Source organism: Rhizobium acaciae (genome assembly GCF_025941625.1).
In the GTDB taxonomy this organism is placed as follows: Bacteria; Pseudomonadota; Alphaproteobacteria; order Rhizobiales; family Rhizobiaceae; genus Rhizobium; species Rhizobium acaciae.
This window is the reverse complement of the sequence record NZ_JAPCZO010000010.1, coordinates 114,850-225,013: the sequence shown is the minus strand read 5'-3', so window position 1 is coordinate 225,013 and position 110,164 is coordinate 114,850. Positions and strand designations below refer to the sequence as shown.

At 61.2% G+C, this 110,164-nt stretch carries 113 protein-coding genes, 1 tRNA gene and 2 pseudogenes (2 of these 116 running past the window's edge); 68 read left to right on the top strand and 48 right to left on the bottom strand.

Features of this window, described 5'->3' with window-relative positions:
* A protein-coding gene (locus OLZ32_RS17880; protein WP_003541729.1) for an EAL domain-containing protein crosses the window boundary here: on the bottom strand, window positions 1–988 show its 5' portion. 1,364 nt of this gene lie to the left of the window's left edge; only the first 988 of its 2,352 coding nucleotides appear in the window; it begins with the start codon at window positions 986–988; the stop codon falls past the left edge of the window.
* Window positions 989–1,172: 184 nt separating this feature from the next.
* On the bottom strand, window positions 1,173–1,781 hold the full coding sequence (locus OLZ32_RS17875) for a 50S ribosomal protein L25/general stress protein Ctc (protein ID WP_003541728.1): 609 nt from the start codon (window positions 1,779–1,781) through the stop codon (window positions 1,173–1,175).
* Window positions 1,782–2,184: 403 nt separating this feature from the next.
* Between OLZ32_RS17875 and OLZ32_RS17870 the strand changes: the two genes are divergently transcribed.
* Window positions 2,185–3,729, top strand: coding sequence for a hypothetical protein (locus OLZ32_RS17870; protein ID WP_264399292.1), 1,545 nt, complete (start codon window positions 2,185–2,187; stop codon window positions 3,727–3,729).
* Window positions 3,730–3,951: 222 nt separating this feature from the next.
* Here OLZ32_RS17870 and OLZ32_RS17865 read toward each other — a convergent pair whose 3' ends face one another.
* The 6 genes from OLZ32_RS17865 to lgt all read right to left on the bottom strand — a co-directional run bounded on the left by OLZ32_RS17865 (window position 3,952) and on the right by lgt (window position 9,930).
* The gene (locus OLZ32_RS17865; RefSeq protein ID WP_003541724.1) at window positions 3,952–4,884 is read right to left on the bottom strand and encodes a ribose-phosphate pyrophosphokinase; all 933 of its coding nucleotides are present in this window, start codon (window positions 4,882–4,884) and stop codon (window positions 3,952–3,954) included.
* Between the two features lie 105 nt (window positions 4,885–4,989).
* Window positions 4,990–5,808 (bottom strand): hypothetical protein, encoded by an 819-nt coding sequence (locus OLZ32_RS17860; RefSeq protein ID WP_264399291.1) that lies wholly within the window; start codon window positions 5,806–5,808, stop codon window positions 4,990–4,992.
* 91 nt (window positions 5,809–5,899) lie between these two features.
* On the bottom strand, window positions 5,900–7,051 hold the full coding sequence (locus OLZ32_RS17855) for a M24 family metallopeptidase (RefSeq protein ID WP_011652944.1): 1,152 nt from the start codon (window positions 7,049–7,051) through the stop codon (window positions 5,900–5,902).
* Window positions 7,052–7,056: 5 nt separating this feature from the next.
* Entirely contained in the window at window positions 7,057–7,851 is a 795-nt protein-coding gene (gene pgeF / locus OLZ32_RS17850) for a peptidoglycan editing factor PgeF (protein ID WP_164036481.1), read from the bottom strand.
* Between the two features lie 111 nt (window positions 7,852–7,962).
* Entirely contained in the window at window positions 7,963–9,063 is a 1,101-nt protein-coding gene (locus OLZ32_RS17845; RefSeq protein WP_264399289.1) for a class I SAM-dependent methyltransferase, read from the bottom strand.
* 18 nt (window positions 9,064–9,081) lie between these two features.
* Complete coding sequence (gene lgt, locus OLZ32_RS17840; protein ID WP_264399288.1) at window positions 9,082–9,930, bottom strand: prolipoprotein diacylglyceryl transferase; 849 nt, start codon at window positions 9,928–9,930, stop codon at window positions 9,082–9,084.
* Window positions 9,931–10,131: 201 nt separating this feature from the next.
* On the opposite strand from lgt, the gene OLZ32_RS17835 reads away from it, so the two are divergent.
* The 4 genes from OLZ32_RS17835 to OLZ32_RS17820 all read left to right on the top strand — a co-directional run bounded on the left by OLZ32_RS17835 (window position 10,132) and on the right by OLZ32_RS17820 (window position 12,463).
* Window positions 10,132–10,392: an accessory factor UbiK family protein gene (locus OLZ32_RS17835; RefSeq protein WP_003541711.1), complete on the top strand. Its 261-nt coding sequence runs from the start codon at window positions 10,132–10,134 to the stop codon at window positions 10,390–10,392.
* A gap of 389 nt (window positions 10,393–10,781) precedes the next feature.
* Window positions 10,782–11,282, top strand: a complete 501-nt coding sequence (locus OLZ32_RS17830; RefSeq protein WP_003541709.1) for a type III secretion system chaperone family protein — start codon at window positions 10,782–10,784, stop codon at window positions 11,280–11,282.
* A gap of 1 nt (window position 11,283) precedes the next feature.
* Window positions 11,284–12,111, top strand: a complete 828-nt coding sequence (proC, locus tag OLZ32_RS17825; RefSeq protein ID WP_264399287.1) for a pyrroline-5-carboxylate reductase — start codon at window positions 11,284–11,286, stop codon at window positions 12,109–12,111.
* A 10-nt stretch (window positions 12,112–12,121) separates the two neighbouring features.
* Entirely contained in the window at window positions 12,122–12,463 is a 342-nt protein-coding gene (locus OLZ32_RS17820) for a tRNA-binding protein (protein ID WP_264399286.1), read from the top strand.
* A gap of 117 nt (window positions 12,464–12,580) precedes the next feature.
* On the opposite strand, the gene OLZ32_RS17815 is transcribed toward OLZ32_RS17820, so the two are convergent.
* A complete protein-coding gene (locus tag OLZ32_RS17815) occupies window positions 12,581–13,276 on the bottom strand; it encodes an MBL fold metallo-hydrolase (RefSeq protein WP_264399285.1) in 696 nt (231 codons plus the stop codon).
* A 286-nt stretch (window positions 13,277–13,562) separates the two neighbouring features.
* Between OLZ32_RS17815 and OLZ32_RS17810 the strand changes: the two genes are divergently transcribed.
* Together OLZ32_RS17810 and OLZ32_RS17805 are read left to right on the top strand one after the other, a co-directional pair.
* Complete coding sequence (locus OLZ32_RS17810; RefSeq protein ID WP_264399284.1) at window positions 13,563–14,180, top strand: DUF1236 domain-containing protein; 618 nt, start codon at window positions 13,563–13,565, stop codon at window positions 14,178–14,180.
* A 183-nt stretch (window positions 14,181–14,363) separates the two neighbouring features.
* Window positions 14,364–14,633 (top strand): hypothetical protein, encoded by a 270-nt coding sequence (locus OLZ32_RS17805; RefSeq protein WP_003541697.1) that lies wholly within the window; start codon window positions 14,364–14,366, stop codon window positions 14,631–14,633.
* Window positions 14,634–14,775: 142 nt separating this feature from the next.
* On the opposite strand, the pseudogene OLZ32_RS17800 reads toward OLZ32_RS17805, so the two are convergent.
* Window positions 14,776–15,243: pseudogene (locus OLZ32_RS17800) on the bottom strand (aminotransferase class IV); the annotation flags it as partial.
* A gap of 253 nt (window positions 15,244–15,496) precedes the next feature.
* Here OLZ32_RS17800 and OLZ32_RS17795 point away from each other — a divergent pair.
* The 3 genes from OLZ32_RS17795 to OLZ32_RS17785 are packed head-to-tail and all read left to right on the top strand — an operon-like array spanning window position 15,497 to window position 18,091.
* Window positions 15,497–15,988 (top strand): MarR family winged helix-turn-helix transcriptional regulator, encoded by a 492-nt coding sequence (locus OLZ32_RS17795; protein WP_017989072.1) that lies wholly within the window; start codon window positions 15,497–15,499, stop codon window positions 15,986–15,988.
* Window positions 15,989–16,690: a response regulator gene (locus OLZ32_RS17790; RefSeq protein ID WP_011652933.1), complete on the top strand. Its 702-nt coding sequence runs from the start codon at window positions 15,989–15,991 to the stop codon at window positions 16,688–16,690. It abuts the gene before it with no gap.
* Between the two features lie 24 nt (window positions 16,691–16,714).
* Window positions 16,715–18,091, top strand: coding sequence for an ATP-binding protein (locus tag OLZ32_RS17785; RefSeq protein ID WP_025395442.1), 1,377 nt, complete (start codon window positions 16,715–16,717; stop codon window positions 18,089–18,091).
* Here the strand turns inward: OLZ32_RS17785 and OLZ32_RS17780 are convergent.
* Window positions 18,088–18,546, bottom strand: coding sequence for a winged helix-turn-helix transcriptional regulator (locus OLZ32_RS17780; protein WP_264399282.1), 459 nt, complete (start codon window positions 18,544–18,546; stop codon window positions 18,088–18,090). The two genes, OLZ32_RS17785 and OLZ32_RS17780, sit on opposite strands and share 4 nt — an antisense overlap.
* A 34-nt stretch (window positions 18,547–18,580) precedes the next feature.
* Here OLZ32_RS17780 and OLZ32_RS17775 point away from each other — a divergent pair, with 34 nt between their 5' ends.
* The gene (locus tag OLZ32_RS17775) at window positions 18,581–19,447 is read left to right on the top strand and encodes an oxidoreductase (RefSeq protein ID WP_264399281.1); all 867 of its coding nucleotides are present in this window, start codon (window positions 18,581–18,583) and stop codon (window positions 19,445–19,447) included.
* Window positions 19,448–19,507: 60 nt separating this feature from the next.
* Here the strand turns inward: OLZ32_RS17775 and OLZ32_RS17770 are convergent, their stop codons facing one another.
* The 3 genes from OLZ32_RS17770 to OLZ32_RS17760 all read right to left on the bottom strand — a co-directional run bounded on the left by OLZ32_RS17770 (window position 19,508) and on the right by OLZ32_RS17760 (window position 21,698).
* On the bottom strand, window positions 19,508–19,963 hold the full coding sequence (locus OLZ32_RS17770; RefSeq protein ID WP_011652929.1) for a BA14K family protein: 456 nt from the start codon (window positions 19,961–19,963) through the stop codon (window positions 19,508–19,510).
* 141 nt (window positions 19,964–20,104) lie between these two features.
* Entirely contained in the window at window positions 20,105–20,320 is a 216-nt protein-coding gene (locus OLZ32_RS17765; RefSeq protein WP_003561293.1) for a cold-shock protein, read from the bottom strand.
* Between the two features lie 487 nt (window positions 20,321–20,807).
* The gene (locus tag OLZ32_RS17760) at window positions 20,808–21,698 is read right to left on the bottom strand and encodes a DMT family transporter (protein WP_113545285.1); all 891 of its coding nucleotides are present in this window, start codon (window positions 21,696–21,698) and stop codon (window positions 20,808–20,810) included.
* A gap of 98 nt (window positions 21,699–21,796) precedes the next feature.
* Here OLZ32_RS17760 and OLZ32_RS17755 point away from each other — a divergent pair, with 98 nt between their 5' ends.
* Complete coding sequence (locus tag OLZ32_RS17755) at window positions 21,797–22,267, top strand: DUF3052 domain-containing protein (RefSeq protein WP_264399280.1); 471 nt, start codon at window positions 21,797–21,799, stop codon at window positions 22,265–22,267.
* Window positions 22,268–22,271: 4 nt separating this feature from the next.
* Here the strand turns inward: OLZ32_RS17755 and OLZ32_RS17750 are convergent, their stop codons facing one another.
* Genes OLZ32_RS17750 through OLZ32_RS17740 form a run of 3 tightly spaced genes read right to left on the bottom strand, consistent with a single transcriptional unit; the run spans window position 22,272 to window position 26,624 of the window.
* Complete coding sequence (locus tag OLZ32_RS17750; RefSeq protein WP_264399279.1) at window positions 22,272–23,414, bottom strand: PQQ-dependent sugar dehydrogenase; 1,143 nt, start codon at window positions 23,412–23,414, stop codon at window positions 22,272–22,274.
* A gap of 59 nt (window positions 23,415–23,473) precedes the next feature.
* Window positions 23,474–24,247: a class GN sortase gene (locus tag OLZ32_RS17745; protein ID WP_017989068.1), complete on the bottom strand. Its 774-nt coding sequence runs from the start codon at window positions 24,245–24,247 to the stop codon at window positions 23,474–23,476.
* The gene (locus tag OLZ32_RS17740; RefSeq protein ID WP_264399278.1) at window positions 24,237–26,624 is read right to left on the bottom strand and encodes a marine proteobacterial sortase target protein; all 2,388 of its coding nucleotides are present in this window, start codon (window positions 26,622–26,624) and stop codon (window positions 24,237–24,239) included. The genes OLZ32_RS17745 and OLZ32_RS17740 overlap by 11 nt, the downstream gene beginning before the upstream one ends.
* A 384-nt stretch (window positions 26,625–27,008) precedes the next feature.
* Between OLZ32_RS17740 and OLZ32_RS17735 the strand changes: the two genes are divergently transcribed.
* The 5 genes and pseudogenes from OLZ32_RS17735 (at window position 27,009) to OLZ32_RS17715 (ending at window position 30,947) form a co-directional block, all read left to right on the top strand.
* Complete coding sequence (locus OLZ32_RS17735; RefSeq protein WP_018495440.1) at window positions 27,009–28,211, top strand: pyridoxal phosphate-dependent aminotransferase; 1,203 nt, start codon at window positions 27,009–27,011, stop codon at window positions 28,209–28,211.
* A gap of 96 nt (window positions 28,212–28,307) precedes the next feature.
* Window positions 28,308–28,568: a type II toxin-antitoxin system Phd/YefM family antitoxin gene (locus tag OLZ32_RS17730; protein ID WP_264399277.1), complete on the top strand. Its 261-nt coding sequence runs from the start codon at window positions 28,308–28,310 to the stop codon at window positions 28,566–28,568.
* 2 nt (window positions 28,569–28,570) lie between these two features.
* A pseudogene (locus OLZ32_RS17725) lies at window positions 28,571–28,944 on the top strand (type II toxin-antitoxin system VapC family toxin).
* Window positions 28,945–29,044: 100 nt separating this feature from the next.
* On the top strand, window positions 29,045–30,031 hold the full coding sequence (locus OLZ32_RS17720) for a glycosyltransferase family 8 protein (protein WP_003541680.1): 987 nt from the start codon (window positions 29,045–29,047) through the stop codon (window positions 30,029–30,031).
* A gap of 46 nt (window positions 30,032–30,077) precedes the next feature.
* The gene (locus tag OLZ32_RS17715; RefSeq protein WP_003541679.1) at window positions 30,078–30,947 is read left to right on the top strand and encodes a hypothetical protein; all 870 of its coding nucleotides are present in this window, start codon (window positions 30,078–30,080) and stop codon (window positions 30,945–30,947) included.
* A gap of 108 nt (window positions 30,948–31,055) precedes the next feature.
* Here the strand turns inward: OLZ32_RS17715 and OLZ32_RS17710 are convergent, their stop codons facing one another.
* Window positions 31,056–32,153, bottom strand: a complete 1,098-nt coding sequence (locus tag OLZ32_RS17710) for a calcium:proton antiporter (protein ID WP_264399307.1) — start codon at window positions 32,151–32,153, stop codon at window positions 31,056–31,058.
* 231 nt (window positions 32,154–32,384) lie between these two features.
* Here OLZ32_RS17710 and OLZ32_RS17705 point away from each other — a divergent pair, with 231 nt between their 5' ends.
* Window positions 32,385–32,672 carry a DUF2188 domain-containing protein gene (locus tag OLZ32_RS17705; protein WP_003541669.1) on the top strand — a complete coding sequence of 96 codons (288 nt, stop codon included), beginning with the start codon at window positions 32,385–32,387 and terminating at the stop codon, window positions 32,670–32,672.
* On the opposite strand, the gene OLZ32_RS17700 is transcribed toward OLZ32_RS17705, so the two are convergent.
* Both OLZ32_RS17700 and OLZ32_RS17695 read right to left on the bottom strand, forming a co-directional pair.
* Complete coding sequence (locus tag OLZ32_RS17700) at window positions 32,669–33,184, bottom strand: GrpB family protein (RefSeq protein WP_264399276.1); 516 nt, start codon at window positions 33,182–33,184, stop codon at window positions 32,669–32,671. The genes OLZ32_RS17705 and OLZ32_RS17700 overlap by 4 nt on opposite strands.
* Window positions 33,162–34,088 (bottom strand): LysR family transcriptional regulator, encoded by a 927-nt coding sequence (locus OLZ32_RS17695; RefSeq protein ID WP_264399275.1) that lies wholly within the window; start codon window positions 34,086–34,088, stop codon window positions 33,162–33,164. Before OLZ32_RS17695 ends, OLZ32_RS17700 begins: the two co-directional genes overlap by 23 nt.
* Window positions 34,089–34,182: 94 nt before the next feature.
* Here OLZ32_RS17695 and OLZ32_RS17690 point away from each other — a divergent pair, with 94 nt between their 5' ends.
* Complete coding sequence (locus OLZ32_RS17690; protein WP_264399274.1) at window positions 34,183–35,205, top strand: NAD-dependent epimerase/dehydratase family protein; 1,023 nt, start codon at window positions 34,183–34,185, stop codon at window positions 35,203–35,205.
* Here OLZ32_RS17690 and OLZ32_RS17685 read toward each other — a convergent pair.
* From OLZ32_RS17685 to trxB, 6 genes are all read right to left on the bottom strand, one after another.
* Window positions 35,202–36,002, bottom strand: coding sequence for an aminoglycoside phosphotransferase family protein (locus OLZ32_RS17685; RefSeq protein ID WP_264399273.1), 801 nt, complete (start codon window positions 36,000–36,002; stop codon window positions 35,202–35,204). The genes OLZ32_RS17690 and OLZ32_RS17685 overlap by 4 nt on opposite strands.
* A 76-nt stretch (window positions 36,003–36,078) precedes the next feature.
* A complete protein-coding gene (locus OLZ32_RS17680; RefSeq protein ID WP_264399272.1) occupies window positions 36,079–37,203 on the bottom strand; it encodes an alkene reductase in 1,125 nt (374 codons plus the stop codon).
* Window positions 37,204–37,228: 25 nt separating this feature from the next.
* Complete coding sequence (locus OLZ32_RS17675) at window positions 37,229–38,395, bottom strand: MFS transporter (protein ID WP_264421911.1); 1,167 nt, start codon at window positions 38,393–38,395, stop codon at window positions 37,229–37,231.
* A 1-nt stretch (window position 38,396) separates the two neighbouring features.
* Window positions 38,397–38,690, bottom strand: coding sequence for an ArsR/SmtB family transcription factor (locus OLZ32_RS17670; RefSeq protein WP_003541653.1), 294 nt, complete (start codon window positions 38,688–38,690; stop codon window positions 38,397–38,399).
* Window positions 38,691–39,243: 553 nt separating this feature from the next.
* The gene (locus OLZ32_RS17665) at window positions 39,244–40,140 is read right to left on the bottom strand and encodes a LysR family transcriptional regulator VtlR (protein WP_264399270.1); all 897 of its coding nucleotides are present in this window, start codon (window positions 40,138–40,140) and stop codon (window positions 39,244–39,246) included.
* Window positions 40,141–40,162: 22 nt separating this feature from the next.
* Window positions 40,163–41,137, bottom strand: a complete 975-nt coding sequence (trxB, locus tag OLZ32_RS17660) for a thioredoxin-disulfide reductase (RefSeq protein WP_264399269.1) — start codon at window positions 41,135–41,137, stop codon at window positions 40,163–40,165.
* A gap of 230 nt (window positions 41,138–41,367) precedes the next feature.
* Between trxB and OLZ32_RS17655 the strand changes: the two genes are divergently transcribed.
* Complete coding sequence (locus OLZ32_RS17655) at window positions 41,368–41,835, top strand: Lrp/AsnC family transcriptional regulator (protein ID WP_003541645.1); 468 nt, start codon at window positions 41,368–41,370, stop codon at window positions 41,833–41,835.
* 31 nt (window positions 41,836–41,866) lie between these two features.
* On the opposite strand, the gene OLZ32_RS17650 is transcribed toward OLZ32_RS17655, so the two are convergent.
* Both OLZ32_RS17650 and OLZ32_RS17645 read right to left on the bottom strand, forming a co-directional pair.
* A complete protein-coding gene (locus OLZ32_RS17650) occupies window positions 41,867–43,213 on the bottom strand; it encodes a sigma-54-dependent transcriptional regulator (RefSeq protein WP_264399268.1) in 1,347 nt (448 codons plus the stop codon).
* Window positions 43,214–43,217: 4 nt separating this feature from the next.
* A complete protein-coding gene (locus OLZ32_RS17645; RefSeq protein ID WP_264399267.1) occupies window positions 43,218–45,086 on the bottom strand; it encodes an ATP-binding protein in 1,869 nt (622 codons plus the stop codon).
* 224 nt (window positions 45,087–45,310) lie between these two features.
* Between OLZ32_RS17645 and OLZ32_RS17640 the strand changes: the two genes are divergently transcribed.
* Window positions 45,311–46,645, top strand: a complete 1,335-nt coding sequence (locus OLZ32_RS17640; protein WP_264399266.1) for a dicarboxylate/amino acid:cation symporter — start codon at window positions 45,311–45,313, stop codon at window positions 46,643–46,645.
* 72 nt (window positions 46,646–46,717) lie between these two features.
* Here OLZ32_RS17640 and OLZ32_RS17635 read toward each other — a convergent pair whose 3' ends face one another.
* A complete protein-coding gene (locus OLZ32_RS17635; protein WP_168290298.1) occupies window positions 46,718–47,776 on the bottom strand; it encodes a glycosyltransferase family 4 protein in 1,059 nt (352 codons plus the stop codon).
* A gap of 27 nt (window positions 47,777–47,803) precedes the next feature.
* Window positions 47,804–48,280 (bottom strand): transcription elongation factor GreA, encoded by a 477-nt coding sequence (gene greA, locus OLZ32_RS17630; protein WP_003541639.1) that lies wholly within the window; start codon window positions 48,278–48,280, stop codon window positions 47,804–47,806.
* 253 nt (window positions 48,281–48,533) lie between these two features.
* Between greA and OLZ32_RS17625 the strand changes: the two genes are divergently transcribed.
* Window positions 48,534–49,766: a putative DNA modification/repair radical SAM protein gene (locus OLZ32_RS17625; protein WP_264399265.1), complete on the top strand. Its 1,233-nt coding sequence runs from the start codon at window positions 48,534–48,536 to the stop codon at window positions 49,764–49,766.
* On the top strand, window positions 49,766–51,220 hold the full coding sequence (locus OLZ32_RS17620; protein WP_264399264.1) for a UdgX family uracil-DNA binding protein: 1,455 nt from the start codon (window positions 49,766–49,768) through the stop codon (window positions 51,218–51,220). The genes OLZ32_RS17625 and OLZ32_RS17620 overlap by 1 nt, the downstream gene beginning before the upstream one ends.
* A 55-nt stretch (window positions 51,221–51,275) precedes the next feature.
* On the opposite strand, the gene carB is transcribed toward OLZ32_RS17620, so the two are convergent.
* Window positions 51,276–54,764 (bottom strand): carbamoyl-phosphate synthase large subunit, encoded by a 3,489-nt coding sequence (gene carB, locus OLZ32_RS17615; protein WP_164580309.1) that lies wholly within the window; start codon window positions 54,762–54,764, stop codon window positions 51,276–51,278.
* 269 nt (window positions 54,765–55,033) lie between these two features.
* Window positions 55,034–55,810 (bottom strand): LytTR family DNA-binding domain-containing protein, encoded by a 777-nt coding sequence (locus OLZ32_RS17610; protein WP_264399263.1) that lies wholly within the window; start codon window positions 55,808–55,810, stop codon window positions 55,034–55,036.
* A gap of 47 nt (window positions 55,811–55,857) precedes the next feature.
* Here OLZ32_RS17610 and OLZ32_RS17605 point away from each other — a divergent pair, with 47 nt between their 5' ends.
* Both OLZ32_RS17605 and ypfJ read left to right on the top strand, forming a co-directional pair.
* Window positions 55,858–56,388 (top strand): DUF2306 domain-containing protein, encoded by a 531-nt coding sequence (locus tag OLZ32_RS17605; protein ID WP_264399262.1) that lies wholly within the window; start codon window positions 55,858–55,860, stop codon window positions 56,386–56,388.
* Window positions 56,389–56,464: 76 nt separating this feature from the next.
* Window positions 56,465–57,385: a KPN_02809 family neutral zinc metallopeptidase gene (ypfJ, locus tag OLZ32_RS17600; RefSeq protein WP_264399261.1), complete on the top strand. Its 921-nt coding sequence runs from the start codon at window positions 56,465–56,467 to the stop codon at window positions 57,383–57,385.
* A 56-nt stretch (window positions 57,386–57,441) separates the two neighbouring features.
* Here the strand turns inward: ypfJ and OLZ32_RS17595 are convergent, their stop codons facing one another.
* Entirely contained in the window at window positions 57,442–58,437 is a 996-nt protein-coding gene (locus tag OLZ32_RS17595) for an aldo/keto reductase (RefSeq protein WP_264421909.1), read from the bottom strand.
* Window positions 58,438–58,810: 373 nt separating this feature from the next.
* Between OLZ32_RS17595 and OLZ32_RS17590 the strand changes: the two genes are divergently transcribed.
* Entirely contained in the window at window positions 58,811–60,055 is a 1,245-nt protein-coding gene (locus OLZ32_RS17590) for a TCR/Tet family MFS transporter (RefSeq protein ID WP_003541624.1), read from the top strand.
* A 142-nt stretch (window positions 60,056–60,197) separates the two neighbouring features.
* Window positions 60,198–61,601: an MATE family efflux transporter gene (locus tag OLZ32_RS17585; RefSeq protein WP_264421906.1), complete on the top strand. Its 1,404-nt coding sequence runs from the start codon at window positions 60,198–60,200 to the stop codon at window positions 61,599–61,601.
* Window positions 61,602–61,618: 17 nt separating this feature from the next.
* On the opposite strand, the gene OLZ32_RS17580 is transcribed toward OLZ32_RS17585, so the two are convergent.
* Window positions 61,619–61,939, bottom strand: coding sequence for an antibiotic biosynthesis monooxygenase family protein (locus OLZ32_RS17580; protein ID WP_264421904.1), 321 nt, complete (start codon window positions 61,937–61,939; stop codon window positions 61,619–61,621).
* Window positions 61,940–62,219: 280 nt separating this feature from the next.
* A complete protein-coding gene (gene carA / locus OLZ32_RS17575) occupies window positions 62,220–63,425 on the bottom strand; it encodes a glutamine-hydrolyzing carbamoyl-phosphate synthase small subunit (protein ID WP_011652894.1) in 1,206 nt (401 codons plus the stop codon).
* 269 nt (window positions 63,426–63,694) lie between these two features.
* Here carA and OLZ32_RS17570 point away from each other — a divergent pair, with 269 nt between their 5' ends.
* Window positions 63,695–64,150, top strand: coding sequence for a GatB/YqeY domain-containing protein (locus OLZ32_RS17570; RefSeq protein WP_264421902.1), 456 nt, complete (start codon window positions 63,695–63,697; stop codon window positions 64,148–64,150).
* 3 nt (window positions 64,151–64,153) lie between these two features.
* Here the strand turns inward: OLZ32_RS17570 and OLZ32_RS17565 are convergent, their stop codons facing one another.
* On the bottom strand, window positions 64,154–65,044 hold the full coding sequence (locus OLZ32_RS17565; RefSeq protein WP_264421900.1) for a hypothetical protein: 891 nt from the start codon (window positions 65,042–65,044) through the stop codon (window positions 64,154–64,156).
* 670 nt (window positions 65,045–65,714) lie between these two features.
* Between OLZ32_RS17565 and dnaG the strand changes: the two genes are divergently transcribed.
* The 17 genes from dnaG (at window position 65,715) to OLZ32_RS17480 (ending at window position 83,182) form a co-directional block, all read left to right on the top strand.
* Window positions 65,715–67,724 (top strand): DNA primase, encoded by a 2,010-nt coding sequence (gene dnaG / locus OLZ32_RS17560; RefSeq protein ID WP_003541618.1) that lies wholly within the window; start codon window positions 65,715–65,717, stop codon window positions 67,722–67,724.
* Complete coding sequence (recQ, locus tag OLZ32_RS17555) at window positions 67,724–69,592, top strand: DNA helicase RecQ (RefSeq protein WP_264421898.1); 1,869 nt, start codon at window positions 67,724–67,726, stop codon at window positions 69,590–69,592. The genes dnaG and recQ overlap by 1 nt, the downstream gene beginning before the upstream one ends.
* Before the next feature lie 175 nt (window positions 69,593–69,767).
* Window positions 69,768–70,496, top strand: a complete 729-nt coding sequence (locus OLZ32_RS17550) for a class I SAM-dependent methyltransferase (protein ID WP_264421895.1) — start codon at window positions 69,768–69,770, stop codon at window positions 70,494–70,496.
* Between the two features lie 165 nt (window positions 70,497–70,661).
* On the top strand, window positions 70,662–71,849 hold the full coding sequence (locus OLZ32_RS17545; protein ID WP_264421893.1) for a glycine C-acetyltransferase: 1,188 nt from the start codon (window positions 70,662–70,664) through the stop codon (window positions 71,847–71,849).
* 223 nt (window positions 71,850–72,072) lie between these two features.
* Window positions 72,073–73,110: an L-threonine 3-dehydrogenase gene (gene tdh / locus OLZ32_RS17540; protein ID WP_003541611.1), complete on the top strand. Its 1,038-nt coding sequence runs from the start codon at window positions 72,073–72,075 to the stop codon at window positions 73,108–73,110.
* Between the two features lie 5 nt (window positions 73,111–73,115).
* A complete protein-coding gene (locus tag OLZ32_RS17535; protein WP_264400030.1) occupies window positions 73,116–73,370 on the top strand; it encodes a hypothetical protein in 255 nt (84 codons plus the stop codon).
* A gap of 221 nt (window positions 73,371–73,591) precedes the next feature.
* Window positions 73,592–75,649: an RNA polymerase sigma factor RpoD gene (gene rpoD / locus OLZ32_RS17530; protein ID WP_003541606.1), complete on the top strand. Its 2,058-nt coding sequence runs from the start codon at window positions 73,592–73,594 to the stop codon at window positions 75,647–75,649.
* Window positions 75,650–75,970: 321 nt separating this feature from the next.
* On the top strand, window positions 75,971–76,264 hold the full coding sequence (locus OLZ32_RS17525) for a GYD domain-containing protein (protein WP_003541605.1): 294 nt from the start codon (window positions 75,971–75,973) through the stop codon (window positions 76,262–76,264).
* A gap of 529 nt (window positions 76,265–76,793) precedes the next feature.
* Complete coding sequence (locus OLZ32_RS17520; protein WP_264421891.1) at window positions 76,794–77,519, top strand: DUF930 domain-containing protein; 726 nt, start codon at window positions 76,794–76,796, stop codon at window positions 77,517–77,519.
* Between the two features lie 35 nt (window positions 77,520–77,554).
* Window positions 77,555–78,649: a DUF930 domain-containing protein gene (locus OLZ32_RS17515; protein WP_264421889.1), complete on the top strand. Its 1,095-nt coding sequence runs from the start codon at window positions 77,555–77,557 to the stop codon at window positions 78,647–78,649.
* A gap of 106 nt (window positions 78,650–78,755) precedes the next feature.
* A complete protein-coding gene (locus tag OLZ32_RS17510; protein ID WP_264421887.1) occupies window positions 78,756–78,917 on the top strand; it encodes a hypothetical protein in 162 nt (53 codons plus the stop codon).
* A gap of 105 nt (window positions 78,918–79,022) precedes the next feature.
* The gene (locus OLZ32_RS17505; RefSeq protein WP_264421884.1) at window positions 79,023–79,820 is read left to right on the top strand and encodes an APH(3') family aminoglycoside O-phosphotransferase; all 798 of its coding nucleotides are present in this window, start codon (window positions 79,023–79,025) and stop codon (window positions 79,818–79,820) included.
* 79 nt (window positions 79,821–79,899) lie between these two features.
* The gene (locus OLZ32_RS17500; protein WP_264421882.1) at window positions 79,900–80,706 is read left to right on the top strand and encodes a helix-turn-helix transcriptional regulator; all 807 of its coding nucleotides are present in this window, start codon (window positions 79,900–79,902) and stop codon (window positions 80,704–80,706) included.
* 72 nt (window positions 80,707–80,778) lie between these two features.
* Window positions 80,779–81,675 carry a DMT family transporter gene (locus tag OLZ32_RS17495; protein WP_264421880.1) on the top strand — a complete coding sequence of 299 codons (897 nt, stop codon included), beginning with the start codon at window positions 80,779–80,781 and terminating at the stop codon, window positions 81,673–81,675.
* A 3-nt stretch (window positions 81,676–81,678) separates the two neighbouring features.
* Entirely contained in the window at window positions 81,679–82,371 is a 693-nt protein-coding gene (locus OLZ32_RS17490) for a B3/B4 domain-containing protein (protein ID WP_264421879.1), read from the top strand.
* Window positions 82,372–82,468: 97 nt separating this feature from the next.
* The gene (locus tag OLZ32_RS17485; protein ID WP_264421878.1) at window positions 82,469–82,867 is read left to right on the top strand and encodes a DUF427 domain-containing protein; all 399 of its coding nucleotides are present in this window, start codon (window positions 82,469–82,471) and stop codon (window positions 82,865–82,867) included.
* Between the two features lie 81 nt (window positions 82,868–82,948).
* Window positions 82,949–83,182 carry a DUF6894 family protein gene (locus OLZ32_RS17480; protein ID WP_003541588.1) on the top strand — a complete coding sequence of 78 codons (234 nt, stop codon included), beginning with the start codon at window positions 82,949–82,951 and terminating at the stop codon, window positions 83,180–83,182.
* Window positions 83,183–83,350: 168 nt separating this feature from the next.
* Here OLZ32_RS17480 and OLZ32_RS17475 read toward each other — a convergent pair whose 3' ends face one another.
* Window positions 83,351–83,596 carry a DUF6894 family protein gene (locus OLZ32_RS17475; RefSeq protein ID WP_264421877.1) on the bottom strand — a complete coding sequence of 82 codons (246 nt, stop codon included), beginning with the start codon at window positions 83,594–83,596 and terminating at the stop codon, window positions 83,351–83,353.
* Between the two features lie 403 nt (window positions 83,597–83,999).
* On the opposite strand from OLZ32_RS17475, the gene OLZ32_RS17470 reads away from it, so the two are divergent.
* The 7 genes from OLZ32_RS17470 to OLZ32_RS17440 all read left to right on the top strand — a co-directional run bounded on the left by OLZ32_RS17470 (window position 84,000) and on the right by OLZ32_RS17440 (window position 88,798).
* The gene (locus OLZ32_RS17470; RefSeq protein ID WP_264421876.1) at window positions 84,000–84,719 is read left to right on the top strand and encodes a Crp/Fnr family transcriptional regulator; all 720 of its coding nucleotides are present in this window, start codon (window positions 84,000–84,002) and stop codon (window positions 84,717–84,719) included.
* A gap of 255 nt (window positions 84,720–84,974) precedes the next feature.
* Window positions 84,975–86,195 (top strand): MFS transporter, encoded by a 1,221-nt coding sequence (locus tag OLZ32_RS17465; protein WP_264399075.1) that lies wholly within the window; start codon window positions 84,975–84,977, stop codon window positions 86,193–86,195.
* 3 nt (window positions 86,196–86,198) lie between these two features.
* Window positions 86,199–86,870: a DUF922 domain-containing Zn-dependent protease gene (locus tag OLZ32_RS17460; protein ID WP_264421874.1), complete on the top strand. Its 672-nt coding sequence runs from the start codon at window positions 86,199–86,201 to the stop codon at window positions 86,868–86,870.
* Between the two features lie 117 nt (window positions 86,871–86,987).
* Window positions 86,988–87,341 carry a DUF1428 domain-containing protein gene (locus tag OLZ32_RS17455; RefSeq protein WP_003541576.1) on the top strand — a complete coding sequence of 118 codons (354 nt, stop codon included), beginning with the start codon at window positions 86,988–86,990 and terminating at the stop codon, window positions 87,339–87,341.
* Window positions 87,342–87,421: 80 nt separating this feature from the next.
* A complete protein-coding gene (locus OLZ32_RS17450; RefSeq protein ID WP_017989028.1) occupies window positions 87,422–87,844 on the top strand; it encodes a secondary thiamine-phosphate synthase enzyme YjbQ in 423 nt (140 codons plus the stop codon).
* A gap of 122 nt (window positions 87,845–87,966) precedes the next feature.
* On the top strand, window positions 87,967–88,272 hold the full coding sequence (locus OLZ32_RS17445; protein ID WP_003541573.1) for a hypothetical protein: 306 nt from the start codon (window positions 87,967–87,969) through the stop codon (window positions 88,270–88,272).
* 178 nt (window positions 88,273–88,450) lie between these two features.
* Window positions 88,451–88,798, top strand: coding sequence for a hypothetical protein (locus OLZ32_RS17440; protein ID WP_003541572.1), 348 nt, complete (start codon window positions 88,451–88,453; stop codon window positions 88,796–88,798).
* Between the two features lie 592 nt (window positions 88,799–89,390).
* Here the strand turns inward: OLZ32_RS17440 and OLZ32_RS17435 are convergent.
* Complete coding sequence (locus tag OLZ32_RS17435; RefSeq protein WP_264421872.1) at window positions 89,391–90,131, bottom strand: SIMPL domain-containing protein; 741 nt, start codon at window positions 90,129–90,131, stop codon at window positions 89,391–89,393.
* Between the two features lie 196 nt (window positions 90,132–90,327).
* On the opposite strand from OLZ32_RS17435, the gene OLZ32_RS17430 reads away from it, so the two are divergent.
* Complete coding sequence (locus tag OLZ32_RS17430) at window positions 90,328–90,774, top strand: GNAT family N-acetyltransferase (RefSeq protein WP_264399076.1); 447 nt, start codon at window positions 90,328–90,330, stop codon at window positions 90,772–90,774.
* 100 nt (window positions 90,775–90,874) lie between these two features.
* Here OLZ32_RS17430 and OLZ32_RS17425 read toward each other — a convergent pair whose 3' ends face one another.
* Window positions 90,875–91,021, bottom strand: coding sequence for a hypothetical protein (locus OLZ32_RS17425; RefSeq protein ID WP_003561157.1), 147 nt, complete (start codon window positions 91,019–91,021; stop codon window positions 90,875–90,877).
* 254 nt (window positions 91,022–91,275) lie between these two features.
* Between OLZ32_RS17425 and OLZ32_RS17420 the strand changes: the two genes are divergently transcribed.
* Window positions 91,276–91,467, top strand: a complete 192-nt coding sequence (locus tag OLZ32_RS17420) for a hypothetical protein (protein WP_264399077.1) — start codon at window positions 91,276–91,278, stop codon at window positions 91,465–91,467.
* A gap of 103 nt (window positions 91,468–91,570) precedes the next feature.
* Here the strand turns inward: OLZ32_RS17420 and OLZ32_RS17415 are convergent, their stop codons facing one another.
* Window positions 91,571–91,765 carry a hypothetical protein gene (locus tag OLZ32_RS17415; protein ID WP_264399078.1) on the bottom strand — a complete coding sequence of 65 codons (195 nt, stop codon included), beginning with the start codon at window positions 91,763–91,765 and terminating at the stop codon, window positions 91,571–91,573.
* A gap of 868 nt (window positions 91,766–92,633) precedes the next feature.
* Here OLZ32_RS17415 and mauJ point away from each other — a divergent pair.
* Window positions 92,634–93,986 carry a methylamine utilization protein MauJ gene (mauJ, locus tag OLZ32_RS17410; RefSeq protein ID WP_264421870.1) on the top strand — a complete coding sequence of 451 codons (1,353 nt, stop codon included), beginning with the start codon at window positions 92,634–92,636 and terminating at the stop codon, window positions 93,984–93,986.
* Window positions 93,987–94,137: 151 nt separating this feature from the next.
* Here mauJ and OLZ32_RS17405 read toward each other — a convergent pair.
* Window positions 94,138–94,213, bottom strand: a tRNA-Ile gene (locus tag OLZ32_RS17405).
* Between the two features lie 198 nt (window positions 94,214–94,411).
* Here OLZ32_RS17405 and OLZ32_RS17400 point away from each other — a divergent pair.
* Window positions 94,412–94,780 carry a response regulator gene (locus OLZ32_RS17400; RefSeq protein WP_025395379.1) on the top strand — a complete coding sequence of 123 codons (369 nt, stop codon included), beginning with the start codon at window positions 94,412–94,414 and terminating at the stop codon, window positions 94,778–94,780.
* Window positions 94,781–94,880: 100 nt separating this feature from the next.
* Here the strand turns inward: OLZ32_RS17400 and OLZ32_RS17395 are convergent, their stop codons facing one another.
* From OLZ32_RS17395 to OLZ32_RS17385, 3 genes are all read right to left on the bottom strand, one after another.
* A complete protein-coding gene (locus OLZ32_RS17395; protein WP_003541563.1) occupies window positions 94,881–95,084 on the bottom strand; it encodes a hypothetical protein in 204 nt (67 codons plus the stop codon).
* On the bottom strand, window positions 95,081–95,746 hold the full coding sequence (locus OLZ32_RS17390) for an acyl-homoserine-lactone synthase (protein ID WP_003541559.1): 666 nt from the start codon (window positions 95,744–95,746) through the stop codon (window positions 95,081–95,083). Before OLZ32_RS17390 ends, OLZ32_RS17395 begins: the two co-directional genes overlap by 4 nt.
* Window positions 95,747–95,904: 158 nt before the next feature.
* Window positions 95,905–96,630 carry a LuxR family transcriptional regulator gene (locus OLZ32_RS17385; protein WP_017989001.1) on the bottom strand — a complete coding sequence of 242 codons (726 nt, stop codon included), beginning with the start codon at window positions 96,628–96,630 and terminating at the stop codon, window positions 95,905–95,907.
* 123 nt (window positions 96,631–96,753) lie between these two features.
* Here OLZ32_RS17385 and OLZ32_RS17380 point away from each other — a divergent pair, with 123 nt between their 5' ends.
* Both OLZ32_RS17380 and OLZ32_RS17375 read left to right on the top strand, forming a co-directional pair.
* Window positions 96,754–96,948, top strand: a complete 195-nt coding sequence (locus OLZ32_RS17380; protein WP_003541553.1) for a hypothetical protein — start codon at window positions 96,754–96,756, stop codon at window positions 96,946–96,948.
* A gap of 336 nt (window positions 96,949–97,284) precedes the next feature.
* Window positions 97,285–99,210, top strand: coding sequence for a DUF5054 domain-containing protein (locus tag OLZ32_RS17375; RefSeq protein ID WP_264399080.1), 1,926 nt, complete (start codon window positions 97,285–97,287; stop codon window positions 99,208–99,210).
* 121 nt (window positions 99,211–99,331) lie between these two features.
* On the opposite strand, the gene OLZ32_RS17370 is transcribed toward OLZ32_RS17375, so the two are convergent.
* Together OLZ32_RS17370 and OLZ32_RS17365 are read right to left on the bottom strand one after the other, a co-directional pair.
* Window positions 99,332–99,571: a DUF2934 domain-containing protein gene (locus OLZ32_RS17370; RefSeq protein WP_003541547.1), complete on the bottom strand. Its 240-nt coding sequence runs from the start codon at window positions 99,569–99,571 to the stop codon at window positions 99,332–99,334.
* 25 nt (window positions 99,572–99,596) lie between these two features.
* Window positions 99,597–99,803: a hypothetical protein gene (locus tag OLZ32_RS17365; RefSeq protein WP_003541544.1), complete on the bottom strand. Its 207-nt coding sequence runs from the start codon at window positions 99,801–99,803 to the stop codon at window positions 99,597–99,599.
* Window positions 99,804–100,165: 362 nt separating this feature from the next.
* Between OLZ32_RS17365 and OLZ32_RS17360 the strand changes: the two genes are divergently transcribed.
* Together OLZ32_RS17360 and OLZ32_RS17355 are read left to right on the top strand one after the other, a co-directional pair.
* Window positions 100,166–100,549, top strand: a complete 384-nt coding sequence (locus tag OLZ32_RS17360; protein WP_017988998.1) for a BRA0787 family protein — start codon at window positions 100,166–100,168, stop codon at window positions 100,547–100,549.
* Between the two features lie 213 nt (window positions 100,550–100,762).
* Window positions 100,763–101,176: a DUF4174 domain-containing protein gene (locus tag OLZ32_RS17355; RefSeq protein ID WP_027664192.1), complete on the top strand. Its 414-nt coding sequence runs from the start codon at window positions 100,763–100,765 to the stop codon at window positions 101,174–101,176.
* Between the two features lie 64 nt (window positions 101,177–101,240).
* On the opposite strand, the gene OLZ32_RS17350 is transcribed toward OLZ32_RS17355, so the two are convergent.
* Window positions 101,241–101,951 carry a GntR family transcriptional regulator gene (locus OLZ32_RS17350; RefSeq protein ID WP_017988996.1) on the bottom strand — a complete coding sequence of 237 codons (711 nt, stop codon included), beginning with the start codon at window positions 101,949–101,951 and terminating at the stop codon, window positions 101,241–101,243.
* A gap of 266 nt (window positions 101,952–102,217) precedes the next feature.
* Between OLZ32_RS17350 and OLZ32_RS17345 the strand changes: the two genes are divergently transcribed.
* The 8 genes from OLZ32_RS17345 (at window position 102,218) to OLZ32_RS17310 (ending at window position 108,981) form a co-directional block, all read left to right on the top strand.
* Window positions 102,218–103,306 (top strand): ABC transporter ATP-binding protein, encoded by a 1,089-nt coding sequence (locus tag OLZ32_RS17345; RefSeq protein WP_264399081.1) that lies wholly within the window; start codon window positions 102,218–102,220, stop codon window positions 103,304–103,306.
* Window positions 103,307–103,360: 54 nt separating this feature from the next.
* The gene (locus tag OLZ32_RS17340; RefSeq protein WP_003541534.1) at window positions 103,361–104,659 is read left to right on the top strand and encodes an ABC transporter substrate-binding protein; all 1,299 of its coding nucleotides are present in this window, start codon (window positions 103,361–103,363) and stop codon (window positions 104,657–104,659) included.
* 155 nt (window positions 104,660–104,814) lie between these two features.
* Window positions 104,815–105,729 (top strand): ABC transporter permease, encoded by a 915-nt coding sequence (locus tag OLZ32_RS17335; RefSeq protein ID WP_017988993.1) that lies wholly within the window; start codon window positions 104,815–104,817, stop codon window positions 105,727–105,729.
* A gap of 1 nt (window position 105,730) precedes the next feature.
* Entirely contained in the window at window positions 105,731–106,552 is an 822-nt protein-coding gene (locus OLZ32_RS17330; protein WP_264399082.1) for an ABC transporter permease, read from the top strand.
* Window position 106,553: 1 nt separating this feature from the next.
* Window positions 106,554–107,297, top strand: a complete 744-nt coding sequence (locus OLZ32_RS17325; RefSeq protein WP_264399083.1) for an aspartate/glutamate racemase family protein — start codon at window positions 106,554–106,556, stop codon at window positions 107,295–107,297.
* A 4-nt stretch (window positions 107,298–107,301) separates the two neighbouring features.
* Window positions 107,302–107,913 (top strand): flavin reductase family protein, encoded by a 612-nt coding sequence (locus OLZ32_RS17320; RefSeq protein ID WP_264399084.1) that lies wholly within the window; start codon window positions 107,302–107,304, stop codon window positions 107,911–107,913.
* 191 nt (window positions 107,914–108,104) lie between these two features.
* A complete protein-coding gene (locus OLZ32_RS17315) occupies window positions 108,105–108,593 on the top strand; it encodes a heme-degrading domain-containing protein (protein WP_264399085.1) in 489 nt (162 codons plus the stop codon).
* A 1-nt stretch (window position 108,594) separates the two neighbouring features.
* Window positions 108,595–108,981 (top strand): hypothetical protein, encoded by a 387-nt coding sequence (locus tag OLZ32_RS17310; RefSeq protein WP_264399086.1) that lies wholly within the window; start codon window positions 108,595–108,597, stop codon window positions 108,979–108,981.
* Between the two features lie 72 nt (window positions 108,982–109,053).
* Here the strand turns inward: OLZ32_RS17310 and OLZ32_RS17305 are convergent, their stop codons facing one another.
* On the bottom strand, window positions 109,054–110,164 hold the 3' portion of the coding sequence (locus tag OLZ32_RS17305; RefSeq protein WP_264399087.1) for an AGE family epimerase/isomerase. It continues 149 nt past the right edge of the window; 1,111 of the gene's 1,260 nt are visible here — the last part of the coding sequence; its start codon lies beyond the right edge, outside the window; its stop codon occupies window positions 109,054–109,056.

Here is a 110,164-nt window from a genome sequence, read left to right as displayed (position 1 = left end):
CCGACAGCGAGAGGCGGTCCTGAGCGCCAGCTCCCGCCTCCGATTCCATGATGAGGACGTCCATGGTGCGGCCATCCAGGCAAACGAACTTGACGGTGACGGTCATGCCGCTTTCGGCTTGGCGGCGCTTGACGAATTTGTCGCGGGTCGCAGGGGTGACGAGATTGGCGAAGTTGCGGCCGATGACGGCGGCGCGGTTATAACCTGTGGCAAGCAGCCAATAATCGCTGACGGCGGTGATGCGGTCTTCCTCGTCGAGCGAGAAAAGCATGGCGGGTGTCAGATTGTAGATGTCGGTGGCGCGGCGGTGGGCGAGCTTCAGCTCCTTTTCCTCGCTTTCGAGCTTGGTCTGCATCTCGTTGAAGCTATGGGCAAGCCGTCCCATCTCGTCGTTCGACTGCCAGTCGACATGATGGCGGGAGCCCAGCTGGCGGGTGGCCTCGATTGCCGCCGTCAGCCGCATCAGCGGCTGGATGACGAAGAAGCGATTGCCGATCAGCGCCGTGCCGAAAACGGTCAGCACCGCGAAGATGAAGATCGAGATGAAGACGACCTCTTCCTGCTTCAGGCCGGAAAACAGGCCGAGCGCAGGATAATAGACGCTGATGCTGCCGAGGTTCTTCGGGCCGTCGACGGTGTTGTAGATGATGGCGCGTGACACCTGCACGAGCTTGCCGTCGAAGGAGCGCGGAATGGTGGACTGGCTGACGTCGAGCTGGCCTGACTGGTCACGCACTTCGACCCTGACGATGGCACCCTGGGAAACGACCGTCGCGCTGATCTGGGTGACGCTGTCCTCATCGAGGTCCCACAGGGGTTTGGCCAGCGCCTGGGCATTGGCGACAAGAAGAACGGAGATATGGTCGCGTATTTCCTTGTCGGCCCGCTCGGAGGAAAGAAAAAGGAAGAGAACAAACAGCGGAGCGACAAAAACAAGCAGCGCTCCACAAACTATCGCAAAAAATCTGTTCTCAACGGAATTGCTCATGGTTCCGTCTACTCCCCAGGCCGGCCATATTTGCTGTCGTGCGTTGAGGCGGGCTTCTTCGCAACTGACGGAGCATGCTTTCACGAATTTGTTAAATGTTGCTGAAACGGGGCGTTTCCGGGCAATGAAAAGCCCGCTTTCCAGGGGAAAGCGGGCCATATGCTTTACAAATTGGTCGAAGCGATCAGGCTTCGGCTTCGCCTTCCGCGGCGCTCTCGTCGATGCCGGCAGCCGGAGCGATAATCGTCGCGATCGTGAAGTCGCGGTCGATGACCGGGGTGACGCCCTTCGGCAGGGTGACTTCCGCGATATGGATGCTGTCGCCGATCTTCTTGCCGCTGAGGTCAATGTTGAAGAATTCAGGGATCGCATCGGCCGGGCAATGAACTTCGACTTCATGGCGAACGATGTTCAGAACGCCACCGACCTTGAGGCCCGGGGACTTCTCTTCGTTGATGAAGTGAACGGGGATTTCGACGGTCACCTGGGTGTTGCCGGAGACGCGCAGGAAATCGACATGCATCGTGAAGTCACGGACCGGATCGAGCTGGTAGTCCTTCGGCAGAACCTTGTGCTTCTTGCCGTCGACGTCGATCGTCGCCACGGTGGTCATGAAACCACCGGCGTGAATGCGCTTCGTCACCTCATTGGTGTTGAGAGCGATGGCAATGGGGGCCTGCTTGTCACCATAGATGACAGCGGGAATCAAACCGTTGCGGCGAAGTTCACGGGCGGACCCCTTACCAACCCGTTCGCGCGCCTCGGCCTTGAGCTCGTAAGTTTCCTGGCTCATGGCTATTCCTTTCGAGGTTATTTGGAGAGTTCGGCGGCGGGCTAATGCCTTGCTCCGACGAACCGGAGGCGGTATGACCCGACCTCATCCGCGTTGCCTCCAAGGGTGTCTACACGGACCGGTGGCCTATATTATAAGTCGATCGGAAACGCAAGTTGCGGATTGGGGCTGTTTTCCGGTGATATCCACGCTTCGACAAGCTGAAACCGCAGTCGAGCATCGCGTCGATCGTCAACGGTGATCTGAGTGCTGCATACGAGGAGGCAATGTTCTCGTCCGTCCGAAATACGCGGCCGTATGAACGGCAAAATTGCCATTCTCTGCCACGGCTGAGGTTGACATCGGCGCGCTACGCATCTTTGGATGGCCGCATTCAAAAAGGCGGCTGAGGAGAAATCGGACTATGCGTCTCAAACTTGTCACGGCAACGAGCTTGCTGGCACTTTGCCTTGTCACCACGGCTCAGGGTGTCGAGATCAATCAGGATGGCGCCAATGCGGTCAAGGACACGCTGACGAAGCTGCTTCCCGAGGATCTGGCGAAGAGCGGCCTGATCACGGTCAATCCGGCGGGCGCGCGATACGAGATCATCTACGATCTGGCGAAGCTGCTTGCCAAGGCCGATCCGGCGACATTCGCGATCAACGGGCTGACGCCGTTCTCGATGTTCGCCACGCCGCTCGACAGCGGGCTCTGGAACATCGAGGGTGACAACAACCTCAACGTTTCCGGCCATTTCAATGGCCCCGACCAGAAGCCGACGGATTTTTCCTACTCCATCGCTTCGCTTGTCTACACCGGCGTCTTCGATCCGGCGATCAGCTATCTGCGCTCCGGCACCTTCACCGGCAAGGACATCAAGGTCACCAGCAAGTCCGACACGGAGGAAGTCCATGCCAGCATCGCCGCGATCGACCAGAAGCTGAGTTCGACGGACAGCACAGGCGGCAACGGGCGTATCGATTTTGCGGGCAGCGGCTCGATGTCGACTTTCGTCGAGCAGGTTTCCGGCCTGCAAATGCCGCCCGTTGAAATCCGTGCCGATTCGATCGATTTCGATGCCAAGGTGAACGGCCTGCCGGCCAAGCAAATCCGCGAAATCGTCCTTTTCGTTCTCGACCATCTCGAGGAGAAGGAACTAAGCCCGGAGAATAGCGACAAGATAAAGGGAATGCTCAAGCAAGCCTTCCCGATTCTTGCCTCGTTCAGCGAGACGATCGGGGTCAATAATCTGACCATCAGCAGCCAGATGGGCAATGGCGGCGTCAAGGCATTCGGTTACAATGTAGCTGTCGACGGGCCGAGCGACGCCATGCGTTTCGGCTTCGGCATCAATGCGCAGGATATCAGCCTCGACAGCCCGCTGATGCCGGCAAGCTATTCGCCTTTCGTGCCGGCCAGCTTCGAGCTGCAACTCGCCATGCCGAATCTGGATTTCGCCACTTTTGGCGACGCCCTCATGGCGATGGATTTCAATGACAAGGCTCCGGAGACGAGCGGCGAGGAGATGAGCAAGAAGCTCTTCCCTGATGGCCGGCTCACCGTCGAGTTTCCGAAGGTCAGCGCCAAGTCCGATGTTTACGACATCGACATGACCGGCAAGATCGAGGGGCGGGTCGACACCGAAAAGGACTATTCGATGGAGGCGACGATCCTTGCCCGCGATCTCGACAAGACGATTGCCGCGGTTCAGGAGCTTGCCAAGACGGATCCCGATCTCAACCAGGTTTCCTTCGGCATCATGATGGTGAAGGGTTTCGCCAAGACCGATGCAGATGGCCGCTCGCGCTGGGACATCAGCGTCAGCCGCGACGGCGCAATCGCCGTCAACGGGCAGGTGGTCAAGGGGCCGGATGGTCCGGATCAGGATCAAGGGCTGGAGTCAGACCAGGAGCAGGAACCGGACCAGGGCCAGGACGCGGTACCTGCGCCGCCGCAGCAGCCTTGAGCGTTATCAATTGGGATCAGAAATGAAAGGAAGCCGGCCTTGTGCCGGCTTTTTTGCGCTCAACGATCGCAACGGCGGTTCATTCCGGGCCTTTCGTTGTTACCGAACGCGGCTCGGCGACAATCAACGGCCAGCAATTCATGCGGCTCGGAGAGCATGCCCGGTAATAGCTTGGTCCATCTGATGCAGAAATTGAAAGAGCCGGTCGAATGCCGGCTCTCTTTAATCGAACAGGCTGGAGACGGACTCTTCCTGAGCCGTTCGGCTGATGGCTTCGCCGATCAGAGGGGCCGTGGTCACAATGCGGATATTGTGCGCGGAGAGAACCGCCGTGGTCGGCTGGATCGAATCCGTGATGACGAGTTCGCGGAGCTTCGAGGAAGTGACGCGGGTGACTGCGCCGCCCGAGAGAACGCCGTGGGTGATATAGGCGGTGACGCTGGATGCGCCCTTGGCCAGCATCGCGTCGGCCGCGTTGCAGAGCGTGCCGCCGGAATCGACGATGTCGTCGATCAGCAGGCAGTCCTTGCCGCCGATGTCGCCGATGATGTTCATGACTTCGGATTCACCCGGCCGCTCGCGACGCTTGTCGACGATGGCCAGAAGACAGTCCAGCCGCTTGGCAAGCGCGCGGGCACGCACCACACCACCGACGTCGGGCGAGACGACCACGACGTTGCTGAGGTCATAATGGCTCTTGATGTCGCGCGTCAGCACGGGCATGGCGAAGAGATTGTCGGTCGGAATATCGAAGAAGCCTTGGATCTGCCCGGCATGGAGATCGAGCGTCATGACACGGTCGGCGCCCGCTTCGGTAATCAGGTTTGCGACCAGCTTGGCGGAGATCGGTGTGCGACCGGAGGCACGGCGGTCCTGGCGGGCATAACCGAAATAGGGAAGGACGGCGGTGATGCGGCGGGCTGACGAACGACGCATCGCGTCGATCATGATCAGCAGTTCCATCAGGTGGTCGTTTGCGGGAAAAGCGGTGGGCTGTACAAGGAAAACGTCCTCGCCGCGCACATTTTCCTGGATTTCCACGAAGATTTCCTGATCGGCAAACCTTCGAACACTGGCTTTCCCCAAGGGAACATTGAGATAGTTGCAGATCGCTTCGGCGAGTTGCCGGTTCGAATTGCCCGCGAAAACCTTCATTTTGGTCCGCCTGTTACGCGCTGATAGCCGCGCTTTTTAGTCAGCTTCCCCGTGAATGCAAGGGCAAAGGCGCCACAGGCTTCCATATTTGCAAAAAGTTTGTGACTAACCGCCCCGCGCCTGCCGCCAGGAAGAGAATTCCGCGATGGTTTTCGAGGCGATCTGCTGCATCACCGAAGCCGGAACGCCCGCCCAGGGATCGGCCGCGGCCGTCGGCACGCTTTCCTGTCCCTGGATGCGGTGCAGGCGGCCGCCGCCGCTGTCGAGAATGTCCCAGACATAGACCACGGTGACCTTGCCGTCGTCGCTGAAGGCGGAAAGATAGCCTTTGAGGATATAATCGCTGCTCGCGTCGTTCGAACTCTTGATGGAAAGGCCGTGCGCGCGCGCCTCGGCGCCGAGCTGGCGCGAGAGCGGTGTCACGGCCTGCACCGGTGCGCCGATGATCGGCAGGAAGCGCACGGTATTGCCGCGGGCGGAGGAGGAACTGGGGAGGGCGGCGGTCTGCTGCGGCTGTTGCGCCTCGGCCGATGGAGCCGGCTGTGCGGGAAGTCCACCACTGGCCGCCGGCGGGGGCAGCGATTGTCCGTCGATCGGAGCTGATGCGGCCGGTGAGGAGCCGCTTCTCGACAGGGCGTCTGCCTGTTCCTGCATCGTCGTCGGCGCCGCGCCGGTGCCGGGTCGATAGGCCCGCTGCGACTGATCATAGGCTGGATGGTAGCCGCCCTGCTGCGAGCTTCCCGAGAAACTCGGTTGGCGGGTGCCCGCCAAGCGCTCGGCTTCGCTCTGCGTCACCGGGCTCGACGGGGCTCCCCCGGAGGAATTGCCGATATCGACCTGCGGCGTCAGCGCATCGGTCGTGTTGCAGGCTGTCAATAGAGCCATGACGAACAGGAGCGTGGGCACAATCGCAGCTCGCGTCATCCCTTGGTCTGTCCTTCCCGCAATCGCAATCAGCCCCACCCGAATTTATGCGGGTGGGGACGGTCGTCTGTCAATTCCGGATTCTCACCGGTCAGAGCCCGATGAAATCGAGCGGATGGCGGGATAGCGCGCGCGGCGCATCCGCAGTCGTCAAATAGGTCTGGCCGAGTGTCATCGCCGTGCCCGTATCTGAATCGGCGATGATCATGTGCACGAAGAGCGACATGTTCGGCTCGATCGGCTGCGGATTGCCGACATGGAACATCTGATGCTCCATCCAGGAGGGGGAGAAGCGGGCGCCGAGCGAATAACCGCAGGCATTCAGCCGGTGGCGAGCCAGGCCGCGCTCGTCGATGATCCTGGCATGCATGTCGAAGACATCGCCAAAGGTCTGGCCGGGCTTGAGGACGGTCTCGATCGCCTCGATGGTTTCACGGCAGGCGTTGTAAAGCTCGCGGTGGCGATGCGTCGGCTCACCAATGACGATCGTCCGCATCATGGCGGCATGGTAATGCGCATAGGCGCCGGCCCATTCGAGCGTCAGCTGGTCGTTGGCGTCGAGCTTGCGGCGGCCGGCCTTGTAGCGGCAAAGCAGAGCGTCGGCGCCGGAGCCGATGATGAACTCGTTGGCGGGGTAGTCGCCGCCGCCGGAAAAGATCGCGCCCTGCATGGCGGCGAGGATATCGGCCTCGTCGGCGCCGGGTTTTGTCAGCCGGATCGCAGCATCGAGCGCATCGTCGGCGAGAACGGCGGCGCGCTCGACATAGGCGACCTCCGTCGGGCTCTTGATCAGGCGCAGGCGGCTGACGAGGTAGGAGGCGTCGACGATCTGGCCGAAGGTGGTCAATTGCGCGTCGAGCAGCCGGGCGACGCGGCCGGTCATGCCGTGCGTGTCATATTCGACGCCGATGCGGGCGCCGAGCAGGTCCATCTCTACCAGCAGGTTCTTCAGGTCGAGCGTCGGGTCGGCATTGACCCGGTCGACCCAGATATGGATGTCCTCGAGGATCGAGGTATGCCTGGCCTGGCGAAGATCGGCCGAGCGGGTGATCAGCGCCATGGTGCCGTCGCTCTTGACGACCAGCGTCTGGAAGAAGCAATAGCCGAAGGTGTCGTAGCCGGTCAGCCAGTACATGCTTTCCTGGGCGAAGAGCAGCAAGGCGTCGAGCTTTTCTTCCTTCATCTTCTCGGTGAGGCGTGCAAGCCGGCTTGCGAATTCGGCCTTTTCGAAGTGCAGTGCCATTCTGCTCAAGTCTCCCTGATTGATATCGCGGAAATCTGGCGGCCGTAATCCGGCTCCTTGCGATGTGTCGTCCTGCGGTAGGAAAAGAAGCGCTCGTTGTCGGGATAGGTGCAGAGGCCGAGGCTTTCGGCACGCACGCCGGCTTTCGTCAACCGGTCGACCGTCAGCGCCGGCAGGTCGAACATGGCGTGGCCGGGCGTTGCGGAAGGCACGAAAAAGCGCTCGTCCTCCGGGTTTTCGGCGACGAAACGCTCGACGAACTCAGGGCCGACCTCATAACTTGCCTGGCTAATCGAGGGGCCGAGGCAAGCGACGATGCGAGCCCGGTCCGCACCAAGCGCCTCCATGGATGCGATGGTGTTTTCGAGCACGCCCGTCAGCGCGCCCTTCCAGCCGGCGTGGGCGGCGCCGATGACGCGATTGTCGGGGTCGGCAAACAGGATGGGTCCGCAATCGGCGGCGAGCACGCCAAGCGCAATGCCAGGGGTGCGCGTTACCATCGCATCCGCGTCGGGGCGGGCGCCGTCATAATCTGCACCGACCACCACGACATCGGGGGAATGGACCTGATGCACGGTTGCCAGCCGCTCGACCGGCAAGCCGAACCAGGCGGCGACGCGACGGCGGTTTTCCAGGACCTTGTCGCGTTCGTCGCTGGAGCCGAGGCCGACATTGAGGCCGCGATACAGCCCTTCGGAAACGCCGCCGGCCCGAGTGAAATAACCGTGCCGGATCGTGGCGCCCGCTGCTTCGTTCAGCAGCGCGCTTTCGATCGGTGCGGGAGAGGCCGCGTCCTGCATCTGTGATTCCGGGGTTTTCGAGGAGTTTGTTATTATCCCAAGCGCATCGCATATGCGGCGCGCTTCAAGTTCTTGTTTCGGGCGGATGTTGAACCAGCCGCGTGCGCCCTGTCAATCCACCGGACGAAAGGGCATGAGATCGAGGGCGGGATAGGAGACCGCCATCACCTTGAAGAGTTCGCCCATCCGGCCTTCACCGGCGCCGGCGAGCCTTTCGACCGCCGCCTGGATGACCTGCTGGGTTTGCGGCTCGCGATCGCGGCCGAGGGCGGCGGCACGTTCGAGGATGCCGAGGCCGCTCAGAAAATCACCCTGATGCAGGGCGCCGTTCAGATGCAGCCCGGCCGCAAGCGCCGTTTCGGCGAGCTGCTGGAAGTCGACATGGCTCGTCAGATCGGCTTCGCCTGGATGGGCGAGCGGCGGGTCGAATTCATGCATGCGCACGGCCTGCAGCGTATCGCCGAAGCCGGTGACGAGATGGCCGTAGTCGATCGCAAGCGCCGTGCCGCCGAAGGCGCGCAGCCGCTCGCAGATCGCCATCATCACCGCCTGGCGGGCAGGCGAGATCTCGAAGAGGGTGCCGACCGGTACGTTCTGCACCGGTTCGGGCAGCAAAGTGGGATCGAGGCCGGCGACGCCGGCGGCGAAAGTCAGCTCGCCATCGGCATCGATGCCGACCATGCGCTCACGGAAACCCGTCGGCATGCGGACGAACTGGCGGATCGGGATGGCGTCGAACAACTCATTGGCGGCAATCAACGTGAAGCCGGGCGGTACTTCGTCGAAGCCATCGTGCCAGGTGATCTTCTCGCCATAAGGCTCGAGCGTCTGGCTCTGGACGTCGCGCAGGCGCTCGCTGGTTTCGACGAGATGCACGGTCATGGCGTCGAAAAGCGATGGAGCGATGCGGGAGATGACGCGCAGCATGTCTGATATCATGGTGCCACGGCCGGGGCCGATTTCGACGAGGCGGACGTCAGTCGGTGTCCCATGGCGCTGCCACGCATGGACGATGAACACGCCGATCATCTCGCCGAAGATCTGGCTGACCTCGGGCGCGGTGACGAAATCACCGGAACGGCCGAAGGGCTCGCGGGTGCGGTAATAGCCGTGTTCGGGGTCTGCGAGGCAAAGCGAGAAATAATCGGTGACGCTGATCGGGCCGTTGGCCTGGATGATCGCCTTGATCTTTTCGCCGAGAGCGGTGGTCATGTCGCGCGTCCTGCCGTTTCAGAGCCGCAGCGCAGCCTGGCGGCGGGCCCGCAGCATCGCCCAGAGGCCAAGCAGGATCATCGGGGAGGAGAGCACCATGCCCATGGTCAGCCAGTTCGTGCCGAGGAGGTAACCGAGCTGGGCATCAGGCTCGCGGAAGAATTCGACGAAGATGCGCGACAGCGCATAACCGCAAACGAAGACGCCTGTAATGAAGCCGGGGCTTTTCAGCGCGCGCATGCCATAGACGAAGGCGGCCAGCACCAGGAGCAGAACGATGCCTTCGAGGCCGGCTTCGTAAAGCTGGCTCGGATGGCGGGCGAAGGGGCCGCCGGTCGGGAAGACCACGGCCCAGGGCACGTCGGTCAACCGGCCCCAGAGCTCGCCATTGATGAAATTGGCGATGCGGCCGAAGAACAGGCCGAAGGGAACGACGGCGGCGACAATGTCGAACAGGCTCCAGACCGGGATGGCGTTGCGGCGGGCAAAGAGGATCATGGCGATCGTCGTGCCGGTCAGGCCGCCGTGGAAGGACATGCCGCCGTTCCAGATCTCGAGCGCACGGACGGGAGTGCGCAGGACGGCGGGAAGATCATAGAAGAATATATAGCCGAGACGACCGCCGAGGACGACGCCAAGCGCTGCCCAGACGATAAAATCATCGAGCTGCGTCTTTGATATCGGCGAGACGTTGCCGGGCCAGAGACTGTCATTGGCGGCGATGCGACGCGCATAGGCCCAGCCGAGCAGGATGCCGGCGACATAGGCGAGACCGTACCAGTGAATCGCCAGCGGACCGATCGAAAAGGCGATCGGATCGATATCCGGGAAAGGCATGATGGCAAGGAGATCGGCTGCTGTCGGCAAGGTTTTCCACCTGTTGAGTTGCGCGGAACATGCCGCTGCGATCCCGGACGGTCAAGTCCATTGTTCGTGATGGCCCGTTCCCGGCCGGTTCCGGCAAGCTTATCCCGTGTAAAGCGCTTGCATCGTCGATGGCGAAGCCCTACCTCAATCCTCGAGGCCCTGAAGGGCTGAATTCACCTCATGTGAAGGGAGAAAAACGCCATGACGACCGGAACGAACCGCATCATGGACGAATTCGCCAAGCTGATGACCGATGCGGCCGGTGCCGCCCAGGGCGTCCGCAAGGAGATCGAAACCGCCTTCAACGCCCAGGCCGAGCGTTGGCTGAACAGCATGGACATCGTCAAGCGCGAGGAGTTCGAGGCCGTGCGCGAGATGGCGATCAAGGCACGCGACGAGAACGAGGCGCTTGCCGCCCGCATCGCAGCACTCGAGGCGAAGCTTGCCGGCGAGGGCGCTTAAGTCCCGATACGACACAGATGCGGCGTTGCCTTCATGCCACACGCCGCATCTTCCTTAAAAAAACCAGGTGAGTTTTCCACCTGTGGACACTGCCAAAAAAGCCAATTCGCAGAGTCGCTTATTCTCCCTTCTGAATTGAATTTCGAAGAGCCTTTCCACAGCGGCCGGTCCTATTTTCCCTTCAGGGGGCTGGCAGGGGGCAAGGGGCGCTATACACTGATTTTAAATGATGATTCGAAGCGACTTGGTAAGCTCCGGGCAGGTTATCTGCGTTAAGTCTGGCAGCGGTTCAACGATCATCCGAGTGGTGGTTCCGGTATTTTGCGTGTGTCTTTCTTGTGTTCGTACACCAAGTTAGGTCGCATTCGTTCCGGTCAAGAAGGTGCTGCATGAACCTGATGGAATTGGAAGTCGAGCGTCAGTCGAACCCGGTCGATATGATCGAGTACGTTGCCTCCAACAACGACTGGTCGTTCGAACGGTCCGGCGAGGACGAGATCGCGATGACGGTCGAGGGCCGCTGGACGGACTACCACGTCTCCTTCTCCTGGATGGAGGAGTTCGAGGCGCTGCATCTTGGCTGCGCCTTCGATATCAAAGTTCCCGACATCCGGGTCAACGAGGTGGTCAAGCTGCTCTCGGCGATCAACGGGCAGGTGCTGATGGGTCATTTCGACCTCTGGCGCCAGGAAGATGTCGTCATTTTCCGCCAATCGCTGCTGCTTGCCGGCGGCGCGGAGCCTACCAATCGCCAGGTGGAGGTGCTGCTTTCCAGCGCGCTCGACACCTGCGAAGCCTATTTTCAGGCATTCCAGTTCGTCGTCTGGTCCGGCATGGAAGCGACGAAGGCGATGGAAGCTGTGCTGTTTGAAACGGTCGGCGAGGCATAAGATGCCGACGACCCCTTTCTCCTCGACACATCCCGTCGTTCTGATCGGTGCCGGAAACATGGGCGGGGCGATGCTCTCCGGCTGGCTGAAAAGCGGCGTTCCGGGCTCGGCCGTCATCGTTGTCGATCCCGGCCCGTCGCCGGCCATGCTTTTGACGATCAGCGAGGCTGGCGCGACCCATCTGACCGCGCTTCCCACGGATTTGAAGGCAAGCGTGCTGTTCCTCGCGGTCAAGCCGCAGGTGATGGAAACGGTGCTGCCGGCGGTGAAGAGTGCCGTCGGGCCGGACACGGTGGTCGTTTCGGTCGCGGCCGGCAAGACGCTCGGTTTCCTCGAGATACATCTCGGCAAGGCCGCCATGGTGCGGGCCATGCCGAACACGCCAGCCATGGTCGGGCGCGGCGTCACCGGCGCTTTTGCCAATTCAGGGGTCAGCGATCCGCAGCGCGAACGCGTCCATTCCCTTCTGCGCGTCTCGGGGCCGGTCGAATGGGTGCCGGCGGAAGCCGATATCGATGCCGTGACGGCGCTTTCGGGCAGCGGTCCGGCTTATGTATTCTATCTCGTCGAATGTATGGCGGAGGCAGGCCGTAAACTCGGCCTGCAGGCGGACCTCGCCATGCGTCTTGCGCGGGAAACAGTCGCGGGGGCTGGTGAACTCATGCACCAGTCCCCCGACGACGCTTCGCGGCTGCGGGAGAATGTGACCTCTCCCGGCGGCACCACGGCGGCGGCGCTCGCCGTGCTGATGGCCGAAGACGGCATGCAGCCCTTGTTCGACGCAGCCCTTGCGGCGGCGCGCAAGCGGGCCGAGGAACTGGCTGGCTGACGGAGACCATATGGCCGAAGAGATCACCTACGCCGATTTCGAGCGTGTCGATATCCGCGTCGGCACGATCATCGAAGCCAGCCCCTTTCCGGAGGCGCGCAAGCCGGCGTTCAAACTCCTGATCGATTTTGGTCCTGACATCGGCGTCAAAAAATCCTCAGCGCAGATCACCATGCATTATAAGCCGGACAGCCTGATCGGCCGGCAGGTGCTCGGCGTCGTCAATTTCCCGCCGCGCCAGATCGGGCCATTCCGCTCGGAAGTGCTGACGCTGGGATTCGAGGACGAGAACGGCGCGATCGTGCTTGCTGCGGTCGAACAGCCGGTGCCAAACGGGCGAAAGATGATGTGAGCGCGAGCTGACGCTTAAAGCGTGTCGCGTCGAATCGGATTCATGCGACGCGCTTTAGGTCTTTGTTTTATGCAAGTCGCTATCCCAAAACCGCTGCGCACTCTTGGGCGACTTGCATTAGTTGTTCGGGGCTTCGCCTGATGTGTCGGCTCCGGATCCTCCACGAGGTCTGATCTCCCGCAGAAATGGATTGCTGCGCCGCTCGTCGCCGATGCGGCTGCCGGGGCCGTGGCCGCAGATGAAGCCGACGTCGTCGCCGAGCGGCAATACCTTGTCGCGGATCGAATCGAGAAGCTGCTGATGATTGCCGCCGGGCAGGTCGGTGCGGCCGATCGAGCCGTTGAAAAGCACGTCGCCGAGATGGGCGAAATTCTGCGCACGGTTGAAATAGATGACGTGGCCGGGGGCATGGCCGGGCGTGTGATAGACTTCGAATTCATGGGCGCCGAAAGAGATCTTGTCGCCGTCCTTCAGCCAGCGGTCGGGCACGACGTCGCGCAATCCTGATATGCCGTATTTTTCAGCCTGCGTTTCGATCCGTTGCAACAGCGGCAGATCGTCCTGATGCGGGCCGACCACGTCGATGCCGAGGGCCTCCTTCAATTCACTGGCGCCGCCCGCATGGTCGAGATGGCCGTGTGTCAGCCAGATTTCCTTGATGGTCAGGCCGTTCTGGGCAATCGCCTGCAGGATGAGCGGCACGTCGCCGCCGGGATCGACGACGACGCCTTCCTTGGTATCGGGATCGAAGAAGATCGTGCAGTTCTGCTGGAAGGGTGTCACCGGAATGATGCCGGCCTGGAGCATGCCCATAAGTGCCTCGCTTGGTGTCTCTGCTGCTTCGGGTATAGTCCGAAACCGCGGCAAGGACAGCCGGAATTTTCCGACATGGCGGCCTGCCTCACGGCAAAAAGACGGACTGAAACAAGAGTTTATGCCTGTCTTCGCCATTGCATAGAGCGGAAAAATCGAATTTTGTTCAATTCCTCAGGGCACTTGGATGAAATCTCTCACACGCGGCGTTCCGCTCGGCGGAGTGCAGGGGAACATCGTGGAACCCCGCGCGTTGTCAGCCCATCGAAACCAAGGAGACGCTCACATGACCTTGAAGAGAAACATTCTGTTGGCTGGAGCCGTGCTCCTGGCGAGCGGCGGTCTTGCGCATGCGGAGATGATGGCGACGACGGTCAACGATCTCAACGTCCGCGCTGGCCCCGGCCCACAATATCCCTCGGTCGGTCTTGCCACCCGCGGCTCCACCGCAGTGCTCGACGGTTGCATCGAAGGCAGCCGCTGGTGCCGTGTCGACGTCAACGGCATGCGCGGCTGGGTCTATGCGGATTATCTGCAGGTCGATCATGGCGGCAGCTCTGTCATCGTTGAAGAGCACCGCGCCGAGATCGGCGTTCCCAGCGTGACTTACGAGTCGACCGCGAGTGTCGTTCCGGTCGATCCGCAGCCGGCGCCGGGCGACGAGTTGCTCGGCCCCGTCGGGTCGGTCGAGACTATCACCCCGCCGGAGACGGTGCGCACCTATATCGACACCAATCCGGGTGAGACGGTGCAGCTTGGCGGCGATGTCGTCGTCGGCGCGGAAGTGCCTGCAGACGTCACCTTCCAGACGATTCCCGACTACGAGTACCGCTATACGAGGATCAACGACCGGCCGGTGCTGGTCGATCCCGGTACACGCCGGATCGTCTACGTCTATCAATGATGTGATCGACAGAAACTGAGGCGAGGCGGACGTCGGACCGCCTCGTTCCGGGGCGTTTCTCCCTGCCTTAATCCCGCATCGGTTGATTTTTCTTAACGCTGTCCTCCAAAATATGATAATATACTAATATGCCGAAGGTTCGGCATAGATCGGCGATCGGGGAGATCGCCAAAGGAGGAAATCATGGAAGCGCTACTTCCGCTCATCACACAATTGATTGCCGGTGCAATCGGCGGCAACGCCGCGAGCGCCGCTTTGAAGCAGCAGGCGATCAACGTCGTCGCCCGTACGATCGCAGGTGCGATCGGCGGCGTTGCCGGCGGTATGCTGCTCAGCATGGTCGGTGGGGAAGCGGCTATGACCGGCCTGATCGCCGACGGCATCGGCGGCCTGATCGGCGGCGGCATTCTCTCGACGCTCGCCGGACTGGTCATGGCACGGGCGCATAGATAAAAGGCCCGACGGGTCTGTATCTACAGCGGCGCGCGTCTTTTCGAGAGCCGCAACGGACGCGGTAGCACTTTGAACTGTTGCATCCTTAAATCGATTCCGATTTTAGGAATTATGCAGTGGCCGGGCCGATTGCGTGAGGGCCTTATCCGGCGGCGATCGCCGCCGGATAGACTTCCTTCATGTCGTCGTTCATCAGCGTTTCGGAGATCGTCGACGGCACGAAGCGATACGGGCCGATTTCGGAAACGGGGTCGATGACAGTCTGGCGGGTGATGCCGTTCAGGAAGCAATCCGGGGTCGGCGTGTGAATGACGCCGTCCTTGATGAAGAAGATGTTGGCGCTGGTCGCCTCAGTGACCTGGCCGCGATAATCGAGCATCATTGCATCGGCGTAGCCCTTGCCTTCGGCGCCGTGCTTGGAAATGGTGCAGATCATGCAGAGACCGGCAGCCTTGGAGGCGTAGGGCGCCGTCTTCGGATCGGGACGGCGGTATTCGGCGATATCGAGGCGGATGCCCTTCAGCTTTTCGGTCGGGTTGAAATAGCTGCCACATTGCCAGATGGCGATGGCGACGTTGATGCGGTTGGCCTGCGCCCCCGTCCAGCTGATTCAAAGGAATCGAAGCCATCCCCAAACTCCTCCGGCGCTTCAAGCACCATGCCTGTTGATTGTTGTCCCCATTACGTTTTATCCACAGACGCAAGGGGAAATCGCGTATTGCGTCGGAGTGCCGGACGGGCCTTGTTTTCTGGGGAAATGCCAGGGAAATGGGAGGCCGTGCGGGGCTCCCGCAGAGTTCGCGGAAGCTAATAGCGACGCGCGAAAGCTTCCGGCAGCGTGCGGAAAAGAAAGGAAATGCCGAGTGTCACGACAGACCGGCCCGAAAGCAGGCAAGCCAGAGCCGCTAGCCACGCCAATGGAAGATACTGATATCATCGATTTCGAGATCATCGAGCTGTTCTTCTTCGCCTATCGCGACTTCGTTTCCGATCCTGACGCTATCCTCGAAAAGAGCGGCTTCGGCCGGGCGCATCACCGCGTCGTGCATTTCGTCAACCGCAATCCCGGCATGACGGTAGCCGATCTTCTCGAAACGCTGAAGATCACCAAGCAGAGCCTTGCAAGGGTGCTGAAACAGCTGATCGACTCAGGCTATATTCGCCAGGTGGCAGGTCCTGAAGACCGGCGGCAGCGCAAGCTCTATCCAACGAAATCGGGACGAGAGCTGGCGCTTGCCCTTGCCGAGCCGCAATCGCGCCGCATTGAGCGGGCATTCGAAGGGGCTTCTGCGGAGGTGCGGGAGGGCGTAAAAGCTTTCCTCAGCGGCATGCGGGACAGACAGAAGGCGGATTGAATGGCGGTCAAGACAGATATTTCCGACGATGCGGCGCACTTGCTGGTGGTCGATGACGACTCCCGCATCCGTGCGCTGCTCAATCGCTATCTCGCCGAGAACGGCTTCCGCGTCACCGTCGCCGCCGACGGCGCCGAGGCGCAGCGCAAGCTTGCGGGTCTCGATTTCGACCTGATCATCATGGATGTGATGATGCCCGGCGAATCCGGCATCGAGGTTACCCGCGGGCTTCGCGCCATCAAGAACGTCCCGATCATCATGCTGACGGCGCTGGCAGAATCGGGCAACCGCATTGAAGGCCTCGAGGCGGGCGCCGACGACTATCTTTCCAAGCCCTTCGACCCGCGCGAACTGGTGCTGCGCATCAACAACATCCTGCGCCGCAACGCCGGCGGCGAGGGACCGAAGATCGAACAGGTGATGTTCGGTCCCTACACCTTCTCGCTGACCCGCAAGGAGCTGAAGAAAGCCAGCGAGGTGATCCGGCTCACCGACCGCGAGCAGGAGATCATGCTGCTCTTTGCGCGGCGCGCCGGCGACACGATCCCCCGCCATGAACTGATCGGCAACGATACCGAAGTCGGCGAACGGACGATCGACGTGCAGATCAACCGGCTGAGGCGTAAGATCGAGGACGATCCCGCCAATCCCGTCTGGCTGCAGACCGTGCGCGGCATCGGATACAGGCTGAGCATCGACTAAACTCAAGGTTCGGGACCGGCGCTGATGGTGACGATCGACAGCTTGCGGCGGGAAGACCGCACTTCTGCGCCGGGCTGGCGCTCGATCGTCCGCTGGCTGCGCCGGCGGTTGCCGACCGGCCTTTACGCGCGCTCGCTGCTGATCATCATCATTCCGATGGTGCTCTTGCAATCCGTCGTCGCCGCCGTTTTCATGGAGCGCCACTGGCAAATGGTAACGGAGCGGCTGTCGCTTGCGGTCACCCGTGACATCGCCGCGATCATCGAGATCATCGAGACCTATCCGCAGAATTCGGACTATAGCGAGATTATCCGCATCGCCCGCGACCAGCTCAGCCTGCAGATCTCGATCGAGCCGGACGGCGACCTGCCGCCACCGCGCGTCAAGCCGTTCTTCTCGATCCTCGACGGCATCCTCAGCGACGAGATCACCGACGAGATCCATCGGCCTTTCTGGATCGACACGGTCGGCAACTCGAACCTCGTCGAGATCCGCATCAAACTGGACAACAAGATCCTGCGGGTGCTGACCAAGCGCAGCCAGACCTATGCCTCGAACACGCATATCTTCATCGTCTGGATGGTCGGCACCTCGCTGGTCCTGATCGGCATCTCGATCCTCTTCCTGCGCGGGCAGATCCGGCCGATCTTGACCTTGGCGCGCGCGGCCGAAAGCTTCGGCAAGGGGCAGAAGCCCGATAATTTCTATCCGCGGGGCGCCGACGAGGTCAGGCGCGCCGGCCTTGCCTTCATCCTGATGCGCGAGCGAATCGAACGGCAGATCGAGCAGCGCACCGCGATGCTCTCCGGCGTCAGCCATGATCTGCGCACCATCCTCACCCGCTTCAAGTTGCAACTGGCGCTGGCCGGCGACAATCCCGACCTGCATGGCCTCAACGATGACGTCAACGACATGCAGACCATGCTGGAGGCCTATATGGCCTTTGCACGCGGTGAGGTCGAAGAGGATGTCGGCGAGCTGAAACTCAGTGAGATCTTCGCGAAGCTGGAATCCGATTTCGCCCTGCACGGCAAAAAATTCAGCTACTCCATCGAAGGCGATGACGACATATCCGTCAGGCCGAACGCCTTCATGCGGCTCGTCACCAACCTCGCCTCGAATGCTCGCCGTTATGCCGATAGGCTCGACATCGAAGCCAAGCACAACGCCAAATGGCTGACCGTCATCTTCGACGATGACGGGCCTGGCATTCCGGAAAAGAACCGTGAGGACGTGTTCAAGCCGTTCTTCCGGCTGGATACGGCGCGCAACCTCGATGCATCGGGCACCGGGCTCGGCCTTGCGATCGCCCGCGACATTGCCCGTAGCCACGGCGGCAACGTCACGCTCAGTGACAGCCCGCTCGGCGGGCTGAGGGCAACGATCCGCATCCCGGCTTAGGCACTGGCGGCCGTCAGCTTCACGGCGATGCGCGCATCGAAATCGTCCAGGTGTTCGACGATCCAGCGCCAGAGCGCGGCGACCTGCATGAGGAGATCGCGTCCGAGCGGCGTCAACTCGTATTCGACGCGCGGCGGCACTTGGGGATAAAGCGTGCGGATGACGAGGCCATCCCTTTCGAGGGTGCGCAGCGTCTGCGTCAGCACTTTCTGACTGATGCCCTCGACCCTCTCCATAAGGCGCGAGAAACGCACGGGTGCGCCGGCATCGGAGAGCACATGCAGGATGCGCAGCGGCCATTTCGCTGCCGCCCGCTCGATCAGTTCGCGGGCTCGCCCATCCTGTTCGTCCGTCATGCTGCTGCAGAAATCGAACATGTCGCTGCTCACGTCAGTTACCTCAAGGTGTGTATAGATCGTCTGGGTACCTTCTTTCGATCGGATACAATAGACCATACATGAACCGGGAACCAAAGAAGGAGGGTTTCCGATGTCCAGGGTCTGGTTGATAACAGGGAGTTCGCGTGGTCTCGGCCGGGCGCTGGCGGAGGCGGTATTGGCCGCCGGCGACAATCTTGTGGCGACAGCGCGCGATCCCGGCCTGCTTGCCGATCTTTCGGAACGGTATGGCGATCAGGTCCTGACGCTGGCGCTTGACGTGACCGACGAGGTGGCGGCAGCGGCGGCAGTCGAGGCTGGTGTGAAGAGGTTCGGGCGCATCGACGTGCTTGTCAACAATGCCGGCTATGGCAATGTCGGCTCGATCGAGGATACCAGCCTTGCCGATTTCCGGGCCCAGATCGAGACCAACCTCTTCGGCACGATCATCATGACCAAGGCAGTCATCGCCCTGATGCGCGGGCAGGGGGCGGGGCACATCATCCAGTTCTCATCCGTCGGTGGCCGGATCGGACCTGCCGGGCGCGGCGCCTATTCGGCGGCGAAATTTGGTGTCGAGGGTTTTTCCGAGGTGTTGTCGAAGGAGGTCGCGCCGTTCGGCATCAGGGTAACGGTGATCGAGCCCGGCGGCTTCAGGACCGATTTCGCCGGCTCCTCGACGGTGCTTGCCGAAGGCCGGCAGGACTATGCGGAGACGGTCGGCGCCACGGTGCGCTTCCAACGTGAATATGATGGTCGCCAGCCCGGTGATCCTGCCAAAGCGGCTGCGGTCGTCATCCACATCGCCGGTCTCGACGAGCCGCCGTTCAGGCTGCTGCTCGGCAGCGATGCGGTCCACAATGTCGAAAAGGCGGATGCGGCGCGTATCGAAGCCGATCGGATGTGGCGGACCGTGAGCGTTTCGACCGATTTCGATGCTGAGGCCGAGTCGCTGCCCTGGAAAAAGAAGGCCGGTTGACCCAGGCAAAACAAAAACGCCGCTGAAAAGCGGCGCTTTGCATCAGGGATATTCGACGATTCAGCCGGCGGTACAGAAGTGGCTGCGACCGTCATTGCCGATGTAGGTGCCGCTGCGCGGATCGAAGGTGCGGTAGCGGTAGGAGCAGTAACGCTGCCATTGCGGCGACCAGGGCTCCACCGCCGTGCGGACCGGCTCGTAATATTGCGGCTGATCGACATAGACGCGGCGCGGGGCGCGATAGACCGGAGCGGGCTCGTAGTAATCCGGCTCGTAGGCCGGGTCGATGTAGCGGCGCTCTTCGTAAACCGGACCGTTATTGGCATTGGCGATGGCAGAGCCGACGATCAGGCCGGTGGCAAGGCCGACGGCGCCGCCGACCCACGCATCGTTGTTGTCGTGATTGCCATGGCGCCAGTGGCGGTCGCGGGCCGACGCTTCACCGATGGCGGAAAGCGTGAGTGCGGCAGCGGTTGCCGTCAGCAGAAGGGTCTTGGCGAGCCTGTTCATAAGCATAAATCCTAATCCCGGGAACCGAACGCCGGTTCCTTTCTCGATGGTCACAGTCGTACAGATTTGTAGCTGAACGAAGGCTGAACAACAAAACCCGGCATTGCTGCCGGGCTTCAACTCGAATTCGCCAGCCTTGTTAAGGGTTCAGCCCGCAATCTGCAGATTGACGGCCTTCGGGCCCTTGCCGCGGCGATCCGGCTCCGTGTCGAAGCTTACCTTCTGGTTTTCCGTCAGACCGGCCAAGCCGGAGGCCTGAACGGCAGAAATGTGAACGAAGATATCGGCGCCGCCCCGGTCCGGCTTGATGAAGCCGAAGCCTTTGTCGGTATTGAAGAATTTTACAGTGCCAGTCTCTGCCATGCCTAAGGTCCTTTTCTCTCTGCCCGCCATCCACACGGGCAGCATCATAGCATTGCCTCCTTGCGGGAGGTGTTAGAAGGCAATTCTTGAAATTTGAGAAAAAGGTCCCCTCTACCTCGGCCTGTTCCAGGCAGGACTTTCGCCCGCCATTTTCGGAACCGGCTGACCGGAATATTAGCGTTCCCGGCGCGCAAATACTTAAGGACTTCCCATGCTCGCAAAATGCCCGAACGCGCTGAGAGTGCTGCGTTTAAAGGATTTTGGCAAGCAAAAGTTTTTTAACGTGTCGTTCGGGGCGCACCCCTGCCGATATCCAATTTGCGCAAAAACGCGAAAAATTCCTTCGCCGATAGGGGATGATTAACGTTTTATATCGTCTGCAATATAAGTTCCGAGCAGATTTTCCCAAAAATGCAACGTGAACGCGTCTCCCGCATCCGATAAATTTTTTCTCGGATGAGTGACTCACCCATATTTGGACGCGTGTTCACGTGGCTGGCAGGCGTCGGCGGGTCAATCCCGGCACGAGTTCGACCACAAGCATAGCGATAAACATTAGCGCGCAACCTGCATAACCTGTTACCGGCATCGTTTCGCCGAGCAGCAGGGCTGCAAGCGAGGCACCGAAGAGCGCTTCAGAAGAAAGAAAGATCGCGGCCTGCGAGGGCGTCGTGTAGCGCTGGCCGATCACCTGCAGCACGAAAGCCACGCCCGAGGAGAAGATGCCGACATAAAGGATCTCCGGCGCCGCGGCCTGTATTGCCGAAAGGCTGACAGGTTCGACGGCTGCGGCAACGGCCAGCGCACAGACCGCGGTGACGGCAAATTGCGTGGCGGAGAGTGCGAGCGGCCTCCCGGTCTCGGAAACGGTCGTGCCGGCAAGGGTGATCTGAATCGCCCAGAAGACGGCACAGACTACGGTCAGCAGATCGCCAGGTGTCAGCGCCGAGAGATGGCCGCCGGACAGCAGATAGATGCCGGTGACGGCCATCAGCGCCCCCGGCCAGATGATCCAATGCGGGGCACGGCGCAGGAAGAACACGGCGATAACAGGCACGAAAACGACGTAGAGGCCGGTGATGAAGCTGGAATTCGTCACCGTCGTCGTCTGCAGTCCGACTTGCTGCGTGGCTGCGCCGCCGAAAAGGGCAAGGCCGATCAGGATGTAGAGCTTCGCATGACGTGCGCTGGTCTTCTCCTTTGCCTTGCGCGCTTCAAAAAGGACGAAGGGCAGCACGGCCAGGGTGGCGACGGCAAAGCGCAGACCGATGAACCAGAAGGGGCCGATCGCCTTCATCGCCGTCGACTGCGCGACGAAGCCGCCGCCCCAGATGGCGGCTGCAAGCAATAGGAGGAGGTTCGCCTGAACGCGCGTCATGTCGTCCTCGATGGGAAGGAGATGTGCCCGAGCGGTTAGCAGTTGCGTTTGCTTTCGGCAAGGGTGAAGACTTCGTGCCGGTTGACGGAGGTGAAGACATGCGAGGCGAAGAACGGAAGCCGGCCGGCGGTGCGGCGGCGCCTGGGACGGGAGGCTATTCCGGCACGCCGCTCGTCAGGAAACTCGGCCTCGCACAGGGGCAGGCAGCCGCTCTTCTCGGCATTCCCGAATCGATCGGCGACATCAATGGTTTCGACGGTTTTGCTTCGGTTGTCCACACGCTTCCCGAGACGCCTCAACGTGCATTCGACTATGTGCATCTGTTTACGACAGAACGTGCGGCGCTGGAGGCCATCGCGCCCGCGCTTTTTCGCGACCTGAGACCGGATGGGATGGTCTGGATCTCCTGGCCGAAGAAGAGTTCACGGGTTTCGACCGATATCACCGAGGACGTACTGCGGGAGGTTCTGCTCCCAACTGGCCTAGTCGACGTCAAGGTCTGCGCCGTCGACGAGATCTGGTCCGGGCTGAAGTTCGTCATCCGCAAGGAGCTGCGCGGCGCGTTGTGACGTCTCAGCCGTTACGGGCTTGTGCCCTGGAGATCCTGAGCAGCGCGCCGTTGTCCTCATCCGTCACCATCAGCAGGGCGCCGTCGGGTGCGACGACGACGTCGCGGATGCGGCCGTATTCGCCTTTGAACAGGCGCTCCTCGGCGACGAAGGCGCCGGTTTCGTCACGCTGCATGCGCGAGAGCAGCTGGAACTTCAGCGCCGCGACGAGGAAATTGCCGTCCCATTCCGGGAACATGGCGCCGCGATAGACGACGAGGGCGCCCGGCGCGATCGAAGGATCCCAATAATGCAGCGGCTGTTCCAGCCCCTCCTTGGCGGTGCCTTCGCCGATCTCGGCGCCCGAATAGTCGCGGCCGTAGGTAATGATCGGCCAGCCGTAATTCTTGCCGGCCTCGGGCTGGTTGATCTCGTCGCCGCCGCGCGCACCGTGTTCGACGGTATAGAGCTTGCCATCCTTGGCGTCGAAGGTGATGCCCTGCGGGTTGCGGTGGCCTTTCGACCAGATTTCCGGCAGTGCCTTGCCGCCGTCCTTGAACGGATTGCCGGCAGGGATGCTGCCATCGGCATTGATGTGGATGATCGAGCCGGCATCGTCCTGCCAGTTCTGCGAGCGGTCGCGGTTGCCGCGATCGCCGACGCTGATGAAGAGCGTACCGTCACCTGATATCGCGATGCGCGAGCCGTACTGGATGTTGCCTGACGTGAAGCGCCGCATGCTGAAGATAGGCGTCACGGCGTCGAGTGTCTTCTCGTCGGTGGAAAGCGTGGCGCTGAAGGCTTCGGTGCCGGAGCCCTGGCTGTTGGCGATGGCGGCGGTGAAATAGAGCTTTCTAGATGTCGCAAAGTCCGGCGCGAGCGCCACGTCCATCAGGCCGCCCTGGCCACGGGCGCTGACCTTGGGCACGCCGCCAATCGGGTCGGAGACCTTGCCGTCGCGGACGATGCGCATGCGGCCCGGCCGCTCGGTGACGAGATAAGCGCCATCGGGCAACACCTCCACCGCCCAGGGATGTTCGAGGCCGTCGGCGAGCTTGTCGACACGGACGGCGAGTTCCTGCGTGTTGACGGTGTCGGCCGCATCAGCGGACACCGTGCCGAACAGAACCAGCGCTGCGGCGAAATGGAAGGCGGATATTCTCTTCATGTTGCTCCCCGTCGTTTCTCCATGTGGAACGTGGAGCGGGCAGGGAAAGGCTTCAACCCTCATTCGACCTGCAATAACGGCTTTGTGTTTACCGGTTGAACCGAACCCGTCGCCTGGTCGTCAACCAATTCTGCCTCAAGGATGTAGCGCAACGGCCCGCGTTCCGTCGCGTCAAAGGGCCAGCAGGTGGTCAGCACCAGGCGGCGGCCATCGGAGGAGGGATCGATGCCGTTGGCATCCCACGGGGCGATGCGGCCTTCGCCGGCCTTGAAGGTCAATAGTTTGCCGTCGCGGCGGGTGACCTCGATCGTATCGCCGGGCCTTATATATTGCAGCCAGCGGAAATGCGTGTCGCGATGGGCGGCAATGACGGAGGTGCCTTCGTCGCCGGGCTGCGGCGTGTTGACGAGCCAGGCCGGACCGAAGGCTAGAGCCTCGCCAGAGGCGCCGGAGAGCACGATCGCCTCCTTGCCGAGGCGCGGGGCGCGCACCTTGGCCTCCGTGGTGAAATCCGCCCAGGGCCAGGGTTTTGTCTCTTTCCCCTGAAGCTCCGCGGCGAATGCGCGTTTCAGCAGGATCTGGGAGAGCTCCGCTTTCGCCTTCAGCAGGAAACCGTCGCCGATCAGCGCCAAGCCATAAAAGGCAAGGCCGGCGATGGCAAAGGCGATTGCCTTTTCGATCGAGGAAAGACGCCAGAGAAAGAAACCCTTCCGCTGGCGAGGCTTCGGCATGTCGTGGGCCGTGGCGGCGGCCATGGCGAGTTCCAGATAGGTCGGAAGCGGCTCGAATTCCGCCGCTTCCTCGTTCGGGCTTGCAGTGAGCCTAGAGACCATTTCGCTTGGCTCCAACTGCGATAATGCGCTTGAGGCGCCGCCGCCAGACGGCCAGCCCGCTTGCCGCCGTCAGCGCCAGGAGCAGCATGGTCAGCCCGCGGATGATCTGCTCGTCGGCGCGCGTCGCCGTCTGCGGCAGGTTCACGGTCGAGCTCTTCTGCGCGATCATGGTGGCGGCCTTGGCGGTCGGGGCTGCGGCCATCATGTTTGCGATCTCAGGCGATGCGGCGAGATCCTGTGTTTCGGCGGCCGCCAGCTCCGGTCCGCTGTTTTCTGCCGGCGTAGCCGAGCCATGGCGTTCTCCGCCGCCAAGAGGCGCCGCGTTTTCGCCGAAGACCTTATCGAAGTCCCAGCCATCCGGCAGGTTGAGCGGCAGCTTGGCCGAGCCGAGCGGCTGATCGGCCGGGCGCGACGGGGTGACATCGACGGCAACCAGGCTGGTGACGCGGGAGACGAGATGGTGGGCGAGCGCCACCGTCTCGATATCCTTGTCGAGCGCGGCCGGATCCTGACGCTCATAGGCGCGCGCCTCGAAATCGTCCATCTTGCGGCGTGCCCAGAGCTTGGAAATGCCGCTGCCGTCGGCGGCGTTGGCGATATCCATCTCGACGCGCCAGGGCTGATCGCCTGTCTTGCCGATGATCTGCAGCTTGCCGGTGGGCTTCTCTTCAGGCAACTCAGCGGTCAGCACGACGGGTTCGCCGCTATAGAGATCCGGCATCGGGTTCGGCGTGATATTCTCTGCTTCGATGCCTTCGAAGGTGGCAGTGATATCGGTCATGGCTGGGTTCTGCAGCTTGGCGAAAAGCTCGCCCATGCGGCTTGCCACCTGGTCGGTCGAGCCGATCGCCGTGAAGGTGCCGCGGCCGATCTCGGCAGCCTTGGTCATGAAATAGGTGTTCGGCGCCGAGCCGATGCCGACGGTGAAGACGCGAGAGTCGCCGCGGTTTGCGGTGATTTCCTGGAAGAGCTGCTGTTCGTTGCCGATCGCGCCATCCGTCAAGAACACGACTTGGCGCAGCGCTCCGCTTGCGACCGGTCCCTGGTTGCGCAGCGCAGCCTGCAAGGCAGGCTGCATTTCCGTGCCGCCGTCGGCGGTCAGGCCTCTGACATAGGCGATCGCCTTTTCGCGATTGTCAGGGGTGGCAGTGACGAGACCCTTGAAATAGTCAGTCATCGTATCGTCGAAACGGATGACGTTGAAGCGGTCGTCGGGGTTCAGCTTGGAGATGGCGAGCGCCAGGCTCTGCCTTGCCTGCTCGATCGACGGGCCGGACATGGAGCCGGAATTGTCGATGACGAAGATGACCTCGCGTTTTGCCCGCGGTGCTGCCGCATCCGGGGCCGTGGGCGGGGTGACGAAGGCGAGCAGATAGGTCTTACCATCAATCACTTCGCGGAAGAGGCCGGCGCTCGGCATCTTTCCAGGAGCGGCCTTCCAGGTGAGTTCGAAATCCTTATCGGCGGGAACGGTGTCCGCCTTCAGGCTGATCGTCCTCGCCTGGTCGCCGTCCTGGCTGATATCGACCGCGTGGAAGGACGATTTGACATCGCCGAGCGGGAAACCGGCCCGGAGGTCGACGGTCAGTGAAACCGGATTGATCCTGGCGTTCTCACGCGGATCGAGCACGGGGGCTTCGATCTTGTCGCGGTTTTCCACCGGGTCGCGCGGCGTCGCGAAACCGGCGCCGTTGTTGAACTCGACAGTCTGGACGATCGGCGCCGGATTATAGCGCGGAGCGACGACCATCGGGAAGCGCAGCGAGAGCTCGCCGCCCGACTGGTGGATGGTCTGCTGGTATTCGATCTGGACGACGATGGTTTCGCCGGGACCGATATTGGCGACCTGGTTGGTGAAGATGTTCGGCCGCTGCTGCTCGAGCAACGCCGTCTTCTTGCCCTCGGCCTTGGCCTGTTCGTAGATCTCGCGGGCTTCCTGTCGCGGTTTGATCTGGCCTTCGATGAAGCGTTCGCCGATCTGCATTTTCAGCGCGTCGATGGCGGAATTGTCCGGCAGCGGGAAGACATAGGTGCCTTCGACCCAACCCTGGCTCGGATTCTGGAAGCGCTGCGTCACCTTCACCCTGGCGATAGGACCGGAGACATCGATGGCGACATCGGTCTTCAGCCGCGGCGCTTCGACATAAAAGCCCGACTCCTTCGACGGAAAGAGCAGCGAGCCGCTATTGACGTCGTTCGGCCGGACAAGCGCTGAAAGCTGGGCGGATGCCTGCGGCGTCTGCCCGGCGCGGGCGGCGGAGGCAAGCCCCAGTATCGCGGCGATGCAGGCGGCAAAGGCGGTGAAGGCAACAAGGACTGAAACGGAAATTCGGCGCGCACGAATGCGCCCTATGATAAACTCATCTTCCAGAAACATTGGCATACCCTCAATAACCAATTTCGGATGCCGGATGATGCGGCTTCGATCTCGGCGCGCTCGCGACGGAATTGCGGCGTGGCGCGGCATTTGTTGCGGCTTATTCGTGGCAATGGCCGAATTCGACGATGCCACTGATTTCAGGGGATAAATCCGGATGACTTCAGAGATTGATTCAAGATCTTCGCCTGGCGTTTCGACCGCGTGACGCAAGCCTCTCCGAAGGGGACGGCATGCCGGGCGGGTGGCGCGGCGAACCGATCAATAAGAATCATGCCACCATGACGCCTTTCCGCTTGAAATGCCGTCATACATTGGACATAGAGCTAACCGCAGAACTCCGGTCCCGGCTTTCTGCCCGTTTCAACCATTAGGACCGTTATCATGGCTTTCCTTGCCGATGCTCTTTCCCGTGTGAAGCCTTCAGCCACCATCGCCGTCTCCCAGAAAGCGCGCGAGCTGAAAGCAAAAGGACGTGACGTCATCGGCCTTGGCGCGGGTGAACCGGATTTCGATACGCCCGATAATATCAAGACGGCCGCCATCGACGCGATCAACCGCGGCGAAACGAAGTACACGCCGGTTTCCGGCATTCCCGAGCTGCGCAAGGCGATCGCCGCAAAGTTCAAGCGCGAGAACGGCCTCGACTATTCCTGGGAGCAGACGATCGTCGGCACCGGTGGCAAGCAGATCCTTTTCAACGCCTTCATGGCGACGCTGAACCCCGGCGACGAAGTCGTCATCCCGGCGCCTTACTGGGTTTCTTATCCTGAGATGGTGGCGCTGTGCGGCGGCACGCCGGTTTTCGTTTCGGCCACCCAGGAGCATAACTTCAAGCTCCAGGCCGCCGATCTCGAAAAGGCGATCACGCCGAAGACCAAGTGGTTCATCTTCAACTCGCCGTCCAACCCGACGGGGGCAGCCTATACGCAGGACGAGTTGAAGGCGCTGACGGATGTGCTGATGAAGCATCCGCAGGTCTGGGTGCTGACCGACGACATGTACGAGCACCTGACCTATGGCGACTTCAAGTTCGTCACGCCTGTGGAAGTCGAGCCGAAGCTCTACGACCGCACGCTGACTATGAACGGTGTCTCCAAGGCCTATGCGATGACCGGCTGGCGCATCGGCTATGCGGCCGGTCCGATCCAGCTCATCAAGGCCATGGATATGATCCAGGGTCAGCAGACCTCGGGTGCGACGTCGATCGCCCAGTGGGCGGCTGTCGAAGCGCTGAACGGTACGCAGGACTTCATCCCTGCGAACAAGAAGATCTTCGAAGGCCGTCGCGATCTCGTCGTTTCGATGCTAAACCAGGCCAAGGGCATTGTCTGCCCGGTGCCGGAAGGCGCCTTCTATGTCTATCCGTCCTGCGCCGGCCTGATCGGCAAGACGGCTCCGTCGGGCAAGGTGATCGAGACGGACGAGGATTTCGTTTCTGAGCTTCTGGAAACGGAAGGCGTTGCCGTCGTTCACGGTTCGGCCTTCGGCCTCGGCCCGAACTTCCGCATCTCCTACGCGACTTCGGAAGAGCTGCTCGAGGAGGCTTGCCGCCGCATCCAGCGCTTCTGCGGCGCCTGCAAGTAAGCGGGTCTCAAAACACCAATCGAAGGCCTGCTGGCGACGGCGGGCCTTTTGTTTGCGGCGTTGATGATGTGGCTGCATGTGGCTACATTTAGCTGCATGAAGACCGTTTCGATCCGCGATGCGAAGAACCGCTTGACCGAACTCGCCCGTGAGGTCGAGGAAGGTGAAACCATTGTCGTGACACGCAACGGCCGGCCGGTGTTCGATCTCGTGCCGCATCGAAAACGCGGCGGTTTGAACCTGGAAGCCGGCGAAGCCTACCTTCGTTCCAAGGGTATCACGCGGACAGAGATGTATATCGCCGACGACTTCGACGATCCTTTGCCGGAAGATTTCCTTCTCAAGCCGCTGCCGTGATCATGCGTGCGCTACTCGACACGCATATGATCATCGCAATCGTCCAACGAAATCTGACGGACCGCTTTCCTGATGTCCAACGTGTGCTTTTGAACGCTGCGACCGAAGGTTTCGTCAGCGTCGCAAGCCTTTCGGAAATCGCGATCAAGACACGACTTGGAAAGTTGCTGCCGCGACTAACCCTGGACGTTATTCCAGCCTACCTGCAGGGCACCGGGTTGACGATCCTGCCCATCAATATCGCGCACGTCATCACCGCCGCCGATCCCGAGCCGGAGACGCGCGCTTGCTGCTTGCGCAATGCAAGGTCGAGGGATTGCAGCTTGCAACAGTCGACCGGCTGCTCGTCGATCATCCATTGGCGTTGCGGCTCTAGGTTCACGTTCCGATTCAACATGCTTCTCATCTGAATCCGCTTTGCCTCGCAAGTCGTTGAATTCCGATTCAAAACGTGACGCAGAGCGACGGTTCGGCGGGTGATCTGCGGTTGCGGGTTGGCATCAAACCAACTAGATATCCGGCATCAGTTTAAGTCGCCGCTTCGGGAGGCCGGGATTTTGCAGCAGAGTGCCGTGATCGTCTGTTCGGATGTCAACATGTTGCCGGCCGCCTGCTGCACCCTGCTTTCCGTCAAGCGCAATCTTTCAAGTTCCACTGTGGAGTTCCTGCTTCTCGGCATCGACCTCAAGCCGAACGAGATCGCCGAGGTCGGAAATTTCGCACGGCTGCACGGCATGGCAATCAGGGTGTTGCCCTACAATACGCCGGATACGGCGCTGCAGGCGCGGGGCCGCTGGTCGGGTGCGACGCTGGCGCGGCTCTACATGGATCTGCACATTCCAGATCATGTCGAGCGGCTGCTTTATCTCGATGCCGATGTGCTTGCGGTTGCGCCGGTCGACGACCTCTTCACCATGAATTTGCAGGGCAGGGCGCTTGCCGCCATAGACGATTATGTCATGGCCTTTCCCGAGAAGGCCGGCGCACGGCAGCGGAAGATCGGCATGCGCGAGGGCGGGCGCTATTTCAATGCCGGCGTGCTGCTTTTCGACTGGTCTGCCTGCCGGGCGAGGGGGCTTTTTGCCAGGACACGGGAGATATTCGAGGAGCGGTCGCATCTTTTCGAGAATAACGACCAGGATGCGCTGAACGTCACTTTCGATGGCGACTGGCTGGTGCTCGATCCGCGCTGGAACACGCAGACCGGCCTCCTGCCTTTCGTCGGCCGGCCGGCGATCATCCATTTCACCGGCCGGAAAAAGCCGTGGCAGGCGACTGTGCCGTGGGTGCATCGCCGGATGGCCAAGCGTTATGCCGAGGACCTCGCCAATACGCCATGGGCTTCCTTCTGCAGGCAGCCGTCGATGACGGGCCGGATCGCGGGGTTCCTTTCGCATTTGGGAAAGCGGATCGGCGGGCTGGCGCGGCTGGCGCGGACACGCGCCTATTTCAGCAACAGCTAGTGGGACGGCAGAGCGCATCGTCCTTGGAAAGTGCATGTGAGCCGATATGGAAGCAATCCCCAGCGACACGCAGACCATGGCCGCCCCGGATAGCGGCTTCAATTTTCTGACGCCGGATGCGTGGAAGGCGCTGTTGTCGCCCTATTCCCACGTCGTGCTGGTGGCAAACAGCGAAGCCGTCGACTTCAAACGGTTGCGAAGCGAATTGCCGGAGACGGCGCTCTACGTCTTCTTCAACAATGTCTACAAGGTGCTCGACGAGCCCTTCGCTGGCCATGCGGTGCTGTTTGCCCGCAGCGGCGTGATGGGCGCCAATATCGTCCACCGGCGCGAGGCGGCGGATGTTCTGCGCTTCTTTGCCGGCGACGATTTTTTGGGCGTCGTCAACATTCGCGTCTCCCCGGAGGAAAACTTCAGCGAAGAGGGCCGCTTCGAAGGCGCTGAAACCCGTCACCTCGATCTGACGAAAATGCTCGTCGACCTCTATCCGGTGGGCAAGATCGCGACGAGTGGTTTTGCGGTGGCGCTGTGGCTCGCCGAGCTGCAACTGCCGGGCAAAATCCTGCTTGCCGGTTTTTCAGCGAAGAGGAGCGAGAAGTGGAAGGTCTTCGACGTGCACGACTGGACGTTCGAGCAGATCTTCCTGCGTCTCTTTGCACGTATGGGCACGATCTCGATGATGGGCGGCGTGGATGCCAGCCCCTATGCGGCAATTGCCAGACGGTTTCCACAGGTGCCGCCGATCGAGATCGCGATGACGGCGGCCGAAGTCCTGTCGGAACGGCTCCACAACGCAAATAGCCAGATCGACAGGCTCATGTCCGTCACCAAATCCATCCGCGCCATCGAGGGTTTCTTTCGGCGCTTCAAGCCGAAAACCCGCAAGCAGCGTTTCCTTGAAAAGTCGAAGGAATGACTGTCGGAAGCTCTCCTCAAAAGGTGGGCTGTCAAAAAAGCTGCTCTTTGAGTTGACGCTACGTGGCGGATAACTGCTCTCCATTCTCCTGTCGGAGAGAAGAAGCCTTCAAAGCCCCAGCGCCGTCAGCATGACGAAAGTGGCGAAGAGGATGAAATGCGTCATGCCCTCGATGGCGTTGGTTTCGCCATCGTTGAGGTTGATCGCCGCGGCAATCAGCGTGATCGCCACCATCACCGTCTGTACCGGGGTCATCGCCATGATGAAGGGCTGGCCGGTATAGAGCGCGATCGCCTCCATGACGGGCACCGTCAGAATGACCGTCGACAGCGAGGCGCCCATGGCGATGTTGACCGTCGCCTGCATGCGGTTCCTGAGTGCCGCCCGCAACGCGGTCAGGATTTCGGGGGCGGCCGAAATCGCTGCGACGACGACGGCGGTCACGGCGATCGGCGCGCCGCTGTCGCGCAGGCCTTCGGTCATGAAGGCGGCCATGAACTCCGCCAGGAGGCCGATAATGACGACGCCGACCAGAATGGTGGCGATCGAGATCGCGGCCGACTCATCAGGGCCATGCGCATCCGGGCTTTCGTTCTTCCGTTCGGAGCGCGGATAGCTGTAGCTGAAGAAATAGCTGTGCTGGCCGACCTGCATGCGCAGGAAGAGGCCATAAAGCGCGATCATCGCGACGATGGTGAAGGCGGAATAATAGTGCCATTTGTCGCTGGGTACGAATTCCGGCACGATCATCGAGATGCCCATGGCGGTAAGGATCATCACGCCGTAGGTCTTGCCGGAATTGTCGTTGTAGGGCTGTTCGCCGTGCTTGAGGCCGCCGAGCAGGGCGGCCAGGCCGAGAATGCCGTTGATATCGAGCATCAGGGCCGAATAGATCGTGTCGCGCACCAGCGTCGGCGAGCTCTCGCCGCTCATCATGATGGCGAGGATGATGACTTCGACGGCGACGGCCGAAAGCGTCAGGATCATCGTGCCATAGGGATCGCCGACCTTGACGGCGAGCAGTTCGGCATGATGGGCGACGCGGATCGAGGCGAGTACGATGGTGCCGACCAGGCCAGCGGCGGCAATCAGTGCGACGCCGCGCCCCATCCCGATCACCGCATGTTCCAAGAGATAGGCGATCGCTGCAACGACCAGTGCGGCGACCAGAAACTTTTCCTCTTTAAAGCGTGGCGCGATCCCCAAGCCCCAGCTCCTGTCTCGATTCATGCGTTCTATCTAAGTCGCTGATTTCGCATATCAAGCAAGCACCGGTTCAGTGCCATTTGCAGTCTTCGGCGTTTAATGGAATACTGAACGTCATCGGGGCCGGAAAGCAGATCGCGGCGTCCTCGAATTCTCGTCAAGCGGCCGCGATGATCCGGATCTTTTCCGGAAGCGTGCGAATGCGCAACAAGAAGATGAGGAGACTGATGCATGATCAAGGTGGTCTACGAAGTCGTGCCGCATGACGGCGGCTGGGCCTACAGGCTGGGAGGTGTCTATTCAGAGGCATTCCCGACCCATGCCGAGGCGCTCGAAGCTGCGCGCATCGTCGCGGCCGAACAGCAGGTCGGCGGCGATTCCGCCGAGATCAGTTGGCAGGACGAGAACGGCAAGTGGCATGAAGAATATGCCGAAGGCGGCGACCGGCCGGAAACCGAGGTGGTGGACGGCCAGTGGAAGGATCGCACGGCCGAAGCCTCGCAAGGCATCGGAAGCTAATCATCTCCCGCCAATGCCCGCGCGACGATCGCATCGACGAATTCGCGCTTATGCGCAGTATAACTGTCGCCGTCCATCCGGAATTCGGCCGCCAGCCTGCGTTTGAGCGCGGCATAATCGGCCGCCGCTTGCGGATGCGCAATGAGATAATCCCGGAAAGCCAGCCTGTTTCGATGCGTGCCGTTACCTTCAGGGCAAAGGTAGACCCGTTCCGCCGGCACTGAACCTCTCGATAGAAATGCCCAGACCTCGTCGTCATAGCGGTTGCCGCGTGGCTCGTAGCCTTCGGCCAGAAGCTTGCGTGTGGCGTCCTCGATATGGCCGAGGCCGGGAAGAACGATGTCGATATCGATGAGCGGCTTGGCGATCATGCCTGGTATCGACGTGCTGCCGATGTGATCGATGGACAACACCTGCGGCAGCAAAGCCAGAAGCCTGCCGCGGATGCGCTGGAAGGCTTGTGGCCATTGCGGATCATAGGGCACGAGTTCAACCGGATTGTGCGTTGCCATCTCGTTCCCGCCAGGTCGAATATCGGTGATAGTCCTGCAGGCCCTCGACCAGCGCGTCAAAGGTGGCGCGGTAGCGCGGCGAAGACTTCAAGTTCTCATGCATCGCCACCCATGTGCCGAGCGGTATGCTGAAGGCATCAGGCAGGATGTGAACAAGGTCGGGATTTTCACGCGCGAGTCCTGTCTGGCAGATGCCGATGCCGACGCCGGCGCGGATCGCCGAGAGCTGGGCAAGATTGCTGTCGGTCCTATAGGAGAAATTGATGCCGGGCACCGCATAGCGTTTCATCGCCATGCGGACATAGGCCGTCTGCCGGTCGAAGCCGATGAGCCGGTGGTTTGCGAGGTCAGCCAAGGTTTGCGGCATGCCGTGTCGCTCGAGATAGCGGCGATGGCCATGAAAGCCGAGGGGGATATCGCCGATGCGGCGCACGACGAGTGCAGTCTGCTGCGGCTCGGCCATGCGCACGGCAATATCGGCCTCGCGGTTCACCAGGTCCTCGATCATATCGGATGCCGAGAGCTCGATCTGCAGTTCGGGATAGGTCTCCTGCAGCGGTCCGAGAATCGCCGGCAGCACTTCGACGGCGATGACTTCGCTGGCGCTGACCCTGACCGTTCCCGCCACGCGCTCGCGCTCACCGGACGCGGTGCGCAAAAGCGCGGCGGTGGTTGCCGCCAGCGTTTCGGCATAGGGCTTCAGCGCTAGTGCGGCGTCGGTCGGCAGCAGGCCGTTCGGTGAGCGGGTGAAAAGTTCGGCGCCGATCGCCAGTTCCAGTGCATCGACATGGCGGCCTATGGTCGGCTGGGTCAGCCCCAGTTCGCGGGCGGCGGCCGAAAGCGAACCCTGCTGAAGCACGGTCAGAAAGCTGCGGTAGAAATCCCAGCTCGGTTCCTCGTTCATGTATTTTTGTATATCAGATGTATTTCTTTCGTCAATTTCGTTTATGCCGTTCTGGTGGCATGATCCTCTCATCCGATCGAAGGAGATGATTGTCATGAGCAGTGAAATGAAGACTACGGCCCTGGTTCTCGGCGCGACCGGCGGTATCGGCAGCGCGGTTGCCCGCAGGCTGCTGGCGCGCGGCTGGAGCATCCGGGCGCTGAACCGCGACGCCGCCAAGGCGTCGAGGCGCGAGCCGGCTTTCGAATGGGTGCAGGGCGATGCGATGAATGCCGGTGACGTCCTGAGGGCGGCTGAAGGCGTCGGCCTGATCGTTCATGCCGTCAATCCGCCCGGCTACCGCGACTGGGAAACGCTGGTGCTGCCGATGCTCGACAATACCATCGCCGCTGCTCGCGCTGTCGGTGCGCGCATCGTGCTGCCGGGCAACGCCTATAATTTCGGTCCCGACGCCCTGCCGGCGCCGACGGAAGAAAGCCCGCAGCGTCCGGTGACGAAGAAGGGGGCGATCCGGGTCGAAATGGAGAAGCGGCTGAAGGCGGCGTCACAGTCCGGCGCCGGCGTCATCATTGTCAGGGCGGGGGATTTCTTCGGCCCAGGCACGACGGCCAATAGCTGGTTTTCGTCTGGTCTCGTGACTCCAGGCAAACCGGTCGGCACGATCAGGAACCCGGGTCGGCGCGGCATCGGTCATCAATGGGCCTACCTGCCAGACATGGCGGAAACCATCGCCCAGCTCGTCGAGCGGGCCGATCGACTGCCGGCCTTTGGCGTCTATCACATGGAGGGCTTCTGGGATGCTGATGGCATGCAGATGGCCGAAGCGATCAAGCGCGTCGCCGGCGGCAAGGCGAAGATCGGTGGCTTTCCCTGGTGGATCGTGCCGCTGGCGGCGCCCTTTATTCCTGTGATGCGGGAGATCAAGGAGATGCGCTATCTCTGGAAGGTGCCGGTGCGGATGCGGAACACCCGGCTTACGGCTGAACTCGGCAGCGAACCGCAGACACCGATCGACGAGGCGGTCAGGGCTTCGCTCGTGGCGCTCGGCTGCCTGCCTGAACCGCATCGTGACACGGCGGCCGCCCTTATCGGGCACCCGTCGCAGAACGCTGGTTAGCTCTCGAGTTCGGCCAGCGCGATCCGGGCGACCGTCAGGGCCGTTTCTGCCTGCTGAATATTCGGATCACCGAGGAACCAGGCGGCGGAAAGACCGGAATAGGCGGCGATCCATTGCAGTAGCCGCTTCGGCTCCAGCTTCGCCTCCGCTGAGACGATGGCGAGCTGGCGGCGAAAACGGGCGGGATCGGTGATGACAGGCAGTTCTTCGTTGGCGAAGATATTGGCGAAATCGAAGCCGCGCTCACCATGGAGCCGCTTCGGATCGATCGCCAGCCAGCCGCGTGCCTCGAAATCGAGGATATTGCCGTGGTGGATGTCGCCGTGGAGGATGGTGACATCACGCTGATCGGCAAGGAGGACGTTGGCGATCGCAGAGCAATCGGCAAGCGTGCCGCCATGCTTGCCCGCTGCCGGCTCCAGATCGCGGAACCAGCGGGTGAGGGGTATGGGATCGGGAAGCGGTTTTTCGCGCGGCGCATGCAGCCGCGCCGCCGTCCCGCAGAGGATCCGGCTTGCCTCGTCGTCCTCGCCGTTCATCGCCATGGCAAGCAGCGAGCGTTTTCCCGTCGCCCTTTCGAGCAGCACGGCATCGCCCTCATGGGCGTAGACATAGGCTGCGCCGTCACCGTCCCACCACCGCATCAGAAGCGCGCCGTATCGTTCGTCGATATCGGCCGCCACTTTCAGCATGGCGGGCCTGTCCTGCCAGAGGACCGGCAGCAGGCGGCTGGAGTGGGTGATGACGGGCTCGCCGTCTGATATCAGCGACCAGCGATCAAGATAGGGAGCAAACATGGCGGTACCCTACAAAGAAACCGTCGAAGATGGAAATCCCGCCTTTCGGCGGGATTCGCGTTCGCGTGTGAAAGGTTCAGGCGACCTTTTCGAGAATGGGATAATCGATATAGCCCTTGGCGGTGCCGCCGTAAAAGGTCGACTGGTCGGGCGTGTTGAGCGGCAGATTGTCTTTCAGGCGCTCGACGAGATCGGGATTGGCGATGAAGGGCTTGCCGAAGGCGACGAGATCGGCGCGGCCGCTTTCGACGGCGTCGATCGCCAGATCGCGATCGTAGCCGTTGTTGACCATCCAGTCGGCCTTGCCGCCGGCCTTTTCATAAGTCTGGCATAGCGCCTTGTAATCGAAGGAGGGGTTGTCGCCCTGCTTGTATTCGCGGTCGCCGCCGGTCTGGCCTTCGATGACATGGATGTAGGCGAGGTCGTATTTGGCCAGTCCTTCGACGACATGGCTGAAGGTCGCCTGAGGATTGGAATCGTAGCTTTCGCCTGATGGCGTCACCGGCGAGATGCGGATTGCGGTGCGGCCGGCGCCGATTTCCTTGACCACGGCATCGACGACTTCGAAGGTCAGACGGGTGCGATTTTCGATCGAGCCGCCATATTGGTCGGTGCGGTCGTTGATACCGTCGCGGATGAACTGGTCGAGCAGGTAGCCGTTGGCGCCGTGGATCTCGACACCGTCGAAGCCGGCGTCGATCGCTGCGCGGGCAGCTTTGCGGTAATCCTCGATGATGCCGGGGATTTCGGCGGTTTCGAGCGCGCGCGGCTCGGAGGTGTCGGCAAAGCTGCCGCTGCCGTCGGCATTGACCAGATAGGTCTTGGCCTTGGCGATGCGGTTGGTCGAGGAAACCGGCTTGCCGTCGTTCGGCTGCAGCGTCGTGTGCGAGATGCGGCCGACATGCCACATCTGGACGACGATCTTGCCCCCGGCTGCGTGAACGGCGTCGGTGACGCGCTTCCAGCCGTCGAGAGCCTCTTTGCTATAGAGGCCCGGCACGTTGGCATAACCTTGGCCCTGATGGGTGATCGCGGTTGCTTCGGTGATGATCAGGCCAGCGGTGGCGCGCTGGCGGTAATATTCGACGTTGAGGTCGTTGGGGATTGCGCCCGGCGAGCGGTTGCGGGTGAGCGGCGCCATGACGATGCGGTTCTTGACGGATATGTCGCCGATTTTCGTGGGTTCGAAGAGCTTGACCATGATGGTCCTTTCTTTTGCGGGAGGATCACTCGGCAGGGGCGAGGGCGGCCCGGCCCCTGGCGGAGAGATAGGTGAGCGCCGTCGCGCCGAGGCCGATCAGAGCCATCAAGGCCGCGGCGAGCGGAACGCGGGTGAGATCGAAGCCGGCGTCGATGACCAAGCCGCCCACCCAGGCGCCGAGCGCATTGCCAGTGTTGAAGGCGCCGATGTTGATCGTCGAAACCAGGTTTGGTGCGTCCTTGCCGAAGCCGACGACGCCGACCTGAAGCGCCGGTACGGCGGCAAAGCTTGCCATCGCCCAAAGGAAGAGGGTGATTTCAGCCGGGATGAAGAAGCGGCTGGTGTAGCTGAAGACGATCGAGGTGATGGCGATCGCGGCGAAGACGCCGGCAAGCGTTGCGCCGAGCCGCCGGTCGGCAAGCTTGCCGCCGACAAGGTTGCCGATTGTCAGCCCGAGGCCGATCAGGAACAGCGTCCAGGTGACGCCTTCCGGCGACACGCCGGTGACGTCGCGCAGCAGCGGCGCGATATAGGTGAAGAGGGCGAACATCGAGGCGGCGAAGAAGACGGTGGTGGAGAGTGCCAGCCACAGGCGGCCATTCCTGAGTGCTGCGATCTCGCGCAGGATGCTGCCGTTTTCTTGCTGCTTGTCCCTGGGCAGGATGGCGATCAGGCCGAGAATGGTGACGATACCGATGACAGTGACGACGCCGAAGGTGGCGCGCCAGCCATAGGCCTGGCCGATCGCAGTGCCGATCGGCACGCCGAGAACGTTGGCGAGTGTCAGGCCAGTGAACATCAGCGCGACGGCGCGGGCCTTGCGGTCTTCGGCAACGAGGCCGGCGGCGGCGACCGAGCCGATGCCGAAGAAGGCGCCGTGGCAAAGTGCTGTCACGACGCGGGCAATCATCAGCACCCAATAGTCGCTCGCCAGAGCGCAAAGCAGGTTGCCGGCGATGAAGAAGGCCATCAGCGCAATCAGGGCGGTGCGGCGCTTCAGCTTCGCAGTCGAAATCGCCATCACAGGTGCGCCGATCGCGACGGCAAGGGCATAACCGGTCACCAGCCACCCGGCCTGCGGGATGCTGACCGAGAGATCGGCGGCGACCTCGGGCAACAGACCCATGATGACGAATTCGGTGGTGCCTATCGCAAACGAGCTCAAGGCGAGAACGAGGAGGGCGAGGGGCATTCTAAAGGTCCTGCGTCAGTTGCCTGAGGAAGGCGGCAATGGTTTCTTCGTTGCGCTTGTAAAAGATCCACTGGCCGACGCGTTTGGTGGTGACGAGGCCGGCACGATGCAGCGTGCCGAGGTGCGCCGAGACCGTCGACTGTGACAGGCCGCAGCGCTCGAACTGGCTGGCGCAGACGCCCATTTCGAAAGGATGCTCCTGCGAGGGGAAATGCTCCTCGGGATTTTTCAGCCAGTTCAGAATGTCCATCCGGGTGGGATGGGCGAGCGCCTTGATAATTTCGTCTTTGTCCATCGTTGTTCGCCGAACTGTAAATCGTGTCTTGGCGATATATCGATCGTCAGACTTCGATATGCAAATCACGGAGGCGTGAGGCGATGAATTTTATTGAATGAGCAAAATTTGGGCAAAAAAAGAGGGCCACCGGAAAACCAGGGCCCTTATAATTGTGAAGGTCAAAAACCTCCAGAGGGGAACAGCTAATGCGGTGGTACTGGGAGAGAAACCACAAGATGCATCAGCTGAGAGGGATATGGTGCTTCCTTGAGCAGGTTTCAATGCTTTTTTGTGCGTGTCTGCTATGCGTCGCACAATTTTTTTGCGGTGCGGCATTTCGCTGAGGAAGAAAGGCAAAAAAAGAGGGCCACTGGAAAACCAGGGCCCTTTTAAGTGTGAAGGTCAAAAACCTCCAGAGGGGAACAGCTAATGCGGTGGAACTGGGAGGAAAAGCCACCATGTGCATCAGCTATGTGCGATATGGTGGTTTAATGGGCAAACGGCAACCCTCATTTGTGCATGCCAGTCATGCGTGTTCTGCATAGTCGGCAATTCATCAATAAAATAAGGCTCAAAAGTTCCAGTTTCTGGCCTTGCTGACGATGAAGTCGCGGAAGGCTTTCAGCTTGGCGGCGTTCTTGATCTCGTCGGGATAGCAGAAATAGGTGTCGAAGGAAGGGACGTCGGCATTGATCGCCAGCTGAATCAGGCCGGGGTCGCGGCCGACGATGTAATCCGGCAGGCAGGCGACGCCGATTCCGAGCAGGCAGGCGCGCTTGATCGAGGTCTGGCTGTTGATCTGCAGGTGCGGGATGCGCTTGTTGTCGGAGGAGCGGCCGGCGACTTCCAGCCAATTGACATCGAGCAGGTAACTCGGCGCCGGCTCGCCAAAGGTGATGATGCGGTGATTGTCGAGATCCTCAACCCTCTGCGGCTCGCCGTGACGGTTGATGTAGGACGGGGCCGCATAGACGTGCATGTGCACGGTGAAAAGCTTGCGCTGGATGAGGTCGGATTGCTGCGGCTGGCGCAGGCGGATCGCGCAGTCGGCATGACGCATGTTCACATCCACTTCCTCATTGTCGAGGATCAGCTGGATCTGCACATCGGGATAGAGTTGCAGGAATTCCTGGATCTTGTCGGTCAGCCAGCCCTGGCCGAGGCCGACCGTCGTCGTGACGCGCAGCTTGCCAGACGGCTTTTCCGTCGTTTCGGTGAGCTGCATCTTTACGGTTTCGAGCTTCAGCAGCACGTCGTGGGCAGTGCGGTAGAGCAGTTCGCCCTGTTCCGTCAGAATCAGGCCACGCGCATGGCGGTGAAACAGCTTGGTGCCGACATCCTGCTCCAGCGCGCTCACCTGGCGGCTGATGGCGGATTGGGACAAATGCAGTTTATCCGCCGCATGCGTGAACGAACCCGCCTCGGCAGCTGCGTGAAAAATACGCAGCTTGTCCCAATCCAATGGCATTCCCCCACCCCTCATGCCGATCTTACTCCGCGGCCACGGCGACGGGCATGTGGCCCGTCAAGTATCGCTCGGCTTCAAGTGCAGCCATGCACCCCAGGCCGGCGGCAGTGATCGCCTGGCGGAACGTATCATCCGTCACGTCGCCCGCGGCATAGACCCCGTCCAGGCTGGTCGCAGTCGAATCCGGCGCGGTCCAGAGATAACCATTGTCCTTCAGCTTCAGCTTGTCCTTGAAGAGCTCGGTTGCCGGCGCATGGCCGATGGCGACGAAGACGCCATCGATCACCATGTCGGTGATCGTGCCCGTGCGGGTGTCGCGCAGGCGCGCGCCGGAAACGGATTGCGGCATTGGCGGCTTGGCCGGCGTGCCGGTAATCTCGGCTACTTCGGTATTCCACAGAACCTTGACATTGTCCTTGGAGAACAGGCGTTCCTGCAGGATCTTCTCAGCGCGGAAGAAGTCGCGGCGATGCACGACCGTGACCGACTTGGCGATGTTGGAGAGATAGAGCGCCTCCTCGACGGCGCTGTTGCCGCCGCCAACCACGATCACATCCTTGTTGCGATAGAAGAAACCGTCGCAAGTGGCGCAGGCCGAAACGCCGAAGCCCTGGAAATGCTGTTCGCTCTCGATGTCGAGCCACTTGGCCTTGGCGCCGGTGGCGATGATCAGCGTATCGGCGGTCCAGACCTGGCCGCTGTCGGTGCGGGCGACGAACGGGCGCTGGTTCATGTCGACTTCGGTCACGAGGTCGTTGACGATCTCGGCGCCGACATGTTTTGCCTGCTGCAGCATCTGTTCCATCAACCAGGGACCTTGGATAGGATCGGCAAAGCCCGGATAGTTCTCGACATCGGTGGTGATCATCAGCTGGCCGCCCTGTTCGAGACCGGCGATCAAAACCGGTTTCAGCATGGCGCGCGCGGCATAGACCGCGGCAGTATAGCCTGCGGGTCCGGAACCGATAATGAGCACCTTGGTATGGCGGGCGGGCATGTCATTTCCTTTCGACTGGCAGGAGGGCGGCGGCTAGATAGCGATTGCGGCCGTTTCGCGTCCCTGCGCCATTTATGAACGTCCAATGCTTTTATTCAAGGGCAGCCTTGCGTTACCAACAAGGCAAATCGCCAGGATGTGCAAGAATCCGTCATCGGCGTGAAACTTTCTTGCGTATTCCGCGGCTTTATATAGAAGCTCCCCGCGGAGAATTAAAGAAAGGCAATGATGTGGGTCGTGCGGAACTCGACGTCATCGACATAAAGATACTCCGGGAGCTGCAGGCCGATGGCCGCATGACCAATGTGGAGCTCGCCGATCGCGTCGGCATCTCGGCGCCGCCTTGCCTGCGCCGGGTGCGCAAGCTCGAGGAAGCGGGCATCATCGAGGGCTATCACGCGATGCTGAACAGCCCGAAGCTCGGCTTCGACCTCGTCGCTTTCTGCATGGTCGGCCTCAAGCACCAGTCGGAAGGCAATCTCAAGGCCTTCGCCGCCGCCACCGCCGAATGGCCGCTGGTGCGCCAGGCCTGGATGGTCTCCGGCGACAGCGATTTCCTGTTGCATTGCGTGGCGGAGAACCTCACCCGCTTTCAGGATTTTGTCATCGAGGTGCTGACGGCGAACGAACATGTCGACACCGTGCGCACCATGCTGACGATCCGGCAGGTGAAGAAGCTGGGGCTGGTGGAAGTCTAACACCACCTAGGCAGAGCAAACGTATCGCCAATTACTTGCGCGATATATAGCCGCCCCGATTGATGCCGTGGCGCTGGAGTTTGTCGTAAAACGTCTTTCTCGGAATGCCGAGCGCCTCGATGGTGCGGCGTACGTCGCCGTCATTGGCCGACAGCGCGTCGCGAATGATCTCCGCCTCGTAGCGCTCCAGCCGTTCGGGAAGTGTCGCATCCGTCGGCTGCGGAGCGACCGCTGTCGTTCCGCCGCCTTCCACGCCAAGCACCACGCGTTCGGCATAATGCGAGAGTTCGCGGACATTGCCCGGCCATGTGTGCGAGGCGAGATGCCGCCGCACATCCGGTGAAAGCGGCGGGACATCGCGGCGGAAGCGCTCCGCGGCGCGAGCGGTGAAGTGGGAAAACAGCAGCGGAATATCGTCGCGGCGTTCTCTCAGCGGCGGAATGGAGATCGTCACGACATTCAGCCTGTAATAGAGATCCTCGCGAAAATCGCCGCGCACCGAGGGATCCCCGAGGTCGATCTTGGCAGCCGCGACGACGCGAAGATCGACCGGACGCACCTCGTTGGTGCCAAGCGGCGTGATCTCGCGCATCTCCAGCACCCTCAGCATCTTGACCTGGGTGGCGGCCGGCATGCTTTCGATTTCGTCGAGGAACAGCGTGCCGCCGCTTGCATGTTCGATGCGGCCCGTGCGGCGCTTCTGGGCGCCGGTAAAGGCGCCGGCCTCGTGGCCGAACAACTCGCTTTCGATGACGGTTTCGGGCAGGGCGCCGCAATTCAGCGCCACGAAATTGCCTCTCCGGCGGTGGCTCCACTGATGCAAGAGCTGGGCAACAACTTCCTTGCCGCTGCCCGTTTCGCCGGCGACGAGCACGTCCACATCGGTATCGGCGATGTGGCGAAGAATGTTTCTGAGATTTTCCATGACAGGCGTCTGGCCGATCAGCGGCAAATTCTCCTGCGCATCTTCGGCTGCCTTCCGCAGCATGCGGTTCTCCAGAACAAGCCGCCGCTTCTCGCTTGCGCGACGCACGCTCTGGACGAGCCGATCGGCTGCAAAGGGCTTGGCGATGAAATCATAGGCGCCGTCCTGGATCGCCTGGACGGCCATGGGAATATCGCCGTGGCCGGTCATCAGGATCACCGGCAGGTCGGCATCCATGCCCTGCAGCGTGGCGAAGAGTTGCAGTCCGTCGATCTCCGGCATCCGGATATCGGTGACGACGGGGCCGGCAAAGTCCGCCGGCAGATCCGCCAGCGCGGCTTTCGCACCGTCATAGGCGGAAACGGAAAATCCGGCGAGTTCGAGCGTCTGGGCGGTGGCGCGGCGTAGGTCCTTGTCGTCGTCGATCAGCGCAACAGGGGTCGGCGTTTCCATGATCTCAAGCCTTCCTTAGCTGAACGATGAACCGGGTTCCGCTGCTGTCGCTTAAAACCTCCATCCGGCCGCCGTAGTCGCCGACGATATCCTTGGAGATCACCAGGCCAAGGCCGAGTCCGCTTTCCTTCGAGGTATTGAACGGCGTGAACAAGCCCTTGCGGATTTCCGGCGGGATGCCGGGACCGTTGTCGGCGACCGTCACCGTTACCATCCCTGCATCGGTGGATGATCTGACCTCGACGCGACCCTCTCCGGCCTTCGGCGCCACCGCCTCCAGGGCGTTCTGAAGCAGATTGATCAGCACCTGCTCGAGACGGATCCGGTTTCCCATCACCTGCAGTTCGGCGGGCGGCAGGTCGATGTCGAGCGTATCCATGCGGCCGGCAAACCGGCTGCGCAACAGCATCACCGCGCCCTCGATGACGTCCTTCAATCCGGTTGGTTCGGCGCTGCCCCGGCCTTTGCGGGCAAAGGTCTTCAGGTCCTCGGTGATCGAACCTATGCGCTCCGTCAGCGCCGCGATGCTTTCGAGATTTTCGCCGGCAGGCGCCGTCTGGCCGCGATCGAGGAAGGTGCGGGCGTTATCCGCATAGGCACGAATGGTTGCCACCGGCTGGTTGATCTCATGGGCGACGCCAGCTGCCACCTGACCCAGGATGGCCAGCCGGTTGGCCTGCACCAGATCCTGTTGCACCGCCTGCAATTTCTGCTCCGTGCTCTTGTGGCCGACAATTTCAGCCTGCAGCCGGTCCCTCGCCTGGCTGAGATCCAGCGTCCGCTCGGCGACGCGCCGTTCCAGTTCCTCCCGCGCCCGCTGTTCGCTGGAGATTCGCAGGCTGATCACATGGCGACGGCGCAACAGGAAGGCTGCTCCGGCCACTAGCGGCAGGAGTATCAGCAATGCCAGCATGCGGGCTTCACGAATCCCCGCATCGACGGATGGTCCGAGTGCGACGAGATGCTGCAAATGCCAACCGGTCGCCGGCACCGACGTTGCGACATCGAGAAACCTGGTTTTCCCGGCATCGCCCGGCATGACGATCCCGACGACATCGAGCCCGTCACCGAGGTTTCGGACCATGTCGAGCGGCAGGGGTTGAAGCGGCGCATCGCCGAATTGAAGGCTTTCGCGGATCGCCGTCAGCCGGTCCTCGGCGATCCGGCCGATCGTCATAAACCGCCATGACGGAATACTGGTGATGAGGACAATGCCGCGCTCGTCAACGACATAGGACGGGGTGTTCGAGGCATTCCAATCCGCCTCGACGTCGTCGAATTCAACCTTGACCACGACGACGCCCAGCAGGCCATTGCTGCCCGAAATCCGCTGGGAGATATAGAGGCCCGGTTTCTTGCTGACCGTGCCGAGCGCGAAGTGCTCGGCCTGTCCTCGTTCGACCGCCCCCTGAAAATACTCGCGGAAACGATAGTCATTGCCGACGAAGCTCGTCGGTTCGCGCCAGTTGCTGGCCGAAACCGCCATGCCGTCCTTGTCGATGACATAGATGACGGCAGCTTTCGTGCCCGCCGCCAAATTTTCCAGCTTCTGACTGAGCCGCTCGAACGCGCCGGCATCGTTTCCTGCCAGTGCGGCGGCGAGTGCCGCGTCCTGCGACAACACGAAGGGAAGCGCCCGGTATTTTTCGAGAACCGTGCGCAGCAAAGCCGCATTCAGCCTCGCATCCATGCGGGCCTGTTCCTCGAGGGCAGCCTCCGCACGGTGCCGGCCGATCTCGCCGCTGGCCCACAGGCTTGCCACGACAGCGAGGAGGGCGAGCACGGCATAGGCCCACCACATCCGGCGGATGCGGTGTTGCACGGGCAGGGAAGGCCACAATTTCTGCGACACGGACATGGCGGATTTGTGCACTTTTCTGCACGAAACGCAAATGAATTTGTGCGGATTTCCGCATTGCTTAATGAGTCATCTGCAGCCTCGTAAATTTTTCATTAATAAATTCAATGTGTTGCTGGTCGGCGCAAAACTGGCACGGCGATTGCGAAGAACCTGGCAACAACGGCTGAGCTGTTGGACTTGAAGCGAACGGCTCGGGAGGCCGGAGTTCGTTCCGGACGAGCCATTAGGAGGACATCATGATCGCAGCACCACTCGATGCAGTCGCAGACAGCAAGGGCAAGAAGCCCTTTTATACCCATCTTTACGTTCAGGTTCTCGCGGCCATCGCCGCCGGCATCCTTCTCGGCCATTTCTATCCCGAATTCGGCACCCAGCTGAAGCCGCTCGGCGATGCCTTCATCAAGCTCGTCAAGATGATCATTGCCCCCGTCATCTTCCTGACGGTTGCGACCGGCATTGCCGGCATGAGCGACCTGCAGAAGGTCGGCCGCGTCGCCGGCAAGGCGATGCTCTACTTCCTGACATTCTCGACATTGGCGCTCATCATTGGCCTGATCGTCGCCAATGTCGTCCAGCCCGGCGCTGGCATGAACATCGATCCTGCCTCGCTGGATCCGGCCGCCGTCGCCGGCTACGCCGCAAAGGCGCATGAGCAGAGCATCGTCGGTTTCCTCACCAACATCATCCCGACGACGATCGTGGGCGCTTTTGCCGATGGCGACATTCTGCAGGTGCTGTTCTTCTCGGTGCTCTTCGGTATCGCGCTCGCCATGGTCGGCGAAAAGGGCGAACCGGTCGTCAACTTCCTCAATTCCCTGACGGCGCCGGTGTTCAAGCTCGTCGCCATCCTCATGAAGGCAGCGCCCATCGGCGCCTTCGGCGCCATGGCATTCACCATCGGCAAGTATGGCGTCGGGTCGATCGCCAACCTCGCCATGCTGATCGGCACCTTCTACGTTACATCTCTGCTCTTCGTCTTCATCGTTCTCGGCGCTGTTGCCCGCTACAATGGCTTCTCGATCGTGGCGCTGCTGCGCTACATCAAGGAAGAACTGCTGCTGGTCCTCGGCACCTCGTCTTCGGAGGCAGCCCTTCCCGGGCTGATGAACAAGATGGAGAAGGCCGGCTGCAAGCGCTCGGTCGTCGGCCTCGTCATTCCGACAGGCTATTCCTTCAATCTCGACGGCACCAACATCTACATGACGCTGGCAGCGCTCTTCATTGCCCAGGCAACCGGTATTCATCTCTCCTGGGGTGATCAGATCCTGCTGCTGCTGGTGGCGATGCTGAGCTCGAAGGGTGCAGCGGGCATCACCGGCGCCGGCTTCATCACGCTTGCCGCAACGCTCTCTGTCGTGCCCTCCGTGCCGGTCGCCGGCATGGCACTTATCCTCGGCATCGACCGCTTCATGTCGGAATGCCGGGCGCTGACCAACCTCGTCGGCAATGCGGTTGCCACGATCGTCGTCGCACGTTGGGAAAACGAGCTGGATACAGCGCAGCTTGCCGCGGCACTGGGCGGACAGACCGGAGATGATATTTCGGCTGCCGGACTGCAGCCGGCCGAATAACCAGCCGCTATTCCTTGTCCTTAGAATCCCTGCAGCGGCCCGTTATCCAACGGGCCGTTTCTCTTTTCTGCTTCAGCCGCGATTGTCGCCGAGAAGGCGATCGTAAATCGCGCCGATCGCGCTTGCTTCCTTCTCCAGCGCAAAATTCGTCCTGACATGCCGTAGGGCATTCTCGCCATGGGCAATCGCCAAAGCGGGATCTGCGATATAGGGCGCGATTGCCCGCGTCAGCGCCTCGCCATCGCCGGCGGCGACGACCGAGCCCGTCTCGCCCGTGACGATGAGCTCGGCATAGGCGCCGGCGTCCGATGCCACCACCGCGGTGCGCGAGGCCATGGCTTCGAGTGGCGTCAGGCCAAAACCCTCGTTGCGGGAAGGGGCGACGTAAAGCGTCAGGCGGCGATACCAGACCTTGATGTCAGGCACTTCGCCGAGGAAGAGAATACGGTCGCTGAGCCCGGCGGCCGCGACATCCGCTTTAAGTTTGTCGCCAAATGCCGTGTGTTCGGCCGTCACCCGGCCGGAGACGACCGCCGTCCAGTCGGGATGCTGTGGCAGCAGTTCGATCATCGCTCCGACGAAAAGATCAGTGCCCTTCTGATGGCGCACGCGGCCGAAGCAGCCGATGAGATGGCGGCCCGGCAGGCCGGTGGCGGCGATGCCGTCCTCCGCCGTTTCCGGCGGATGGAACAAGGCAAGATCGACGCCGTGCTGGATCACCGTATGCGGCACCTCGAGGAACGAACCGGATCGATCGCTGGTCGCGATGACAGCGTCCATGCGACGGATCAGCCATTTCGTATAGGCGCTGTGGCGGCGTTGCGCGGCCGAGGTGAAGAGAAGCTTCAGCGGCATGCGCATGAGATGGCGCAGCAGGATGCCGACGGCCATCTCGTTGTTGCGGCGAGCGTGCCAGACGCGCTGGCGCCGGCGCGCCGGCGGGCGCCAGAGGCCGAGGAGCTGCGGCCACTTCAGTTTCGGCAGGCCTTCCGGCAGGCCGGGGCCGAGTGTCGCGATCTTGATGCCGAGCCGGATCTGGTACGGGATGAGCTGGACGATAGTCGACGTGACGCCGGAGAGCCGGCGCTTGAAATTGGGCGCAATGATCTCGACGTCACGAATATCCGGCAAGGGAGGGGTCTCGCGGCTGGCGGGCGATCAGCCCCAGGAAACCTGGAGGATCTCGTAGGCCTTGGAGCCGCCCGGCGCATTGACCTCGATGGAATCGCCGACTTCCTTGCCGATCAGCGCACGGGCGATCGGCGAGGAGATGGAGATGCGGCCAGCCTTGACGTCGGCTTCCTGGTCGCCGACGATCTGGTAGGTCTTTTCTTCCTCGGTGTCCTCGTCGATGAGTTTCACCTTGGCGCCGAACTTGATCTTGTCGCCCGACATCTTGGTGAGGTCGATGACCTCGGCGCGCGCCGTCAGGTCTTCCAGCTCGCTGATGCGGCCTTCATTATGGCTCTGGGCTTCCTTGGCGGCGTGGTATTCGGCGTTTTCGGAAAGGTCGCCATGGGCACGGGCTTCGGCGATCGCCTCGATGATTCGGGGGCGCTCCTCCTGCTGACGCCAGCGCAGCTCTTCCTGCAGCTTGACGAAACCACCCGGTGTCATCGGTACCTTTTCAACCATTTTTCTGTCCTTCAATCCTCGTATCCGCACAATCAGCGGCGAACACAAAAGAAAACAGGTCCCGAAGGGGAGCTTCGGAACCGTGCCACAATCTTAGTCGGACGCTTATAGCAGATCGCCAAGGCCGATTTCCAGAAAATTCGCATAAAAGAAACGCGGCTTGCCGCGATATTGGGTGGTACGACTTGAAAATGGGCAGAAATCGGACCGTCCTGATTGACTCTGCACATAAGAACATATAGTGAACATTCTAATGAAGAAGTCGCTCACAGAACGCTTGGCCATTCTTTCCGATGCCGCGAAATATGACGCTTCCTGCGCTTCCAGCGGCACGGTGAAACGTGATTCCCGGGCAAGTGGCGGGCTCGGTTCGACCGAGGGATCCGGCATCTGTCATGCCTATGCCCCGGACGGGCGGTGCATTTCGCTTCTGAAAATACTGCTGACCAATTTCTGCATCTACGACTGCGCCTATTGCGTCAATCGCTCGTCGAGCAATGTCGAACGGGCGCGCTTTACGCCCGAGGAGGTCATCTGGCTGACGCTGGAATTCTACCGCCGCAACTATATCGAAGGGCTGTTCCTTTCCTCGGGCATCATTCGTTCGTCCGATTACACGATGGAAGAGATGGTCCGTATCGTCCGCGAACTGCGTGTAACCCATAATTTCCGAGGCTATATCCATCTGAAATCGATCCCCGAGGCGTCGCCGCGTCTGATCGAGGAGGCGGGGCTTCATGCCGATAGGCTGTCGCTCAATATCGAGTTGCCGACGGATCACGGCATCACCCGCTTTGCGCCGGAAAAGAAGCCTGCCAATATTCGGCGATCGATGGGGGATTTGAGGCTGAAGATTGAGGCCGCCGGTGAACCGACGCTCAGGACAAAGAAGCGTCAGCGTTTCGTGCCGGCCGGCCAGAGCACGCAGATGATCGTCGGCGCCGACGGGGCGAACGATGCGACGATCCTTGCGACCAGCGGCAGGCTTTACAGCAGCTATGGGCTGAAGCGCGTCTATTATTCCGCCTTCAGCCCGATCCCGGATTCGTCGAAAAACCTGCCGCTGATCAAGCCGCCGTTGATGCGCGAGCACCGGCTCTATCAGGCCGACTGGCTCTATCGATTCTACGGTTTCGGGATCGACGAGATTACTGCGAACCAGGCGGGCGGCATGCTCGATCTCACGCTCGACCCCAAGCTTGCCTGGGCGCTCGCCAACCGGGCCGAATTTCCCGTCGATATCAACCGGGCTGAGCGCGAGCGGCTGCTGCGCGTGCCCGGTCTCGGCACCAAGACAGTCAAAGCGATCGTTTCGGCCCGCCGTTTTCGCCGGTTGCGGCTCGACGATCTCCAGCGGCTCGGCATTTCGATCAAGAAGGTCCAGTCCTTCATCTCGGCGGAAGGCTGGTCGCCGCGCCGATTGATCGAGCGCCCCGACCTTCGCGCCATGTTCGAACCGCAACCTGAACAATTGTCGTTGCTGTGATGCGCCGGGTCGTGCTGGCAGGACGCGGGGAGCTTGCCGAATGGCGTGACGCCGCGCGCGCCTTCTCGGCTGCCGGCATCCTGCCGGAAGAGATCGAGTGGCGCGAAAAACGGGGTGAGCCGGGTTTTGCGTTTCAACACGACGCCATGCCGCCTGCGTCTGCCGCAGCACGCAAACCGATGACGGTGCCGCCCGCCTTCATCGAGCTGGCGGAGACAGTTCTCTGCCATTCCGACCCGGCGCGCTTTTCCCTGCTTTACCGTCTGCTCTGGCGGCTGCAGCTGGACCGGCAGCTGCTTGAAGTGGCCTCCGACGAGGACGTCGCCCGTGCCAGGCTGATGGCGAAAAGCGTTCGGCGCGACGCGCATAAGATGACGGCCTTCCTCCGCTTCAAGGAGGTTGGTGCGGTGTCGGCGGGCCGTCGAAAATTCCTCGCCTGGTTCGAGCCGGATCACCATATCGTCAGGCGCACAGCGCCCTTCTTCCAACGGCGCTTCACTGACATGGACTGGCTGATCGCGACGCCCATGGGATCGGCCGCGTGGGACGGCGAGCGGCTGACGATGAGCGACGAACCGTGTGAAAAACCCAATTTCACAGATGCTACCGATGACCTCTGGCGCACCTACTATGCCAGCATTTTCAATCCGGCGCGGTTGAAGTTGAAGGCGATGCAGGCGGAGATGCCGAAGAAATACTGGAAGAACCTGCCGGAAGCCGATCTCATCCCTGGGCTGATCGCATCGGCGGAGAGCAAGGTGCGGGCCATGGCTGCAAGGGAGGCGACCCAGTCGTTGCCCTTTCACGATCGCCTGCAGGAAGCCGCGCGCAGCATTCCTGCTGAACCCGAAGCGCCGGCGGGCACGCTGGAAGCACTGCGCGCGGAAGCTGCCACCTGCGCCCGTTGTCCGCTTCATGCGAAGGCGACGCAAACCGTATTTGGGGAGGGGCCGCGCGATGCAGAGGTGATGTTCGTCGGCGAGCAGCCGGGCGACCAGGAGGATATATCAGGGCGCCCCTTCGTCGGTCCCGCCGGCAAGCTGCTGGACCAGGTGATCGCTGAAGCGGGCATCGTCCGCTCAACGCTTTACGTCACCAATGCCGTCAAGCATTTCAAATATGAACCGCGCGGCAAGCGTCGCATCCATCAGAAGCCCAATATAGGCGAGGTGAAGCATTGCCGCTGGTGGCTCAATCTGGAGATGGCGCTGATCAAGCCGAAGCTGGTCGTTGCCATGGGGGCGACGGCGCTTGCGGCGCTGACCGATACGAAACAACGGCTGCAGGATGTCAGGGGGAAAGCGATCGCGATCGACGAGAAGCGCACGCTCTTCGTGACGGTGCATCCGTCCTATCTGTTGCGTATTCCCGACGAGCGGCTGAAAGCGGATGAACTGGCACGGTTTCGCGAAGATATGCTGACAATTCAGCGCCTTATGCTTGCGGCCGCATAAATTGATTCCGAAGCCTATGGCGCCGCCGCTCATTGAGCGATGGCGTTGCCGTATCTCAGGCGAAGTAGCTCTGCAGCGGCCGCACTTCGAGATTGCCGGCCTTCAGCGCCTTGATCGCCTGGGCGGCGGCCTCGGCGCCTGCCATCGTCGTGTAATAGGGCACCTTCTGCATCAGCGTCGCACGCCGCAGCGACTTGGAGTCCGAGATCGCCTTGTTGCCATCGGTGGTGTTGATGACGAGCTGGACCTGGCGGTTGCGGATCGCGTCCTCGATGTGCGGGCGGCCTTCCAGCACCTTGTTGATCTTGGTGGCGGTGATACCGTTTTCGGCGAGGAAGCGGGCGGTGCCGCCGGTCGCCAGCACTTTGAAGCCCTGTTCGACGAGGATGCGGATCGCCGGCAGCACGCGCGGCTTGTCGGCGTCGCGCACGGAGACGAAGACCGTGCCGTCACGCGGCAACTCGACGCCGGCGCCGAGCTGCGACTTGGCGAAGGCCAGTGCAAAATCGGTATCGAGGCCGATGACTTCTCCGGTCGAGCGCATTTCCGGGCCGAGCAGCGTGTCGACGCCGGGGAAGCGGGCGAAGGGGAAGACGGCTTCCTTGACGGCGATGTGCTTTAGCTTGCGCGGATCGGGCTTTTCGCCGTAGGCGGCGAAGGTGGCATCGAGTTTCTCGCCGGCCATGACGCGGGCGGCGATCTTGGCGATCGGCGCACCGATGGTCTTTGCGACGAAGGGCACGGTGCGCGAGGCGCGCGGATTGACTTCGAGCACGTAGACGACATCGTCCTTGATGGCGAACTGAACGTTCATCAGGCCGCCGACATTGAGGGCTTTGGCCATGGCCTTGGCCTGGCGCTCCAGCTCGTCGAGCATCTCGTTGGAGAGCGTGCGCGGCGGCAGCGAGCAGGCGCTGTCGCCGGAATGGATGCCGGCTTCCTCGATATGCTCCATGATGCCGGCGACATAGACGTCGGTGCCGTCCGAGAGGCAGTCGACATCGACTTCGATGGCGTGGCTGAGATAGCTGTCGAAGAGCAGCGGGTTCTTGCCGAGCAGAGTGTTGATCTGGCCGGTCTTGTCGTTGGGATAACGCTGCTTGATATCCTCAGGTACCAGTTCAGGCACGGTATCGAGCAGGTAGCTCTGCAATTGTCCTTCCGAATGCAGGATCTGCATGGCACGGCCGCCGAGCACGTAAGAGGGACGCACGACCAGCGGGAAGCCGATTTCGGTGGCGACCATGCGGGCCTGCTCGACCGAATAGGCGATGCCGTTGTTCGGCTGGTTGAGGTCGAGCTTCATCAGGAGCTTCTGGAAGCGGTCGCGGTCCTCGGCAAGGTCGATCATATCGGGCGCGGTGCCGAGGATCGGGATGCCGTTCTTTTCCAGCGCCTCGGCAAGCTTCAGCGGCGTCTGACCGCCGAACTGGACGATGACGCCGACGACTTCGCCCTTTTCCTGTTCTGCCCGCAGGATCTCGATCACATCCTCGGCCGTCAGCGGCTCGAAATAGAGGCGGTCCGAGGTATCGTAGTCGGTCGAGACGGTTTCCGGGTTGCAGTTGATCATGATCGCTTCATAACCCGCATCCTTCAGCGCGAAGGCGGCGTGGCAGCAGCAATAGTCGAACTCGATGCCCTGGCCGATGCGGTTCGGGCCGCCGCCGAGGATGACGACCTTCTTGCGGTCCGACACTTCAGCCTCGGAGCGGGCGGCGCCGACAAAAGGCGTCTCATAGGTCGAATACATATAGGCGGTCGGCGAGGCGAATTCGGCGGCACAGGTATCGATGCGCTTAAAGACAGGGCGGACATTCAGGCTATTGCGGAATTCGGCGACTTCCTTGGGGCGCTTGCCGGTCAGGGTCGCCAGACGCGCGTCGGAGAAGCCCATGGCCTTCAGCATGCGCAGGTTTGTGGCATCCTGGGGCAGGCCGTGCTCGCGGATCCGGGCTTCCATCTCGACGATCGCCTTCAGTTCGGCGATAAACCAGGGATCGATCTTGCAGCCTTCGTGGACTTCGGCTTCGCTCATGCCCTGGCGCAGCGCCTGGGCGACCATGCGCAGGCGATCGGGCGTCGGTGTGCCGATTGCGGCGCGGATGGCGTTCTGGCTGGATTCGCCCTCTTCAAAGCCGGGGATCTCGATTTCGTCGAGGCCGGTCAGGCCGGTTTCCAAGCCGCGCAGCGCCTTCTGCAGCGATTCGGCGAAGGTGCGGCCGATCGCCATGACTTCGCCGACCGATTTCATCGCGGTCGTCAGCACCGGCGAGGCGCCGGGGAATTTCTCGAAGGCGAAACGTGGGATCTTGGTGACGACGTAGTCGATCGACGGTTCGAAGGAGGCAGGCGTGGCACCGCCGGTGATGTCGTTATCCAGTTCGTCGAGCGTATAGCCGATCGCGAGTTTGGCGGCGATCTTGGCGATCGGGAAGCCGGTGGCCTTGGAGGCGAGCGCCGACGAGCGCGAGACGCGCGGGTTCATTTCGATGACGACGAGACGGCCGTCCTTCGGATTGACGGCGAACTGGACGTTCGAGCCGCCGGTCTCGACGCCAATCTCGCGCAGCACCGCGATCGAGGCGTTGCGCATGATCTGATATTCCTTGTCCGTCAGCGTCAGGGCCGGGGCGACGGTGATCGAATCGCCGGTATGGACGCCCATCGGGTCGATGTTTTCGATCGAGCAGATGATGATGCAGTTGTCCGCCTTGTCGCGGACGACCTCCATTTCATATTCCTTCCAGCCGAGCACCGATTCCTCGACCAGCACTTCGGTGGTCGGCGAGGCATCGAGGCCACCGCCGACGATCTCGAAGAATTCCGAGCGGTTGTAGGCGATGCCGCCGCCAGTGCCGCCGAGCGTGAAGGAGGGGCGGATAATCGCGGGCAGGCCGACATGGTCGATCGCCTGGGCGGCAATTGCCATGGCATGGCTCATGTAACGCTGCTTGCGGTCGCTCTCGCCGAGGTTCCACTGGTTTTCCAGCTCGTCCAGCGCCTTGTCGAGGTCGGATCCCGAGAGGCTTTCACGCAGCTTGATGCGTTCGGCCTCGTGCGTCTTGCGGTCGAGGTCCTTGATGTCGGTGGCATTCGCGAGCATCGAACGGGGGGTCTCAAGGCCGATGCGGGCCATAGCCTCGCGGAACAGCGCGCGGTCTTCGGCCATGTCGATGGCGGCGGGCTTGGCGCCGATCATCTCGACATTGTAGCGGTCGAGCACGCCCATGCGCTTCAGCGAAAGCGCGGTGTTCAGCGCCGTCTGGCCGCCCATGGTCGGCAGCAGCGCATCCGGACGCTCCTTGGCGATGATCTTGGCGACAACCTCGGGGGTAATCGGCTCGACATAGGTGGCGTCGGCAAGGCCCGGATCGGTCATGATCGTCGCCGGGTTGGAGTTGACGAGGATGACGCGGTAGCCTTCCTCCTTCAGCGCCTTGCAAGCCTGGGTGCCGGAATAGTCGAATTCGCAAGCCTGGCCGATAACGATCGGTCCCGCGCCGATGATGAGGATCGATTTGATATCTTGGCGCTTCGGCATGAGTGCTTCCGTTTTCTGGCTGCGCAGAAAGCCGGCCAGGGTGGGAGATCACCGGGTCGGGTCGCGCATGCTGGGTCTTTTCAGGCTAGAAGCGGCTTATAGGCAAATGTATTTGCAAACGGAACCCCATAAATCGCGGAATCGACAGGAATCCAACACGGCGCGAAAGACTATTTCCCATCAGACGCGACCGCCACCCGGATTTCGCCGCCGCCTTGCTTCCGGAAGTGCGAAAGCGGGAGTCCCATCAAGCGCTTGGCGCGTCTTCTTTACGTGAAACGCCGGCGCACATCCTCGGCATAGCTGCGGCTGACCGGGATTTCCGTGCCGTCGCGGGTGAGGATCAGCAGCCTGCCATTGTCGCGTTTCAGGCTTTCGACATGGGCGTCGGCCACCCAGTGCGAGCGATGGACGCGAAGGCCCGGCGTGCCGGCGGTTTCCTTCAGCGCATCGGCGAAACGCAAGAGCACCAGTTCGCGCCCGCGGCTGGTCACCACCTCGGTATAGTGGTCCTGGACGGAAAGGCGCAGCAACGAGCCACGATTCTCAGGCTTCAGCCGGTCGAGGATCGAGGCTGCGGGGCTGGTTTCCTGAGGTGCCGCGGCTTCGGCGATTTTCTGGCTCATCGCCATGTAGGTCAAAAGGCAGAAGAGGGCGCAGAGTGGCACCGCAAAAAGCACGCGCTGCAGGCCGCTTTCGAGCGCGGTCGCTTCGCCGGTGAAGGCATAGTCGACGAGGCCGATGGCAAAACCGATCGGCAGGGCGGCTATGAGCGAGCCCGCCATCATGCGGGCGAACATGGAAACGATCACCCCCTGCAGCAGTCTTTCGGCCGTGACTGCGCAGAGAATGGCGATCGTCCAGGCAAGGGCATGCAGGCTCAGCCAGTAGGCGAGGCGTTCGCCGAAGGCCATGCTTTCCATCGTGCCGTAGGGACCGGTGACGGCAAAGAGCAGGACGATCGCGGCAAAGGTTCCCCAGAAGCGCCGGGAGTGGAGAAAGACCTGCAATTCGCGAAGCGTGGATTGCAAGAAGGGGTGAATCACGAAGTTTTCCTGCCGTTCGCGCGGTTTGGATTGAGGCAGATGAAGTCTTGGCGGAAAGAGCGATCGAATTCAACCGGATGCCGCTCATGACCCTCGAACCGCTCCTCGACGCCCCGCTCGCCGTTCAGATCCATGTCACTGCTGTTACGCCGGCGGCACTTCTCGGCGCCTATATCCTGCTGCGCCCCAAGGGCACGCCGCTGCACCGGCTGCTCGGCAGGATCTGGATGGCGCTGATGGTTGTCACGGCAACTTCGAGCTTCTTCATTCATGAGCTCGATCTCTTCTACGGGTTCAGCCCGATCCATCTTCTGTCGATCGCAACATTGTTCGGCAGCTGGAATGCGATCGCGGCGGCTCGCCGCGGCGATATCCGTCTGCACAAGCGCATCGCCGGCGGCCTTTATTTCGGCGGCATCGTGCTTGCCGGCCTGTTCACTTTCCTGCCCGGCCGGATCATGCATGCGGTCGTCTTCACCGGCGCGGAACGGCCCGCTGCCCTTGCCGCGGCGGTGATCGGCTCGATCCTGGTCGCGATCGTGCTGCGCCGCCGACGCGGGCGCCTGATTGCCCGATGAAGTCGCTGGAATTCAGGCCGCGGACGGATATATAACTCCTTGAGTGCAAGCACAGGCATTGCCGGGGAGAGCGAAGATGGAATGGAGAGGCCGGCGTCAGTCCGACAATATCGAGGATCGCCGTGGCGGTCCGACCGGCGGCGGTTTCGGCCGCGGCGGTGGCTTCAACTTTCCTTCCGGCGGCGGTGTTCGCCGCGCCGGCGGCGGCCTCAGCATCGGCACGATCATCTTCCTCGTCGTCATCTATTTCATCTTCAAGATGATGGGCATCGATCTGCTGCAGATGCTCGATACCGGCGGCACGACAAGCGGCCCTGGCTACGAGCAGAGCCAGTCCGGCGGAACACGCACGCCCGCCAATGACGAGATGACTGCCTTCATGCGCACCGTCCTTGCCGAGACCGAGGATACCTGGCAGGGCATCTTCCAGGCGCAGGGCCAAAATTACGAAGAGCCGCGTCTCGTGCTGTTTTCGGGCTCGACGGCATCGGCCTGTGGCTCCGCATCATCTGCAACAGGTCCGTTCTACTGCCCGAGCGACCACAAGGTCTATCTCGATACCGAATTCTTCCAGGAGCTTTCCGACCGCTTCGGCGCGTCGGGTGATTTCGCCGAGGCCTATGTCGTTGCCCATGAGGTCGGCCATCACGTGCAGAACCTGCTCGGCATCCTGCCGAAGTTCAACCAGGCCCGCCAGCGCATGAGCGAGGCCGACGCCAACAAGATGTCGGTGCGCGTCGAGCTGCAGGCCGATTGCTTTGCGGGCATCTGGGGCAAATATACCCAGCAGAAGGGCCTGCTCGAGTCAGGCGATCTGGAGGAAGCGCTGAACGCCGCCCAGCAGATCGGTGACGATTCGCTGCAGAAGCGGTCACAGGGTTATGTCGTGCCGGAAAGCTTCAACCACGGTACCTCGGAGCAGCGGGTCAAATGGTTCAAGCGCGGCTTCGACAGCGGCCAGCTGTCGGCCTGCGATACGTTCTCGGGACCGGTTTGAGGAGAGAGGAAGGGGCGCACGGCACAAAGCACATCGCAGCCCCTTCCATCCCTTGCTTACTTCTCGCTGTCCATATGCTGCAGCATATGCTCGGGATAACGCCCACCCGCGGCCGCGTCTTTCGGCACGGCGCGTTCGATGATGGCGAAATCTTCTGGTGACAGGTCGACGGCGCGTGAGCCGAGCGCTTCCGTCAGTCGGTCGCGGCGGCGAGCGCCGATGATCGGGACGATGTCCTTGCCCCTGGCGGCGACCCAGGCGATGGCAATCTGGGCGACCGAGACGCTCTTTGCCTGGGCGATCTCGCGCAGCTTCTCCACCAGAGCGAGGTTCTGCTCGATATTGCCTTCCTGGAAGCGCGGGCTGTAGGCGCGGAAATCGCCGGCCGTTCCGCCCTGGCCCTTCTGCCAGTGGCCGCTGATCAGGCCGCGCGAGAGCACGCCGTAGGCGGTGATCGAAATACCGAGTTCGCGTGTCGTCGGCAGGATCTTCTCCTCGATGCCGCGCGAGATTAGCGAATATTCGATCTGCAGGTCGACGATCGGGGCGACAGCGGCGGCGCGGCGGATCGTGTCGGCGCCAACTTCCGACAGGCCGATATGCCTGACATAACCTGCCTTGACCATGTCGGCGATGGCGCCGACGGTGTCCTCGATCGGTACGTTCGGATCGAGGCGGGCGGGACGGTAGATGTCGATATAGTCGACGCCGAGGCGCTGCAGCGTATAGCTGAGGAAGTTCTTCACCGCGACCGGGCGGGCGTCGATGCCGTTCCAGCCGCCGACGGGATCGCGCAGGCCGCCGAACTTGACGCTGATGACGGCTTCCTCGCGCCTGCGGCCCTTCAATGCCTCGCCGATCAGCATTTCGTTATGGCCCATGCCGTAGAAATCGCCGGTGTCGAGCAGGTTGATGCCGGCATCGAGCGCGGCATGGATCGTCGCGATGCTTTCTCCGCGATCGGAGGGGCCGTACATGCCCGACATGCCCATGCAGCCGAGGCCGATGGCCGAGACATCAGGTCCGGTCTTTCCCAAACGATAGGTCTGCATTGTCTTCTCCTTCTTCTGCGCCGAAGCGGCGCTGCCGGGCGCCGTTTTACCGCTTTCGCATTCGGGCGATAATCGGACGACATCGAACAGGCTGTGCGGGGAAATGCGCAATGATCGGTCTTGTCTTCTGATCTGGATGCCGTCGCGGCGATTGCAAGGGAACGCATTGCCCGGCGATCCGCCGGGCGGCTGGCGATTTTCTGATACTGGAACTACGGCGCGCGCCCTCCGGTTGAGGCCTCTCATAAATTCCCGTACAGCATTATCAAAAGCTTTGAAATGTTCACGGATTGTTTCGGTTTCTTTTCTGAGCTATGTCACTTTCTCGGCGACGAGATCGTCTTTTCAGAACCAACCGCTGTAGAGATGCCTCATGCTTGACCCGAAATTCGTTCGCCGCGGCCTTTTCCTGGTCTTCATCATCCTTTTCCTCGACATTATCGGCATCGCCATCATCATGCCGGTGCTGCCCGCCTATCTGGAGCAACTGACCGGCGGCAGCGTCAGCGACGCGGCGATCGACGGCGGCTGGCTGATGCTCGTCTATGCCGGCATGCAATTCCTGTTCGCGCCGCTGCTCGGAAACCTGTCCGACCGTTTCGGCCGCCGGCCGATCCTGTTGCTTTCGGTGCTGACCTTCGCGATCGATAATTTCATCTGCGGCATCGCCACCAGCTTCTGGATGCTGTTCGTCGGCCGCGTGCTTGCCGGCATCAGCGGCGGCAGCTTTGCCACCTGCTCGGCCTATATCGCCGATATCAGCACGGAGGAGAACCGGGCGAAGAATTTCGGGCTGATCGGCATCGCCTTCGGCGTCGGCTTCACCATCGGCCCCGTCGTTGGCGGTGTCCTCGGCGAATTCGGCCCGCGTGTGCCGTTCCTCGGCGCGGCTGCGCTGTCGCTTCTGAATTTCATCGCCGCCTGTTTCCTGCTGCCGGAGACGCTGGAGGCGAAGAACCGCCGCCGGTTCGAGTGGAAACGCGCCAATCCACTCGGCGCATTGCGCCAGATGCGCCATTATCCCGGCATCGGCTGGGTCAGTCTCGTCATGTTCCTGTTCTTCCTGGCGCATGCCGTCTATCCCTCGGTCTGGTCGTTCGTCTCGACCTATCGCTACGGCTGGAGCGAGGGACAGATCGGTCTGTCGCTCGGCATTTACGGCATCGGCGCCGTGATCGTCATGGGGCTGGTTCTGCCACGGATCGTGCCGGTGCTCGGCGAGTGGAAGACCGCTCTTCTCGGCCTCTGCTTCTCGGCCGTCGGTCTCACCGGCTATGCCTTCGCCTGGGAGGGCTGGGTCGTCTATGTCGTCATAGTTGCGACTGTCATGGAAAACGTCGCCGATCCGCCGCTGCGCAGCATCGCCGCCGGCATGGTGCCGCCTTCGGCGCAGGGTGAGCTGCAGGGCGCGCTTACCAGCCTCAGCAGCGTCACCACCATCGCCGGACCGTTGATCTTCACGCAGATGTTCGGTTACTTCACGCGGCCCGAGGCGCCGGTCACTTTTGCCGGCGCGCCCTATCTTGCCGCCGCCCTGTTCATCCTGGTGGCAGCCGGCGTGTTCCTCCTGCGGGTCCGGGTCCGTGAGCCGGCCGAGGCGCTGGAAGCGGCCGGTTGATCGATCAGAAACGCTGATGCGATGATGAATTTTTCATCATCTGCCTCATTTGGGGTGGTTCTTTGCAGGGCTTTGATCTAAGCCCGGATGATATTTCGCCGCAAGCTGTGGCGACGCATATTTCAATCACAGGACTAGTGTCATGGACACGCCGATCGACGCGCGCAGACTTGCGCCGACAACCGATAATCGTTGGAGCGCACATTTCCGTGCCACGCTGGCGCTCGGCATTCCGCTGATCGGCGCCCAGCTCGCTCAGCTCGGCATCCACACCACCGATGTGATGATCGTCGGACGTCTCGGCGCCGAGCAGCTGGCGGCGATGGTGCTGTCGGCCCAGTTCCTTTTCACGATCCTGATCTTCGGTTCGGGCTTTGCGATCGCCGTCATTCCGCTGGTGGCGCAGGCCTATGGCCGCGGCGACGTCGTCTCGGTGCGCCGATCGCTGCGCATGGGTCTCTGGGTGGTGATCGGATTTTGGATCATCATGCAACCGGCCTTCTTCAATGCGGAACAGATCCTGCTCTTTGCGCAGCAAAAGCCTGAGGTGGCCAAGCTCGCCCATGGTTATATCATGATCGGCCAGTTCGGCGTGCTGCCGGGCCTGCTCTTCAACGTCATGCGTTCGCTCGTCAGCGCCATCGGCAAGGCGGGCATCATCCTCAACGTCACCATCGCCACGCTGGTGATGAACGCGATCTTTGCCTATATGCTCGTGCTCGGCCATTTCGGCTTTCCGGCGATGGGGCTCGAGGGCGCGGCGATCGTTTCGGTCGCCGTGCAGACGGCCGGCTTCCTCTTCATCCTGGCTTTCGTGCAGCGGCGGGAAGAGACGCGGCGCTACGAGATCTTCGTGCGGTTCTGGAAACCCGACTGGCACGCGCTGCTGGAGGTTATCCGCCTCGGTTTCCCGATCAGCGTCACCATCCTTGCCGAGGTCAGCCTGTTCACGGTGGCTTCGCTGCTGATGGGCTATATCGGCACCATCGAGCTTGCCGCCCACGGCATTGCCCTGCAATGGGCCTCGATCGCCTTCATGATTCCGCTCGGCCTCAGCCAGGCGGCAACGGTGCGCGTCGGTGTCGCCCACGGGCAGGGCGATTATCAGGGGCTGGTGCGCGCTTCGATCACCGTCCTCGTCCTCGCCTGCGCCATTTCGGCGGTGGGTAGCGTTCTCTTTGCCTCCATGCCGCAATTCCTCGGCAGCTGGTTTCTCGACGTCAACTCGCCCGAGGCGCCCGAGGTACTTGCCTATGCCGGGCCGCTGATCGTCGTTGCCGGCCTTTTCCAACTGGTCGACGGGCTGCAGGTGATCGCCAATGGATTGCTGCGTGGCCTCAAGGACGCGCGTGTGCCGATGATCATGGCGTTGATCGCCTACTGGCCGATCGGCTTCTTCCTCGCCTGGGCCTTTGCCTTCCCGCTCGGTTTCGGCGGCATCGGCATCTGGTTCGGCTTCCTCGTCGGGCTGGCTGCCGCCGCCGTCATGCTCTGCGCGCGCTTCTACCTTCTCCTTCGCCGGGAGGCGGAACTGGCCCACGCCTGAGCCGGCCGCCTCCGTCGTCAGGCCGCGACAGGCTTGTAGCCGGCGATATCGGCGTGAATGCCGAGACGCGCAAACATTTCCTGCGGATCGAAATTGGCGGCCTTGTGGGCCGCTGCGACGGCGGCACGCGCACGCTCGACGACCTCTGTATTTTCCCATTCGGCGATCGTGACGAAATTGAATTCGCCTGGACCGGCGATCTGCTCCAGCACTCTGTGATCGATGAAACCGTCCTGCGCCTCCAACACCTTGTGGGTCATCATCACTTTGACGAGAAATTCCTCGCGTGCCGCCGCCGGCACGATGAACTTGTCTACTCGAAAGAACGCTCCGCTCATCCAGTTTTCTCCTGCATCAGATGTCTGCAGGCAGATCTGTAATCCCTCAAGTTAAGCTGAGGTCAATAGGCGGATAAAGAAAAAGGCCCACCTGGGCGAACCTTTGGGCTACCGACAAAGCGGGCCAACTCCTCTGTCGTCATGCTCGGGCTTGTCCCGAGCATCTGCCTTCGGTCGATATGTGGCAGATCCTCGGCACAGGGCCGAGGATGACGAAGAGTGAGGTTTGTCAACAAATTAAAGGCCGACCTTGGCGGTCGGAAATCGCTATGGCTTGAAATCAGCGTTCGGCGAGCGCCGGTTCGCCCTTCTTCTCGCGCACCATGTTGATGAAGCGGCGGAAGAGATAGTGGCTGTCCTGCGGGCCCGGAGAAGCTTCCGGATGGTGCTGGACCGAGAAGACCTGTTTGCCGAGCACGCGCAGGCCGCAATTGGTACCGTCGAAAAGCGAAATATGAGTCTCTTCAACGCCATCCGGCAGCGACTTCGAGTCGACCGCGAAGCCGTGGTTCATCGAGACGATCTCGACCTTGCCGGTCGTATGGTCCTTGACGGGGTGATTGGCGCCGTGATGGCCCTGATGCATCTTCTCGGTCTTCGCGCCGAGTGCCAGGCCCAGCATCTGGTGGCCGAGGCAGATGCCGAAGACCGGGATATCGGTCTTGATCAGTGTCTTGATCACAGGCACGGCATAGTCGCCGGTTGCCGCCGGATCGCCCGGGCCGTTCGACAGGAAGATGCCGTCAGGCTGCATGGCGAGCACGTCTTCGGCGCTCGTTGCTGCCGGCACGACGGTCACCTTGCAGTCGAGGCCGGCAAACAGACGCAGGATGTTGCGCTTGACGCCGTAATCGAGGCAGACGACGTGGTATTTCGCGTCTGTCGCCTTGAGTTCACCGTAACCTTCGTTCCACACCCACGGCGTTTCGGTCCATTGCGAGGACTGGCCCGACGAGGCGATCTTGGCGAGGTCGAGACCTTCGAGGCCGCTCCAGGCTTTGGCTTCGGCCTTCAGCGTCTCGATGTCGAAGACGCCGTTCGGATCGTGGGCGATGACCGCGTTCGGAGCGCCGTTCTCACGGATCCAGGCGGTCAGCGCGCGCGTGTCGATGCCGCAGAGACCGATGACGCCGCGGGCCTTCAGCCATTGGTCGAGGTGCTTGGCGGCGCGGTAGTTCGAGGGCTCAGTGATGTCGGCCTTGAAGATGACGCCGACGGCGCCATGGCGGGCGGCCGGCGTCAGGTCCTCGATGTCTTCATCATTGGTGCCGATATTGCCGATATGCGGAAAGGTGAAGGTGACGATCTGGCCGAGATAGGAGGGGTCCGTCAGGATCTCCTCATAGCCGGTGAGTGCTGTGTTGAAGACCACTTCGGCCGGCACCTTGCCGGTGGCGCCGATGCCCTTGCCTTCGATGACCGTGCCGTCGGCAAGAACGAGCAGGGCGGTCGGCTTTTCGATTGTCCAGGGTGCTGTCGCGGTCATCTTCATCCCGTTTCCGGCAGGTGGGCGCGTTGTCGCGCTCGTCGCCATTTGATTTCGCAGGCGTGTGGACACGGCAATGCCGCGCGCTTCAGGCCTGATCACGAATTTTGGTGCAGGTGGCGGTAAATAGCCACGCAATCGCTTAGCGTCAATCTTTGTAGCCGAGATCGCGGCCGTTTTCCTGCGCTTTATCGCGCTGACCGCGCAATTTATTTGATCCGCCACATCAGCGTGGTTTATGAAGCGGCATCAAAACAGGAGTGAAGACCATGCTGCGCGATCAACTCGCCACCCAGCTGAAAGAGGCGATGAAGGCCAAGAATGCGGAGCGGCTTTCCACCGTCCGGCTGATTCAGGCCGCGGTCAAGGACCGCGATATCGCCAATCGCGGCACCGGCAAGGAGCAGGCGAGCGACGATGAGATCCTGCAGATCCTCGCAAAAATGGTGAAGCAGCGTGACGAATCGGCAAAGATCTACGAGGAGAATTCCCGGCCGGAGCTTGCGGCCAAGGAGCGTGCCGAAATCATCGTCATCCAGGATTTCATGCCGGAGCAGCTTTCAGACAGCGAAGTGCGCGCCAATGTCTCGGCGATCATCACTGAAACGGGTGCCGCGGGCGCCAAGGACATGGGCAAGGTGATGGCGGCGCTGAAGGAGCGTTATGCCGGCCAGATGGATTTCGCCAAGGCGTCGGCGACCGTCAAGGAACTGTTGAACGGATAAGCCTCAGATAACTTGCCTTGCCTGCGGTTCGTCACGGACCGCAGGTCCGAGCGCCGCTTCGGCGGCGGCATCGATGATGGCGAATTTCGCCGCCTGATAATTCCAATATTCGCGGATGAAATGGGCCGACAGCCAGAAGTCGCCCTTGCGGGAGGGTTGCGTCCAGCCGATGCTCCCCATGGTCGCTGCCTGCATCAGAAGCCGCTTCAGATGGGTGTTGGAGATCATGAACTGTTCGCGGATTTCCCTGAGCGACAGAGGGCCGAGAACGACGCGGTCGGCCGTCCTTGGAAATTCGGGAAGGCGCGAGATCAGGTAGTCCATCACCAGCCCGCCGGAATTCGCCCAGTTGAAGAGGTTGAAGGTGGCGCCCGGATTGCGTACCGCTTCGCTTCCAATGATCGCCCTTGCAATCAACGGCTGGATCGCTGCCATCATCGCCGAGGGGGCGGCGGCAATCTTATCGGCGCGCTCTCCGCCGTCGAGGCTGTCGAGGATCATCATATGGGCGACGAGCCATCGGGTGAAATGCTGCTCGGCGATTTCGGTGGGCTCCAGGTAGCGCGTGCGCCTGTCGGGGCCGGGAACCGGCCGCAGGAAGCGATAGGCCAGCATTTCCTGCATGAAGGCCGCGGCTGTGTTGCGGCTGGCGATATTGTTCCTGACCGCGAAATCGATGAAGCGGCCGGAATAGAGGCCGCCGCTCTTCCCGTCGTCGGAATAACCGTAATGAAGCGCGAAGCCGGCATGGGCCATCAGCCAGCGCTGCTGCGCGGCGAAGATCGAGGCGATGCGCGGGCTCTCGCGATAGATGGCGAGCATCTGATCGGCGCAATGCAGGATCGCAGCGAGAAAGCGATCGTCTGCTGCAAGATTGTCCGCGGTAAAAGCCATTTGGAGAGGTCCAGGGAGTTCGGCGCATACATCTTTCATGCAGGCGCCGCCTGTCAACGGTTTTATCGATAAGCGGTTAATTTCAAAGGGAGAGTTGTCGCAGGGAGAGCCAAAAATTTAAGAAGGCAGGAGCTGGGGGCGCTCCTGCCTTCTTGCTCTTTGCGTCCACCGGCACGCAGGGCCGAAGCCCAAGCCGGAGGGTATTTGCAAAGGCACCCTTGCGAAGCGGCGCCGGGGGTAGGGATGGTGCTTCGCTCGGGGATCGCTTTGTTGAGATCGAACCTATTGCGGTGCGGCGGCTTATTCAAATTACAAAAAAATAATAATTGCCGGAATCGGCGGTTTGGGAGGCGCCGAAGCGGGCTCTCGTGAGGTGGCGCGGATGATGATGAGGCGCAAGCATATGAGGGATAATCCCTTGTTTCCAAAAGATTTTTTCTCAACTTTGTTGGAGGTCCACGCTCTCGTGGAAGCTTTTCTGACGGCGGAATTCCTGCTCCGAAGGGACAATAATGTCGCACCCTGTCGCAGGGGGCGATAACGCGTTGTTGATTGGATAACCGGAGCCGCCGACGACGGCCGCATAGCCTGTGAATAGCGGGTTTTCATGACAAGTTTCGTGGCATGGAGCGGAAAAGCAGCTTATATGGGAGCTGGCCAAGAGGTATAAATGCGCTTTTCCAACACCTTTCTCGATGATATTCGCGACCGCGTTCCGATTTCGAACGTGATTGCGCGCCGCGTCAGCTGGGACAAGCGCAAGACCAACGTGTCGCGCGGCGACTACTGGGCCTGCTGCCCGTTCCACGGCGAGAAATCGCCGAGCTTCCATTGCGAGGACCGAAAGGGCCGCTACCACTGCTTCGGCTGCGGGGTGACCGGCGACCATTTCCGTTTCCTGACAGAACTTGAAGGTCTGAGTTTCCCCGAGGCGGTACAGCAGATCGCCGATATGGCCGGCGTGTCGATGCCGCTTGCCGATCCTGTGATGGAGAAGCGCGAGAAGGAGCGCGGCTCGCTGATCGACGTCATGGAAATGGCCACACAATTTTTCCAGGATCAGCTGCAGACGGCAAATGGGGCGAGGGCGCGCGCCTATCTGCGCGACCGCGGATTGACGGGGCGCACCATCGAGACCTTCCGTCTTGGCTTTGCGCCCGACAGCCGCAATGCGCTCAAGGAATTCCTCGCCGGCAAGGGCGTACTCAAGGAACAGATCGAGGCCTGCGGTCTGGTCGTCCATGAAAATGTGCCGGTTTCCTACGATCGTTTCCGGGACCGCATCATGTTCCCGATCCTTTCGTCGCGGGAAAAGGTGATCGCCTTCGGCGGCCGCGCCATGTCGGCTGACGCGCCGGCGAAATATCTGAACTCCAACGAGACGGAGCTCTTCCACAAGGGCAATGTCCTTTACAATTTCGCCCGTGCGCGGCGCGCGATCCAGGGGCCGGGCCGCGGCGATTCTCAGGACGACAATGCGACCGGCACCATCATCGCCGTCGAAGGCTATATGGACGTGATCGCGCTGCATCAGGCGGGCATCGAGAATGCCGTCGCGCCACTCGGCACGGCGCTCACCGAAAACCAGCTCGAGCTGCTCTGGAAGATGGTGCCGCAGCCGGTGCTCTGCTTCGACGGCGACGGCGCCGGCATCCGCGCCGCCAATCGCGCCGCCGAACTGGCGCTGCCGCATCTGAAGCCCGGCCGTTCCGTTCGCTTCGCGCTTCTGCCCGATGGCAAGGATCCCGACGATCTGGTGCGCGATGACGGGCGCGCGCCTTTCGACAAGGTGATGAGCCAGGCAAAGCCGCTTTCCGAGATGCTGTGGAGCCGGGAGGTCAACACCGGCAAGTTCGACACGCCCGAGGCGCGCGCCGAGCTCGAGGCGCGGCTGAAGCAACTGGTCGCCGTCATCGCCGACGAGAATGTCCGCCGTCACTACCAGCAGGATATTCGCGATCGGTTGAACGCCTTCTTCCAACCGCAGTTCCAGAACCGCAACAATGGCGATCGCCGCGGCGGCTTCAACGGCAATGGCAATTACCGGACGGGCCGCGACAATGGGGGCAAGGCCGGGCCGAAAAGCCCCAGCGTCATTTCGGAAAGGCTCGTCCGCTCGGGTCCCGTGCGCGGCCACCAGAACAATACGGCGCTGCGCGAATGCGTGCTGGCGCTGACCGTCGTCAATCACCCCTCGCTGATGATCGACGATTATGACGAAATCGCCGCGATCGAATATGACAGCCGCGAGCTGCAGCGGCTCTGGTCGGCGATGCTGGGAGCAGCGGCTTCCGTCGCCGGCCCGCATCTGACGCGCGAATATCTGACTGAAAGGCTGGAATTCGAAGGCTTCGGCCCGCTCATCAAGAGCCTCGACCAGCAGGTGCGCAATGCCCGGCTGTGGATCGCGACCGAGGAGGCGGCGATGGAAGATGCACGTGAGGGATACCGCCAGGCGCTGGCCTCCCACAAGCGGGCGAAGGCGCTGCGCCGGCAGAAGATCGAGCTCGAGCGCGAGATCGCGCTGGCAACCGAAGCCGGCGACGGCGAGGCGATCGTTCAGCTGATGCGAGCACAGCAGGAAGTGCATTTCGAAGGGGTGCGCCTTGAGAACCAGGAGGCCATCATCGATGGCTTCGGCGTGCTTTCCGGCCGCGTCAAAGGGGCGGCGAACCACTGATGTCGCTGACCGAACGAAACGAACCGGGCTTTTCTGCTTCCGGCGTGCTGTTTTCTTCCGGCCGCTCGCCGCTCGATATCCTCAAGCAGGTCTACGGCTATTCCTCCTTCCGCGGCAAGCAGCAGCAGGTGGTCGAGCATGTGGTTTCCGGCGGCGATGCAGTCGTGCTCTTTCCCACAGGCGCCGGCAAGTCGCTGTGCTTCCAGATCCCGGCGCTCTGCCGCGACGGCGTCGGTATCGTCGTTTCGCCGCTGATCGCGCTGATGCGCGATCAGGTGGAGGCGATGAAGCAGCTCGGCATCCGGGCAGCCGCGCTCAACTCGTCGCTGTCGCGCGAGGAGTTCGTCGAGGTTCGCCGCGCGCTTTCGGCGGGCCAGCTCGACCTTCTCTACGTCACGCCCGAGCGTATTCTGACCGATGGTTTCCGCGAGCTGATCGCCAACGAGAAAATTGCGCTCTTTGCCATCGACGAGGCCCATTGCGTCTCGCAATGGGGCCATGATTTCCGGCCGGAATATCGCGAACTCGGGCGGCTCGGCGAGCAGTTTCCGGGTGTGCCGCGTGTGGCGCTGACGGCGACGGCCGATCCGCATACGCGCGACGACATGATCGAGCGGCTGGGGCTCGATACTGCCGAGATCTTTACCACCAGTTTCGACCGACCGAATATTGCCTACGAGATCGTCGAGCGCGACCAGCCGCGCCAGCAGCTGTTGCGGTTCCTGTCCGGCCACAAGAGCGACAGCGGCATCGTCTACTGCCTGTCGCGCGCCAAGGTCGAAGATACGGCCGAATGGCTGAACGGGCAGGGCATCCGCGCCCGTGCCTATCATGCAGGCATGGACAGGGCGATTCGTGACGCCAATCAGGATGCCTTCCTGAAAGAAGAGAATCTTTGCCTGGTCGCCACCGTCGCCTTCGGCATGGGCATCGACAAACCGAACGTGCGTTATGTCGCCCATCTCGATCTGCCGGGTTCGGTGGAAGCCTATTATCAGGAGACAGGGCGCGCCGGCCGCGACGGACTGCCGTCCGATGTCTGGATGGCCTATGGCATGGCCGACGTCATCCAGCGCGGCCGGATGATCGACGAGGGCAATGCTGCCGCGGAGATCAAACGGGTCGAACGCGCCAAGCTCAACGCGTTGCTGGCGATCTGCGAGACCGCCTCCTGCCGTCGCCAGGCAATCCTTGCCCATTTCGGCGAGGCGCATGCCGGACAATGCGGCAATTGCGACACCTGCCTGAAGCCGGTCGAGACCTGGGAGGGCACGGAGGCGGCGATCAAGGCGCTTGCCGCCGTCTACCGCACCGGCGAGCGTTTCGGCGCTGGCCATGTCGTCGACGTGCTCCTCGGCAACGTCAACGAAAAGACCGAACGTTTCGGCCATGCCGAAATGCCGGTCTTCGGGGCCGGCAAGGATATTCCGGCGCGCGTCTGGCAGTCGGTCTTCCGCCAGTTGCTTGCCATGGGGTTGATCCGCGTCGACCACGAGGCCTTCGGGGCGCTGAAGCTCGAGCCGGAGGCGCGCGCCGTCTTCAAACACGAGCGGCAGGTGTTCTTCCGCAAGGACCGGCCGACCTCGGAACGGCGCGCGAAGAAGGCTGAGCGCAGCGAGCGCAAATCGGGACTATCAGGCGCAGACGGCAGTCTCTTCGAGGCGCTCAGGGCCGAGCGCATGGCGATCGCCAAATCGCTCGGCGTGCCTCCCTATGTCGTTTTTCCCGATACGACGCTGATCGCCTTCGCCACGGAGCGGCCTCGCAGCCGCAAGGAATTGCTCGCCATATCAGGCGTCGGGCAGGCGAAGCTCGAGCGTTACGGCGATGCCTTCCTGGAGATCATCCTGGCGCAGGACAACGGCTGAGCGGACCCGTCTGATCCTTGAGATCGGGCGAGGAGGCATGGTAGATGCTTGCCTTTACAGCGCCGCGCGTCTTTTTCAGACGCGCAAAGGACGCTGTAGCACTTTGAATTGCTGCATAATTTTCTCCTGAAATCGATGCCGATTTAAGGGAATTATGCAGTACGGAGGAGCGCCGATGGCCCAGAATATCTACGACCGACCGGAATTCTTCGCTGGATATACCGGTATGAGACGATCCGTTCACGGGCTCGACGGAGCATCGGAGTGGCCGGCGGTGCGCGCGTTGCTGCCCGATCTTGCCGGCAAGCGCGTCGTCGATCTCGGCTGCGGCTTCGGCTGGTTTTCGCGTTTTGCCGTGAGCCAGGGTGCTGCAAGCGTGCTTGCGCTCGACATCTCGGAAAAGATGCTCGCCAGAGCAAGGGCCGATACAGCTGAAGCAGCGATCACTTACGAGATCGCCGATCTCGAGCATCTCACGCTTGCTCAAGCTTCTTTCGATTTCGCCTACAGCTCGCTGGCGCTGCATTATATCGAGGATTTCGCCGGTCTCGCCGCGACCGTCTATTGCGCGCTTTTGCCGGGATCGCATTTCGTCTTCACCATCGAGCATCCGATCTTCATGGCGCCGACCAATCCCGCCTGGGCAGCCGATGCAGAGGGCCGGCGCATCTGGCCACTCGACCGCTATTCCGTCGAAGGTCCGCGCACCACCGACTGGCTCGCCAAGGGTGTGGTCAAGCAGCACCGCAAGCTCGCCACCACGCTCAACACCTTGATCGCGACCGGTTTTGCCATTCGCCATGTCGAGGAGTGGAGCCCGAACGAAGATGAGCTCCACGACAATCCGGATTGGGCGGAGGAGATGGACCGGCCGATGTTCCTGCTGATTGCGGTCCAGCGCTGAGAAGACAAGCCGGCGGCAATATGCTAACCCGGCGGTAGCGCATCGGCCCGAAAATCGGAATCGATTTTTGGAAAGCACGATGCGCAGATTAAAAGTGTAACAGCGTCCTTTGCGCGTCTGATAAGACGCGCGGCGCTGTAGGGAAATCTCTGGGAAAGGCCGTCCATGACCTCGCAATTTCTCTCCCATCTCAGCAACGAGATCTCAGCGCTGAAGGATGCCGGCCTCTACAAATCCGAGCGCGTCATCAGCTCCAAGCAGGCGGGCGAGATCGAGATTTCCACCGGCGAACGGGTGCTGAATTTCTGCGCCAACAACTATCTCGGCCTTGCCGACAACGAGGAGTTGGCTGAGGCCGGCAAGCAGGCGCTCGACCGTTACGGCTACGGCATGGCTTCGGTGCGCTTCATCTGCGGCACGCAGGAGGAGCACAAGCAGCTCGAAGCGCGCATCTCCTCCTTCCTCGGCATGGAAGACACGATCCTCTATTCCTCCTGCTTCGACGCCAATGGCGGTCTCTTCGAAACGCTGCTGTCGGAAGAGGACGCGATCATCTCGGACGCGCTGAACCATGCCTCGATCATCGACGGCGTCAGGCTTTCGAAGGCCAAGCGCTTCCGCTACGCCAATAACGACATGGCAGCGCTCGAAGAGGAGCTGAAAAAGGCCGAAGGCAGCCGCTTCAAGATGGTCGCCACTGACGGCGTCTTCTCGATGGACGGCATCATCGCCAATCTCGGCGGCGTTTGCGATCTCGCCGAGAAATACGGGGCGATGGTCATGGTCGATGACAGCCATGCCGTCGGCTTCGTCGGCAAGAATGGCCGCGGCTCCGCCGAACATTGCGGCGTCGAGAGCCGGATCGACATCATTACCGGCACGCTCGGCAAGGCGCTCGGCGGCGCCTCGGGCGGTTATACCTCCGCGAAGGCGGAAGTCGTCGAATGGCTGCGGCAGCGCTCGCGGCCCTATCTGTTCTCGAACACGCTGGCGCCCGTCATCGCCGCTGCCTCGCTCAAGGTGTTCGACCTCATCGAAAATGGCGATGCCTTGCGCAAGCGCCTTTCCGACAATGCCGATCTGTTCCGCACCGAAATGACCAAGCTCGGCTTCACGCTTGCCGGCGAAGGCCATCCGATCATTCCCGTCATGCTTGGCGATGCCAAGCTCGCCCAGGATATGGCTGGCCTGATGCTGAAGAAGGGGATCTATGTGATCGGCTTCTCCTTCCCCGTTGTGCCGAAAGGCCAGGCCCGCATCCGCACGCAAATGTCGGCGGCGCATTCGCGGGCGGATGTGGAGCGGGCAATTGCGGCCTTTGCCGAGGCAGGGCGGGAACTGGGTGTGATTTGAGAACAGCGTTGCCATCCTCCTCTTCTCCCTGGCGGGGAGAAGATGTCCCTCAGGACAGATGGGGGAGGAGCGAAGCGACGCTTCGAGCGGCAAGCGAGGAACAAGGTAAGGTTTATATGGTGTGCCCGGCCGCCCCCTCATCCGCCCTACGGGCACCTTCTCCCCGACGGGGAGAAGAGGGAGTCGCAAAGTCGGGCACCAGAACAAGGGCGGGATATCGTTGATGTCGAACATGATGAAGGCGCTGGTCAAAGCGAAACCGGAAGTCGGGCTCTGGATGGAGAATGTGCCGGTGCCTGAGGTCGGGCCGAACGATGTGCTGATCCGGGTGAAGAAATCGGCGATCTGCGGCACCGACGTCCATATCTGGAACTGGGATCAGTGGGCGCAGAAGACCATTCCGGTTCCGATGGTGGTCGGCCATGAATTCTCCGGCGAGATCGCCGAGATCGGCTCGGCGGTCACCCGCTATCATATCGGCGAGCGGGTTTCCGGCGAGGGGCATATCGTTTGCGGCAAGTGCCGCAACTGCCGCGCGGGCAGGGGCCATCTCTGCCGCAACACGCTCGGTGTCGGCGTCAACCGCCCGGGCTCCTTCGGCGAATTCGTCTGCATTCCCGAAAGCAATGTCGTGCCGATCCCGGATGATATTTCCGACGAGATCGCCGCGATCTTCGATCCGTTCGGCAATGCCGTGCACACCGCGCTCTCCTTCGATCTCGTCGGCGAGGACGTGCTCGTCACCGGCGCCGGGCCGATCGGCATCATGGGCGCGCTCGTCGCCAAGCGATCCGGCGCCCGCAAGGTCGTCATCACCGATATCAATCCGCACCGGCTGGAGCTGGCGCGCAAGCTCGGCATCGATCACGTCGTCGACGCATCGAAGGAAAACCTTGCCGACGTCATGAAGGCGATCGGCATGACGGAGGGTTTCGACGTCGGGCTCGAAATGTCGGGGGCCGCACCTGCCTTCCGCGACATGATCGACAAGATGAACAATGGCGGCAAGATTGCCATCCTCGGCATCGCGCCTGCTGGTTTCGAGATCGACTGGAACAAGGTGATCTTCAAGATGCTCAATCTCAAGGGCATCTACGGCCGCGAGATGTTCGAGACCTGGTACAAGATGATCGCCTTCGTCCAGGGCGGCCTCGATCTGGCGCCCATCATCACCCACCGGATCGGTATCGACGATTTTCGCGACGGCTTCGAGGCGATGCGGTCGGGCAATTCCGGCAAGGTCGTGATGGACTGGATGTGAGAACGGTGAATGGTCGTGCCGGCTGGCAGTATGCCGCCGGCCCGACAGCAAAACCGGTAGAAAATCCTGCGTATAAGACCGCGCGGCGGGCAAAATATTTGCTGCCCTTGTCTTTTGTTCGCCGCATCTTAAATAAGGTTCGCAATCGCTGCCGCGGTTCAAAGCCTGTGGATAAGGCTTTTTCCGTATTTTTGTGGGCTTTTTTTCGGGAAAAGCTTGACGAGAACAAAAAATGTGGGAATCACCGTTCGACTTGTTGAATGGTGAACTGGGTCAAGGCGGATCGCGCAACCATGGCCGGAAATCCAAAAGCAAGAAAGCTTTGCTGTCCGGTGCCGGTGATCGTGGTTAATCAGGCTTTAAATGTCATCCCGTTAGGTGGGCAAAGGTGATTCGAGGGCGGCGCGTGCGGCGCGTCAGGCCCTGAGACAACCCGTTCACCGTAGCGAGATTGGATAGCGTCAGGAAGGCGACGATATAAATGGCAACCAAGGTCAAAGAGAACGAAGAAGCGGAAGTCGAACGCGACGGCGCAAGCGACGGCCCTCTTCTCGATCTTTCCGACGACGCGGTCAAGAAGATGATCAAAGCCGCCAAGAAGCGCGGCTATGTGACCATGGACGAGCTCAACGCGGTCCTGCCGTCCGAAGAAGTGACGTCCGAGCAGATCGAAGACACGATGTCGATGCTGTCCGACATGGGCATCAACGTCATCGAGGACGAGGAAGCCGAGGAAGCCGGCGCTTCCGGCAGCAGCGATGACGACGACGCCGGCGGCGACGAGGAGAGCGAAGGCGGCGAACTCGCGCCTTCGAGCGGCACGGCGCTGGCGACTGCCAAGAAAAAAGAACCGACCGACCGTACCGACGATCCGGTTCGCATGTACCTGCGCGAGATGGGCTCGGTGGAGCTGCTTTCCCGCGAGGGCGAAATCGCGATCGCCAAGCGCATCGAGGCCGGCCGTGAGACGATGATCGCGGGTCTCTGCGAGAGCCCGCTGACCTTCCAGGCGCTGATCATCTGGCGCGACGAACTTAACGAAGGCACGACGCTGCTGCGCGAGATCATCGATCTCGAAACGACCTATTCCGGCCCTGAAGCCAAGGCTGCGCCGCAGTTCCAGAGCCCGGAGAAGATCGAAGCCGATCGCAAGCTGGCAGAAGAGAAGGAAAAGACCCGTCGCGCCCGCTCCGGCGACGACGACATCACCGATGTCGGCGGCGAAGGCCTGCCTCCCGAGGAGGAGGAAGAGGACGAGGACGAATCCAACCTTTCGCTCGCGGCGATGGAAGCCGAGCTTCGCCCGCAGGTGATGGAGACGCTCGATACGATCGCCGAGACCTACAAGAAGCTGCGTAAGCTGCAGGACCAGCAGGTCGAGCAGCGGCTGTCGGCTTCCGGCACACTGTCCACTGCCCAGGAGCGCCGCTACAAGGAACTCAAAGATGAGCTCATCAAGGCCGTCAAATCTCTGTCCTTGAACCAGAACCGCATCGACGCCCTCGTCGAGCAGCTCTACGACATCAACAAGCGCCTCGTTTCCAACGAGGGCCGCCTGCTGCGTCTGGCCGAATCCTACGGCGTCAAGCGCGACTCCTTCCTGGAGCAGTATCAGGGCGCTGAGCTCGATCCGAACTGGATGAAGTCGATCGGCAATCTGGCCGCCCGCGGCTGGAAGGAATTCGCCAGGGGCGAAAACACGACGATCCGCGACATCCGCCAGGAAATCCAGAATCTGGCGACCGAAACCGGTATCTCGATCTCGGAATTCCGCCGCATCGTGCATATGGTGCAGAAGGGCGAGCGCGAAGCGCGCATCGCCAAGAAGGAAATGGTCGAAGCGAACCTTCGCCTGGTCATCTCCATCGCCAAGAAGTACACGAACCGCGGCCTGCAGTTCCTCGACCTCATTCAGGAAGGCAATATCGGCCTGATGAAAGCGGTCGACAAGTTCGAATACCGCCGCGGCTACAAGTTCTCGACCTATGCGACATGGTGGATTCGTCAGGCGATCACCCGTTCGATCGCCGACCAGGCCCGCACGATCCGCATTCCGGTGCACATGATCGAGACGATCAACAAGATCGTCCGCACGTCGCGCCAGATGCTGCACGAGATTGGCCGCGAGCCGACGCCGGAAGAGCTGGCCGAAAAGCTGGCCATGCCGCTCGAAAAGGTCCGCAAGGTCCTGAAGATCGCCAAGGAGCCGATCTCGCTCGAAACCCCGGTGGGTGACGAAGAGGATTCGCATCTCGGCGATTTCATCGAGGACAAGAACGCGCTGCTGCCGATCGACGCCGCCATCCAGGCGAATCTGCGCGAGACGACGACCCGCGTTCTCGCCTCGCTGACGCCGCGCGAAGAACGTGTTCTGCGCATGCGCTTCGGCATCGGCATGAACACCGACCACACGCTCGAAGAAGTCGGCCAGCAGTTCTCGGTCACCCGCGAACGTATCCGCCAGATCGAGGCGAAGGCGCTGCGCAAGCTGAAGCATCCGAGCCGCTCCAGAAAGCTGAGAAGCTTCCTCGACAGCTAAGGCTTCGGCCACACGGTTCTATTGGAAAAGCCGGGCTTTATGCCCGGCTTTTGTTTTTCGTGATTAATACCAATGATCCCGGCGCCTTTCTTGTCCCTCCGTGGTGACAAGCCTATAATCCGGCCACGGGGGAAGGCATCGATCGCAACGCGCGACCAAGGGTCGACGTATGCCTGCGTGAACCAATCCTCCGCTAGATCCGGATAATTTCAGGCCTGACGGGCCTGAAATCTGAATCCGGATCCACATCAAAGCAATAGAGCATGACGTTGTCCGAAAACCGCTGAGACTTTTCGGCATCATGCTCTGGGGAGGTGCGACATGACCACTTACATTCTTTTGATCAACTGGACGGATCAGGGTATCCGCAATGTGCGCGACTCGGCAAAACGGCTCGATGCCGCGAAGAAATTGCTCACCAGCGTCGGAGGCTCCATCAACCAATTCTACCTGACGATGGGCGGGCATGACATGGTCGCCGTCTGCGAGGCGCCTGATGACGCCGTCATGGCGCATTTTACCCTTTCGCTGGCGATGGGCGGCAATGTCCGCACTGAGACGCTGAAGGCATTCCCGGAGGCCGCCTATCGGGATCTCATCGGCTCGCTCGGGTAGCTAGAGCCTTTCCGGGTTAGATTGAAGCATTCTGTTGGCTCAAACGGAGTCGGATGGTCGACCGGCCGGCGCGCGTCGTAGCCCAGCTCTACGGCCAAGCCGGCCGGCCGATCAGCCGGCCCGTTTCAGCCAACCTTCCCGCAGATTTGCCTGGCAAATTTGCAAGACTCAGAATCGCCGGGCGCACCTATCGCTTCGCCATGGCGAAGCGGTGCGGCCGGTGGGCCGGGCATCTTTGCGCCAGGATCAAAGGCGATCGGCTCGGACGTACCAAGAGGTATGCCCTTCGCCAATCGCCTCTGCCCTGACGAAAACCTGCTCCGGCAGAATGCTTCAATCTAACCCGGAAAGGCTCTAGGGCCGGAGATCGTCGATCTTAGATGTTGCGGAGTACTCGCTGCGCTGGCAGTGTCGCGGTGTGCTTCAATTTCCGCGGCAGGCTCCGGCCCGACTTTTCGGCAAGCTCATGATGAAAGCGCTCCTCAGTTTCACGATCGTCATCGATCGTCCGACAGCCGCTTCCTGACCGATGGAGCTGGCGGCGGGCAAATGGGATGACGGGATCCAGCGGGGCGCTGCGGCGTCGTTCGCGCTGCATGCCATCGCGATCCTGCTCCTTCTGCTGCTGCTGCCGAAGGCCGAGCCGCCGTTGACATTACCGGATGACGGTCTGTCGGTGGAGATCGTCCCGCAGGCTGTGGAATCGCTGAAAATGCCCGAGCCTGTCAAGGCGCCTTTGCCGGATGAGGCAAAGCCCGAGGCGGCAAAACCCGAAGCCGAGCCGGCGGCGCCGGTTGCAAATAATCCGCCTGCTGCGGCAATGCCCTCCGCGGCACCGATGCCAAAGCCGGCGGAATTCGTCGAGGCAAGGCAGCTGTTTTCCGACAAGGTTCTTGCCGATCCGCGCAGCCGCCGCGCCCGCGAGGCGCTGCGTGGCCTTGCGAGCAGCGAGCGCAATCTGCAGCTTTGTGACCTCGAGGCGCTGGAGCAGGTGCGCCGGGCGCAGCCGGCCATGGCGCCCGATACGCTTGCGCCCTATGCCATGGCGGCGGAGAAGGTCAGTGGCAACAGTGTCGAGGTGAAGGGCGGCGCCTTCCGCAGCAAACGCAAATGGTACAACATCCAGTTCAAATGTGAGCTCGATGCCGGCTCCGGCAAGGTCGTGTCCTTCGCCTTCCTCGTCGGCGGTGCCATTCCGCAAGATGAATGGCAGGAGCGCAATCTGGTGGCCGACGATGGCGCGGCCGACCAATAACCCTCACTACTGCTCGATCACGCGGTTTTTTTCTTTTGTGGCTTGATGCTGCCGGCTTTAGAGGCCACATCGCTGCTGTGACAGAAGAAGACGTAGAACCGGCGGAAGCGCAGCACGAAACGGGAAAGCAGCGGCCTGAAATCCGCTGGGGCGTTGTCGTGTCGGTTGTTGTGCATATTCCTATCATTGCTCTTCTCATTTTCGGGCTGCCGAAGATCGAGCTGAAACCTCCCGAAGACGAGAGCGTGAAGGTGGAACTCGTCCCGCCGCCGGAGGAGAAGAAGCCGGAGCCTAAGCCCAAGCCACCGGAGCCGAAGCCGCCGGAAGAGGCTAAGAAGGAGCCGCCTACGCCGCCACCACCTCCTCCGCCGCCTCCGCCGGCCAGCAAGACTCCCGAGCAAGCTAAGCCGAGACCTATGCCGACTCTGAGCCCTGTCATCGAATTTGGCGACAGGAATAGCGGCCCCGAAAAGTCGTTGGCGGGAAATTCTCCTCAGGGCGAAACCAAACCCGCAACAACTCCGCCGCAGCACGATGCCGAACCGGCGCAGATGCCGACAAAGACTGCTGCAGAAAAACCAAAAACTGAGGAGCCTCCGTCGAAACCTGTGCCGGACGACGTGAAGCTTCCTGAGGTCGCGACGACTGACGTTTCCCCAGAGCGAAATGGGCCACCGACAGACGTCTCTGGCGAAGCCAATACAAGCATCGAGGAGGCCAAGGCGCGGGAGCAGCAGACGGCTGAGAAACCGAAAGTGATAGCTAAGGACGATCTGCCCAAGGCAAAAACTCTGTTTTCACGGACGGAAGATGGCAGTTTGTTTGCGCAAACTGCGGTCAGTGGTCTTCCGCGCAAAGAGCGAGTGGCCACGCTTTGCACCACCGAGCTTCAGGGCCAACTCGTTCACGGTTCACCGCCTTATTTCCCGTCCGCATTGCCTAGTTTTGGATTGCGAACCGGTACCATCCTTGATGTAAGAGATGCCGCCTTTGGCACATTCAAGGGCTGGTACCAGGTTCGTTTCCGCTGCGAGGTGGATGAGGAAGCGACGAAAGTCGTGTCATTTGCCCACGAAGTTGGTGGATTGATCCCCCGTAGTCAGTATGCGAAATATGAAATTCGTGACTAGTCCTCGTGATCCTGGATTGCGTCTCACCGGCAACAGCCACGCGCAAGCAACCCTACCTAGCTTCTTCCCATGGCCGTGATGATCCGGTGAAGAAGAGGACAATGATATGTCGAACGAGATCGAGCGTTTATTTGAGCATCAGGACGAAGCCGTCAGTGCGCTGTTCCTGAAAAACAAGGGCGATGAGCTGACCGACATTCTGGTGGCCGCTCTGGAAGAGGCTTTCGAAATCCTTCTCGAAGCCGCGCCCGCCGAAACCGTTCATTGAGGTCGCAGGGGCCTGTTCAGTCAGCCAATGTGTGCTGACCGATCGCGCCACTTATGTTGTCCCGCCTTGTCGGGATTATGCGCCAGCATCAATGGCCTAGATATCATGTCGATTTTCCAAGAGGATCAACCGGGGTCGGCGAGCGCGCTTGATGCCCGTCTGGCCGGTTACCGGTTCGAACGCGATGCGCTCGGCCGTTCCGCCGCGAGCGTCTTCCGGTTGGAAGCTCTCGGATTGCCGACGCTTTATCTGAAGGTCGAAGAGGTCGGTCCTTTTGGCGAACTCGCCGACGAAGCCCTCAGGCTTCGCTGGGTCAAGGCTTCCGGTCTGCCCTGTCCCGATATCATTGCAGAGGATAGCGATGGTGTGCGCAACCGGTTGCTGATCAGCGCGCTGCCCGGGGGTGATCTCGCCAGTGCATCAGTGCTGACGCCGCTTGCGCGGGTTGAACTGCTGGCTACGGCGCTTCTTGACCTGCATCGCCTGCCGATCGCGTCCTGCCCCTTCGATCACCGGCTGGAGATGCGTATTGCGGCGGCGAAAGTACGGATGCAGGCCGGCATCATCGACGAAACCGATTTCGATGAGACGCGGCTTGGAAAGAGTGCCGAGGCGCTTTTTGCCAATCTCGAAAGCGGGAGGCCGGACCGCGAGGATCTCGTTGTTACCCATGGTGATGCCTGCCTGCCGAATTTCATCGCTTTGGAAGACGGGTTCTCCGGCTATATCGACTGCAGCCGTCTCGGCGTCGCTGACCGCTGTCAGGATATCGCGCTCGCCTGCCGCAGCATCGCCTACAATTTCGGCGAGGCGCTGGTGCAGCCCTTCCTTGATCGCTACGGCATGCCGGCCACGGATCCGGCAAGGCTCGATTATTATGAGCTGCTCGACGAGTTCTTCTAGGCAGGCATCCCAGCCGCAATGATTGCGTCATCTCACGGCGGCTGGCAGAAGTGGCCGGGATCGGACCTGCAGGCAGATAATGGCGAAAAACCAGTTCAGGATGTTGCGCTCGGCGCTATCAGGCGTCGAAGCGGTGGAGGCGGAAACGCATCACAGCTTTGCGCGGCATACGCATGAGCAGTTCGGCATTGGCTTGATTTCCGCCGGTGCGCAGTCTTCGCTCAGTGGTCGCGGCATGGTGAAGGCTGAGGCCGGCGACATCATCACGGTCAATCCGAACGAGGTGCATGATGGGGCGCCGATCGGCGAGGGGCGGTCGTGGCGCATCCTCTATTTCGATCCCGGCATCGTCAGCGGCCTGTCGCAGGAGATCAGCGAAGGCGGGGGGAGGCGATCGGAAATCCCGCATCCGGTCATCCGCAATCCCGCCATCGCCGCCCGCTTCGAAACGCTGTTCGGCGCGGTGACCGGCGGTGGGGCGGCGGAGGGGCTGCTCTGCGACGAACTGCTTCTGCAACTCGTCGCCGATGTCATGCGCGAGCGCTTTGCTACCGAAGAGCGGCCATTGGTGCCGGCGTCGATCCGCGCGGCCCGAGATCTGATCGATGACGATCCGCTTGCCGCCGTCTCGCTCGCCGACCTTTCCCGGGAAAGCGGGCTCAGCCGCTTCCAGGTGTTGCGCGGTTTTGCCAAGGCGACCGGATTGACGCCGCATGCCTATCTCGTCCAGGCCCGCATCCATATCGCACGGCGGCTGATTGCTCAGGGCATGCCGCTTGCGGAAGCGGCCTTTGCCAGCGGCTTTGCCGACCAGAGCCACATGACGCGGGTCTTCGTGCGCAAATACGGTCTGTCGCCGCGCCTCTATGCCGGCGCCTTTCTCTGAGCGCCTGCAATTTCGTTCAAGACCCCGACCGGCTCCTGCTGTTTTCTCGGCGCATCCAACAGGAGACGCTGAATGTCGAGGCAGGTTCAAGGTTATGTCTATCTGGCGCTGGCCATGCTGACTGTCGGAAGCACTGTCGTCGCCAGCAAACTCATCGCGTCGGGTCTGCCGCCGTTCAGCGCCACCGCATTGCGCTTCGCCATCGCCTTTCCTGTCCTTCTCCTGTTGATGTGGGCGACCGGCGCGCGGCTGCCGAGGTTTTCCCTGCATGACCGCCTCATCCTCATCATTCAGGCCGGGGCCGGCAGCGTCGGTTATACGACGCTGCTGATCTCCGGCCTGAGCCTGACCTCGGCGGCCGATGCCGGCGTCATCATCGGCACGCTGCCGGTGGTTTCGGCCGCAATCTCCATCCTGCTGCTTCGCGAACGGCCGCAGCGTGCCCTGCTTCTCGCGGTGGCGCTTGCGACAGCAGGCGTGCTGTCGATCGCCTTCACGCCGGATGCGGCAGGCGGATCATTGACTGGCAATGCCTTGATCTTCCTGGCCGTCGTCTGCGAGGGGTTGTTCATCCTGCTGAACAAAAGACTGAAGACGGAGGTTGCGCCGCTTGCCCTGTCGACGCTGATGGCCGGCATCGGTTTCATCGTCGCCGCCATCCCGGCCATTTTCGAAGCGCCTTTGGCACATGGTATTTCCACAAGCGCTGTCGCCGCCGTCGTCTATTATGCGCTGGTGCCGACCGTCGGCGGATTTCTGCTGTGGTATGCGGGGGCAGAAAGGGTGAGCGGCACGGAGGCCGCGCTCTTCACCGCGCTGGCGCCGGTTTCCGCCGTCATGCTTGCCTTCGTCATCCTTGGCGAGCCGGTCGGGCTCAGCCAGATCGCCGGCATCGCCTGCGTGCTTGCGGCCGTGCTCGGGCTTGCCTTTGCCGGGAGCCGTACCGTGAAACTTGCCGGAGGGAGATAGACCATGCAGTTCAGCCATTCCGATGCCATGTGGCAGGCCTTTCCGGAGCTTCGCGCCGGCGCGCTCCATGCCGACGGCATCCATGCGGATGCCGATGTCGAAGCGGCGATCGTAAGCTTCAGCGCGATCGCCGAGGCCCGGCTGGTTAAAGCGCAGGAGGGCGAATTCCCCGAAATCCAGGCCTGGCGGCGTGGCTTTTCCCGTATGGGGCTGAAGCCGACGCAATATCGCTGCGCTTCCGAGGCGCTGCTGCGCCGCTTCCGCCAGGAACATGCGCTGCCGCGCTTGCATCCGCTCATCGATCTCTGCAATGCGATTTCGCTCGCCTTCGCCATTCCGATCGCCGTCTTCGACACGGAAAAGATCGCTGGCGATCTCGAAGTCCGGCGAGCCAAGGGTGACGAGACCTATCTGACCTTTGGTGGAGAGAGCGAACATCCGGAGGCGAACGAGGTGATCTTTGCAGACAGTGAGGACAGGGCGCATGCGCGGCGCTGGACGAACCGGCAGAGCGGGCTTTCGGCGGTGCGGGCGACGACGCGCTCGGTGCTGATCGTTGCCGAGGCCCTGCACGCTTCCGCCGGCGACGACATCGCCAGGCTGGTCGAAGCAGTTGCGGATGCGCTTGCACGTCACTGGCCGGCGACGCCGAAAACGGCAATGCTAAGTCCGGTATCGCCGCGTTTCGAATTCTAAGGGAGCGAGACTTCAGCAAAGGTGGTGTTCCGGGCCTTGGGTTGGCCGCATGCCCGCCCTATCTCTATGCGATCGATAGCTTCTGGAGACGAACCCGATGTCAGATAAGTCGTTCAAGATTCCGGGGCCGGATCATCCGATCACCGTCGAGCACAATCCCTCCCGCGTCGTCGTCATGCTCGGCGGCAAGACGATTGCCGATACGCGCGATGCGCTGACGCTGTGCGAGGCCTCCTATCCGCCGGTGCAATATATTCCGCGCAGGGATGTGGACATGTCGCTGCTTCAGCGCACCGACCATAGCAGCCATTGCCCCTATAAGGGTGACGCCTCCTATTACAGCATCATTCCGGGCGGCGAGCGCTCGAAGAATGCCGTCTGGACCTACGAGGCGCCGAATGCCGCGGTCAGCAGCATCAAGGATCATCTCGCCTTCTATCCCGACCGCGTCGACGGCATCGAGGAAATGGCCTCTCCGGAAGCCGGCGCCTTCTGACGCGGCACGTGACACTGAAACACTTTCCCGCGGAACATGTTGTCCGCCGGACCGTTAGGGTCATCTAGCGGGGGATGTGTCGTGCCGAAATTCTACTTTCAACTTTTCGATCGTGATGGTGCCGGGACGACCGAGACGGCATATGATTTTGAATCCGTCGAAGCAGCGAAAGCGGAGGCGCGGCGGGTATTGGCGGAGATGGCCACAGAAGGCTTGCCGGCTGCACCTTTGAATATGATGTCGGTGGAACTGTTCGATGAAAGCCGTAAGCCGCTTGCGGAAATCCGGCTCATTCTTGAAGAAATCGCGAAATAGCCGATAAGGTTGCCGGCCCTGTGAATGGCTGTCGATCGCGCCCAAAGCAATCAAAAGACTATGTCAAATTTAATTGCCGGCTATGAAGGCGGGTCTTAGCGTCGCGCCAATCGACCGAGTCGAATTGATGCGTAGGAGTGACCGCCGGCAGCCCTTAAACGGCAGCCGCTATCGTAAGACGTCGAGCCATTCATTGCTGAAGATGAGGCTGGCAACCGTGACCGGATCGCCGCTTTCGTCGCGAACGGTGATGGCGATGGTCATGCGATCACCCGCCGGCAATTCGTCGCGGGCCACATCCAACAGGATGCGGGTCAGCTCTTTCGGAATGTCTTCACGAGATTTGAGCTCGGTGCCGTGCTCGTCGCGCGTGGGACCTTCGCCGTTGTGTAGATCGAAATAGTAGCGAGCCATGTTTTTTCCTGCGCGTCATAGGAGAAATCACAGATGAAGACAATTGTTCCCGAGGCTAGAGCCTTTCCTGGTCAGATTACAGCATTCTGTTGGCTCAAACGGAGTCGGATGATCGACCGGCCGGCGCGCGTCGTAGCCCGGCTCTACGGCCAAGCCGGCCGGTCGAGCAGCCGGCCCGTTTCAGCCAACCCGAAGGGCCGGGCATCTTTACGCCAGGATCAGAGGCGATCGGCTCGGACGTACCAAGGGGTATGCCCTTCGCCAATCGCCTCTGCCCTGACGAAAACCTGCTCCGGCAGAATGCTGCAATCTGACCAGGAAAGGCTGTAGGCATTGATTCTTATAGAAAATACAGGTCGCATCGAAATGATCAGGAACTCTTGCGCTATCGGCGGGCAAGACCGTGATTGAATCCTTGCTGCTCAATCTTGGCAGCCGCGATGTGCTGTCGGCCGAAGAGGAAAGCCATCTCAGAGCGATCATCGTCAAAGACAGGTATTTTGCTGCCGGGGAGGATCTGGTCTCCGAAGGGAGCCGACCGGGCTACAGCACACTGCTGCTCAATGGTTTTGCGGCGCGCTATAAGGTGATGGCCGATGGCAGCCGCCAGATCACCGCGCTGCATGTCGCCGGCGATTTCGTCGATCTGCATGCTTTCCCGATCAAAAAGATGGATCACGGCATCGTCGCGCTGTCGTCCTGTCACGTTGCGTTCGCCGATCACGCCGATCTCAAGGCGATCACCGAGCGCATGCCGCATCTGACGCGGCTGCTCTGGCTCGATACGCTGGTCGATGGCGCCATTCACCGCGAGTGGATCGTCGCCATGGGCCGGCGCTCCAAGCGCGCCCATATCGCCCATCTCGTCTGCGAACTCTTCGTGCGGCTGCAGGTGGTGAAACGGACGCGCGGCGCAAGCTTCCAGTTTCCTTTGACGCAGATCGAGATGGCCGACGTGCTCGGCGTTTCCGTCGTCCACCTCAACAAGACATTGCAGGCGCTGAGGCGCGAGGGCGTGTTCACCTGGGAGAACCGGACGATCACCATCGTCGACTGGGAACGCCTGCAGGAAATCGCCGAATTCGATCCTGGCTATCTCAGCATCTTCAGGGAGCCGCGCTAAAGCACGTCGCGCAAAAGTGTGCCGCGGTTTTGCGATAACGACATGCGAAAAACCAAAGACCTAAAGCGTGGCAAGCGAATCTGAAAGATTGCGACGCGCTTTAGAAGCTGTGCGAGGCGGGCCGAGGCATCGCACAATCCGGTGACGGCGCTTCATTGCGATTGACAAATCGTCCATTCGGGCAGAACACCGCTCCGACCTCTTAAAAACTCCTTATAAAGGCTGGCGCGACCGTAGCCGGCCGGTGACATCGCAATGGACATATCCAAAGGACCGGGGAGCGTTCTTCGCCACCCCGGCTATCTGAACTTCGCCGCCTCCCGCGTTTTTTCCTCGCTCTCCTTCCAGTCCATTGGCATCGCCATGGGGTGGATGATCTACGACCAGACGCACAGCGCCTTTGCGCTCGGCCTCGTCGGCCTCTGCCAGTTCCTGCCGATGGCGGTGCTGACCTTCGTCGTCGGCCATGTCGCCGACCGGTTCGACCGGCGGCGCATCGGGCTTGTCTGCCAGTTGATCGAGGCGGTGACGGCGCTGGTGCTGGCGGTTGCCACCTGGCAACAATGGCTGACGCCGGCCGGCATCCTTGCTGCCGTCACGGTGCTCGGCGCCGTCGTCGCCTTCGAGCGGCCGACCATGGCGGCGCTGCTGCCGAACATCGTGCCGGCCTCGATGCTGCAGAAGGCGGTCGCCACCTCGACCTCGATGATGCAGACGGCGCTGATCATCGGCCCCTCGCTCGGCGGCCTGCTTTACGGCCTCCACCCCGTCGCGCCCTTTGCCATAGCAGCGCTGCTTTTTGCCGTTGCAAGCTTCAACGTCATCTCGATCCGCATGCAATGGAGCCCTGCCAAGCGCGAGCCGGTGACGCTCGCCTCTGTCTTTGCCGGCGTCTCCTTCATCCGCAGCCGGCCGGTGATGCTCGGGACGATCTCGCTCGATCTCTTCGCAGTGCTGCTCGGCGGCGCGACTGCGCTGCTGCCGATGTTCGCCAGCGATATCCTGCATGCCGGTCCCTGGGGCCTCGGTTTTCTGCGCGCGGCCCCGGCGGTCGGCGCGCTCGCCATGTCCATCTTGCTCGCCCGCCGGCCACTGAGCAGCAATGTCGGACGCAAGATGCTTGCCGCCGTCGCCGTGTTCGGCGTCGCCACCATCGTCTTCTCGCTCTCCACCAACATCGCGCTTTCCGCGGTAGCGCTCCTCATCATCGGCGCGTCCGATACGGTGAGCGTCGTCGTGCGCAGCTCGCTGGTGCAGCTGCTGACGCCGGACGAAATGCGTGGTCGTGTCAGTGCCGTCAACTCGCTGTTCATCGGCACCTCCAACCAGCTCGGCGAATTTGAATCCGGCATGATGGCGGCAGCCCTCGGGCCGGTCGCCACAGGCGTCGTCGGCGGGCTCGGCACGATCGTCGTCGTGCTCCTGTGGATGCGGCTCTTCCCCGATCTCACCAAGGTCAAGACGCTGCAGGGCTAGCATATGCATGACGCGTTGAAAGCGGCGACCGCTCCCGCTAGGTTCGGCCTGAAACATCATTCGGCGGAGCCGCGCGTGACGACAAATTTTCTATCCTGTGTACTTGCTGCGGTTTTCATGTCGGTGCCGGCCGTGGCGCTGGCCGAGTGGCAGGCGGTCGAAGAGGTGCGGCCCTATTCGATATCAGGAACGTCCGGCGCCGGGCTCTATGCATCGATCGGCGAGCGTGGGCCGAAGGCCAGTGGCTTCGGCCGGGCAATCGCGCATACGACGTTCAAGCTGACCTGGACCAGGAAATACCAACCGCAGGGAAATGCCTGCGTTATCGTCACCAACCGGCCGAAGCTCATCATCACCTATACGCTGCCGAAACCATCTGCTGCGCTGCCGGCCGCCGTGAAGAGCAGCTGGGGGGCCTTCATATCAGGTGTGCAGGCGCATGAGCGGGTGCATGGCGAGACCATCAAGGAGATGGTCAAGGAGATCGAGGCGACAAGCATCGGCCTCACTGTTGCCGACGATCCCGATTGCAAGAAGATCAGGATCGAGCTGACCCGCCGGCTCGGCGAGATCTCCCAGAGACAACGCCAGCGCGGCCGCGACTTCGACAAGATCGAAATGGGTGATGGAGGCAATATCCAGCAGCTCATCCTCAAGCTGGTGAATGGGCCGTGATGACAGGGCGCCAGCCTGGAACTTGAAAGAAGTGGCGGGAACACCGTCGGCCTGGACGTACCTGACCCGTCTCCTATCTCTTTTCCCAACGCAAGAAATAGGTGGAGGAGGAGCGAGATGTCCTATGTCGATGGTTTCATCGTGGCGGTTCCGAAGGGGAATATCGAGGCCTACAAGGAATTCTCGACCTTTGCGGGGTCCATCTGGAAGGAATATGGCGCGCTCGAATATGTCGAATGCATCGGCGACGATGTGCCCTATGGCGAGCTGACCTCTTTTCCCCGCGCCGTGCAGGCGAAGGACGACGAGGTGGTGGTGTTTTCCTGGATCGTCTACGGCTCGCGCCAGGAGCGTGACGATATCAATGCCAAGGTGATGGACGATTCCCGGCTTAAGGGCGACCAATGGCAGATGCCGTTCGACGGCAAGCGGATGATCTATGGCGGCTTCGAGATGCTGCTCAAGCTCTGAAGGTGACTTGAGGCGATCATTGACTTTGCGGCCGCAGCGCGCCAACTCGCGAGAATGTCATCTCGAAGTGGGAGAGCGCCTTGCCCCAGACGATCCTCACCTTGTCTACACGCGGACAGGGCCTTTACGAATTCACTCACCAGGCGGAGGCCTTCGTCAGCGCGTCGGGGCGGGAGGAGGGGCTTCTCACGGTCTTCGTGCGCCACACCTCCTGTTCGCTGCTGATCCAGGAAAATGCCGATCCCGATGTGCGCACCGATCTTCTTTCCTTCTTCCGCCGTCTCGTGCCGCCGGCCTCCGATCCCGACATGGGCTGGATCGTGCATAGGGCCGAGGGGCCGGACGACATGCCGGCGCATATCAAGACGGCGCTGACGCAGGTCTCGATCGGCATTCCCGTTGCCGACGGGCGGCTGATGCTCGGCACCTGGCAGGGCCTTTATCTTTTCGAGCATCGTGATCGGCCGCACCGGCGCGAAATCGTGCTGCATCTCAGCACCTGAAGTCGGTTAATGCTTGTGAATGCAAACTGAATGCCCGGTTCGAACGCCATTCAGTTTGCTGGGTCTACTGTCGAGGCAATCCCTGAAGGGAGAGCTTGGAATTCAATCGACGGAGACACAACATGACGCATTTCCTGACCAAGGCTTCGCTTGCCGCATTGCTCGCCCTCTGCACCATTCCGGCCACTGTTTCCACGGCGGCCGCCGCCGGACCGCAGACGAACTTCGTCGTCGAGGCGCAATACCATCGTCCGATCCGCGGCTGCTCGCCGATGCACGCGGTGCGCAAGGCGCGTGATTTCGGCCTGCGGAGAGCCCATATCACCCGCATGTCGCCGCGGGTCGTCGTCGTTGCTGGGCGTGACCGTCGCGGCTGGGACAGGATCACCTTCGCGAATGTCCGCGGCTGCCCGCTGATCCGGCGCTGAGGACTGCAGCCGGAGGCGCCGATGCGGCGCTTCCGGTCTGTTTTTGCCTTGACGCTGACACTTTCAGCCGTCTCTTCTCTGACCTGTATGAGTGATTCCCAAATGATGCTTCGGCGTCATGCGGATTAATGGGGAGGGCGGCTCGACCGGCCCGACTTTCAAACGAAAAGGTTTTTCGATGATGCAGTTTCTGGCAAAGGCGGGTCTTGCCGTCATGCTGACAGCCGGCACCCTGGCCGGTACGGTGGCCCCGGCCGCCGCCCAGTTGAATATCATTATTGGCGAGCCGGACCGTGGTCCGCCGCAGGATTACCGCCGCCCGCCTCCGGGACCGGGCTACGGCCGGCCGTCGCGCGGCTGCAATCCGCAGCTTGCCGAAAACCTCGCCCGGGATTACGGCTTTCGTCGCGCCCGCGTCGTCGACGTCACCCCGCGCCGCGTGATCGTCCAGGGCTGGACGCGTCGCGGCCCTGATGAAATGAGCTTCGGCAATGTGCGCGGTTGCCCCGCCCTGCGCCGCCGCTGATCGTTAGAAGAATACGCCGCCCCGTCTCCCCGATGCCGCGGCACTGCATAATTCCCTAAATCGGAATCGATTTAGGGGTAAAATTATGCAGCTATTCAAAATGTTACAGCGTCCTTTGCGCGTCTGAAAAGACGCGCGGCGCTGTAAAAACCGCCTTTGCCAGTCTCCCCGGATCGGCAAGGGCGGTTTTCTTTTTGTGCTCAGTCTGACTGCGCTCTTTCCTCCGGCATCATCGCGGGCCTTGCGTATGAATTCAAGACCCCGCCCAACCCCTCCCCACAAGGGGGAGGGGCTAAGCTGTGGCCCCGGGGGGACCAGAAAGCAGATGTGTCGCTGGCTGTTACCGCTCTACGGATTGCTACGATGGAGGTCATGTGAAGTGGGGGCGGCATGTTAGCCCTCCCCCTTGTGGGGAGGGGTCTTGCTTTGTGAGCGCCAGCCGGACAGCATCGGCCTTTGTGCCGAGGATCTGCCGCCTATCAACCGGAGGCAGATGCTTGGGGCACAAGCCGGATGATGACGAAGGTAATTGGCAGACATTGTCAGCAATCCGAGCCCCGCGCGTCTGAAAAGACGCGCGGGGCTGTAATGCTTATTGTTCGATGGCGAAGGTCACGGTGACGCTGACATTGTAATTGTTCTCGCCGCCCTGAACGGGAACGGCGGTGTCGGAGGCCTCCTTCATCATCGTGGCGCGATAGACCGGCTGCGGCATTGCGCGCGGCACATTCTCGTTGATCTCGAGAATGCGGCCTAGCTTGACGCCGGCGGCTTCGCTCAGCGTCTTTGCCCTCTTGACGGCATCGGCGACCGCGGCCTTGCGCGCCTCTTCGATCGCGGCGTCCGGCTTGTCGTTGGTGAACTGGATTTCGCCGCCCTGGTTGATGCCGAGGGTGACGGACTGGTCGATCACCGCGCCGAGCTTGGCGAGATCGCGCAGCCTGACGGTGACCGAATTGATGGTCTGGTAGCCGATCAGCTGCGGCTGCTGCTGCTGGCCGTCGACCGGCTGCGGATAGTTGTATTGCGGCTGGATGGAAAAGCCGGAGGTCTGCAGGTCGCGCTCGGCAATGCCGCCGCTCTTCAGCGCGGCAAGCACGTCGTTCATCGCCTTGTTATTCTCGTCGAGCGCTTCGCGGGCGGTTTTCGCCTGTTTGACGACAGCGAGATTGACGATGGCCATATCGGGAGCGACGGACGATTCGCCATCGCCGGTCACCGAAATCACCGGCTCGCGCGGCTTTGCCTCCTGCGCGAAGGCAGGCGCTGCGGCGGCGAGCGGCAGCGCCAGAAGGGCGGTCATCAGGACAGTTCTGGTATAGATCGGCGCCATGTTTTCATTCCTTGGTTGTCGTTTCCCGGAACAGCTTTCTGTCGGTTGATTGTGAAGCTATTGCGGCGGAAAAGACAGGCGCATGTGTCGTGAGAGAAAAATCTGCGGGGTGCATGCGTTGGGGCTGAACCGGGAGGGCGTCCGCCGCCCTTTAAAAGCCGAAACGGCTGGACCGGAACCGACGGCTCGTTATCATATGGCGATCATCGACGACGAGGAAGCAATGTTCGAAACGCTCGATCCCGTCCCGTCTGAGATCGCCACCGCGATTTCCGACGGCCTGAACGCCTTCAACGAGAGCGCTGAGATCAGACGTGAGGCCTTCGCCATCGTCTGGCGGGAGAACGGAGGGCTTGCCGGCGGGATAACGGCGTCCGTTTCCTTCTCGGTTCTTTTCATCGGCAATCTGTGGGTCGAAAAATCGCTGCGCCTGAGCGGCATCGGCAGGAAGCTGATGGCGGCGGCGGAAGAAGAAGGGCGCCGCCGCGCCGCCGTCATGGCCTGCGTCGACACGCTCTCGACCCAGGCCCCGGATTTTTACCCGAAGCTCGGATATGTCGAATTCGGCAGGGTCAGTGGGCATGCCGGAGGCCGGCCCGTCGACCGGATATGGTTCCGGAAGGAGTTGTCCGCCGCAATATGATCAGAAGCCGCTGGCGGCTTCCCATCAGATATCAATTGATATGACATTGGAGGACGTAATCGCAGGGGCAGACGAGTCGGTTGACTCGCCAATTGTCCTGCTAGGCGCCGAAATCGTCCATGAAGGACGGATGGATGGCGGGCTTGCGCTCTTCGCGTGCGTCGCGAATACGCTGGGGAACCGCACCGAGACCGGCGACGAAGCGGGTCAGGAGATTGCGGTTGAAAAGTTTATGTATGGCACTCATGGTAGTTCACTCATTCTTTTTTTTGTTAGCCGGCAGCATATATTTTGCCCAGGCTGCCATAACAATGGGCAATTTTGCATGACAGTTATGTGACAGTGCATGGCTTGAGGGTGGCTGGCCTAAAAGGTGATCACATTGACGTTAGAAGCGGCCGTTGAGGGCGGTTGGCTGCTATAAATCCTCGTCGGTATTCGCTGTGGGTGGTAGATTGCCCGCTTGGGGTAAAGCAATGCCCCTCCGAAGGAGAAGCCCAGATGAACCGATTTTTCGCATTTATCGCGACCGGAACGCTGATCAGCTTTGCCGCGATCATTTCGGGCTGCACTTCGTCCGGAAGCGTTGACCAGACGTCGTCGATCGGCGGCGGTTATTATGAGCGTCAACCGCTTAATCCCGCGTGTGGGGGTGGGTTCAGGCCGAGCGATGGGCGTTCTTGCAGCTATTAGAAATGTACACCGATTGGGCATGATGCCGCCGGACGAAGTCGTGTGATACCGGCCATCGCCGGAAACGAATTGCCGCAGCAATCAGACTTCTCATTTTCCAGCGCTAATAACTGCACGGACGATCGTTGCCGAATCCATCGCGGCAGGCAGGCCGAAGGGCAAAGTCAGCGCTCTGAGCGGTATAGCCGACCGAACCCGTCTGCACTGAGTCGTTTGAGCTCGTGGTACACGACGATGCCCACATGGCAATGACGAAAACGGCTGCCATAGCTGCCGATAGTTTGCGAGTTTGAAGCATCTCCCCACTCCACTGTCCAAAGTGTTTGAATAACTCTGGCAAGTAGGGCCGATGAGGCATCCCGATAACTGTCGTTGTCGATCAAGATTTTGTTATATGCTGAAAACCCGTTCGCCAGCGATCGCTGCCACGATCAAGCTTGCCTCGGCCACACCTACAGATGTCGTTTGTTTGGACAACGGCGATATAGGGAGCCGCAGCCTTTCAAAGGGTGCCATTCACCCGATTGACAGCAGATCTGGAGTAGCTGGAGGCTCGGCGCGGTCATGAATCCAGAACGAAGGCTAAGCCCCGTCGGCGAACATCCGCCATATGCGCCAGCAGCTTGCATTGGCAGAAGGCCCCTTGAGGCGCGGATGCCATATCCGGCGCGCACCGGGTCAGGTCGCATTGAAATGCTTGGGTTCCACGGCAAAATAACAGCAAGCGGCAACGAACAGGGCTTTGGAAAACAAGGCAGAAGTCCTGTCGCAAGTCCTTCCAACCAGTAGAGAACTTGAGTTTATGGGGAGAACAACCTGCGACAGGGAATTCGGCTTCTGTCCCGGGACTATGTGAAGGGACTTTTCGGGCACGGCCGGTGTCATTGGATATGCGGACGCCTACGGCTACGGTCTCGATCAAGGCGCTCTTGAACGATACTTCGGCTCGATTGGCTTGGCGACGCCGGAGGGCTTTTCCTATAGCAAGGTGAACATCGAGCGTGCGTCAGCGGAAAAACCGTCGCAGTTTGAATGCACCCTTCCAAGGCTATAGCGAAGTCGCTTGGGGTGCTGAAGCCATAGACTTGCCTGCCGCCGGTTCAAGCCCCTTTGAGGCTGCTTCAAGTACCCTTCGAAGGACGCCAAGGAGTTGATAAAGCATAGCCATGGTCGAAAAAGTCGCCGTCCCAAAGTTGCAGGATCTATATGTCGGCCGACTTGCTATGAGAGGCGATTGGGTAGTGGCTTGTGTTCGCTCGCAAATGGCTTGGCCGATTGTAACGACAGAAGTGTTGTTCCGGGAGCGCACAATGTTCCTCATACCTTGGGCCGATGCTGGAGGATCAGCCGGGATAATGTATCCCGCCGCCGCTGTCTCTTTACAGCCTGACGAAGACCGGGATTCGGGGCAGCTGCTGATAAGCCATTTTCTCAGTTCACTGGCCTGGGCACATGGGCAGTCTATCGAGATCGAACAGTGGAGTGGAGGAAATTTGCCGCGATCCATGGGCGGGTTCAATGGGCCATATGTTGCCACCCCTGATTTTCTTCACCCTTACGTGCCTGATCCTGCAGACGCTAAGGCCCGTCTGGCACTTGCCCTCTATCGGGAGGGGCTTGGTCTGAATAATCCTGCCTACGCGTGCTTGAGCTTCTTCAAAATTCTCAACATCTTTAGGGATAAAGGTCCAGATCAAATTGCTTGGATTGACGATACGATTCCTAAGATCAAAGACAGTCGGAGAGCGCGAAATCGCATCTCCTCCCTCCAGAATTCGAACGAGACGCCAGGCAAGTACCTTTACGGGTCCAACCGCTGCGCTGTGGCCCACGCCTTTGGGACTACTGCAAACCCTGAGGATCCGGCTGATATGCGGCGGATGCGACAAGATTTGCCTGTTGCTCAGGTGTTGGCGGAATACGCCATCGAGCACCACTTCGGTGTGAAGAGCAGCCAAACGATTTGGGAAGAGCACCTTTACGAGCTGAAGGGCTTCTACGAAATATTCGGCGAAGGTGCCGTGGCGACCATAAAGGCAGGCGCCTCGCCGGAGCGAAATCTTTGGCCGCTGCTTCCTAGGCTTACAGTGTCGTTGGCACGCAGTGAAGGGTTCGCGGCGCTAACCAACCTTCGTTCTGAGGTAATAGCGATTGCGGATGGCTGTGCGAGTGTCATGTGCACCTCTGATGACAACCTTACAGAGATGGTGCTGAGGCTGAATTTCGCAGAGGAACGACTACAGATAAATGTGAAGGATGGGCTGAGGGCGGCCGACGACGGATCGGAGGTGGCGGCCAGAAGCTACGCAAGCGTCATGCGATTTGTTCGCGACTATATACTCAACGGTGTCCTTGAAGTGTGGGATTGGGATCAGCGAAGACTGCTTGGTAAATGCGATGCCTTCATTCCGTTGAATGTCGATCTCGAGGCAACCAAAAGAGCTTATGATTCAATCATTAGAAATTACGAAAATCTAGCTGAGGTACGGTCGAAATCGGGGAGCTTTGGTGGAGACTAGGTCCGCAGCTCCCACCATCATCGAATGACGCGCCATCAAACCGCCCTCAAGCATGCTTCAAAAGATTTCGAAAATTCCGGAATCTAGTGTCAAAATTCCGGTTTTTCGCGTCCGGCTACAGCGACCGGCTAGATACAGCATCTTGAAATGTTGGTGGGCCCGGAGGGACTCGAACCCCCAACCAAGCGGTTATGAGCCGCCGGCTCTAACCATTGAGCTACAGGCCCTTGGCGCCGTGTCCGCGCCGTGATGCCGGGGCAATGGTTCCCGCAGCATCGGTTTCGCTCTAACGCAAATCCGCGGGAGCTACAAGCGGTGAGCGCAAGCATCTGTGGACGATGCATATTTCGTGGGCAGCCACTGGAACCTTCTCGCGCGGGCTACACTTATCCAAGTCACATTCCGCATGAAGAGGGCGATCGCAGATGGTGGCTTCGAACAGTGCCGTGGTGCTCATCGTGGAGGATGAACCGCTGATCCGGTTCAATATTCTCGATGTGCTGGAAGAGGTCGGTCATGTGGCGCTGGAGGCGGCGAATGCCGACGAGGCTCTGGTGGTGCTGAAGGGCAGGCAGGATGTCGATATCCTGTTCACCGACGTCAACATGGCCGGTTCGATGGACGGTCTCCAGCTTGCCAATCGGGTGAGGGCGATGCGGCCGAATATCGGCATCATCATCACCTCGGGCATGGTGCGGCTCGATCCGATGGCGCTGCCCGCCAATACAGCTTTCCTGCCCAAGCCCTACATGCACGACACGCTGATTTCGACGATCGATTCCCTGATGACCTGACAGGGGCGCGCAGCCGCAAAACGGGGACGGTTTTTGCGGCTGCGCGCGAGGCGCCGGGAGACATGCTCGTCTTCAGGCGGGGCGGAGGGGAACCACACCCTCAGCTGAAGCTGCTCTTCAGCGCCTCGTTCTCGTGATGGGCCTTCTTCTCGTAGATCGTGAACAGCGCCATCGAAAGGAGATATGAGAGGAAGGGATCCCCTATCTGCGTGGCGATGTCGCGGGATGCGAGAACATGGCGCTCCAGCGCGCCGATATCCTTCTGTATTGCGGTCTGCGTGGCGGTTTCAGCGAGGCGGTTCATGCTGCCATCTCCAGGAATTGGGTCACGACCGATCGGGCCGGCACGTGCCTGACATAAAGGGGTAGGGTGAGGCCGAGGGCGGCGCGCATCTTGCGCAGCACCCGGTCCGATACTTCGAAGGCGCCGCAGCAGACGGGGTATTTGCCGTAGCCATCTGCACGGCCGAGTTCTTCCACTTCGGCGCCGGCGCGCTTGTAGACGCGCTTGAGGTAGGGCTCGTAGTTGGAAATCATCGTATGGATGCCGTGATCGAGCGCGCATTCGCAAAGCGCAAGCAGCATCATGGAGAAGGCGCGGCCGGCATCGACATTGGAGAAATCCTTGGCGATCGCCTCCTCGTCGATGCACATGCGCGTACCTTCCCAGATGCCGGGGGCGATAAGATTGGCGGCATCGGGAAACGTCTCGCGGAAGACGTCGTAGAGAAGGGTCGGGCCTGTCGTCGGCATCAGGCGCATGCCGCCATAAAGGCGGGTGCGGCTGTCGTTGCACCAGACGAGATAGGCGGGAGCCAGCGAATCGTAGCTGTCGCGTTCGTAAGGGCCGATGACGGGAACGTCCCAGCCGAGCGTATCGGCGAAGACCTTCTTGCGCAGGCGAAACATCTGGTCGAGTACGGCAGCGTATTTCTGATACTCATGTGCCTGAATGATAACGAACATTTTGCCCTCCAGCGTTTTCAAGTTCGTGGAGAGCAGAATGGTTCATGCGGGCCGGATCGGAAATTCCCTCAGATGGGCCCCCCCAGATGAGGGGGGCAGAGCATGTCGCGCAAAAGTGTGCCGCGGTTTTGCGACAACGACATGCGCCAACAAAAGACCTAGGGATTGATGATGCGCAATTGAACGGCCCGGGAGGCGGCGGCCGAGATCGTGGCGCAGCCGAGTTTGAAGCGGGCGGTCTTCAGATAATCGCGCGTGGTGTGCTCCGATATGCCGAGGATGACCGAAATATCCTTGTAATCCTTGCCCAGCGCCGTCCAGTGCAGACACTCGATTTCGCGCGGCGACAATGACGGCACCGGATCGTTTTCGCCATGCAGCTCGTAGACGGCCTTGCGGTGGATGAGATGGGCGATCTCGATCCATTCGTTGCGGCAGCGGCGGACGAGTTCGGCCCATTCCTCGGCCGGTATGCGGGCATTCAGCGACAAGAGCGCACGGCGCTGCGCCTTGTCGGCGACGGGAATGGAGTAGCCGTTGCCGCCGATGCCGTGCTTCTGGGCATCGACCAGCATGGCATAGGCCTCCGGTGTCGGCTCGACCTCGCTCCAGTCGAAGGGCAGCTGGCGTTCGAAGCCCTGCTTGACGATCGGATCGACCTTCACATAGCTGTTCAGGAGGTAGCGGGAGACCCAGGCATCTGGGTACGTAGTGCGCACGAAGGGCGAATCGATCTTGCTCGCGATCGTCTGGGCGAGATGGTAGGTGACGAAATCGAGACCATATTCCGCCTGGAGAATGCGGATGGCGGCATCCACATTGGCCGCAGCCTTGATCTGTTCGAAAGCGGACTCGAACTTTTCGCTGTAGGTATTCTCAATCATTTCCACTGCCCCAATCCCCTCAATCCTACCGCGAGCGCTGTCATAAATACAAGGCATCCCCACATATGCGGGGAATGACAATCCGGGCCCCATCTGCTAGCGCCTGTCATGAGGAGACCTCATATGGACAGCAAGAGACCATTCGAGATTGCCGAATGCCAACAGGCCGCCAAGGGCCTGAAATCCAGCTGGCAGGACATGGCAGGCTCCGAAGCGCTGATCCGCGCCCTCGTTGCCGAACGCAACGGCGATACGCCGCTGGCGCTGTTCTGGACCGAGGTCCACCGGGCGCTCTGCCAGGAAACCAACGCCTTCTGATAATCGGCTTTCCCGAAAGGCTCAGGCTTTTCTCCTTGGCTAAACAGCGCATCATTCGGGCGCGGCAGCAAGGAAGTCCCGCCGCCTTTCTATATAATTATCGATGAACACGTCTTCATTCTTGTCGCGATTCGATTCTACGATGAAAGCGTCGGACGATAGCGTTTTCGGATATATGGTTAAAAAACCCGCAATATTTCATCGATTTGTGCCAAAACGGGTTGACGAAGAATTTGTGGCAGGAGCAATGATGTTTGTGGAAACGGTTACACTTCTCACCTGTGCCGCCACTGGCTGCAGAATGTTTCGACTGTCATCACCGATGCGTGGAATGGAATGACTGAAAAGCGCGTGCATCTGGTCTTCAAGACCCATCTCGATATCGGCTTTACCGACCATGCCGAGAAAGTCCGCCGGCAATATCACGAGCGCTTCATTCCGCAGGCGATCGAAACGGCCAAGCATTTTCATGCCGAAAATCCCGACGAGCCGAAATTCATCTGGACGACGGGCGCCTGGCTGATCTGGGACCATCTGAATTCGCGCTCGGCGGGAGAGGTGGCAGCGCTGGAACAGGCGATCGAGCGCGGGCTGATCCGCTGGCACGGCCTGCCGTTCACAACGCATACGGAGCTGATGTCGCCCGACCTTTTCCGGGCCGGGCTTTCCTATTCGCAGGAGCTCGACCGGCGCTTCGGCAAGACGACGATCGCGGCGAAGATGACCGATGTGCCCGGCCATACGCTCGGCATGGTGCCGCTGCTTTCCGAAGCGGGCATCCGCTTCCTGCATCTCGGCGTCAATACGGCCTCACCGCCGCCCGATGTGCCCGATATCTTTCGCTGGCGAGCACCTAGCGGCGAGGAAGTGGTCGTCATGTACCAGCGCTCCTATGGCGAGACCTGTTTCCCCGACGGTTTCGAGGATGGCCTGAGCTTTGCCCATACCAACGACAATATGGGGCCGCAGAGCGTGCCGCAGACGGCCGAGGCCTATCGCCAATTACGCGCCCGTGAGCCGGATGCGGTCATCCGCGCGGCGACGCTCGAGGATTACGGCGCCATTCTCTGGAGCGAGCGCGAGCGTTTCCCCGTTGTCGAGCTGGAACTCGGCGACAGCTGGATCCATGGCAGCGGCAGCGATCCGGTGAAGACGGCGCGGTTCCTCGCGCTGCAGCGGCTCTACGACCGCTTCGCGGCGGATGGGCTCGACGCGCGGCGTCTCGCCTTCGGGCGCGGACTGGCGATGGTGGCCGAGCATACCTGCGGCGTCGATATCAAATCCTATCTGCGTGACGACAAGGCATGGTCGCGGTCCGATTTCGAGGCCGCGCGCCGATCCGATTACCGCTTCGCCTATACCGAAGCCTCATGGGACGAGCAGCGCGCCTATCTCGACCAGGCGGTCTCGGAGCTCGACGAGACGGACCGGAAGGCGGCCCAGGCGGTGCTTGCTGAATTCGCCACGCCTGCCGTGATCGAGGGCGGTGGACGGGAGCTCCGTCTGCAGACCGGTGGCTGGTCGATCGCGCTCGACGGTGCGAGCGGCGATGTGGCCGAAATCACCTCTCCCTCCGGCCGGACGATCTCCGGCCGCGACGGCTCGCTGATCGCCTATCGATATGAGAGCTACGATGCCGGCGACGTTACCAGGCACATGGAGACCTACCTGACCCATCGCCAGGAATGGGCGGTGCTCGACCATGACAAGCCGGGGCTTGCCCGGTCGGGGGCAGCACTTTCGAAGGTTTTTCTGCCGAAGCTGGAAGCGACTGATGGGGCGAGCATCCTTCTGTCGATGCCGGCCGAGGCCGTGCAGACATACGGCGCGCCGCCGCAGGTGATGCTGCATTTCACCGCCGAGGGCGATCACCTCGACCTGCGTCTGACGTTGAATGACAAGCCGGCCAACCGCATGCCGGAGGCAAGCTTCCTCTCCTTCACGCCTGATGGCGCAGGGGACTGGAATTTCCGCAAGATGGGCCTCTGGCACCGATCGGGGAATATTGCGACGAGCGGCGGCGGGCAATTACAGGCGGTGACATCAGCACGCGGTGATCTTGCCGATGGTCCGCTGACGATCGAAACCTTCGATGCGCCACTCGTTGCGCCGCAAAGCTCGGATTTCATGACGTTTTGCAGGACGCTGCCGGATTTTACCGCCGGCATCCGCTTCAATCTGCACAACAATAAGTGGGGAACCAATTTCCCGATGTGGTGGCAGGGAGATTTTCAGGCGCGCTTCCGGCTCAGCCTCGACTGAGTCACGCGATCCGCAGGGATTGCGCCGCTCGATCCCGAGAGGATTGAGCCGCGGGATTCGCCGCGATTGGGTCGCTTGCTCCTGTACGGATAAAGCGGCCCGCTCCGGTGTGATAAAGGGCTCAGCCGACGCTTGCTGTTCGGTTGAACCAGCCGGCGCATGGCGCTTCGGGCCGTTGCGGCTTCGGGCGAAATTTCACGAGCACCTCGCGGCCATCGGACGAGGCCTGCGTGCGCTCCAGCGCGTCACGCTCGGCAACTGCCTGGCGCCAGTGCTCGTCGCCGCGGCCATCAGGCCGGCCCTGTTCTTCCCAAATCGCGTAAGCTCTCTTGCTGATCCATTCGTGGCGTCTGTCGCTCATCTGTCTATTCCATTCGTCAAAAGTGTTATTCGGCAATTCTGTCCTGCAGAACCGGCGGCCGGCGCTTGGCTGCCATCAGCAGGTCGAGTTCGATCGAGGAGGGCCCGAAACGGGTAAACAGGCTTTCTGCCTGCTCGCCGCGCAGGCCATATTTTGAGGCGAATTCATCAAGGCTATAGGGGCGGCCGCGCAGGATCCTGCTGCGGCGCTCCGGTTCACGGATTTGCGTCATTGGTGGTAACCCCAGTGTGTGTTGCGAATTGTGAGAACAAAACAGATTACAGCCATAAAAGTTCCGTGATTTTTCAGGGTTTTTTCGCCTCGCCGTGCCATTCCGGAGCGATCTCAGGCGGGTGGCATAGATTTTTAAGGCTGGTGTGCTCGGAGAAAATTTCGTCTAAAACACGCAAGAATATCAGCGTGTTATGGAATTCGCTTCCGCGGCGGCGGATAAATGGGCTTTACCCCGGCGCGTTACTCTATAGAATCAATAGTGTTATTCGGTTCGCAGGGGGCAGCAAAACGTTCCGTTCCCCGCGTTGGCGCGACCGATACCGGAGGACTTTGGCTTCAACCCATCAAGAGGAGACAGACATGATGAATGCACTGCCGCCACTTCATGACGGCCACGCGCCGTTCAACCTCCAGCAGCTGTTTCGCGAAGCGCTCTACGCCTTCGAGGAATGGGACAGCGAATTGACCGAACCGATCGTGACCTACGAAGGACGGGTCATCCCCATCAGCTTCGTTTTCGAAGCCATGCGCGAATGCACCGACATCGTGCCGATGAACATTGTCGGCGCCGTCACCGAACGGCTGACCAAGCCGTGGGAGGGCGAAGGCCCGCTCGACCAGATGACTTTCTCGACGGCGGCGCGTGTCATGCGCGTTTTGGTGCGCAAGCGCCTTCACGTCACTGGGGCTGCGGATCTCGTCGCCGTTTCGGCCCACGCGTCCGAAGACCAGGGCCGCGACTGACAAAGTGAGGATCGCGGCCATGGCTGCGATCCTTTTCCGCTTTTTGGCGGAACCTCGCTTATTCCCAGCCGTTTAATTCGGCAGGCACAGCCCGCCACTACAGCGCGCCTTTTCGAGAATCGCAAAGGGCGCTGTAGCACTTCGAATTGCTGCATAATCTAAGTCGATCCCGATTAAGAATTGTGCAGTGGTGACGGGCGAGGAATGAGCACCATGCTGAAATCTATTGTTCATGAAATCATCGGTACATCCAGGCGTGAGCCTGAGCTTCCGCAATCGCTCGAGCAGTTTCGCGACAGGAAACGGGTGCTGATCATCTTTGCCGATGCGCAAGATGACCGCGCGCTCATCCAGGATGAATGGCTGCGCAAGGCGCATATGCGCTTGATCGAGGAAGACGTCGAGGTGTTCAGCATTGCCGGCGGCGGCGCGTTTGCGCTGTTCGACGATGACTGGGAACTCGATGCCGACGATATCCGCGATCGGCTCCAGGGACCGCCATCCGGCGAGTTCGGGCTGATCCTGATCGGACGCGACGGAACCGTGAAGCTGCGCTCGAGCGAGCCGATGAGCGCCGAGGATATCTTCGCTGCCTTTGAGATGTTGCCAAAGAAGACGCCCTGGTAGCGTTTCGAGAGTTCGTTTGAACGGGGCGCGGTAGTTCATCTGCGTCCCCGTGTCTTTTGCATGTTCAGAGTTCGAAGGCTTCCTTGAGGCCCAGGCTCTTGCGCTCGCGCAGGTCGAGATCGGCCTCGATATGGGCGATGTGATGCAGCATCAGCTGGCAGGCGCGGTCGAGTTCGTCGGCTTCGATCGCCGAGATGATGTCACCATGTTCGGAATGACCGCAGCTCGATGCGGTCGACTGGCCATAAAGGGCAATCACCAGCGACGAGCGGGCGACGAGCTCCTCCATGAAGCGCTGCATGATCGAGTTTCCCGATATGACCGCCAGCGTCAGATGAAAATCGCCCGATGCCTTGATCTCGGCGCGGCGCGCCGTCTGACCTCGCTCGCTCATCAGGCGGCCTTCTTCCAGCAGGAGCTGTCGCAGATGTGTGATGTCATCAGGCGTGATCCGCGCCGCCGCCTCGCGCAATATGCCGGGTTCGACCAGGCGGCGGGCGGAAAAGATCTGGCGAGCCTCATCGGGCGAGGGATAGGCGACGAAGGCGCCGCGGTTCTTTTCGACGCTGACGAGGCCTTCATAGGACAGCGCCTGCAGGGCGGCGCGGGCAAGCGTGCGGCTGACGTTGAAGAGATTGCCGACATCGCTTTCCGAAAGCTTGGTACCGGGCGAGAGCCTGCGCTCGACGATCGCTTCGCGAATGGCATCGCGGATCTGTTGCGCGCCTGTTTCGGCGGAGTCTTCGGCCTGCTGAGCCTTGGCGGCGGATTTCATGAGATTTATTTCCTGATGGTCGGCAAACCATACCCGGCTTCGCGGCAAAGTTAAACAAAATTTGTGCCCGAAATGGTGGTTAGATTGTATACGATGTTTTGCACAAATTGCGCACGATAGCCTAAATCATGTGCAGATAGCGTTGTGCCTCTAATTTGCTCTGTCAATGGCTGTTTTGATAAAATCGTTATTTCGCAATGGCTTCCTGTGAGCAACGGAGTTTGGCACGGCAGATGCATCGTCTTTTCCAAACAGGGGAAGGCATGATGTCGAAAGCGGCAGAGATCGATATAGTATCCGTTTCGAAGGTCTATGGCGCGACGACGGCGGTCCATGCGATCAGCCTGAAGATCCCGGCCGGCTCCTATTGCTGCTTCCTCGGTCCGTCGGGCTGCGGCAAGACCTCGACGCTGCGCATGATCGCCGGCCATGAGAGCATCTCGTCGGGCGATATCCGCCTCGGCAATGTCGTCGTCACCGATTTTCCGCCGGCCAGGCGCGGCACGGCGATGATGTTCCAGTCCTACGCACTCTTCCCGCATCTCGATTTGATCGACAACGTCGCTTTCAGCCTGAAGATGAAGGGCGTCGACAAGCAAGAGCGGCAGGCCAAGGCGCTCGAGATGCTGAAGCTGATGCAGATGGAGGCCTATGCCGCCAGGCGTCCGGCCCAGCTTTCCGGCGGTCAGCAACAGCGCGTGGCACTGGCGCGCGCGCTGATCACCGATCCGGAAGCGCTGCTGCTCGACGAGCCGCTGTCGGCGCTCGATCCGTTCCTGAAGATCCGCATGCGCGCCGAACTCAAGAAACTCCAGAAGTCGCTCGGCATCACCTTCGTGCATGTCACCCACAGCCAGGAAGAGGCAATGGCGCTCGCCGACGTCATCGTCATCATGAATGACGGCCGGATCGAGCAGGCGGCCGCCCCGCGCGAGGTCTTCGAGCGGCCGGCGACGGCCTTCGTTGCGCGGTTCATGGGCGACCACAACGTGCTGTCCGGCCGGGTGACCTCGAGCGAGAACGGCGTGCTCGTCATGACCGTCCCGGAAGGCCAGAGCTTTTCCGTGCGTGGGACGGGCAGGGAAGTCGGCGAGCCCGTCGATATCGGCATCCGCACCGACCGCGTGCGCCTGCAGGTGGCGACCGAATGGACGCTCGGCTTCGACGGCATCGTCTCCAACATCGAATATCGCGGCTCTTCCGTGAAAATCACCGTTATCGGCGCCGGCAGTGATGACTTCACCGTCATTGCCGACGACGGCGACTATTTCGCCCGGCCGGTTGCCGTCGGCGACACCGTCTCGCTCAGCTGGGCGCTCGATGATGCCGTGCTTCTCGGCCGCTCTTCCACATAAGCCATCACCATCAAGAACACTGAACCTTCCATATCCAAGAAAAGGGGAACTGACATGACGACTGAAACGACATCGACCAAGGCGGAGAAGGGTCTTTCCCGCCGCGCGCTGCTGAAGACGGGTGCTGCCGCCGTCGGCGCCATCGCCGGCTCCGGCGCCATCACCGGCTTTCCCACGATCTGGGCGCAGACGAACATCACGCTTCGCCAGTTCGGCACCGGCGTTTCGAACATCAATGCCATCGCCGAGAAGTGCAAGGCCGATCTCGGCATCACGCTGGAGATGACGGCGACCGATTCCGACGCCGCCGCCCAGCGCGCCGTCACCCAGCCCGACAGCTACGACATCGCCGACATCGAATACTGGATCGCCAAGAAGGTGTTCCCGACCAGCGTGCTGCAGCCGATGGACGTCAAGAAGCTGAAATATTACGACAAGATCGTGCCGCTCTTCATCAACGGCAAGATGAAGCCGGAGAGCGTCATCGCCCAGGGCACGGCGCCGCACACGGTCGGTTTCGTCGAAGCGCAGGACTCCAAGAAGTTCGCCAAGGAGCCGACGCAGTGGATGACGATGGTTCCGACCATCTACAACGCCGATACGCTCGGCATCCGCCCCGATCTCGTCGGCCGCGACATCACCAGCTGGGCCGACATCATGGATCCGAAGTTCAAGGGCAAGACCTCGATCCTCAACATTCCGTCGATCGGCATCATGGATGCAGCGATGATCATGGAAGCCATGGGCAACATCAAATATGCCGACAAGGGCAACATGACGAAGGAAGAGATCGACAAGACGATCGAATTCCTGATCAAGGCCAAGGGCGACGGCCAGTTCCGCGCCTTCTGGAAGAGCTTCGACGAGTCGGTGAACCTGATGGCGTCGGGCGAAGTCGTCATCCAGTCCATGTGGTCGCCGGCCGTTGCCGCCGTCCGCTCCAAGGGCATCGCCTGCAAGTATCAGCCGCTCAAGGAAGGCTATCGCGCATGGGGCGGCGGTCTCGGCCTTGCCTCTCACCTCAAGGGGGCGCAGCTCGATGCCGCCTATGAATATATCAACTGGTACACGTCGGGCTGGGTCGGCGGCTATCTCAACCGCCAGGGCTATTATTCCGCCTGCATGGACACTGCCAAGGAATTCATGTCGGCCGACGAATGGGGCTACTGGATCGAGGGCAAGGCTGCAACCGGCGACATCATGTCGCCCGAGGGCAAGGTGATGGAGAAAGCCGGTGCGGTGCGCGACGGCGGCTCGTTCGAAGCCCGCATGGGAGCGGTGGCCTGCTGGAACTCCGTCATGGACGAAGACCGCTACATGGTCCGCCGCTGGAACGAGTTTATCGCAGCCTAAGCGATTGTCGTTTTTCCCCTCCCCAACCCTCCCCACAAGGGGGAGGGAGCCCGGAGAGGCGCGGCAAAGATACTCCCTCCCCCTTGTGGGGAGGGTTGGGGAGGGGTCTTTGATGATCCCTCCTTTCATTACTTCGACGAACGAAAGGGTAAGGGATGGCGACCATCGCAGCGGAAACGGAGGAGGATGGCCAGGGCGCGCGTGGCGGGCGCGGACTGAAGCTTTCCCCATCGGCGATCTCCTATCTCCAGGCGACGCCGCTGTTCGTTATTCTCGGCTTGTTCTTCCTGCTGCCGATCGCCATGATCGCGGTCGTCAGCTTCTGGGACTACGACTTTGCCGGTCTCTATCCCGATTTCCTGACGATGAACTACACCGATACGCTCGGTTCGTGGGTGACGTGGAAGATCTATCTCAACACGTTGAAATTCACCGCGATCGTCTGGGCGCTGACGCTCGTCATCGGTTTCTGGGTCGCCTATTTCCTGGCCTTCCACATCCGCAAGACGTCGACGCAGATGATCCTCTTCCTTGTCTGCACCGTGCCGTTCATGACGTCGAACATCATCCGCATGATCTCGTGGATCCCGGTGCTCGGGCGCAACGGCCTCGTCAATTCGACGCTGATCAACATGGGCATCATCCCGCAGCCGATCGAATGGCTGCTCTATTCCGATTTCGCCGTCGTGCTTGCCATGGTGCATCTCTATACGCTGTTCATGGTGACACCGATCTTCAACACGCTGATGCGTATCGATCGGTCGCTGTTCGAGGCGGCGCGCGATGCTGGCGCCTCCGGCTGGCAGGTGCTGTGGAACGTCGTCATCCCGCTCGCCAAACCCGGCATGGCGATCGGCACGATCTTCGTCGTGACGCTCGTGATGGCCGACTTTTCGACGGTGCAGGTGATGTCCGGCGGTCAGAGCGCTTCGGTGGCGCTGATGATGAAGAACCAGATGTCGCTGCTGCAATATCCGGCCGCTGCGGCCAATGCCGTGGTGCTGCTCGCCGTCGTGCTGTTGATGGTCGCTGCCATCCTGCGCGTCGTCGACATCCGCAAGGAGCTTTGAGATGAGCCACGAAAAACGCGGCCTGGAATTCTACCTGCTGGCGCTCTTCTTCGTCATCTTCGTGCTGTTCCTCTACGGCCCGCTATCGGCGATCCTGATCCTCTCCTTCCAGGGGCCGGACGGCGGCCTGACCTTCCCGATGAACGGCGTTTCCACGCACTGGTTCTTCAACCTGTTCGAGAAGCAGGCGGTCGGCGATTTCGGCGCCTCGTTCCGCCGCTCCTTCACCCTCGGGCTGATGGTGATGGCGGTGACCGTCATCGTGTCGCTGCTTGCCGGCCTTGCCTTCCGGCGCCGTTTCCCAGGTTCGACGGCACTGTTCTACGCCACGGTCGCAAGCCTCGTCGTGCCGTCGATCATCATCTCGCTCGGCATCGGCGTCGTCTTCCAGGAGGGAGGGCTCAAACCCGCCTGGTATTCGTCGGCCTTTGGCGCCCATCTGACCTGGACGCTGCCGTTCGGCGTGCTGATCATGTTTGCTGTCTTCAACCGCTTCTCGCCGGCCTATGAAGAGGCGGCGCGCGACCTCGGCGCCAGCTCCTGGCAGACATTTCGCCATGTCGTGTTGCCGATGATCGCGCCGAGCCTGGTCGGCGTCGGCCTGTTCGGCTTCACGCTCTCCTATGACGAATTCGCCCGCACGCTGATGACATCAGGCACCTACAACACGCTGCCGCTCGAAATCTACGGCATGACGACCAACGTCACGACGCCGGTGCTCTATGCACTCGGCACGGTGACGACGCTGTTTTCCTTCACCATCATTCTCCTCGCGCTCGGCATCATGACGATGCTCAGCAGGCGGCAGGCAAAGATGAACTGACATGCGCATCCTCATCGTCAATCCGAACACCACGGCCTCCATGACCGAGAAGGCCGCCACCGCCGCGCGTGCGGTGGCGGCCTCCGGCACGGAGATCATCGCGGCCACCTCGCGCATGGGGCCGGTTTCCATCGAGGGGCATTACGACGGGGCCTTAGCGATCCCCGGTCTGCTCGACGAACTCAGGGAACGGCAGGGTGTGGGCTATGATGCGGCTGTTATCGCCTGCTTCGACGATACCGGGCTCGAAGCGGCGCGGACCTTTGCCGATGTGCCGATCCTCGGGCTTTGCGAATCCGCCGTGGTAACGGCGGGCTTCCTGGCACAGCGCTTCACCGTGGTGACGACGCTGGAGCGCTCGCGGGTGCTGATCGACAATCTGGTGCGCCGCTACGGCATGGGCGACCGCGCCAAGGTGCGCGCCTCCGACATCCCGGTGCTGGAGCTGGAAGATCAGGCCTCCGGCGCGATCGGCAAGCTCAGGGCCGAGATCGAGCGGGCGCTTTTGGAAGACGGCGCCGAGGCGATCGTGCTCGGTTGTGCCGGCATGACCGATCTGGCGCGCGAACTGCAGGAGATCTACGGCGTGCCTGTCGTCGATGGCGTTGCCGCCGCCGTCAAGCAGGCCGAAGCGCTGGTGTCGCTCGGGCTTTCCACCAGCAAGCGCGGCTCCTATGCCTCGCCGCTGCCGAAACCCTTCACCGGGGCGATGAGCGGTTTCTCGCCGGTCCTGAAGGTCGGCTGAACCGATGGCCGTTTCCTTCGATTTCAAACAGCTCAGCGAGCGTGAACGCTACAAGCTGATGATCGGCACGATCATCCCGCGGCCGATCGCACTGGTGACGACGGTCGACGAAAACGGCCGGGTCAATGCGGCGCCCTTTAGCTTCTTCAACTGCCTTTCGGCCGATCCGCCGATCCTTGCGATCGGGGTCGAGAACAATGCCGACATGTCGTTCAAGGACACCGGCCACAATATCCGCATGACCGAGGTGTTCACGGTCAATATCGTCTCCTTCGCGATTGCCGAGGCGATGCATGTCTGCGGCGCCAGATATCCGCGCGGTGTCGACGAACTGAAGCAAGCGGGCCTGACGGCGATGCCGGGCGAGAAGGTGGCTTCGCCCTTCATCGCCGAGGCGCCGGCCGCCTTCGAATGCAAGCGGCATGTGACGCTGGAGCTCGGCCGCTCGCGGCAGATCGTCATGGGCGAGATCGTCTATGCGCATTACCGCGACGGGGTCGTCGATCCTGAACGGCTGCATGTCGATCCGGCAGCGGTCGATGCCATTGCGAGGCTCGGCGGCGATACCTGCGCCACCATCCGCGACCGTTTCGAGATGCTGACGCCGAAGCTCTGAGATAGAGCATTTCCGTTTTCTTCGAGTGACGAAAATGCTCTATCTCTTTGTCTTCGCGCAATTCCGGACGCAAGACCGCAGCGCGCTTTTGCTGGAATTGCTCCAGGGGTAGGCCCAAGTTTTTGCTTTACTTTTTTTCTCCTGGCGAGAATGGTCTGCACCGATCATCGCGGCAGAGGAGAGCTTTACCCATGACAATCGATGACGATCTCAGCCGGATCGCGGAGCAGGAGAAAGTGCTGAGCTTCGACGCCTTCGACCTGACGACGGCATGGCAGCTCGGCAAGCTCTTGCAGGAACTTGCCACAGAGCGCGGCCTCGGGATCGCGATCGACGTGACGCTGCATTCTATGCCCGTTTTCTATGCGGCACTCCCGGGTGTGACGCCCGATAACGTCAACTGGGTCCGCCGCAAGCGCAACATGGTGCTGCGTTATTTCCGCAGCAGCTATGCCTCCGGTCTGAAGTTGCAGAGGGACGGCAAGACGGTCGAGGATAATGGGCTTTCCGGCGCCGACTATGCCCCGCATGGCGGCAGTTTCCCGATCAACGTCAAGGGAACCGGCTGCATCGGCGCTGTCACCGTCTCGGGACTGCCGCAGCGTGACGACCACAATCTCGCGGTCGAGGCGCTGGCGCTGATGCTCGCCAAGGATCTGGATACGCTGCGGCTCGCCTGAAATGGCCAAGGTGCGCGGCACGCGCTGCATGGGCGACGGCTACGAACCGCATGTCGATGATATCGATGGACGGTTGATCTATTCGCTTCCTGTGGATTCCGGGCATGTCAGCCTGTCCTTCGAATATGTGATCGAAGCCGGCGATCTGGCTGTGCTGCTCGACGATGTCTATCGCCGTGCAGTCTTGCATTGGGTTCTTCATACCAAACTTCAGCCGACGATCATCAGTACGGCGGAGAATATATCGCAAGCGGATTTTCGTGCGCTCTTGTCGGAGATTTTGCATTCGCCGATCAACAACGTCGAGCGGCTGATTCAGGCGGTGAACCGCCAGCACAATATCCATCTGCAACACTATATCGGTCTGGACTTGGCGCAGGCGCGCTGACAGGACCCGGTATCTCTCGTCTGCCGACGTCCTGCCGCAACTAATCGGTGCCGAGCTGCTGAGGGTTTCGCCTCAGAGCTTGCCGCCAGCCTCGGTGATGCCCTTTGTCAGGCTGCCCGTTGCAGGGTAGAGCGGGATGAGGCAGGCCTGCAGCGCGTGGTAGATATCGCCCTTGCCGGGGAACAGCGAGTGAGAGGGGACGAGATTTTCCGTCAGTTCCTCGTGCCAGCCGCCGTTCTTGTGGTCGATGAAGGCGCGCTCGATCACGTTCCAGATCTTGCGGTAGCTCTCCTCATGGAAATCGCTCGGCAGGTGCTCGTTGAGAAAATGTGCGGCAGCCGCACCTTCGCAAGCCGGCCACCAGAGCTTGTTGCGCTTGGCGGGCTTGTCGTCCCAATCGAGCGTATAGAAGAAGCCGCCCTTGTCGTTGTCCCAGCCGAGCGCCATGGATTGGGCAAAGAGCGCCTTGGCCGCATCCGGCATCCACTCGATCCGTTTGCCGCCGAGCGCCCAGAGCTGCAGGATGAGGCGAGCCCACTCCAGCCAATGGCCGGGCGTCGTGCCGGCGGGGCGGAACATTTCGTTCGGATGATAGTATGTCTTGTCGAGGTTCCATTCGGCGTCGAAATGCTCGGCGACGCGCCAGTCGACCGAACCGGCGGAGCGGCGGATGACGAGATCGGCGATGCTTTCGGCCTTGGTGAGGTATTCCCGGTCGCCGGTGGCTTCGAAGGCCGCCATCAACGCTTCGGTCAGGTGCATGTTGGAGTTCTGGCCACGATAGGCGCCGCCATCGAGCGGTTGCCAGTCGGCGGTGAATTCCTCGGCAATCGCGCCGTGCTTGGCTTCCCAGAACTTCGTGTTGAGGATCTCGGTGATATCGGCGAGCATGCCGTCGGCAAGCGGATGGCCGATCGTCTTTGCGGCTGAGGCGGCGAGCAGCACGAAAGCATGGCCATAGCCCTGCTTGTTGGAATCGACGGGACCGTCATTGTTCAGCGACCAGAAATAGCCGCCGTTTTTCCGGTCGCGATGATGGTTCCAGATATAGTCCATGCCGTGGTCGACGACATCGGCTGCACCTGGGCGGCCGAGCAGGGTGCCGATCGAGAAACAATGCACGGCGCGCGCGGCGATATGGATGCCGCGAACCTGGCCTTCGGCGTCGAGAGGCCGGCCCCCG

What these genes read in the sequence shown, in the direction of transcription:
- OLZ32_RS17875 (WP_003541728.1), bottom strand. Translation starts at nt 1,781, where the DNA reads ATGAGCCAGGAAACTTACGAGCTCAAGGCCGAGGCGCGCGAACGGGTT.
- OLZ32_RS17870 (WP_264399292.1), top strand. Translation starts at nt 2,185, where the DNA reads ATGCGTCTCAAACTTGTCACGGCAACGAGCTTGCTGGCACTTTGCCTT.
- OLZ32_RS17865 (WP_003541724.1), bottom strand. Translation starts at nt 4,884, where the DNA reads ATGAAGGTTTTCGCGGGCAATTCGAACCGGCAACTCGCCGAAGCGATC.
- OLZ32_RS17860 (WP_264399291.1), bottom strand. Translation starts at nt 5,808, where the DNA reads ATGACGCGAGCTGCGATTGTGCCCACGCTCCTGTTCGTCATGGCTCTA.
- OLZ32_RS17855 (WP_011652944.1), bottom strand. Translation starts at nt 7,051, where the DNA reads ATGGCACTGCACTTCGAAAAGGCCGAATTCGCAAGCCGGCTTGCACGC.
- pgeF (WP_164036481.1), bottom strand. Translation starts at nt 7,851, where the DNA reads ATGCAGGACGCGGCCTCTCCCGCACCGATCGAAAGCGCGCTGCTGAAC.
- OLZ32_RS17845 (WP_264399289.1), bottom strand. Translation starts at nt 9,063, where the DNA reads ATGACCACCGCTCTCGGCGAAAAGATCAAGGCGATCATCCAGGCCAAC.
- OLZ32_RS17835 (WP_003541711.1), top strand. Translation starts at nt 10,132, where the DNA reads ATGACGACCGGAACGAACCGCATCATGGACGAATTCGCCAAGCTGATG.
- OLZ32_RS17830 (WP_003541709.1), top strand. Translation starts at nt 10,782, where the DNA reads ATGAACCTGATGGAATTGGAAGTCGAGCGTCAGTCGAACCCGGTCGAT.
- proC (WP_264399287.1), top strand. Translation starts at nt 11,284, where the DNA reads ATGCCGACGACCCCTTTCTCCTCGACACATCCCGTCGTTCTGATCGGT.
- OLZ32_RS17820 (WP_264399286.1), top strand. Translation starts at nt 12,122, where the DNA reads ATGGCCGAAGAGATCACCTACGCCGATTTCGAGCGTGTCGATATCCGC.
- OLZ32_RS17815 (WP_264399285.1), bottom strand. Translation starts at nt 13,276, where the DNA reads ATGGGCATGCTCCAGGCCGGCATCATTCCGGTGACACCCTTCCAGCAG.
- OLZ32_RS17810 (WP_264399284.1), top strand. Translation starts at nt 13,563, where the DNA reads ATGACCTTGAAGAGAAACATTCTGTTGGCTGGAGCCGTGCTCCTGGCG.
- OLZ32_RS17805 (WP_003541697.1), top strand. Translation starts at nt 14,364, where the DNA reads ATGGAAGCGCTACTTCCGCTCATCACACAATTGATTGCCGGTGCAATC.
- OLZ32_RS17790 (WP_011652933.1), top strand. Translation starts at nt 15,989, where the DNA reads ATGGCGGTCAAGACAGATATTTCCGACGATGCGGCGCACTTGCTGGTG.
- OLZ32_RS17785 (WP_025395442.1), top strand. Translation starts at nt 16,715, where the DNA reads ATGGTGACGATCGACAGCTTGCGGCGGGAAGACCGCACTTCTGCGCCG.
- OLZ32_RS17780 (WP_264399282.1), bottom strand. Translation starts at nt 18,546, where the DNA reads ATGGTCTATTGTATCCGATCGAAAGAAGGTACCCAGACGATCTATACA.
- OLZ32_RS17775 (WP_264399281.1), top strand. Translation starts at nt 18,581, where the DNA reads ATGTCCAGGGTCTGGTTGATAACAGGGAGTTCGCGTGGTCTCGGCCGG.
- OLZ32_RS17770 (WP_011652929.1), bottom strand. Translation starts at nt 19,963, where the DNA reads ATGCTTATGAACAGGCTCGCCAAGACCCTTCTGCTGACGGCAACCGCT.
- OLZ32_RS17765 (WP_003561293.1), bottom strand. Translation starts at nt 20,320, where the DNA reads ATGGCAGAGACTGGCACTGTAAAATTCTTCAATACCGACAAAGGCTTC.
- OLZ32_RS17760 (WP_113545285.1), bottom strand. Translation starts at nt 21,698, where the DNA reads ATGACGCGCGTTCAGGCGAACCTCCTCCTATTGCTTGCAGCCGCCATC.
- OLZ32_RS17755 (WP_264399280.1), top strand. Translation starts at nt 21,797, where the DNA reads ATGCGAGGCGAAGAACGGAAGCCGGCCGGCGGTGCGGCGGCGCCTGGG.
- OLZ32_RS17750 (WP_264399279.1), bottom strand. Translation starts at nt 23,414, where the DNA reads ATGAAGAGAATATCCGCCTTCCATTTCGCCGCAGCGCTGGTTCTGTTC.
- OLZ32_RS17745 (WP_017989068.1), bottom strand. Translation starts at nt 24,247, where the DNA reads ATGGTCTCTAGGCTCACTGCAAGCCCGAACGAGGAAGCGGCGGAATTC.
- OLZ32_RS17740 (WP_264399278.1), bottom strand. Translation starts at nt 26,624, where the DNA reads ATGTTTCTGGAAGATGAGTTTATCATAGGGCGCATTCGTGCGCGCCGA.
- OLZ32_RS17735 (WP_018495440.1), top strand. Translation starts at nt 27,009, where the DNA reads ATGGCTTTCCTTGCCGATGCTCTTTCCCGTGTGAAGCCTTCAGCCACC.
- OLZ32_RS17730 (WP_264399277.1), top strand. Translation starts at nt 28,308, where the DNA reads ATGAAGACCGTTTCGATCCGCGATGCGAAGAACCGCTTGACCGAACTC.
- OLZ32_RS17715 (WP_003541679.1), top strand. Translation starts at nt 30,078, where the DNA reads ATGGAAGCAATCCCCAGCGACACGCAGACCATGGCCGCCCCGGATAGC.
- OLZ32_RS17705 (WP_003541669.1), top strand. Translation starts at nt 32,385, where the DNA reads ATGATCAAGGTGGTCTACGAAGTCGTGCCGCATGACGGCGGCTGGGCC.
- OLZ32_RS17700 (WP_264399276.1), bottom strand. Translation starts at nt 33,184, where the DNA reads ATGGCAACGCACAATCCGGTTGAACTCGTGCCCTATGATCCGCAATGG.
- OLZ32_RS17695 (WP_264399275.1), bottom strand. Translation starts at nt 34,088, where the DNA reads ATGAACGAGGAACCGAGCTGGGATTTCTACCGCAGCTTTCTGACCGTG.
- OLZ32_RS17690 (WP_264399274.1), top strand. Translation starts at nt 34,183, where the DNA reads ATGAGCAGTGAAATGAAGACTACGGCCCTGGTTCTCGGCGCGACCGGC.
- OLZ32_RS17685 (WP_264399273.1), bottom strand. Translation starts at nt 36,002, where the DNA reads ATGTTTGCTCCCTATCTTGATCGCTGGTCGCTGATATCAGACGGCGAG.
- OLZ32_RS17680 (WP_264399272.1), bottom strand. Translation starts at nt 37,203, where the DNA reads ATGGTCAAGCTCTTCGAACCCACGAAAATCGGCGACATATCCGTCAAG.
- OLZ32_RS17675 (WP_264421911.1), bottom strand. Translation starts at nt 38,395, where the DNA reads ATGCCCCTCGCCCTCCTCGTTCTCGCCTTGAGCTCGTTTGCGATAGGC.
- OLZ32_RS17670 (WP_003541653.1), bottom strand. Translation starts at nt 38,690, where the DNA reads ATGGACAAAGACGAAATTATCAAGGCGCTCGCCCATCCCACCCGGATG.
- OLZ32_RS17665 (WP_264399270.1), bottom strand. Translation starts at nt 40,140, where the DNA reads ATGCCATTGGATTGGGACAAGCTGCGTATTTTTCACGCAGCTGCCGAG.
- trxB (WP_264399269.1), bottom strand. Translation starts at nt 41,137, where the DNA reads ATGCCCGCCCGCCATACCAAGGTGCTCATTATCGGTTCCGGACCCGCA.
- OLZ32_RS17650 (WP_264399268.1), bottom strand. Translation starts at nt 43,213, where the DNA reads ATGGAAACGCCGACCCCTGTTGCGCTGATCGACGACGACAAGGACCTA.
- OLZ32_RS17640 (WP_264399266.1), top strand. Translation starts at nt 45,311, where the DNA reads ATGATCGCAGCACCACTCGATGCAGTCGCAGACAGCAAGGGCAAGAAG.
- greA (WP_003541639.1), bottom strand. Translation starts at nt 48,280, where the DNA reads ATGGTTGAAAAGGTACCGATGACACCGGGTGGTTTCGTCAAGCTGCAG.
- OLZ32_RS17625 (WP_264399265.1), top strand. Translation starts at nt 48,534, where the DNA reads ATGAAGAAGTCGCTCACAGAACGCTTGGCCATTCTTTCCGATGCCGCG.
- OLZ32_RS17620 (WP_264399264.1), top strand. Translation starts at nt 49,766, where the DNA reads ATGCGCCGGGTCGTGCTGGCAGGACGCGGGGAGCTTGCCGAATGGCGT.
- carB (WP_164580309.1), bottom strand. Translation starts at nt 54,764, where the DNA reads ATGCCGAAGCGCCAAGATATCAAATCGATCCTCATCATCGGCGCGGGA.
- ypfJ (WP_264399261.1), top strand. Translation starts at nt 56,465, where the DNA reads ATGGAATGGAGAGGCCGGCGTCAGTCCGACAATATCGAGGATCGCCGT.
- OLZ32_RS17595 (WP_264421909.1), bottom strand. Translation starts at nt 58,437, where the DNA reads ATGCAGACCTATCGTTTGGGAAAGACCGGACCTGATGTCTCGGCCATC.
- OLZ32_RS17590 (WP_003541624.1), top strand. Translation starts at nt 58,811, where the DNA reads ATGCTTGACCCGAAATTCGTTCGCCGCGGCCTTTTCCTGGTCTTCATC.
- OLZ32_RS17585 (WP_264421906.1), top strand. Translation starts at nt 60,198, where the DNA reads ATGGACACGCCGATCGACGCGCGCAGACTTGCGCCGACAACCGATAAT.
- OLZ32_RS17580 (WP_264421904.1), bottom strand. Translation starts at nt 61,939, where the DNA reads ATGAGCGGAGCGTTCTTTCGAGTAGACAAGTTCATCGTGCCGGCGGCG.
- carA (WP_011652894.1), bottom strand. Translation starts at nt 63,425, where the DNA reads ATGACCGCGACAGCACCCTGGACAATCGAAAAGCCGACCGCCCTGCTC.
- OLZ32_RS17570 (WP_264421902.1), top strand. Translation starts at nt 63,695, where the DNA reads ATGCTGCGCGATCAACTCGCCACCCAGCTGAAAGAGGCGATGAAGGCC.
- OLZ32_RS17565 (WP_264421900.1), bottom strand. Translation starts at nt 65,044, where the DNA reads ATGGCTTTTACCGCGGACAATCTTGCAGCAGACGATCGCTTTCTCGCT.
- dnaG (WP_003541618.1), top strand. Translation starts at nt 65,715, where the DNA reads ATGCGCTTTTCCAACACCTTTCTCGATGATATTCGCGACCGCGTTCCG.
- recQ (WP_264421898.1), top strand. Translation starts at nt 67,724, where the DNA reads ATGTCGCTGACCGAACGAAACGAACCGGGCTTTTCTGCTTCCGGCGTG.
- OLZ32_RS17550 (WP_264421895.1), top strand. Translation starts at nt 69,768, where the DNA reads ATGGCCCAGAATATCTACGACCGACCGGAATTCTTCGCTGGATATACC.
- OLZ32_RS17545 (WP_264421893.1), top strand. Translation starts at nt 70,662, where the DNA reads ATGACCTCGCAATTTCTCTCCCATCTCAGCAACGAGATCTCAGCGCTG.
- tdh (WP_003541611.1), top strand. Translation starts at nt 72,073, where the DNA reads ATGTCGAACATGATGAAGGCGCTGGTCAAAGCGAAACCGGAAGTCGGG.
- rpoD (WP_003541606.1), top strand. Translation starts at nt 73,592, where the DNA reads ATGGCAACCAAGGTCAAAGAGAACGAAGAAGCGGAAGTCGAACGCGAC.
- OLZ32_RS17525 (WP_003541605.1), top strand. Translation starts at nt 75,971, where the DNA reads ATGACCACTTACATTCTTTTGATCAACTGGACGGATCAGGGTATCCGC.
- OLZ32_RS17520 (WP_264421891.1), top strand. Translation starts at nt 76,794, where the DNA reads ATGGAGCTGGCGGCGGGCAAATGGGATGACGGGATCCAGCGGGGCGCT.
- OLZ32_RS17510 (WP_264421887.1), top strand. Translation starts at nt 78,756, where the DNA reads ATGTCGAACGAGATCGAGCGTTTATTTGAGCATCAGGACGAAGCCGTC.
- OLZ32_RS17505 (WP_264421884.1), top strand. Translation starts at nt 79,023, where the DNA reads ATGTCGATTTTCCAAGAGGATCAACCGGGGTCGGCGAGCGCGCTTGAT.
- OLZ32_RS17500 (WP_264421882.1), top strand. Translation starts at nt 79,900, where the DNA reads ATGGCGAAAAACCAGTTCAGGATGTTGCGCTCGGCGCTATCAGGCGTC.
- OLZ32_RS17495 (WP_264421880.1), top strand. Translation starts at nt 80,779, where the DNA reads ATGTCGAGGCAGGTTCAAGGTTATGTCTATCTGGCGCTGGCCATGCTG.
- OLZ32_RS17490 (WP_264421879.1), top strand. Translation starts at nt 81,679, where the DNA reads ATGCAGTTCAGCCATTCCGATGCCATGTGGCAGGCCTTTCCGGAGCTT.
- OLZ32_RS17485 (WP_264421878.1), top strand. Translation starts at nt 82,469, where the DNA reads ATGTCAGATAAGTCGTTCAAGATTCCGGGGCCGGATCATCCGATCACC.
- OLZ32_RS17475 (WP_264421877.1), bottom strand. Translation starts at nt 83,596, where the DNA reads ATGGCTCGCTACTATTTCGATCTACACAACGGCGAAGGTCCCACGCGC.
- OLZ32_RS17465 (WP_264399075.1), top strand. Translation starts at nt 84,975, where the DNA reads ATGGACATATCCAAAGGACCGGGGAGCGTTCTTCGCCACCCCGGCTAT.
- OLZ32_RS17460 (WP_264421874.1), top strand. Translation starts at nt 86,199, where the DNA reads ATGCATGACGCGTTGAAAGCGGCGACCGCTCCCGCTAGGTTCGGCCTG.
- OLZ32_RS17455 (WP_003541576.1), top strand. Translation starts at nt 86,988, where the DNA reads ATGTCCTATGTCGATGGTTTCATCGTGGCGGTTCCGAAGGGGAATATC.
- OLZ32_RS17445 (WP_003541573.1), top strand. Translation starts at nt 87,967, where the DNA reads ATGACGCATTTCCTGACCAAGGCTTCGCTTGCCGCATTGCTCGCCCTC.
- OLZ32_RS17440 (WP_003541572.1), top strand. Translation starts at nt 88,451, where the DNA reads ATGATGCAGTTTCTGGCAAAGGCGGGTCTTGCCGTCATGCTGACAGCC.
- OLZ32_RS17435 (WP_264421872.1), bottom strand. Translation starts at nt 90,131, where the DNA reads ATGGCGCCGATCTATACCAGAACTGTCCTGATGACCGCCCTTCTGGCG.
- OLZ32_RS17430 (WP_264399076.1), top strand. Translation starts at nt 90,328, where the DNA reads ATGGCGATCATCGACGACGAGGAAGCAATGTTCGAAACGCTCGATCCC.
- OLZ32_RS17425 (WP_003561157.1), bottom strand. Translation starts at nt 91,021, where the DNA reads ATGAGTGCCATACATAAACTTTTCAACCGCAATCTCCTGACCCGCTTC.
- OLZ32_RS17420 (WP_264399077.1), top strand. Translation starts at nt 91,276, where the DNA reads ATGAACCGATTTTTCGCATTTATCGCGACCGGAACGCTGATCAGCTTT.
- OLZ32_RS17415 (WP_264399078.1), bottom strand. Translation starts at nt 91,765, where the DNA reads ATGCTTCAAACTCGCAAACTATCGGCAGCTATGGCAGCCGTTTTCGTC.
- mauJ (WP_264421870.1), top strand. Translation starts at nt 92,634, where the DNA reads ATGGTCGAAAAAGTCGCCGTCCCAAAGTTGCAGGATCTATATGTCGGC.
- OLZ32_RS17400 (WP_025395379.1), top strand. Translation starts at nt 94,412, where the DNA reads ATGGTGGCTTCGAACAGTGCCGTGGTGCTCATCGTGGAGGATGAACCG.
- OLZ32_RS17395 (WP_003541563.1), bottom strand. Translation starts at nt 95,084, where the DNA reads ATGAACCGCCTCGCTGAAACCGCCACGCAGACCGCAATACAGAAGGAT.
- OLZ32_RS17390 (WP_003541559.1), bottom strand. Translation starts at nt 95,746, where the DNA reads ATGTTCGTTATCATTCAGGCACATGAGTATCAGAAATACGCTGCCGTA.
- OLZ32_RS17385 (WP_017989001.1), bottom strand. Translation starts at nt 96,630, where the DNA reads ATGATTGAGAATACCTACAGCGAAAAGTTCGAGTCCGCTTTCGAACAG.
- OLZ32_RS17380 (WP_003541553.1), top strand. Translation starts at nt 96,754, where the DNA reads ATGGACAGCAAGAGACCATTCGAGATTGCCGAATGCCAACAGGCCGCC.
- OLZ32_RS17375 (WP_264399080.1), top strand. Translation starts at nt 97,285, where the DNA reads ATGACTGAAAAGCGCGTGCATCTGGTCTTCAAGACCCATCTCGATATC.
- OLZ32_RS17370 (WP_003541547.1), bottom strand. Translation starts at nt 99,571, where the DNA reads ATGAGCGACAGACGCCACGAATGGATCAGCAAGAGAGCTTACGCGATT.
- OLZ32_RS17365 (WP_003541544.1), bottom strand. Translation starts at nt 99,803, where the DNA reads ATGACGCAAATCCGTGAACCGGAGCGCCGCAGCAGGATCCTGCGCGGC.
- OLZ32_RS17360 (WP_017988998.1), top strand. Translation starts at nt 100,166, where the DNA reads ATGATGAATGCACTGCCGCCACTTCATGACGGCCACGCGCCGTTCAAC.
- OLZ32_RS17355 (WP_027664192.1), top strand. Translation starts at nt 100,763, where the DNA reads ATGCTGAAATCTATTGTTCATGAAATCATCGGTACATCCAGGCGTGAG.
- OLZ32_RS17350 (WP_017988996.1), bottom strand. Translation starts at nt 101,951, where the DNA reads ATGAAATCCGCCGCCAAGGCTCAGCAGGCCGAAGACTCCGCCGAAACA.
- OLZ32_RS17345 (WP_264399081.1), top strand. Translation starts at nt 102,218, where the DNA reads ATGTCGAAAGCGGCAGAGATCGATATAGTATCCGTTTCGAAGGTCTAT.
- OLZ32_RS17340 (WP_003541534.1), top strand. Translation starts at nt 103,361, where the DNA reads ATGACGACTGAAACGACATCGACCAAGGCGGAGAAGGGTCTTTCCCGC.
- OLZ32_RS17335 (WP_017988993.1), top strand. Translation starts at nt 104,815, where the DNA reads ATGGCGACCATCGCAGCGGAAACGGAGGAGGATGGCCAGGGCGCGCGT.
- OLZ32_RS17330 (WP_264399082.1), top strand. Translation starts at nt 105,731, where the DNA reads ATGAGCCACGAAAAACGCGGCCTGGAATTCTACCTGCTGGCGCTCTTC.
- OLZ32_RS17325 (WP_264399083.1), top strand. Translation starts at nt 106,554, where the DNA reads ATGCGCATCCTCATCGTCAATCCGAACACCACGGCCTCCATGACCGAG.
- OLZ32_RS17320 (WP_264399084.1), top strand. Translation starts at nt 107,302, where the DNA reads ATGGCCGTTTCCTTCGATTTCAAACAGCTCAGCGAGCGTGAACGCTAC.
- OLZ32_RS17315 (WP_264399085.1), top strand. Translation starts at nt 108,105, where the DNA reads ATGACAATCGATGACGATCTCAGCCGGATCGCGGAGCAGGAGAAAGTG.
- OLZ32_RS17310 (WP_264399086.1), top strand. Translation starts at nt 108,595, where the DNA reads ATGGCCAAGGTGCGCGGCACGCGCTGCATGGGCGACGGCTACGAACCG.